Source organism: Streptomyces sp. NPDC005808 (assembly GCF_042871385.1).
Taxonomy (GTDB): domain Bacteria; phylum Actinomycetota; class Actinomycetes; order Streptomycetales; family Streptomycetaceae; genus Streptomyces.
Genome location: NZ_JBIAIK010000007.1, coordinates 1 through 112,445, shown reverse-complemented (window position 1 = coordinate 112,445; position 112,445 = coordinate 1). Strand labels below are relative to the sequence as shown.

The window sequence follows — 112,445 nt, the reverse complement described above, 5'->3', positions numbered from 1 at the left end:
CCGTAGAAGGTGTCCGGGCGGCGCGGGGCGTCGATGGGGATGAGGGGGTCGTCGCCCTGTGGGCGCGGGGCGAAGCCCACCACGTGGTTCGAGGAGGCGAAGACGATACGCCGTACGCCTTCCTCGCGTGCGGCCTCGTACAGGTTGTACGTCCCCTCGATGTTCGCCTTGAGGATCTTGTCGAACGAGGCTTCCAGGGAGATGCCCGCGAGGTGGATGATCGCGTCGACGCCCCGTACCGCCTCGCGCAGTGCCGCCTTGTCGGAGAGGTCCGCGGTGATCGCGTCCGGCTCGCCCTCGATGGGGAGCACGTCGAGGAGGCGCAGCTCGTAGCCGTACTTCGGCAGCAGCCCCCGCATCAGGGTGCCGACGCCGCCGGCGGCGCCGGTGAGCAGAACGGTGTGGGGAGCGGGCATCCTCGGGTCTCCTTGAATCGGCAGCCGTAGGTCATGCGCATGCGTGTACGACATTCACATCCATGGACACGCTAGGGATTGGCGACGGCTTACGTCAAGTCTCGCGCGGAGGCGAGGAATCCGCCTCTGTGTTGCGGGTTTGCGAGCTTGACCGGCCCCAAGGTCGCGGCTTAGCGTGGACGCGTTCAGAAATATGGACGTGGATCAGAAACGTGCACCGAGAGACGGGCACTGCGAACGTGCACCGCTTAGGGAGAGTCCGTGACGTCAGCCCCCCTCGCCGCCCGGCTCAGCATCCCCAGCGGGCCGCTCTTCTTCCCTGTCACCCCGTACGGCGCTGACGGCGGCGTCGACCTCGACGTGTACCGGGAGCATGTGCGGCGCGGAGTCGAGGCCGGAGCCGCCGCAGTGTTCGCCTGCTGCGGCACCGGGGAGTTCCACGCGCTGGCGCCCGAGGAGTTCGAGGCGTGCGTGGCGGCGGCTGTCGAGGCGGCGGACGGACGCGTGCCGGTTGTCGCGGGCGCCGGATACGGGCCCGCGCTCGCCGTGCGGTTCGCTCGGCTCGCGGAGGCGGCCGGAGCCGACGGGCTGCTCGCCATGCCGCCGTATCTCGTGGTGGCCGGGCAGGAGGGACTGCTGCGGCACTACCGGGAGTTCGCGGCGGCGACCTCGCTGCCGGTGATCGTCTACCAGCGCGACAACGCCGTGTTCACGCCGGAGACCGTGGTGGAGCTGGCCCGCACGGAGGGCGTCATCGGGTTCAAGGACGGGCTCGGTGACCTCGACCTGATCCAGCGGATCGTCAGCGCGGTGCGTACCGAGGCCCCGGGCGAGGAGTTCCTCTACTTCAACGGGCTGCCCACCGCCGAGCTGACAGGGCTCGCCTACCGGGGTGTGGGTATCACGCTGTACTCGTCCGCCGTGTTCTGCTTCGCCCCCGAGGTCGCCCTGGCCTTCCACAAGGCGCTCAACACCGGTGACGACGAGACCGCGAACCGGCTGCTCGACGGCTTCTACCGGCCGTTCGTCGACCTGCGGGCGCAGGGGCGCGGCTACGCCGTCTCGCTCGTCAAGGCGGGGGTACGGCTGCAGGGCCTTGACGTGGGTGAGGTGCGGCCTCCGTTGCACGAGCCGAGCGAGGACCATGTGAAGCAGCTCGCAGAGCTGATCGAGCGCGGTTACGGCCTGATCGAGGAGGGCGTGTGACCGTGCCGGTACGAATTCCTGGGGAGCACAAATGAAGTCGTCCGCGTTCGTCTATCCCTGGGATGTCAACGGAGACCCGGAGGCCGCCGGCCGGATCGCCGGGCTCGGCGTACAGCAGGTGACACTCGCCTCCGCGTACCACTCCACTCGCGCGCTGACGCCACGCCACCCCCGGCACCGGATCGTCACCGCCTCGCACGCCGCCGCGCTCTACCCCGTCGACGAGCGGTGGGAGGGGCGCAGGCTCTGGCCGTACACGGCAGGCGACTGGGCGCCGGGCGACGCGTACGGGGAAGCCGCCGACGCGCTCGCCGGGGCCGGACTCGACGTACACACCTGGGTGGTGCTCGCCCACAACTCCCGTATGGGGGAGGAGTTTCCGGAGACCTCCGTGGTCAACGCCTACGGGGACCGCTATCCGTGGGCTCCGTGCATCGCCCAGCCCGACACGCGCGCGTACCTGGTGGAGCTGGCCGCCGAGGCGGCGGTGCGGCCCGGAGCCGACGGTACGGAGCTGGAGTCCCTCGGCTGGTACGGCCTCGCGCATCTGCACGCCCACGACAAGACGGCGGGGGTGGCCCTCGGGGACGCCGGGCAGTACCTGATGTCGTTGTGCTTCTGTCCCTCCTGCGGCGACGGCTATGCACAACAGGGGCTGGACCCGCAGGAGTTGGCGGTCGCGGTCCGGCGGGCTCTGGAGCCCGTGTGGCGGGGCGAGGCTCCGGCCGGTGGCTGGGAGGCCGTGGAGAAGCTGCTCGGGGGCGAGCTCGCGACGGCCACGCGCGCGTGGCGGGACTCCGTCGCCCGTTCCCTGCAGACGGAGGCCGTCACCGCGGTGCGCTCGGCCGCCCCCGAGGGGTTCCGCATCGTGCTGCACGCGGACCCGGTCTCCTACCACTGCGGCGCGAACGCCGGCGTCGATCCCGGGCACATCCTGTCCGTCGCCGATGGCGTGGTCGTACCCTGCGCCGCAGGGCCCGGGTTGCTGACTCCCTTTGCCGACAGGGGTGTCGAGGGGAGCGTGCTGGCGGCCAACTTCACCGTGGTGAGCGGGATGGGGGGCCGCCCGGCGGAGCTCGGTGCGGACATCGCGCGGGCGGTCGAGCTGGGGGCCACCGAAGTGCGGCTGTATCACGCGGGGTTGGCGTCCGACGAGGACCTGTCGCTCGTGACTCAGACGCTCGCACGGCTCGGCTGAGGCCACAGCAGGGGCGCGAGCGCCACCGGCCGCGCTGCCCGGAGCACCACCAACAGCACCTATTCACCAAGGCGCCGTACACCACGGCCGGTTGGACGGCGAAGGAACCGACGCCGCCCGAGGCACCGATGACGAGGACCTGGCTTGAACTCGGTGACCTTCGCGCCGACCGCCTCGACCCGGCCGGCGCCGTCCCAGCCGCGGACGGGGTTCTTGGGCTTACGGAGTCCGAGGGCGACGCGGGCCATCAACGGCCTGCCCGTCATCAGGTGCCACACGCTCGGGTCGACCCCGGCGGGACGCACCTCGACAAGCACCTCGTCGTCGCGGGGCACGGGCCGCTCGGTGTCGCGCGCCTCCAGCAGGTCTTCGGTTCCTTAGGCGTCCTGGACGATCGCTCTCACGGTCGCTCTCCTTCTCGCGGACCTCTGGCATCGAGCATCCCGGCGGCTCGAACGTGTGACCAGCCTCCGGAGGACGGTCATGAATGCGAGACCGATGAGTTTCCGTACGTTCGTCGGTCTACCCCAGGAGTGAGGACGCGGACGGACTCTGAGGAGAAGCGGATGACTGGCGGGATTCTTGACCTCGGGCCGCAGGCCCGGATCGTCGCGCACCTCGCGGCGGGGGTGACCGAGGAGCAACTGGCGGACGGGACCCCCTGTCCCGACCACGCCGTGCGCAACATGCTGGGGCACCTGTCCGGGCTCGCCGCTGCCTTCCGGGACGCCGCGCGCAAGGACCTGGGGGCCACCACGGACACCGACCCGAGCGCGGCCGTGCCGGATGTCGAGCCCGGCTGGCGCGAGGCGCTGCCCAAGGTCCTGGACGAACTCGCCGAGGCCTGGCGCGACCCGGCTGCCTGGACCGGTGAGACCCGGGCCGGTGGCGTGTCCCTGCCGGGCGCGGTCGGGGGTGCCGTCGCCACTAACGAACTCGTCGTGCACGGCTGGGATCTGGCCCGCGCCACCGGCCAGGCGTACGAGCCCGACCCCGCCGCCCTGCGGGTGTCGTACGAACTCCTCCTCGCATCGGCCGAGGACCCGGCCCGGGGCGGCATCTTCGGGCCCGTGGTGCCGGTGCCCGACGACGCGCCGCTGCTCGACCGGGCGATCGGGCTCAGCGGGCGGGATCCGGGCTGGAAGCCGTAGCGGACCAACAAGGAGGCGCCTGAAAGACGGCGGTGCGGTTTCGTACGCTCGCCGCATGTCCCTTACTCTCACCGTCCTCGGCACGGCCTCTCCGCACCCCGGCCCCGGCCTACCCTGTTCCGGCTACCTGCTGCGCGGCGGGGACGCCGAGGTCTGGGTCGATGCCGGGCCCGGCACCTTCGCCGAGTTGCAGAGGCATACGGACCCGGCGCGGCTGTCGGCGATCTGGATCTCGCATCTGCACGCCGACCACTGCGCCGACCTGCTCGCCGCCTTCTACGGGCTCGCGTACGGCGGACTGACCCCCGCCGCGCCCCTTCCCGTGTACGCGCCGCGTGATCTCGGTCAGCGGCTCGCCGGGTTCTTCGGGCAGGGCGATCCCGGGTTCCTGAGCGGGATCTTCGACTTCCGGACCCTGCACGACGGTCATGAGGCGCGGGTGGGAGAGCTACGGCTCCACAGTCGTGCCGTCGTGCACGACACGGAGGCGTACGGGCTGCGGGCCGAATGCGGGGGGAGCGTGCTGGCGTACTCGGGGGACAGTGGGCCCTGCGCTCAGCTCGCCGAACTCGCCCAGGGGGCGGACCTGTTCCTCTGTGAGGCCGACATCGACCGGCATCGCGAAGGCGAACGCGTCCATCTGACTCCGGAGGACGCGGGAGCGGTCGCGCGTGTGGCGGGAGTGCGGGAGCTGCTCGTCACCCACGTCGGGCCCACGCTCACGCCACAGGACGCGACGGCCCGCGCGGCCAGTGCCTTCGGTGGCCGTACCGTCCGGGCCCGCCCAGGCGAGGTCAAGGTCGTCTGAGCGTCCAGGGCGACTGAAACCGGCCAGAGGGTGCACGTGGCTTAAAGGTTGTCTATGGACTTCGTAAGCATCGGGCAACGAGCCTCGCCTTCAGACGGGTTACGCGCGTAGAAACCTGTCATGCATAAGCCATTGCGTATAGCGGCCGTCGCCGCCACCTGTGCCGTCGCCGGTGCCGCCCTGTACGGCACGGGTGTCGCCACCGCCGACCAGTCGACGGCGAACAGCACCGAGGAGCCCCACAACATCGGCTTGTTGGTGGGGGAGATCGACACTTACTACGGCACCACCCTCGACAGCAACGGTGTGTACCAGGCGTCCACGACCAGTCCCTACGCCAAGGACCTGGCGGACATCGAGTCCGACGCGAAGAAGTACATCAAGAAGGTCGCCGACCGGGCCGGACACAAGGGTCAGAAGCCCGCGGTCGTCTTCGACATCGACGACACGCTGCTGCTCTCCCTCGACTACGAGAAGAAGACCAACTACACGTACAACTCCGCCACTTGGGCGGAGTACGTGGCCAAAGCCGACCGTCCGGCCGTCTTCGGCACCCCGGAACTCGTCGCGTACGCCAAGTCCAAGGGAATTGAGGTCTTCTACAACTCGGGCCTGAAGGAGTCGCAGCGCGCCGCCGCGGTCGCGAACCTGAAGAAGGTCGGTGTCGACATCAACCTCGACGCCGACCACATGTTCCTCAAGGACGCGGCCAACCCGCCGTCCTACCTGAGCGCCTGCGCCACCACCGCCGCCTGGACCTGCACGACCGTGCAGTACAAGTCCGGCACGCGCAAGCACATCGAGTCCCTCGGATACGACGTCGTCGCCAACTTCGGCGACCAGTACTCCGACCTCGAAGGGGGCTACGCCGACAAGACGTACAAGCTCCCCAACCCGACGTACTACGTGAGCTAGTGCCACGAGGGTGAGCCCCCGCCGATCGTCATCGGCGGGGGCTCTTCTGACTGGCCGAGGGGGGCTCAGGCCAGCAGATCAATGTGGTCACTGGTTGAGACGTCCGGAAGGAACATCTGGTTGTGTCCTGCGAGTCGCCTTCGTAGGGGTTCCTCCCCTCGAAGTCGCCTGCGTATACGGCCACTTGGGTCACCCGCGCCGAAGTGGTGTGTCCGTGCGGAGAGATGCCTGAGCGTATCGGCTACTCGTACAGAGTATCGAACGATGTGTGGCAGGCCGAACTTGATTCCGTAACACGGGGAAAACCTGAAAGCGGTTCAACACGGGAACAATCCAGCCATCATCCGCACACCCAGCACGCAGGCAACGAGGAGTCCCGCCATGTCCGATCAGCAGAAGGTGGCCGACCGGCCAAGTGCCTCGCCGCCCCCGGCGAACAGCGTCGACCAGTTCTTCAAGATCTCCGCCAGAGGCTCCACCTTCGGCCGGGAGATACGCGGCGGCTTCGCCACGTTCTTCACGATGGCCTACATCCTTGTCCTGAACCCCATCATCCTGGGCAGCGCCAAGGACAAGTTCGGCCACCAGCTCGACGCCGTCCAACTGACCACCGCCACAGCCCTGGTGGCCGCGGTCATGACGATCATCATGGGCGTCGGCGGCAACCTTCCGCTCGCACTCGCCGCGGGCCTCGGCCTCAACGCCGTCGTCGCCTTCCAGATCGCCCCGCTGATGAGCTGGGACGACGCGATGGGCCTGATCGTCCTGGAAGGCCTGCTGATCTGCGTTCTGGTGGTGACAGGGCTGCGGGAAGCCGTCATGCAGGCGATTCCACAGCCACTGAAGCAGGCGATCAGCGTGGGCATCGGCCTGTTCATCGCCTTCATCGGCTTCATCGACGCCGGATTCGCCACCCGCATCCCCGACATCGCCCAGACCACCGTGCCGGTGCAGCTCGGCGCCACGGGTGCGCTCGCCGGCTGGCCCGTTCTCGTCTTCTGTCTCGGCGTGCTGCTGACCATCGGACTGCTCGCGCGCAGGGTCAAGGGCGCGATCCTGATCAGCATCGTGACCATGACGATCGTGGCGATCATCATCAACTCCGTCGCGGACATCAAGAGCTGGGGTCTGACCACCCCGAAGGTCCCCGACGACATCGTGGCCTCACCGGACTTCGGACTGCTCGGTCACTTCAGCCTGTTCGGCGCCTTCGGCGAGACCGGCGCGATCACCGTCGTGCTGCTGATCTTCACGCTCGTCCTGTCCGACTTCTTCGACACCATGGGCACGGTCGTCGGCATCAGCGCCGAGGCGGGACTGCTCGACGAGGAGGGCAAGGTGCCCAATCTCGGCCGGGTGCTGCTCATCGACGGGGCGGCCGCGGTCGCCGGCGGCGCGGCCTCGGCGTCGTCCGCGACCTCGTACATCGAGTCGGCGGCGGGGGTCGGCGAGGGCTCCCGTACCGGCTTCTCGAACCTGATCACCGGCGGGCTCTTCGCGTTCGCGCTCTTCCTGACCCCGCTGCTCACGATCGTGCCGCTGCAGGCCGCGGCGCCCGCGCTCGTCGCGGTCGGGTTCCTGATGATGACCCAGGTCAAGCACATCGACTGGGACAAGTACGAGATCGCGATCCCCGCGTTCCTGACCATCGCCGTGATGCCGTTCACGTACTCGATCACCAACGGCATCGGTGCGGGGTTCCTGGCGTACGTCCTGATCAAGGCGGTTCTCGGCAAGGCGAAGGAAGTGCACTGGCTGCTGTGGGGCGCGTCCGCGCTGTTCCTGGTGTACTTCGCGATCGACCCGATCGAGCAGTTGTTCGGCGTGAAGTGACGCACATGTTCTGCGTCAAGCGACGCGCGCGTTCGGCGTGAGGTGACGCCCGTGGTTGGTGTGAAGTGACGCGCATGTGCTGCGTGAAGTAAGGCGAAGGGCCGTCCTCCAGGGGTGCGAGGGCGGCCCTTGAGTCGTGTCGGCGGTGCTCAGTCCTTCAGCGCCGCCTGCATCATCGCCTTCGCCACCGGCGCCGCAAGGCCGTTACCGCTGACCTCCGAGCGGGCCGCGTCCGACTGCTCGACCAGGACCGCGACGGCGACCTCCTTGTCGCTGGAGTCGGACTTCGCGTACGAGGTGAACCAGGCGTACGGCGTCTGGCTGTTGTTCTCGCCGTGCTGGGCCGTGCCGGTCTTGCCGCCCACCGTCGCGCCGGAGATCTGCGCGTTCGTGCCCGTGCCGTCCTCGACGACCGTCTGCATTGCGGACTGGAGCTGTTGGGCCGTGGAGGAGCTGACGACCTCCTTGGTGTCCGTGCTGTCGTCGTAGTTCTTCAGCACATTGCCGTCGGAGTCACTGGTCTGCGCCACCATGTGCGGCGAGACCAGCTTTCCGTCATTGGCAATGGCGGCCGACACCATGGCCATCTGGAGGGGCGTCGCGGTCACATCGAACTGGCCGATACCCGTGAGCGCGGTCGACGACTCGTCCATGTCGGAGGGATACACGCTGGTGTACGCCCGCACCGGCACATCCTGCGACTTGTCGTTGAAGCCGAACTTCTCGGCCTGCGCCTTGAGCTTGTCCTGCCCCAGGTCGACGGCCATCTTCGCGAAGACGTTGTTGCAGGAGTACTGCAGCGCCACCCGGATCGAGGCGTTCTCGCAGGGCGCAGACGTGTTCTCGTTCTCCAGGTCCGTGGTCGTGTTCGGCAGCCGGTACGGGTTCGGGCTGTCCGTCTTCGCGTCCACGTCCGGGTACAGCCCGTCCTCCAGTGCGGCCGCCGCGACGACCAGCTTGAACGTCGAGCCCGGCGGCAGCGGCTGGCGCAGCGCCCGGTTCGTCATCGGCTTGTCGGGGTCCTTGGTCAGGCTCGTCCAGGCGTCCGAGTCGCCCGCGCTGATCCGCGACGGGTCGTACGACGGAGTGGAGACCACCGCGAGGATCTTGCCGGTCGCCGGATCGATCGCGACGGCGGCGCCCTTCTTGTCCCCGAGCGCTTCGTACGCCGCCTTCTGCACATCCGGGTCGATCGTCGTGATCACGTCACCCGGGTCGGCGCGCTTGTCGGTGATCGTGTCCAGCGGGGTCTTCAGCTGGATGTCCGTACCGTCGAGCAGGTCCTGGTAGATGCCCTCCAGCTGCGTCGCCCCGTACACCTGCGAGCTGTAGCCGGTGACCGCCGCGTACAGACTGCCGTCCGTGTACGTGCGCTTGTACTTGAGGTCGCTGCCCTTCGTCTCCGCGGAACCGGTGATCGCGTCTCCGGCCACGATGATGTTCCCGAGCGGGTTCGCGTACTGCTCTATCGCGTTCCGCCGGTTGTCCTTGTCGTCCGCGAGCGCCTGTCCTTCGTAGAACTGCACCCAGGTCGCCCTCACCAGCAGAGCGAGCACGAGCAGCAGGGTGAAGACGGCGGTGCGCCTGATCGTCTTGTTCATCCCGCTCAGAAAGACGAGCGGGCGGGAGCGAATCGTTCCCTTCCGCCCGCATTTCTCATGGACCGTTCATGAAGTCACAGGGCCATCTGAAGTCGCGTAGGCCTTTCATGAAGCCCCGGCGGGTCTCCAGGTCACAGCCTGCGCGTCGCCAGCGTCAGGCGGTCGCGGGCGTCGAACAGCGCGTCCTTCACCAGCTGCTCGTGCGCGGGGGTCAGGCGCGCCACCGGTACCGAGCAGCTGATCGCGTCGCGGGCGGGCGTCCGGTACGGGATGGCCACGCCGAAGCAGCGCAGGCCCAGCGTGTTCTCCTCGCGGTCCACGGCGAAGCCCTGCTCCCGGACCTGGTGCAGCTCCTCGATGAGCTTCTCCCGGTCGGTGATCGTGTGCTCGGTGAGCGCCGGGAGCGTCTCGGGCAGCAGCTTGCGGACCTGCTCATCGGTGTGGGTGGCGAGCAGCGCCTTGCCGAGCGAGGTCGAGTGCGCGGGGAGGCGGCGGCCGACCCGGGTGAAGGGGCGCAGGTAGTGCTGCGACTGGCGGGTGGCCAGGTAGACGACGTTCGTGCCGTCCAGGCGGGCCAGGTGGATGGTCTCCGTCGTGTCGTCGGAGAGACGGTCCAGCGTGGGGCGGGCCGCGGCGACCACCTCGTCGCCGTCGATGTACGACGTGCCGACGAGCAGGGCTCGTACGCCGATGCCGTACCGCGTGCCCGTCGCGTCCGTCTCGACCCAGCCGAGCTCGACCAGCGTGCGCAGCAGCATGTACAGGCTGGACTTCGGATAACCGACGGCCTCCTGCACGGAAGCGAGCGAGTGCATACCGGGCCGGCCGGCGAAGTACTCGAGCAATTCCACGGTCCGCACCGCGGACTTCACCTGCGCCCCGCCGCCTGTCTCGACTGCCGACATCGCCCTTGACCCCTTCGTTCGACGGGAAATAGTCTCCAACAGCATATTCACCATCAGAGACAGTGTTCAGCATATCGAACGCCCCTGGTGAGTGACACAGAACTGCGGCATCACATCTTGGAGGGACCCGCGGTGGCAGCAGCACCAGTCTGGAGTGTCGACCCCCGAACCGGGAAGCAGCGGGAACAGGTCGCTGTGGAGGCCACGGCCCAGGAGGTGGACGAAGCCGTCCGCGCCGCGCACGCGACGCGAACGGCCCTCGCGGACCGGACGGTGCGCGCGGCCTTCCTGCGCACCGCCGCCGACCTGCTCGAAGGCTCCAAGGAACACCTCGTCGAGGCCGCGGACGCGGAGAGCGCGCTCGGCCCCGTCCGGCTCACCGGCGAACTCGCCCGGACCTGCTACCAGTTGCGGGCCTTCGCCGGAATCGTCGACGAGGGCGCCTTCCTCGACGTCGTGATCAATCACCCCGACGACACCGCGACCCCGCCGGTCCCCGACCTGCGCCGCTACAAGGTGCCGCTGGGTGTCGTCGCCGTCTACTCCGCCTCGAACTTCCCCTTCGCCTTCTCGGTCGCCGGCGGCGACACCGCGAGCGCGCTGGCGGCGGGCTGCCCGGTCGTGGTCAAGGCCCACCCGGACCATCCGGGGCTGTCCGAGCTGGTCGCGGCCGTCCTGCGCCGCGCCGCCGCCGCGCACGACATCCCCGCGGGAGTCCTGGGTCTGGTCCACGGTTTCGAAGCGGGCGTCGAGCTGGTCAGGCACCCGCTGGTCTCGGCGGCCGGTTTCACCGGCTCGGTCCGCGGTGGCCGTGCCCTCTTCGACGCGGCGGCCGCACGCCCCGTGCCGATCCCCTTCCACGGCGAGCTGGGGTCCCTGAACCCCGTCGTCGTCACCGAGGCCGCGGCGGCCGAGCGCGCGGAGGCGATCGGCGCCGGGCTCGCGGGCTCGATGACGCTGGGCGTCGGCCAGTTCTGCGTCAAGCCGGGCCTGGTCCTCGCCCCGGCCGGCGCGGCGGGCGACCGCTTCGTCAAGTCGCTCACAGACGCGGTCAGCGACACCGACGCGGGCGTCCTGCTCGACCACCGCATGCGCGACAACTTCATCGCCGGGGTCGCCGAGCGCGCCGAACTCCCCGACGTGGAGGCCCCGGTGACCCCGGGCGCGGGCAGCGAGCACACGGTGAGCCCCGGCTTCCTGACCGTGCCCGCAGGCAAGCTCACCAGCGAGGGCGAGCACGACCTTCTCCTGGAGGAGTGCTTCGGCCCGCTCACCGTGATCGCCCGCTACGAGGACGACGCCGAGGCCAGCGCGGTCCTCGCCCGACTCCCCGGCAACCTCACCGCCACCGTGCAGCTCTCCACCGAGGAGGCGGCGGGCGAGGGGCGCGGCGCCGAGATCCTCGCCGAGCTGACCCCGCTCGCGGGCCGCGTCCTGGTCAACGGCTGGCCGACCGGCGTCGCGGTCGCCCCGGCCCAGCACCACGGCGGCCCTTACCCCGCGACGACCTCCACCTCGACCTCTGTCGGTGGCACGGCCATTGAGCGCTGGCTGCGGCCGGTGGCGTACCAGAACACGCCTGAGGCGTTGCTGCCGCCCGAGCTCCGGGACGCCAACCCGCTGGGACTGCCGCGCCGTTACGACGGCCGGCTGGAACGCTGAGCGGAGCCGGCCGGGACATGCCAGGGGCGACCTGGAAGACTCGGCGGATGGACGTCGATCTTCCCGAACTCCCGTTCCGGCTGCGCACCTACGGGCCTGACGGTCACTGGTCCTACGAGGACGGGGTGCTCGCCGGCTGGGCGGGCGCCCGGCAGGACCGCTTCGTGCCGCCCACCGGCGAGGGCCTTGACGCCGCCTCCGACGCGCCCCGACTGCTCGGTGAGCCGGAGGGCGACTTCCAGCTGATAGCCAGGGTCACCGTCGGGTTCGCCGGCTCCTTCGACGCGGGTGTGCTCTATGTCCACGTGGGGGAGCGCGCCTGGGCGAAGCTCTGCCTGGAGTACTCCCCGGACGTTCCCACCGTCTGCACGGTGGTCACCCGGGGCCACTCCGACGACGCCAACTCCTTCACCGTCGACGGCAGTTCCGTCTGGCTCCGGGTCAGCCGCACCGGCCGCGCCTTCGCCTTCCACGCCTCCCGCGACGGCGTCCGCTGGACCTTCGTCCGCCTCTTCACCCTCGGCGACGAGAAGGAGACCGCGGCGGCGCTGGTCGGCTTCATGACGCAGTCCCCCTTGGGGGAGGGGTGTGTGGTGACGTACGACGGGATCGAGTTCCGGCCCAGCTGGCCGCGGGACTTGAGGGACGGAAGCTGATCTCGCCCCTCCGCCCCTACCCGTCCCGTACCTGGGGGCTGCTGCCCCCAGACCCCCGCTGTCGCGCTGAACGCGCTCGTCCTCAAACGCCGGACGGGCCGGGGGTTTGGGGGCGGAGCCCCCAAGGGACGGGAATGGGTAGGGGCGGAGGGGGCGAAGAAACCCTTCACAACCGGCAGCCGGAAACCGGAGGGGAACCGCACCGGCCCTCGCCCCGTCCTCCCCTGCATGATCAGAACCCACCGCACCGTCGGCTCCCTGCTGGTCAGGACCGCGCTGCCGAGCGAGGCCGCCGCCATCGCAGAGCTGCACGGCCGGGCGCGCGCGACCTACTACCCGGACGGCCTGCCGGAGGACGGCTTCGACTGGCCCGGCCGCTGGCGGAGCGCCATCGAGCGCCCGGACGCGCACGTCCTGTGCGCGGTCCGCGACGGGCGTCTCGTGGGCATCGCCTCCTTCCGCACCGCAGATGAGGCTCCCGCCGACACCGTGACCCTCTTCCAGTTCCACGTCGACCCCGGCAACTGGCGGACGGGTATCGGCGCGGACCTGCACGCGGCCTGCCTGGAACAGTGGCGGGCCGACGGGAAGCGGACCGCCACCCTCGATGTGCACGTCGACAACGAGCGGGCGCAGGCCTTCTACGCAGGCCAGGGCTGGACCCGGGACCGGGAGCCCGTGGCGGACGAGCACCATGTGACCCTCAGCTTCACGGTGGGCGCAGGGGAATGAGCGGGGCCGCTTGAACGTTCACGTACCAAGCGGGGGGCGCCTCCGTACCCGTACGACCTGGAAAGAGCCGAAGACATGCGCGTCGAGATCTGGAGCGACATCGCCTGCCCCTGGTGCTACGTGGGCAAGGCCCGCTTCGAGAAGGCGCTCGACGCCTTCCCGCACCGCGACGAGGTCGAGGTGGTGCACCGTTCCTTCGAGCTCGACCCGAACCGTGCCAAGGGTGACATCCAGCCCGTCCTGAAGATGCTCACCAAGAAGTACGGCATGAGCGAGGCACAGGCGCGGGCCGGTGAGGAGAACCTGGGCACCCAGGCCGCCGCCGAGGGCCTTGAGTACCGCACCCGGGACCGCGACCACGGCAACACCTTCGACATGCACCGCCTGCTCCACTTCGCCAAGGCGCAGGGCAGGCAGGACGAGCTGATCGGCGCCCTCTACCGCGCGAACTTCGCCGAGGAGCGCTCCGTCTTCGGGGACGACGAGCGGCTCGTGGAGCTTGCCGTCGCCGCAGGGCTCGACGCAGACGCGGCCCGCAAGGTGGTCGCCGACCCCACGGCATACGCCGACGACGTCCGCGCCGACGAACGCGAGGCCGCCGAGCTGGGCGCGAACGGCGTCCCGTTCTTCGTCCTCGACCGCAAGTACGGTGTCTCCGGCGCCCAGCCCGCCGAGGTCTTCGCCAAGGCACTGACCCAGGCGTGGGGCGAGCGCCCGCCGCTGAAGCTGATCCAGCAGGCTTCCGACGGGTCAGAGGTCTGCGGGCCGGACGGGTGCGCCGTACCGCAGAACTGAAAAGCCCAGGTCAGAGGGCATGTATAAGCGCCCCTTGGCCGATCTGAGCAGAAAAAGGCAATGGACGGGGAGTCCATGGGGCCGCAGAGTGGTCCCATGGAGACCTTCGAGACCCTCGTACGAGCCGAGTTCGCCCCGAAGAACACCTACCTGAACACCGCGAGCACCGGGCTGCTCCCGGCCCGCGCGGTGGACGCCATGCGGGTCGGCGTCGAATCCGTGGCGGCCGGGCAGTCGCAGGACATGTTCGCGGACGTGGAGGCGGCCAGGTCCGCTTTCGCCCGGCTGGTCGGCGTCCCGGACCGCAGAGTCGCGGCCGGGGCCTCGGTCGCCGTCTACACCGGGCTGATCGCCGCCTCGCTCCCCGAGGGCGCCGAAGTCCTCACCGCCGAGGCCGACTTCGCCTCCGTCGTGAACCCCTTCCACATGCGCCGCGACCTCAAGGTGCGCGCGGTGCCGCTGGAGCGGATCGCCGAGTCGGTACGCCCCGACACGGCGCTCGTCGCGGTCAGCGCCGCACAGTCCGCCGACGGCCGGCTCGCCGACCTGCCGGCGATCCGCGCGGCCGCGCGCGAACACGGCGCGCGTACGTACGTGGACGCGTCCCAGGCCATGGGCTGGCTGCCGGTCGAGGCGGACGCGTACGACTTTGTCTCCTCCGTCGCCTTCAAGTGGCTCGTGTGCCCGCGAGGTGTGGCCTTCCTGGTCGTTCCGGAGGACCTCGGCGGGCTCGTTCCGGTCTTCGCGGGCTGGGTCGCGGGCGAGCATCCCTGGGACAGCTGCTACGGCCCGGTCCAGGAACTCGCCCACTCCGCACGGCGGTTCGACGAGAGCCCCAGCCTCTTCTCCTACGCGGGCGCCCGGCACTCACTGGAGCTGATCGAGGAGCTGGGCGTCGACACCGTACGTGCGCATGATCTCGGCCTCGCCGACCGTTTCCGCGCGGGCCTGCACGGACTGGGCCACGAACCGGTACCCGCCCCAGGCTCGGCCATCGTCTCCGTACCCGGACTCGGCCACCGGCAGCCCGAGTTGAGCCGCGCCGGAGTCGAAGTCTCCGACCGGGCGGGTAACTTGAGGGCCGCCTTCCATCTGTACAACACCCCGGCCGACGTCGACCGACTGCTGGACGTCCTCTCCGGCTGAGTCCCGGCCCACAGGCTGCGGGCCCCGGGAACGCTCCGCGCGGCAGGGCACTGGGGCCCACGTCACCCAACGCGCCGACTGCTCACCTCACCGGTGTGAAGTCCCGCGCGCCGATGAACTCGGGCCGCCGCACCGGCGCCGCGAACGGCTCCACCGCAGCGTTCTCCACGCTGTTGAAGACGATGAAGACGTTGCTGCGCGGGAACGGGGTGATGTTGTCGCCCGAGCCGTGCATGCAGTTGCAGTCGAACCAGGTCGCCGAACCGGCCTTGCCCGTGAAGAGCTTGATGCCGTGCCGGGTGGCGAAGCGGGTGAGTGCCTCGTCGGAGGGGGTGCCGGCGTCCTGCATCTGGAGGGACTTCTTGTAGTTGTCCGTCGGCGTGGCCCCCGCGCACCCGAGGAACGTCTTGTGCGACCCCGGCATGATCATGAGGCCGCCGTTGGTGTCGTAGTTCTCGGTCAGCGCGATCGAGACGGACACGGTCCGCATATTGGGCAGGCCGTCCTCGGCGTGCCAGGTCTCGAAGTCCGAGTGCCAGTAGAAGCCGCTCGCGCCGAAGCCGGGCTTGACGTTGATCCGCGACTGGTGGACGTACACGTCGGAGCCGAGGATCTGCCTGGCCCGGCCGACGACCCGCTCGTCGCGTACGAGACGGGCGAAGACCTCGCTGATCCGGTGCACCTCGAAGACGGACCGGATCTCCTGCGACTTCGGCTCGACGATGGACCGCTCGTCGGCACGGATCGCGGGATCGGTGACGATCCGCTCCAACTCCTGGCGGTAGACGGCGACTTCGTCGTCGCCGATGAGTTCCTCCACGGGGAGGAAGCCGTCGCGCTCGTAGGCCTGGAGTTCGGACACCGCGATCGGCCCCGGTGTGCCGGGGGTGCCCCAGACGACCGGGTCCCGGCGGGGCACGGACATCTCGGTGGCGGTGCGGCTCGGATAGAGATCGGTGAGCGTGGTCATGGGGTTCAGACCTCCTCGGACTCGGTCAGCAGGGGGTAGACGCCGTTCTCGTCGTGGTCCTCCCGTCCGGTGACGGGCGGGTTGAAGACGCAGACGCACCGGAAGTCGGTCTTGGGCCGCATGGTGTGGCGCTCATGGCCGTTCAGGAGGTACATCGTGCCGGGCGCTATCCAGTGCGTCTCGCCGGTCTCGTCGTCGGTGAGTTCGGCCTCGCCCTCGACGCAGAGCACGGCCTCGATGTGGTTCGCGTACCACATCGACGTCTCGGTACCCGCGTACAGCGTCGTCTCGTGCAGGGAGAAGCCGACCTTCTCCCTGGCGAGCACGATGCGCTTGCTCTCCCAGGTACCGGATGCCGCCCTCACATGCCGGTCGGTGCCTTCGATGTCCTTGAACGAACGGACTATCACGGTGGTGCGCTCCCTCTCTCGTGCTCTGTCGTGCTCTCTTGTGCTCTGCTGTCGTTCTTTTGTCGTTCGCTTGGTGTCTCTCAGACGGTTTCCCGTACGGCGCGGGCGAGGGTGCGCAGCCCCTCCTCCAGCTCGTCCGGCGTGATTGTCAGCGCCGGAAGCAGCTTGACGACTTCACTCTCCGGTCCCGAGGTCTCGATGAGCAGGCCGAGTTCGAAGGCGCGTTGCGCGATGCGTCCGGCACGCTTCTTGTCCTTGAACTCGATTCCCCAGACGAGGCCACGGCCCCGGTACTCCTTGATGTCGGCGAGGTTCTCCTCGGTGATGGAGATCAGGGCCTGCTCGACCTGCTCGCCGCGGGTGCGGGTCTGCTTTTCCATGGCGGACCCGTCGGCCCAGTACGTCTCCAGCGCGGCGGCGGCCGTGACGAACGCCGGGTTGTTGCCGCGGAAGGTGCCGTTGTGCTCGCCCGGCTCCCAGATGTCCAGCTCGGGCTTGAACAGGCAGAGCGACATGGGCAGTCCGTAGCCGGAGATGGACTTGGACACGGTGACGATGTCGGGGACGATCCCCGCCTCCTCGAAGGAGAAGAAGGCCCCTGTACGGCCGCAGCCCATCTGGATGTCGTCGACGATCAGCAGCATGTCCTGCCGCTCGCACAGCTCGGCCAGCGCCCGCAGCCATTCCGGGCGCGCGGCATTGATGCCGCCCTCGCCCTGCACGGTCTCGACGATCACGGCGGCGGGTTTGTTGAGCCCGGAGCCGTGGTCCTCCAGGAGCCGCTCGAACCACAGGAAGTCGGGGACCTGGCCCTCGAAGTAGTTGTCGAACGGCATCGGGGTGCCGTGCACCAGCGGGATGCCGGCGCCGGCTCGCTTGAACGCGTTGCCTGTCACGGCGAGTGAGCCCAGTGACATTCCGTGGAAGGCGTTGGTGAAGGACACGATGGCCTCGCGCCCCTTCACCTTCCGGGCCAGCTTCAGCGCGGACTCGACGGCGTTGGTGCCCGTCGGACCCGGGAACATCACCTTGTACGGCAGATCGCGCGGCCGCAGCACCACCTTCTGGAAGGACTCCAGGAACGCGCGTTTGGCGGTCGTCGACATGTCGAGACCGTGGGTGACACCGTCCCGTTCCAGATAGTCGATCAACGCCCGTTTGAGTACGGGGTTGTTGTGGCCGTAGTTGAGTGACCCGGCGCCGGCGAAGAAGTCCAGGTACTCACGGCCGTCCTCGTCGTACATGCGGCTGCCCTGCGCACGGTCGAAGACGGTGGGCCAGCCGCGGCAGTAGCTCCGCACCTCCGACTCCAGGGTCTCGAAAACGCTCAGGTCGGGCTGGGTGATGGTCACAGTGAATCTCCTCCTGGGAGACGGAAGGCAGGGGAATCGCACAGGCAGGGGAAGCTGTGCGATTCAGAACGACAGGGGCCCGATGCGGTACAGCACCTCGGGGTCGTGCGGACCGTCCGGGAACTGCCCTGCCTGGAACAGCACTTCACGTTCGACGACCGCGCCGTGGCGACGCGCGTACGAGGTGAACAGCCGCTCGGAGGCGGTGTTGCCCGGCGTGATGGTGGTCTCGACGGTGGTCATCCGCTGGTCCTGGGCGACCCGTGCGGTCAGCCCGTCGAGCAGCGCCGCGGCGAGACCCCGCCCGCGGTAGGCGTCATCGACGGCCACCTGCCACACGAGCAGCGTGTCCGGTCGGTCGGGCCTGACATACCCCGTGACGAAACCGACGGGCGCGCCCTGTGCGTCCCGTGCCACCGCCGACGTACCGGCGAAGTCACGGCACCACAGCAGATAGCTGTACGAGGAGTTGAGGTCGAGGTTTCCGGAGTCCTTGGCGATACGCCAGAGCGCGGCCCCGTCGGCCACCTCCGGGTGGTCGATCCGAAGGCTCTCCGGCATTTCCAGGAATTCCGCTTGCGGGTCTGCTTGCGGGTCTGCGTGTGCGGCGGTCATGCGCAGTGAATTTACCGATGGAAATTCCAGATTGCACGGTCGGGTGGGGTTACATGTGAGGCACCCACGTGTTATCACGCGGGCGCGGACAGCCCCAGGATGGCTTCTTTTTGGTAGTATTTGCCCGGAAAATTATCCAGAAAACGGACTGCTTGTGGAGTGCGTCACAGCTACGTAATCGCCATGAGATGTGCTCGAATTGCAAGGTCGACGTTCGCGAAATCTTAGCGTTTACGCACGAAAAAATCGGGCAGAAGAGTATGGGAAGCTGCGCCGAATCCAAATCCGAATTCGCTTCCGAATATGCTTCCTGGAGAGCCTCGGGATAAGCCCCGAGTATCCGGCTCCGGTAGCCCGTCGGCGCCCCCACCCGCCGCGCCGGAGGGGTGACCGGAGCGGGCGGGCATCCAGGGCTGCCACCCGCGGCTGATCGGGTTCACCTCCTCGCTACCTTGCATGCGTTTACTTTCTCTGTAGTCCTATCTGTAGTCCTAGTTGACCCGGGGGGGAGCACTCCCCCCGGACCAGGGGCCATGTGCCCACAGTTCTCTGGGGGCTGTGAGGATGGTTTGTTCGGTCATGCGCACCGACGGGTTACTGCGTGGTCGAGGCATTGCTCACGGGACCGCGGTGCGTCGATCGGCCGGGGCGAGGGTGTGAAGCACGAGACCCGCCCCGAGCCGCCGGCCGGAACCGGCCACGGCGCCGACCGGTCGCCCGCTCCCGCGCCGCGCCCGCCGGCCGAGTCGCTGTCCGGCCGGGGCCACGGCGGGTGGACGTGGCTCCGGCCGCCGGGCCCGCCTGGCCCGAGGCCGACCGCCGCCCTGCTCGCGGCCGTCATCACCGTCACTGTGTTCTGCGCCGGCGACGTCGTCGCCGGCAGCTACCCGTTCGGCCCCCGGACCCGGAGCGTCAACGACCTCGGAAACCAGTACGTCCCGTTCCACGCGCACCTGTGGGACTTACTGCACGGCAGAGCCGACGGCGGGCTGCTCATCAACTGGCAGTCCGGCTTCGGCTCCAGCTTCCTCCCCGACCTCGGTACGTACCTCAGCAGCCCGTTCGCCCTGCTCGTGGCGGTTTTCCCACGGGACGAGATCGACCTCGCGGTGTACGTGATCACGCTGCTCAAGATGGCGTCGGCCGGGGCCGCCATGGCCTGGCTGCTGCTCAGGATGCGCCCCGGCCGCTGGTGGGCGGCGGGACTGCTGGGCGCGTCCTACGCCCTGTGCGGCTGGACCCTGACGAGTGCCGCGTACAACACGATGTGGCTCGACGGCCTTGTCGCCCTGCCGCTGCTGTGCCTGGTCGGCGAGTGGACGCTGAACGGGCGGCGCCCGTTCCTCGTTGTGCTGATCGTGGCGGTCGCCTGGCTCGCCAACTTCTACACGGCGTACATGGCCACGCTGGCCGCCGCTCTCGTGTTCCTGCTCCGGCTGTGGCTCGCGGGCCTCCCACGCCGGCAGTCGCTCGCGGTGGTGGGCAGGGCCTGCCTGATCGTCGGGCTCGGCATCGGCCTGGCCGCGCCGCTGGTGACAGTGGTGTACTTCGGCACCACGCACGCATACCCGGGCGGGTTCGGACAGTTCGAGCCGACGACGACGCAGGACCTGCTGGCCCATCTGCTGCCGACGACTTACGGCTTCGGTTCGCCGGCGCTGTACGTGGGCACCACGGCGCTGCTGCTCGCGCTCGCTCTGCCCTTCCATCGGGCGGTACCCCGACGGGTGCGCGCCGGGTGGACCCTGCTGGTGGTCATGGTGGCACTGTCGCTGCAGTGGGGTCCGACACACCTGCTCTGGCATGCCTTCGCCACCCCGCAGGGAAGTCCCTACCGGCAGGCCTTCGTCCTTTGCGCGCTGCTCGTGATCGCCGCCTGGCATGCGCTCTCCTACGGCGTGCCCGGCCGGCGCGCGCTGTGCGCGGCGGGTGTTCTGCTCGCGCTCATCACCGCCGTCGCGAGCGCGAGCAAGCTGACGGACCCGCCCTACGTACTGCCCCTGGCCGCACTCGCCGCCGTGGGCGCGCTGGGCGGACTGGCCCTGCTGGCCCTCCAGGACCAAGGCCGCGGTCTCCAGGACCAAGGCCGTCGTCTCCAGGATCGAGGCCGCGGCGGCCGACGCCGGGCCGTACTGTCCGGGCTGGCCGTGACGATCCTCATCGGTACGCAGATCGGCGAGACCGCCGCCACCGCCGCCGTGACCACCCGGCTGCGGTTCACGAAGCTGGACAACTACGAGCCCTGGGGGGCGCGCCAGGAGCAGCAGGCGGCGACGGTCGCAGAGGCCGACGGCTGGCCCCGATACCGCACCGACCCGGGGCGCGAGCAGACCGTCGGGAACGACCCGATGCTGGTGGGCGGCCAGGGTGCCCAGTACTACAGCAGCTTCACCGCGGACGTCCTCAGCCGCACGCTCACCGCCCTCGGGGACGGCTGGACGTCGCGGGGCCGCAACGTGCAGAGTCTGGACAACGCCGTCACGGACGTGATCTTCTCCGTCGGCGCGCGGGTGCACTCCCCGCCGGACCCGCATCAGAAGTGGTTCCCGGACGACGGCAGCCAGGTGAGCGTGACCCGCCGGGACGTACCACCGCTGGTGACGGTACGGCCTTCCGGTTCCGGCGCGCAGGCACGTACGGGCGTCGCCGAGTTCGGACCGTCGCCGTATCGGAATCAGGAACTGCTGCTGGGCACCCGTGTCTACACCGTGCCCCGCTTCGCTGTGCGGGACAGCGCCGGGAAGGCACCGGAGCGCAGTCACGACGACCGGCCCGGCCTGCTCATCCGTGCTCCTCGCGCCGCCGCCGCCCCGAATGCGGCGATCACGGCCGACTGCCGGGCCGGCAGCGAGGTGTACCTGTGGGCGCCGCACTTCGCGGGCACCGCGCGGCTCGCCGGTGAGAGCGCCCAGGGCCCGACCGGTCGGTTCAGGGCCGACCACCCCGTCACCAAGATCTCGTCGATGCAGCCGCTCGGCACGGTTCCGGCATCGGGACAGGTCCGGATCGAGCTGTCCTCCGACCGAACGGGTGTCATCCCCGACGGCGCGGTCGGCTGCCTGGACACCGCCCGGCTGCGGACCGCGGTCGACCAGCTGAAGGCCACCGGCGCCACCGAGGTGACCGTGTCCGACGGCACCGTCCGGGCCCAACTCCCGGCGGGCAGTACGGGAACCGCCGTCCTCGCGGCCCCCCGGATCGCCGGGTGGCGCTGTGCGTCGGGTGACGGTCCCGCCGTACCCGCAGGGGAGTACTACGGGCTGATCGCCGTACCCCTCGACGGTTCCGCGACCAGCGTCACCTGCACGTTCCACCCGCCCGGCCTGCGACTGGGCACGGCTGTCGGGGCAGCGTCACTGCTGGCCGTGATTCTGCTCGCTTCCCTCACCACCATCCGCCGACGGCGTGCCACGGGCCGCCTCGCAGCGCCGACGCCCGCACGCCGGACATCTTGATCGTCGCACCCTTCGTGGTCACGACGGCAGGTGTGTACGTGGTCGTCGGCGTCTTCCATCTCGGGGACCGGCTCGCTCCGCTGCTCGCCTCCGTGGTGGCGATTCCGGTGACCTTCGTGGTCTCCCGCATGATCATGCTCCCGCAGGGCGCATCCGCTACTGCCACGCCTCCGTCACCGCACGCCGAGCCCCCTCCGTGTCCCCCGGCAGTCCCTGCTCCGCCAGTGCGGCCCCCAGGGCGGTGAGGCAGGAGCGGACCACCTGCTCACTCGCGTCCGCCCCGTAGTGGTTCACCCGGATCATCTCTGCGGCGAGTGCGCCCCCGCCCGCGGCCAGCGGCAGCGCCGGATCCGCGGCCAGCGCCCTGGCGACCAGCCCGGACGCGTCGACCCCCGGCGGCGTCCGAAGCGTCGTGGCGACGGGCGCCGCGTCCGCGGCCTCGTACACATACGGCTCGATCCCCCCGCCCAGCGCGAGGGCTCCGGCCCGAGTGGCCGCCGCGGCCGCCGCGTGCCGAGCCATCACGGCGTCGAGCCCCTCGCCCTCGATCCGCTCGACACAAGCCTCGAGCGCCAGCATCTCGAGCTGTGCGGGCGCGTGCAGCAGCGCCTTGCGGCCCCCGTCGATCCACCGCTCCTTCCAGTCGAGGAGTGAGAGATACGACCGGCGCGGCGCCCGGGGATTCGCCGTCATCCGCGCCCACGCCCGCTCGCTCACCGACACTGCTGACACCCCGGCGGGCCCGCCCATCGCCTTCTGCGCCCCGATCACGCAAAGGTCGACACCCCACGCGTCCGGCAGCACGGGCTCGGCGCCGATCGAGGCGACGGCGTCGAGGTAGAAGAGGGCGCCGTGTTCCCGTACGACCTCGCCGATCTCCGCGACGGGGTTCGTGTTCCCCGTCGCCGCCTCCGCGTGCACCAGCGACACGAAGTCGATCGACGGATGCCCGGCGAACGCCTCCCGCACCTGCGCGGCGGTGACCGCCGTATGGAACGGCACCGCCAGGTCGATGACCGTCGCCCCGCAGTCCCGCAGCCAGTCACCGAAGGTCTGCCCGTACGGACCGGTGATCACATTGAGCGCGGTCGTGCCGGGCCCCGCCGTCCCGCGGATGGCGCCCTCCAGGGGAAGCAGCGCCTCGCCCTGCATGATCACGACATCCTGCTCGGTGGAGAGCAGCCGTGCCACACGGTCCTCGATCGCCGCGAAGTGCGCCGCGCCGAGCGGGGCCAGGTCCAGGAAGGGGTGTGTCACGGCGGTGCTCTCTTCGCTCACAGGGTCTAACGAGGCGCGCGGGGGGCAATGAATCGGATGGGTCAGAGCGTAACCGGCGCTGTTGCTCAGCCCTGGACCGGCGACTTCTGAGGCCGGACAGCTCAGTGACCATCGGATTGGTTTGAGTACCCCAAACCTTTCCTTATAATCAGAACCCACTGTTCCCCTACAGGAGGTCCCCGTGAACCCGGTCCTCGGACGCCGATCCCGCATTCTGGCCGCCACCACCGCGACGGCTGGGCTGCTGCTCGTGGCCGGCTGCTCCTCGGACGGCGGCGGGGGCTCGACCACCGTCAAGGGCGTCAAGCTCGTCAAGGCGGGACAGCTCACCACCTGCACCCACCTCCCGTACCCGCCCTTCCAGTCGGAGATCGACGGCAAGGTGCAGGGCTTCGACGTCTCGCTGATCGACCTGGTCGCCAAGAACCTGGGTGTGAAGCAGGAGTTCATCGACACGCCCTTCGAGAACTTCAAGACCGGCGCGTTCCTCAACTCCGGCGAGTGCGACCTCGCCGCGGCCGGCATGACGATCACCGACGAGCGCAAGAAGAACGTCGACTTCTCGGACCCGTACTTCGACGCGACGCAGGCCGTCCTCGTCGACAAGAAGAGCGGCATCACCTCCTTCGCCGACCTCAAGGGCAAGAAGGTCGGCACCCAGGCCCAGACGACCGGCGAGGACTACGCCACGAGCCACGGCCTCGACCCCGTCTCCTTCGAGTCCTCCGACGCCGTCCTCAACGGCCTGCGCACCGGCCAGGTCCAGGCCGTCATCATCGACTACCCGGTCGTCCAGGGCTGGCTGAAGGACAAGGCCAACGCGGACGCCTTCCAGGTCGCCGACAACATCAACACCGGTGAGCAGTACGGCTTCTCGGTGAAGAAGGGCAACACCGCGCTCCTGGCCGCCATCAACAAGGCGCTCACGGACGCGAAGGCCGACGGCACGTACAAGACGCTGTACGAGAAGTGGATCGGCCCGTACGACGAGTCCGCGGCCTCACCGTCCCCCTCGGCCTCGGCCTCGGCCTCGGCGTCAGCCTCGCCGTCCGATTCGGCCGCCGTCTCCACGCCGTCCGACTCCGCCACCCCGACAGACGCCGTCTCGGCCTCCGTCTCCGCGTCCGCCTCATGAGTGGTACCGACACCCGACTCCAGCCCCGCAAAAGCGGCCTGACCCGGCGTCAGAAGCGCGCGCTGTCACGCGGCGCCCAGTACGTCGTGTTCGTCGCCGCCGTGATCGCCTTCGCGGTCACGGCCGACTGGGCGCAGCTGAAGAACCAGTTCGCGCAGTGGGACCTCGTCACGCAGATGTTCCCGGACGTCATCACGATGGCGCTGAAGAACACCGTGCTCTACACGATGTCCGGCTTCGTCTTCGGCCTGGTGCTCGGCATGGTCGTGGCCCTGATGCGGCTCTCCCCGGTGGGCCCCTACCGCTGGGTCGCCGGCATCTACATCGAGATCTTCCGCGGCCTGCCCGCCCTGCTGATCTTCGTCTTCGTGGGCGTCGCCGTGCCGCTCGCCTTCCCGGGCACGGAGATCCCCGGCGGCACCTACGGCAAGGTGGCCCTGGCCCTCGGCCTGGTCTCGGCCGCGTACATGGCGGAGACGATCCGCGCGGGCATCCAGGCGGTGCCCAAGGGGCAGATGGAGGCGGCCCGTTCACTGGGCTTCTCGCACACCCGGGCGATGGTCTCGATCATCATCCCGCAGGCGTTCCGCATCGTGATCCCGCCGCTCACCAACGAGCTCGTCCTCCTCTTCAAGGACTCCTCGCTGGTGCTGTTCCTCGGTGTCACGCTGGAGGAGCGCGAACTCACCAAGTTCGGGCGCGACCTGGCGAGCCAGACCGCCAACTCCACGCCGATCCTGGTCGCGGGCCTGTGCTATCTGCTGGTCACGATCCCGCTCGGCTTCGTGGTGCGCCGGCTGGAGACGAAGGCCGGGGAGGCCACCAAGTGAGCACATCCACGACACCAGAGATCCAGGTCAAGGGACTGCACAAGTCCTTCGGCGAGAACGAGGTGCTGCGCGGCATCGACCTGGAGATCGGCGCGGGCGAAGTCGTCTGTGTCATCGGGCCCTCCGGCTCGGGCAAGTCCACTTTGCTGCGCTGCGTGAACCTCCTTGAGGAGCCCACCAAGGGCGAGGTCTTCGTCGGCGGCACCGAGGTCACGCACCCCGATGTCGACATCGACGCCGTACGCCGCCGTATCGGCATGGTCTTCCAGCAGTTCAACCTCTTCCCGCACCTGTCGGTCACCGACAACCTCACGCTGCCGCAGCGCCGGGTGCTGAAGCGGGACAAGGCCGAGGCCGCCCGGATCGCCGCGGAGAACCTGCGGCGGGTGGGCCTGTCCGAGAAGGCCGACGCCTACCCGTCCTCCCTCTCCGGCGGCCAGCAGCAGCGCGTCGCGATCGCCCGCGCGCTGGCCATGGGCCCCGAGGTGATGCTCTTCGACGAGCCGACCTCGGCCCTCGACCCCGAACTCGTCGGCGACGTACTCGCGGTCATGCGGATGCTCGCCGACGAGGGCATGACGATGATGGTCGTCACCCATGAGATGACCTTCGCCCGTGAGGTCGCCGACCGCGTCGTCTTCATGGACGGCGGCGTGATCGTCGAGGAGGGCGCCCCCGCCCAGGTCATCGGCAACCCGAGCCACGAGCGCACCCGCCACTTCCTGTCCCGCCTCCTGGACCCCGCGATGGCGGACGTGGAGGAAGAGGTCTCGGACCAGGTGGGCAAGGGAGACCGGAGCCCCAATTAGGGTGCTGTCCATGAGCGAAGCCACCGTGCTGCAGGTGAGGGGACGGGTTCTCGTCGGACCCGAGGACGTCCGGGACGAGCTGTGGGTCGTCGGCGGCCGGATCTCGTACGAGCGCCCCGTCGGCGCCCGTGACATCCGCACCGTCGACGGCTGGGCCCTGCCCGGCCTGGTCGACGCGCACTGCCACGTCGGGCTCGGCCTGCACGGCTCCGTCCCCGCCGACATCGCCGAGAAGCAGGCGCTGACCGACCGCGAGGCCGGCACTCTGCTGCTCCGGGACGCGGGCTCGCCCTCCGACACCCGCTGGACCGACGACCGCGAAGACCTCCCGAAGATCATCCGCGCGGGCCGCCACATCGCGCGCACCCGCCGCTACATCCGCAACTTCGCGCACGAGATCGAGCCGGAGGACCTCGTGGCCTACGTCGCCCAGGAGGCCCGGCGCGGTGACGGCTGGGTCAAGCTGGTGGGCGACTGGATCGACCGCGACACCGGCGACCTGAGCGCCTGCTGGCCGCGGGACGCCGTCGAGGCCGCGATCGCCGAGGCCCACCGCCTCGGCGCCCGTGTCACCGCGCACTGCTTCGCCGAGGACTCCCTGCGGGACCTGGTCGAGGCCGGGATCGACTGCATCGAGCACGCGACGGGCCTGACCGAGGACACCATCCCGCTCTTCGCCGAGCACGGAGTGGCGATCGTCCCGACCCTCGTCAACATCGCGACCTTCCCGCAGCTCGCCGACGGCGGCGAGGCGAAGTTCCCCCGATGGTCCACGCACATGCGCCAGTTGCACGAACGCCGCTACGACACCGTGCGCGCCGCCCACGACGCCGGAGTCCCCGTGTACGTGGGCACCGACGCGGGCGGTGCGCTGGCCCACGGGCTGGTCGCCGACGAGGTCGCCGAGCTGACGAAGGCGGGCCTCCCGCCGGTCGAGGCGCTGTCGGCCACCACCTGGGGTGCGCGGCGGTGGCTGGGACGCCCTGGGCTGGACGAGGGGGCACCGGCGGACCTCGTGGTGTACGAGGAGGATCCGCGGGCGGACGTACGGGTGCTGGCCGCTCCTCGGCGGATCGTGCTGAACGGCCGGGTCGTGGGTTAGAGCCTCGGACAGGCGTGGGGGGACATGCCCTGAGGCAGAGAGATGCACTCCCCCTCAACGAGGCCGGATCGACCGTTCAGGGACGTGCGGGCCCGTACACGCGGACGGCTTCTCCCTGTCTGTCGGGCGCGTTGGAGAGAGGGAGGACATCGCCCCGGCGTATGCCTTTCGCCCCGGCGTATCCCTTTCTCATTTCTCGTCGTCGAGCAGGACGCGCATGCTGTCGACGGCCCGTACCGCCTGTTCCGATGTACGGCGGCCCAGGCCACAGGCAGTGGCGATGTCCGCGCAGCGGCCGAGTGCTCCTTCCACGAGGGCCCGGACCGCCACCTGGTCGCCGGCCGGCTGCTCCTCGTGTGCGATCCCCGCCACCACCGATACGTCCGCCGGAACCCGCAGCCGGCGGAGCGGCTCGTAGTAGGCGGCGGAGGTGACGGGGGGCCGATCGCCGCCGGACAGCGGGAGGTGGACGAACTCCAGCGGCCGGTCCCGGGGCCAGCGGCGCACCAGAGCGTTGGCCAGGACCACCTGGGGAGCGGCCGACGACGGCATTTTCAAGGCGCGGTGGCCGAGATCTCCGAGGCACAGGTGGACGCCGAAGCGGCTGCCCCGTGGTGCCTTCGCGACCTGGCTGGTCACCAGGCGCGCCATCAGCCGGGCCAGCAGCGGACGCAGCGGGCGGGGCGCCGACACCACGGCGATGAGGGCGGCGGGCACCTCCAGCTGGAAGACCACGGCGTCGCCTGCCGCGCGGTGGACGTCCGCAATCTGCCCGGCCGTCGCGTCGCGGAACGCGCGGGCGTGGCGGAAGACACCGACCGGTCCGAAGATGAACAGGGCCATGTCGAGGTAGCCCGGTACGCCGACCTGAAGGGGCAGGCCCGCGGATGCCGGGGTGCCGAGGGCGTCCAACGCGGCCAGCTCCTCCCGCGCGTACTCGCCCAGCCGCATCGGGATGTCGCCGGCCGTGAGGCGGCTGCCGCGTTCGACCTTCAGCCGGTCCGTGTCGTCGTAGCCGGTCCACTCACCGTCCTGCACGGTACGGATCTGCGGCAGCCCCTTGAGGGCCTTGACCAGCGGCACGAACCACTGCAGTCGCGGTCCGGTCTCCCCGCCGGACAGACGCCGCACGCGTCCCGCCAGCTCGTGCTGCTGCCAGCGGAACGCGGACGTGGCGTCTGCGAACTGCGGCAGGCTGCCCACGAAGTGCAGACGACGTCGGTCGGTGGAAGCCACCTGGGAACGCTCCTGGTGTCGTGATGATCGTCGAAAAGAGAGACGGCCGGATCACCGTAGGACATCGTGCGGCACACACTTCCGGCCACCCCCCTCGGCGCACGCACAGGAGGCGATCGCACAGCGCTCTGGTTGACAGAGCGTGACGGGACGATGGGCTGATTCGTTGTGCACTCCGTCCTGCGCGCCCGCCGTCGACCGGTGTGTTCGGGCAAGGCGGTCCCACGGGTCACTATGGCGAACAGCCGTGTCCTGTGATTCGAAGAAATGTGCGGAATCTGCACGTTGGAGTGAAGTCACGCCGGATTGCTGACCGTTCACTCTCAGTGCGTAATTCTTGCCGGGTCCCGAGCTATCTCTTAGGGGGTCCCACCCTTGTACAGCAACAACCTGCCCATGCCCGTACGCCGTTGTGCCGTCGCGTCCGTACGTCGTTGTGCCGTCGGCGCCGCGGCCACCGTCCTCGCCGCCGGTCCCGTGGCGCTGGCCGGAGCGGTGCCCGCGCACGCGACCGACGACACGGCCGAGCAGGGCCGCGCGAGCGCCGTCGTACTGCGCACCGGGCTCGACGTGTCCCTGCTCAACAAGACGGTGAACGTCCCGCTCGCCGTCTCCCTCAACGAGGTCCAGGCGCCGCAGAGCGCCGAGAAGGCCGCGCTCACCGCCCGCCTGGACGGCGTCGACGGCGGAAAGGCGTTCACCGTGCTGGGCGCGGAGGTCGCCACCGCGAGGGCGACGGTGTCCGCCGCGAAGGCCGAGGGGTACACCAACCTCGCGCACGCGAAGGTCCATGTCCCCGGGCTTCCGCTGCTCTCCCTCATCGAGGTCGAGTCGGTCACCTCGAGGGCGACCTGCGAGGCGGGCAAGAAGCCCGTCGCCACCTCGAATCTGCTGGGCGCGGTCACGGTGCTCGGCAAGAAGGTGACGGTGTCCGCCGGCGGGCCGACCGTGGTGGACGTGCCCGGCATCGGAGAGGTCCGGCTCGACCTCTCCAAGACCCGGACCACATCCCGTACGGCAGCCGCCTCCGCGCTCGAACTCACGGTGTCCATCAACCCGTTGAAGCTGAACGTGGCCGAGGTGGAGGGAACGCTGACCCTGGCCAAGGCGACGTGCGAGGCGCCGGCCGTGCCGACGGCTCCCGAAAAGACGACGGCCCCCGAAAAGCCGGTGGCCGACGTGAAGCCGCAGGGGGCACCCGCGGAGGCGGAGCTCGCCGAGACCGGCGGTGGGTCGATGACGCCGTACGTGGTGGGTGGGGCGGCTGTGCTGCTTGCGGTGGGTGGGGGAGCGGTGGTGGCGGGACGGCGTAGTCGGGGGTGACGGGGGAGGGTTTCTTCGCCCCCTCCGCCCCTGCCCGTCCCTTGTTCCTGGGGGCTGCCGCCCCCAGCCCCCGCTTCGGCCTGAACGGCCTCGTCCGTCCTCAAACGCCGGACGGGCTGAAACGGGGGCAGCCCCTAAGGCTGGGACGGGCAGGGGCGGCGGGGGCGAGAAACCCGGCCTCAATCCCCGGCCTCAATCCCCGGCCTCAATCCCCGGCCTCAATCCCCGGCCTCAATCCCCGGCCTCAATCCCCGGCCTCAACCCCCAACCGCCGTCACCGCCCGATCCAGCGCCTGCAGAAACCCGTTGACCGTCACCCGGTCCCGAACCGCCACCCGGATCCACTCCTCACCCAGTCCGGGAAAGGTGTCCCCCCGCCGCACGGCGAAGCCGAGCCCTCGGAGCTGACGCCGCACGGCAGCCGCCCGCGGCAGCCGGACAAGCACGAACGGCCCCTCCGCAGGCTCCACCACCCGCACCCCGTCCGACTCGAACTCCTTGAGCCCGGCCACCAGATGGGCCCGATCCGTCGCGACCCGCCGCGCCGCCTGGGCGGCCTCCGCCAGCGCCCGGGAGGACACGCACGCCGACGCCGCGGCGAGCGCGGGCGTGGACACCGGCCACAGCGGCTGCGCGCGCTCCAGCTCCACTACCGTCTCGGGCGCGGCGAGGACGTAGCCGATACGAAGCCCGGCCAGCCCCCACGTCTTCGTGAGGCTGCGCAGCACCACGAGGCCGGGCACGTCCGTCCGCCCGGCGAGCGCCTCGCGCTCGTCCGGCACGGCGTCCATGAACGCCTCGTCGACGACCAACGTCCGCCAGGGCCGGGCGAGTCCGGCGACCAGGCCGGCCGGATGCAGCACGGACGTCGGATTGGTCGGGTTCCCGATCACGACGAGATCCGCGTCCTCGGGAACAGCCGCCGGGTCCAGCCGGAAGCCGTCCTCCGCGCGGAGCAGGACGCGGTCGACGGAGTGTCCGGCGTCCCGCAGCGCCGCCTCCGGTTCCGTGAACTGCGGGTGCACGACCACGGGCCGGCGCACCTTCAGGGCACGTGCGAGCAGCACGAACGCCTCGGCGGCACCCGCCGTGAGCAGCACGCGCTCGACGGGCAGCCCGTGCCGCGCCGCCACAGCCGCCCGCGCGTCCCGCCCGTCGGGGTAGGCGGCCAGCCCGGTCAGCGAGGTGGCGATCCGCTCGCGCAACCATTCCGGAGGCGTGTCCGCGCGGACGTTCACGGCGAGATCGATGAGCGTCGAACCGTCGTCGCGCACCTCGGCGTCCCCGTGATGACGCAGATCGTGCCCATCACCCAGGCCCGCCGAGGGCGCCCCCTCAGTGGGCGTGGGCGTGGGCATGGCCGTCATGGTGTCCGTGGTGTCCGTGGTGGTGGTCACCGTCGTCGTCGGGGTGGAAGTGCGGCTGCTGGGGCAGACCGACCTTGTCCTCGAAGCCGGGCAGCGCGATGCGGTACACGCAGGAGTCGCAGTTCATCCGCAGGTCCCCCTGCACGGCCTCGCGGTAGCGCTCCATGACCAGGTCGAGCAACTCCGGCTCGGGGCCGATGACATCGGCGGAGCGCACCTCGACGTCCGGGTGCGCGGCCGCCCAGCCCTCGGTCTGCCGGCGCACCCGGTCCGGCAGGATGCCGGTGAAGAGGAAGTAGGGCAGGACGACGATCCGGCGCGCCCCCAGCTTCACGCAGCGGTCGAGGCCGGACGGCACGTCGGGCGCGGCCAGCGACACGAACGCCGTCTCGACGCCCGCGTACCCCCGGCCCTCCCACAGCAGCCGCGCTGCCTTGAGCACCTCGGCGTTGGCGTCCGGGTCGGTGGAGCCGCGCCCCACCAGCAGCACGGTCACATCGGCGCGGTCCTGGGGCGTCCGGGAAGCGGAGCCGAGGGCCTCGTCGAGCCGCCGCTCAAGGACGGTGAGGAGCGCGGGGTGCGGGCCCAGCGGACGCCCATAGGTGTACGAGATCCCGGGGTGCCGCTCCTTCTCACGGGTCAGCGCCGCCGGGATGTCCCCCTTGGCGTGCCCGGCGGAGACCAGCATCAGCGGTACGGCGGCGAAACGTCGTACCCCCTGCTCGACCAGTTCGGTCACGGCGTCACCCAGCGGCGGCGGGGACAGCTCGATGAAGCCGCCCGCGACGGGCAGCTCGGGGTTGCGTCGCCCCAACTCCCGTACGAAGGCGCGGAAGGCATCGGCACCGGCCTCGTCCCGGGTGCCGTGTCCGGCGATGAGCAGGGCGGGGGGCGGGGTGGTCACGATTTCTCCTCAGGAACAGATACAGAAACAGGCTCCGAGCCGGTAACAGAAACAGGCTCAGAAACAGAAACAGGTTGGTACAGCAGGGCGTTGAGCGCCGCCGCGGCTACCGCGGAGCCGCCCTTCTCGGACACGTTGCTGACGGCGGGCAGCCCGCTCGCGCGCAGCGCGGCCTTGGACTCGGCCGCACCGACGAAACCGACGGGCAGACCGATGACGAGCGCCGGATCGGCGTCCAGGGTGAGCAGTTCCTCCAGAGCGGTCGGCGCGCAGCCGATCACCCAGAGCGCGCCGGGCCCGACCTCCTCGTACGCGAGCCGGATCGCGTGCGCCGAACGGGTCAGCCCAGGACCGGACCTGGCGTCCTTGAGGCGACAGACCGTCTCGCGGCGGGTGATGCCCGCCGCGACCATCTCGACGTCGACGACGACGGGCGCCCCGGCGTGCAGCGCGGTATGCCCGCGCTCCAGGGCACGTTCGTCGACGACGAGATCGTCCGCGTACTCCAGGTCGGCCGCGGAGTGGATGACCCGTTCCACGACCGCTCGTGTCAGCGGCGGGAGGTGCGAGGTGTCCAGACGCGTGCGCAGCCGCCGGAAGGACTCCTGCTCGATGGGGTGCACCACACGGGTCACCCCGGTCGTAGCGCTCACTGGGCCTCCTCCTGCCAGCGGTAGCCGCGCGGCGTCACCATGCGGCCGGCGATCTCACGGGTCGCCGTGTTGCCCACGGTCACCACGGTCATCATGTCCACCGTCGCCGGGTCGAGCCCCGAGAGGGTGGTGAGGCGGCTGGACTCGTCGGGGCGGGAGGCGTTCCGTACGACACCCACCGGCGTCGTCGGTTCCCGGTGCTCGGCGAGGACCGCCAGCGCCTTCGGAAGCTGCCAGTCACGGCCTCGGCTGCGCGGGTTGTAGAACGTCACGACGATGTCGGCCTCGGCCGCCGCCCGTACCCGCCGTTCGATGATCTCCCACGGCGTGTGCAGATCGGAGAGGCTGATCGACACGTGGTCGTGCCCGAGCGGCGCGCCCAGGATCGCCCCCGCGGCCAGCGCGGCGGTCACCCCGGGCACCCCGACCACGTCGATGTCGTCGGACGCCTCGGCCAGCGCGGGCGACGCCATCGCGTACACCCCCGCGTCCCCGCTGCCGATCAGCGCGACGGCCTGCCCGCGCCGGGCCTCCTCGACCGCGGTACGCGCCCGCTCCTCCTCGGCGCCGAGTCCCGACTCCAGGACGCGGGTTCCCGGCCGCAGCAGATCGCGGATCTGGTCGACGTACTGGTCGAGCCCGACGAGCACGGACGCCCGCCGCAGCTCCGCCTTCGCGCGCGGCGTCAGCAGGTCACGGGCGCCGGGCCCGAGCCCGACCACCGCGAGCCTGCCGCGTGCGGCCCGGCGTACCACCGCACAGGTCGCCATCGCCGGCCGCCCGTCCGCACGGACCGACTTCCGCTTGGGGACGAGGAGTTCACCGCCGCCCGCGAGCGCCGCGGCCTCGGCAACCGAGGGAGTGCCGACCGCGGCGAGCGGCGCGTCCGAGGGGTTCGGCACGTCGACCCTCGCCAACTCCTCGGCGCTGTACGTCACCACGGGCACCCCGAGCCGCTCCGCGGCTCCGACGATGCCGGGCTCCTGCGCCTTGGCGTCGACGGTGGCGAACCCGGCGACGGACTTCACCGACACCCCCGCGTCCAGCAGGGCGGCTTCGACGAGCCCGAGGACCTCGTCGACGGGTGCGCCCCTGGAGGCACCGACACCGACGACGAGGGAGGGCGGACGAAGGACCACCTCACGGTCGGCGGGTTCAACAGCGCGGTCACTGAGGCGGATCGTGTACTCGCCCCGCGCCGCGAGCGGCAGTGGCGGCAGCGGCCATGCCAACTCGGCGTGCAGAGCGACGGGTTCACCGTCGAGCAGGGCCCGGGTGACGCCGGCGACATCCCCCTCCACGGGGAAACCGAGCATGTCGAGCCCCGGCATCCCCACCGCATCGGTCGCTGTGGTCACCACGGGCTCGGCCCCGAGCAACTCACCCACCTCGCGGGCGAGTTCATTGGCGCCCCCGGCATGCCCGCCGACCAGCGACACGGCGAACCGGCCCGCCTCGTCGACGCACACGACCCCCGGGTCGGATGCCTTGTCGTTCAACAGCGGTGCGATCAGCCGCACCACCGCCCCGGTGGCGAGAAAGCAGACCACCTGGTCGCACTCGGCGAACGCCCGCCGCACGGCGTCCCCGACGGACCCGACGGACCCGTCGTACACCCGCGCACGCGTGGGCCACGCCGCGGCCAGCCGGTCACGGCCGGCCGTACCCGCCGCCGTGGCGGAAATCAGGCCGATCACTGGGGGACTCCTTCGGTACGAGCCGGAGGCCGGACGCCCCACAGCAGGAAAACGGGATTGGTGGCCGAGAGCCGGTCGACGCCACCGGGCAGCGGCGCGAGCCGGGACGACTGCAACAGCACGCCCTCGCAGTCGAACCCGGCACCGGTGAGCGCGTCCCGTGCCGCGGGCACCCGGTCGAGGGCGGCCATGGCGACCACGACGGCCCGCCGTGCCCGCCGCGCGCAGGCCGTGACTATGGCGGGCAGTTCGCGCCCGCCGCCGCCGATGAACACCGCGTCCGGATCGTCCAGATCGGACAGCACGGTCGGAGCAGCCCCGTGTACGACGTGCACGTCCACGCCGTGCGCCTCGGCGTTGGCGCGGACGCGCTCGCAGCCGTCCAGCGTCTTCTCGACGGCGGTGACGGCGGCGCCGAACCGCGCGCACTCGACGGCGACGGAGCCGGAGCCCGCACCGATGTCCCAGATCAGCTCGCCGAGCCGCGGACCGATCCGGGCCAGTGCGAGCGCCCGTACCTCGAACTTGCTGATCATCGAGTCGCGGTGGGCGAACTCCCGCTCGTCCAGGGCCCATTGGGCGGGACCGGCGGAAGGCCCGGCGACGGTCCGCACGGGGGCGAGGGCGCGTGACTCGTCCAGGCACAGGACGACGCTCACCGCCGTACCCCAGTCACGGACGGCGGCCTGGGCGGGCGTGACCCGCTCCACGCGCTCGTGCTCGGGGTCTCCCAGGGCGCTCGCGACGACGAGGACGCGTTCCCGGGAGTGGTAGGCGAGCGCGGCGCCCAGTTCGGCGGGCCCGGAGCCGGGACCGGTCAGCACGGCCACCTTCGGCCGGGACCGGCAGACGTTGACGGCCGTACGCAGCTCGCGACCGTGGGCGCTGACCACCACGGCGTCGTCCCAGGGCAACCCGACGCGGGCAAAGGCGGTGGCGACGGACGAGACACCGGGCCGGACGTCCAGCCGCTCCGCGCCGAAGCGTTCGGCCAGCGCCCGCACGATCCCGAAGAACCCGGGATCACCGGAGGCGAGCACGACGACCGGGCCGGGCTTGTCCACCTTGTTCACATATTGTTCGATCACGTCGAGCGCGGGCGCGAGCGGACCGAGCACGATCTGCTCCGCTCCCTCCGGCAGCCGTGCCGCCGCCAGATGTCGCCGGGCCCCGACGACGAGCCCGGCTTCGGCGAGGGCGGACTCCGCATCGGGAGGCAACGGCGCCCCCGTACCCGTACCGACGACGGTGATCACACCTGTGCCCGCAGTAGTGGTCACGACGGACTGCCCTTCCGAGCCGCGCCCCGAGCCGCGCCCCGAGCCGCACTGCGCTCCGCACGCAGCTCCGCCCGCGCCCGCGGGTCGGCCTTGCGGAACTCGTGGAAGTGACCGGGGTGGTAGAGGTGCGAGCGCGTGCCGCTCGCATCCAGCGCCGGGCCGACCAGGAAGAGGGTGTGCTTCCAGAGCTTGTGCTCCTTCACGGTCTCCTCCAGCGTCTCGATCGTGCACCTGACGAGCAGTTCCTCCGGCCAGGTCACCTGGTACGCCACCACGACCGGGGTGGACGTCGGATAGCCGCCCTCCAGCAGCTCGCGCACGAGCTGGCCGCTGCGCGCCGCCGACAGGAACAGCGCCATGGTCGTCCCGTGCCGGGCGAACTCCCGTACCTCCTCACCCGGTGGCATCGGCGTCTTGCCGCCGCCGAGCCGGGTGAGGATCACGGACTGCGCGACCTCGGGAATCGTCAGCTCGCGCTGGGCGAGCGCGGCCACGGCGGAGAAGGAGGAGACGCCCGGGATGATCTCGGTCTCGACCCCGATGTCCGCACACCGGTCGAGCTGCTCCTGCGTACCGCCCCACAGCGCGGGGTCGCCGGAGTGAATGCGGGCCACCTTCAGGCCGTGCTCGGCGGCCCGTTCGTACACGGCCACCACGTCCTCCAGCGACATCGTCGCCGAATCCAGGATCTCCGCGCCCGCACGCGCGTGGTCGAGGACCTCCGCCTGCACCAGGCTGGCCGCCCAGATCACCACATCGGCCTCGGCGATGGCGCGCGCGGCGCGGAACGTCAGCAGGTCGGCGGCGCCGGGCCCTGCCCCGACGATGGTCACCTTGCCGATGGGGGCGTCGGCCATGGGGTGGAGTCCTCTCCTACGGAACATGCGGAACATGCGGAACATGCGGAACATGCGGAACATGCGGAACATGCGGAACATGCGGGATGTGCGGGAGTTGCAGAACGTGCGGGATATCGGTGCGCTCGAACGGTGGGTGCGTGACGAAACTTCAGGGCGTACCCGCGGACACGGGCCCGCGGAGGTGCGTGAACGGTGGTTGATCGGATAGCAAGGGCTTATGGCGGTCCTCGTCGCGCTCGGCGCGTTCCTGATGACACTGGCCGGCGGCTGGACGGCACAGCGGGTGACCGACCGCCGTCATCTGGTCCTGGGCCTGGCCGGTGGCCTGATGCTCGGCGTGGTCGGCCTGGATCTGCTGCCGGAGGCGCTGCACGCGGCGGGCGAGGAGGTCTTCGGCGTACCGGCCGCGCTGCTGCTGTTCGTGGCCGGGTTCCTGCTGGCCCACCTGGTGGAACGCCTGCTGGCGGCACGGCAGGCGGCGCACGGCGGCGAGGAGAAGGGCGGCCGGGCGCCCGAGGTGGGCCTGACGGCGGCCGCGGCGATGGTCGGCCACAGCGTGATGGACGGTGTGGCGATCGGCGCGGCCTTCCAGGTCGGCGGCGGAATGGGCCTGGCCGTGGCCCTCGCCGTGGTCGCCCATGACTTCGCGGACGGCTTCAACACGTACACGATCACCAGCCTGTACGGGAACGATCGCCGCAAGGCGATCATGATGCTCGTCGCCGACGCGGCGGCCCCGGTGGTCGGCGCCGCCTCGACGCTCTTCGTCACCATCCCGGAGCAACTGCTCGGCTGCTATCTCGGCCTCTTCGGCGGCGTACTCCTCTATCTCGCCGCCGCCGAGATCCTCCCCGAGGCACACCACGAACACCCCGCCCGCTCGACCCTGCTGTGCACGGTCGCGGGCGCGGGCTTCATCTGGCTGGTGGTAGGCCTCGCGGGCTGAGGAACCGCTTGTCATAGTTTCCCGCCGCGCCCGCTCTCGCGCCGCGCGGGCGCGATGAGCGTGGAGAGGTAGGGCAGGGGTCCGCCGTCGAGTTCGGCCGCGGGCCGGATCGACTCGCTCTCCAGGCCGAGCGCGGACCCCCACACGGCGTCGTCGAGCCGCCCGGTCTCGCGCAGCGCCTCGGCCACTTCCGCGGCCTGCCGCCCGAACTTGTACGCGACGACGGTGCCCGGCCCGTTGAGAGCGTCCTTGAGGACAGCGGCCCCGGCCGTCACCGGCACGAGGGTGAGCGGCTCGGTCCCTTCGGCGAGCACGGCTCCCGACCGCGCGGCGAGATCCTGCATGGCGGTGATACCGGGCACGGTCTCGACGACGGTGCCGGGCACGAGCCCCGCGATGGTCTGCGCGAGATAGGTGAAGGTGGAGTACACGTTGGGATCGCCGATGGTGGCGAAGGCGACGACGGCGTGTGCACCCAGCAGCCCGGCCACCCGCTCCCCGGCCGCGTCCCAGGCAGCCTCCCGCCGCCCCCGGTCCGTCCGCTCGTTGAGCGCGAACACGACCCGTACGACCTTCTCCTCGGGCACGTAGTGCAGGACGGTGGCCTCGGCCCGCCCCCGCTCTCCGGTATCCATCACGGGTACGACGACGACCTCGGCGGTGCGCAGGGCGTTGACGCCCTTGACGGTCACCAGCTCCGGGTCACCGGGCCCGACGCCGACTCCGATCAGCTTGCTGCTCATGACGTCAGGCACCTCTCCACGAACCGACGGGCGACACCGGGCTCGGACGCCCAGTGCGTGTGCAGATAACTCGCGTGCACACCGTGTTGTACGAAACCTTCGACCCGCTTCTGGGGAGTCCGCACACCCCAGGCGGGAGCCGCCCCGGCGCCGGGTTCGACGACAGTCCGGTGGAACTCGTGCCCGCGCATCCGCGTCCCGGCCACGGCGAGCACACTGTCCGACACGGCGACGGCGTCCCGGTATCCGAGGGTCAGCCGCTCGTCCATCCGGGCCTTGGCGTCGATGACCCCGCACATCGGCTGCCCGTCGAGCTCACGCGACAGATACAACAGCCCGGCACACTCGGCGGCGACCGGCGCCCCACTCTCGGCGAGCGCGGCAACAGCCTTCCGCAAGGGCTCATTGGCAGACAGCTCAGGCGCGAACACCTCGGGAAATCCACCCCCGATGACCAACCCGCCCACCCCTTCGGGCAGTTGCTCATCACGCAGGGGATCAAAGGTGACGACTTCGGCCCCGGCGGCGGTGAGCAACTCGGCGTGTTCGGCGTAGGAGAAGGTGAAGGCAGGTCCCCCAGCCAGGGCAATGATTTTCAGCCCGTCCGGCGTTTGAGGACGAGGCCGTCCAGGCCGATACGGGGGTCTGGGGGCGGAGCCCCCAGATTCGGGAACGGGAAGGGGCGGAGGGGGCGAAACACCCACAACCTCAGCCGCATCCCAAGCCGCACCCGACAACGCGGGAGCACTGCGCGCCAACGCGAGCAACGCCCCGAGATCACACCCCTCCCGCACCTGCGAGGCCATCGCGGCAACCGCCGAAACGGCCTCCGCCCCCCGCTCGGCGACCGGCACCAGCCCAAGATGCCGAGAAGGCGTCTCCACCTGAGGCGCGCGCCGCAAGACCCCGAACACGGGAACCCCCGCCTCGTCGAGAGCCTCCCGCAGCATCCCCTCGTGCCGCACGGACCCCACCTTGTTGAGGATCACCCCCGCCACCCGTACCTCGGGATCCCACGAAGCGAACCCGTGCACGAGCGCGGCCACGGACCGAGCCTGCGACGACGCATCGACAACAAGCACCACAGGCGCCCGCAACAACTTCGCGACATGAGCGGTGGAGGCCAACTCCCCTTCCCCCGCGGCCCCGTCGAACAGCCCCATCACACCCTCGACAACAGCGAGATCGCACCCCCGGGCCCCGTGCCCGAACAACGGCGCGACCAACTCCGCCCCACACAGATACGCGTCGAGATTCCGCCCGACGCGCCCGGTGGCGAGTGCGTGATACCCGGGATCGATGTAGTCGGGCCCCACCTTGTGCGGAGACACGGCAAGCCCCCGCGAGGCGAACGCGGCCATCAGCCCCGTGGCAACGGTGGTCTTGCCGCTGCCCGAGGAAGGCGCGGCAATGACCAGCCGAGGAACGGAAATCACCACTCGATGCCCCTCTGGCCCTTCTGGCCGGCGTCCATCGGATGCTTGACCTTGGACATGTCGGTCACCAGGTCGGCGAACTCCACCAGCTTCTCGGGAGCGTTGCGCCCGGTGATCACCACATGCTGGGTCCCGGGCCGGTCGCGCAGCACACCCACGACCTCGTCGACATCGATCCAGCCCCAGTGCATGGGGTAGGCGAACTCGTCGAGGACGTACAGCTGGTACGTCTCGGCGGCCAGGTCCCTCTTGACCTGCTCCCACCCCTCGCGGGCCTTCTCCTCGTTGTCCATCTGGGAGTCGCGCTGCACCCAGGACCAGCCCTCGCCCATCTTGTGCCAGTCGACGGTCCCGCCCTCGCCGCTGGCGCCGAGCACCCGCAGCGCGTTCTCCTCGCCGACCTTCCACTTCGCCGACTTGACGAACTGGAACACCCCGATGGGCCAGCCCTGGTTCCAGGCGCGCAGGGCGAGCCCGAACGCGGCCGTCGACTTGCCCTTCCCCACGCCCGTGTGCACCACGACAAGCGGCCGGTTCCGCCGCTGCCGTGTCGTCAGCCCGTCCTCCGGTACGACACTCGGCTGTCCCTGCGGCACTACGCGGCCCTCCTGTTGTTGCCCTGCACGTCCCTGACAAGACCGGCGATGGAGTCGGCCCGCAACTCGTCCAGGGTCACCGCGGTGCCCCCCAGCTCCACGGCGAGCTGCCCGGCGAGACCCAGCCGCACAGCCCCCGCCTCACAGTCCACGACCACGGACGCCACCGAGTCGGCCGCGAACAGCCGCGCCGCACGCCCGGCGAGCGCCACCGGCTCCGGACCTCCGGTGGCCCGCCCGTCCGTCACCAGGACGACCAACGGCCGCCGCGCGGCATCCCGCAGCCGCTCGACCCGCAGCACGTCATGCGCCTTGAGCAGACCTGCCGCGAGCGGCGTCCGGCCACCCGTCGGCAGCGACTCCAGCCGGGCCGCCGCCGCGTCCACCGAAGAGGTGGGCGGCAACGCGACCTCCGCCGCGGACCCCCGGAAGGTCACGAGCCCCACCTTGTCCCGCCGCTGATACGCGTCGAGCAGCAGTGACAGCACCGCACCCTTCACGGAACTCATCCGCTGCCGGGCCGCCATCGACCCGGAGGCGTCCACCACGAAGAGCACGAGGTTCCCCTCGCGCCCCTCCCGGGTGGCCTGCCGCAGATCGTCCCGCCGTACGACAAGACCGCGCCCCGACCGTCCGCGCGCCAGCTGATGCGGAGCCGCCGCCTGCACGGTCGCCGCCAAGTGGAGCTTGGTGAGCGCCCCTTGGGGCCGCCGCGATCCGGTCGTCCGCCCGTGCTCGGTCCGCGCCCGCGAACGGCGCCCGGCGGCACCTTCGCCCAGCCCCGGCACGCTCAGCACCTTGGTACGAAAGGGCTCGGCGGCCCGTACGGGTGCCTGCTCGCCGCCGCCCTGAGGCTGCCCACCCTCACCGGGCTCGGCCTGGGCAGGAGCGTCACCCGGCGCGGAACCGTCGTCAGGCCCGTCCTGCGGAGGCTGCCCGCCCCCACCGGGCCCGTCCGGATCCGGATCGGGGTCCTCGTCGGATCCCCCGAACTCCTCCAGCGTCTCGTCGAGCTTGTCCTCGTCAAGTCCCGGAGCGTCGAAGGGATTTCGCCGACGCCGGTGCGGCAGCGCGAGCAGCGCCGCCTGCCGGACATCCTCCGGGAGCACCTCGGTGCGCCCGGCCCAGGCGGCCAGCGCGGTCGCCGTCCGCGCCATCACGATGTCGGCGCGCATACCGTCCACCTCGAAGGCCGCGCAGGTCGCCGCGATCTGCCGCAGCGCCCCGTCCCCGAGATGCACGGACGGCAGCAGCTCACGCGCCGCCACGATCCGCGCCCGTACGGCGGACTCCTCGTCCGCCCACCGTGCCGCGAAGCCGTCCGGGTCGTCGTCGTAGGCGAGCCTCCTGCGCACCACCTCGACCCGCTGGTCGGGCTCCCGGGAGGCGGCGACCTCGACGGTCAGCCCGAAGCGGTCGAGCAACTGCGGCCGTAGTTCCCCCTCTTCGGGGTTCATGGTCCCGACGAGCAGGAAACGGGCGGCATGCCGTACGGAGACACCCTCGCGCTCGACGTAGGAGGCACCCATCGCGGCCGCGTCAAGGAGTAGGTCGACCAGGTGGTCGTGGAGCAGGTTGACCTCGTCGACGTAGAGAATCCCGCGGTGCGCGTCGGCCAGCAGCCCCGGCTCGAAGGCCTTCACGCCCTCCGCGAGCGCCCGTTCGATGTCGAGGGCGCCCACGAGCCGGTCCTCGGAGGCACCGACGGGCAGTTCAACCATCCGGGCGGGACGCTTCGTACCGGGGCCGACCTCGTGCGGCCCGTCCGGGCAGGCGGGGTCGGGGGAGGCCGGCGCACACGAGAACCGGCACCCGGCGACGATGTCGACCTCGGGGATGAGCACCGAAAGGGCGCGTACGGCAGTGGACTTGGCGGTGCCCTTCTCGCCGCGCACGAGCACGCCGCCCACCGCGGGCGACACGGCGTTCAGCAGCAGCGCGAGCCGCAGGTCGTCCTGGCCGACAACGGCCGTGAACGGAAAGGGAGTACTCACTGGTCGTCGCCCTCCAAGTCGCCTTCGAGCTCCAGATAGGTGGCGCGCAGCCGCTCCAGCGTCTGTGCGTCCGGCTCCGCCCACAGCCCCCGGTCGGCGGCCTCAAGCAGCCGTTCGGTGATCCCGCGCAGCGCCCAGGGGTTGGACTTCTTCATGAAGTCCCGGTTCTCGGGGTCGAAGACGTACTCCGCGCTGAGCTTCTCGTACATCCAGTCGTCCACGACCCCGGCCGTCGCGTCGTACCCGAAGAGGTAGTCGACGGTCGCCGCCATCTCGAAGGCGCCCTTGTAGCCGTGCCGTCGCATCGCCGCCATCCAGCGGGGGTTGACGACCCGGGCGCGGAACACGCGGTGCGTCTCCTCGCCCAGCGTGCGGGTCTTCACCTGGTCGGGCGTGGCGGAGTCACCGACATACGCCTCGGGGCTGGTGCCCGTCAGATGGCGCACCATGGCGACCATGCCGCCGTGGTACTGGAAGTAGTCGTCCGCGTCGACGAGGTCGTGCTCGCGGGTGTCGACGTTCTTGGCGGCGACGGCGATGCGCCTGAACGCGGTCTCCATGTCGCCGCGCGCCGCCCGTCCGTCGAGCCCGCGCCCGTAGGCGTAGCCGCCCCACACCGCGTACACCTCGGCGAGGTCGGCGTCCGAGCGCCAGGTCCGCGCGTCGATGAGCGGCAGCAGCCCGGCCCCGTACGCGCCCGGCTTCGACCCGAAGATACGAGCCGTCGCGCGCCGCCGGTCCCCGTGCTCGGCGGTGTCCTCGTCGGCGTGCTTGCGTACGTAGTTGCCTTCCGCGGGCTCGTCCAGCTCGGCCACCGCGCGCACCGCGTCGTCGATGAGACCGACGACGTGCGGGAACGCGTCCCGGAAGAAGCCGGAGATACGGACGGTGACATCGATGCGCGGCCGGCCCAGTTCCTGGAGGCCCACGATCTCGAAGCCGGTCACGCGACGGGAGGCGTCGTCCCACACCGGGCGGCAGCCGAGCAGTGCGAGGATCTCCGCGATGTCGTCGCCCTGGGTGCGCATGGCCGAGGTGCCCCAGACCGTGAGGCCGACGGACGTCGGGTATGCGCCGGTGTCGTTCAGGTAGCGCTGGATCAGCGAGTCCGCCAGCGCCTGTCCGACCTCCCAACTCAGCCTGGACGGGATCGCCTTGGGGTCGACGGAGTAGAAGTTGCGGCCGGTCGGCAGGACGTTGACGAGTCCGCGCGTCGGGGACCCGGAGGGGCCCGCCGGGACGAAACCGCCGTCGAGCGCCTTGAGGATGTGGCTGATCTCGTCGGTCGTCTTCGCGAGCCGGGGCACGACCTCGTCGCAGGCGAACTCCAACACCGCGACGGCGTCCGGGAGCTCGGTGCCCACGACCTCACGCACGAGAGCGGGGACGGCCGCCGCAACCCAGCCGCGTTCCTCCATGCCCTCCGCGAACCGGCGGCACAGCTGCTCAAGGAGGTCGATGGCGTCGGCGCCCGTCCGCGCGGGTCCCTCGACCAGCGAGGTCAGCCCGTCCGGCACCTTCACCGGCGCACCCGGCTCGCCCAGCAACTCCTTCTCCACCAGCCCGAAATGCTCGGCGAGGCAGGCCCGCAGACCGGGCAGTGCGTTTGCTGTGCCGCCCCACACCTGCGAGGCCCGCAGTACGGCAAGCACGAGGTTCACCCGCGGCTCGGCCTCCGGGCCGCCGCCGAGAATGTGCAGCCCGTCCCTGATCTGCACGTCCTTGATCTCGCACAGATAGCCGTCGATGTGCATGACGAACGAGTCGAAGTCGTCGTCGCCCGGCTGGTCGTCGACATGCAGGTCGTGGTGCAGCTCGGCCGCCTTGACCAGCGTCCAGATCTGCGCACGCACCGCCGGGGCCTTCGTCGGGTCCAGGTCGGACACGAGCGCGTACTCGTCGAGGAGCTGCTCCAGCTTCGCCAGATCGCCGTACGTGTCCGCGCGTGCCATCGGCGGTACGAGGTGGTCGACGACCGTGGCGTGCCCGCGCCGCTTGGCCTGGGTGCCCTCGCCGGGGTCGTTGACGATGAAGGGGTAGATGAGGGGGAGTTCACCGAGTACGGCGTCGGGCGCGCAGCCGCCGCTGAGGCCGAGTCCCTTGCCGGGCAGCCACTCCATCGTGCCGTGCTTGCCCATGTGGACGATCGCGTCGGCGCCGAATGAATTCTCCAGCCACCTGTATGCCGCCATGTAGTGGTGCGAGGGCGGCATGTCCGGGTCGTGGTAGATCGCGATCGGGTTCTCGCCGAAGCCGCGCGGCGGCTGGATCATCACGACGACGTTCCCGAACTGGAGGGAGGCCAGCACGATGTCGTCGCCGTCGATGTACAGGTTGCCCGGCGGCTCGCCCCACGCCTCGACCATCCCGTTGCGCAACTCGGGGTCGAGCTTGTCGAACCAGGCCCGGTAGTCGGCCAGCGGCACGCGTGCGGGGGCCGAGGCGAGCTGCTCCTCGGTCAGCCACTCGACGTCGTGGCCGCCCGCCGCGATCAGGCGGTGGATCAACTCGTCGCCGTTGTCCGGGTATTCGGTCAGCGCGTACCCGGCGCCCTTCAGCGCGTCGAGCACTCGCACCGCCGAAGCGGGCGTGTCGAGACCTACCGCGTTGCCGACCCGGGAGTGCTTGGTCGGGTAGGCGGTGAAGACGAGCGCGAGCTTCTTGTCCTTGTTCGGCTTGTGCTTCAGCCGGGCATGGCGCACAGCGATTCCGGCCACGCGCGCGGCCCGCTCGGGGTTGGCGACGTACACCGGGACGTCGTCGGGGCCCTGCTCCTTGAAGGAGAACGGCACGGTGATGAGCCGCCCGTCGAACTCCGGGATCGCGACCTGCATCGCCGCGTCCATGGGGGAGAGGGCGGCGTCCGACGCCTCCCACGCGGCATGTGAGGAGGTGAGGCAGAGCCCTTGCAGGACAGGGATGTCGAGGTCGGCGAGCGCCCCGATGTCCCACGCTTCCTCGTCACCGCCCGCGGACGCCTGCGAGGCGTGGGTGCCGCCGGCTGCGAGTACGGTGGCGACCAGTGTGTCGGCCTTGGCGAGGATCTCGTAGAGCCCCGCGTCGGCGTCACGAAGCGAACCGCAGTACACGGGAAGGGCGTTGGCGTCCCGCGCCTCGATCGCGTCGCACAGCGTGTCGACGAAGGCGGTGTTGCCGGACAGCTCGTGCGCCCGGTAGAAAAGCACGCCGATCGTCGGACGGCCCTCGACGAACACCCGCTCACCGTGGACGCCGAACTCGGCCGTCTTCCGCGGCTCTTCGAAGCCCTCGCCGGTGAGCAGCACGGTGTCGGAGAGGAAGCGGGCCAGCTCGGTCAGGTTGTCCGGGCCGCCCTCCACGAGATAGCGCAGCGCCTCGGCGACCACACCGGCCGGCACGGACGACTCGGCCATCAACTCGGCGTCGGGGACGGCCTCCCCGCCCAGCAGCACGGTCGGAATGCCGGACGACTTGAGGAAAGCGAGCCCGTCCTCCCAGGCCCGCTTCCCGCCAAGCAGCCGTACGACGGCGACATCCGCGCCCCGGACCAGCTCGGGGAGTTCAGCGGCGACATCCACCCTGGTGGGATTGCCGATCCGGTACGCGGTGCCGGAGGCCCGGGCCGCCAGCAGATCCGTGTCGGCGGTCGACAACAACAACACTGTGCTCATGCGGGCGCTCCCGGTGGAATGAAAGGCAGTCCTGACGGCGCGCCCGACTCGATGAGCCGCCACAGCGCGTCCGTATCCGCGTGTTCCTCGATCAGATCGCCGAGCAGATCCAGCTGCTCCTCGCGCAGTGCCGCGAACGACGTGCCGGCGGCCGGTACGAAGCGACGCCCCGCGGCGGCCGCCACCTCGCGCAGGAAGGCGCGCCGGAACCCGTCCGACTCCAGCGAGCCGTGCCAGTGCGTACCCCAGACCTCGCCGACCCGGCAGCCGTCCAAGAAGGCGTCCCCGCCGGTGACCTGGGCGACGCCGTGATGGATCTCGTACCCCTCGACGTGTTCCCCGAGGGCCTCTCCGACGGGCCGCGTGAGCGTCTTCTCCCGCGCGAACCGCACCCGCACGGGAAGCAGCCCGAGCCCGTCGACATGACCTGCCCGCGACTCGACCTCGTCCTCGATGTGCTCGCCGAGGAGCTGGAAACCGCCGCAGATACCGAGCACCGGCCGCCCCTCGGCGGCCCGTCGCGCGATCGCGTCCGCGAGCCCGCGCTCCCGCAGCCACTCCAGTGCCTTCACCGTCCCCCGGGTCCCGGGTACGACGACCAGGTCCGCGTCGGCCAGTTCCTCGGCCCGGTCCACGAAGCGCACGACGACACCCGGTTCGGCGGCCAGCGCGTCCACGTCCGTGAAGTTGGACATCAGGGGGACGGCGCAGACGGCGACCCGCAGGATGTCCTCGCCGACGGGCGCGGCGACCGCGGACTCCCGGACGGCGCCCCTCAGCGAGACCGCCATTCCGTCCTCCTCGTCGATCCCGAGGCCGTGCCGGAAGGGCAGCACGCCGTAACTGGGCCGCCCGGTGAGCCCGTGGAGCATGTCGAGCCCCGGTTCCAACAGGGAGACATCCCCGCGGAACTTGTTCACCAGAAACCCGGCGACGAGTTCCTGGTCCTCGCGCGACAGCAGCGCGACGGTCCCGAAGAAGGACGCGAAGACACCCCCACGATCGATGTCGCCCACGACAAGCACGGGCAGTCGCGCATTCCGCGCGATCCCCATGTTCACGATGTCCGTCCGCCGCAGATTGATCTCGGCGGGACTCCCCGCCCCCTCGCAGATCACCGCGTCATACGTGCCCCGCAACTCGGCGAGGCACTCCAGTACGGTCCCCAGGAGTGCTTCCTGCCGTCCACCGTGGTAGCCGCGAGCGCTCATCTCGCCCACGGGCTTCCCCATGAGCACGACCTGACTGCTCCGGTCGCTGCCCGGCTTGAGGAGCACGGGGTTCATGAGCGCGGTCGGCTCCACACGGGCGGCCTGCGCCTGCATCGCCTGGGCCCGCCCGATCTCGGCGCCCTCCCGCGTCACGAACGAGTTCAGCGACATGTTCTGCGCCTTGAACGGCGCGACCTTGACGCCCTGCCGCACCAGCCACCGGCAGATCCCGGCGGTCACGACGCTCTTGCCCGCGTCGGAGGTGGTCCCGGCGACCAGCAGCCCGCCGCTCACCAGGCACGCCCCTTCGTGAGGAGCCGCCCGGCGACGCACGCACCGAGCGCGAGCCAGCTCACGCGCCGAGAGAGCCGTACGGCCCGCTCGATGTCACCGACCACCACGGCACGCCCCCCGCCGTTGAGTACGGGCCGGTGCTCGACTCTCCCGCCGTACGCGAGGGTCCCGCCGAGCCGTACACCGAGCGCCCCCGCGAAAGAGGCCTCCACGGGCCCGGCGTTCGGGCTCGGATGCTTGCAGGCGTCCACCCGCCAGGCCCGCAGGGCGCCCCGCGGATCGTCCCCGGCAGCGGTGGCGAGGGCGGCGGTCAGCCGCGCCCCCGGCCAGCCCGCGACATCGTCGAGCCGCGCGGACGCCCAGCCGTAGCGCCGGTACCTGGGGGACCTGTGCCCGACCATCGCGTCGAGCGTGTTCACGGCGCGGAACCCGACCAGACCGGGCACACCGCCCACAGCCCCCCACACAAGAGCGCCCACCACGGCATCGGAGGTGTTCTCGGCGACGGACTCGACGACGGCCCGCGCGATCCCGTCCGCGTCGAGCGCCTGCGGATCCCGCCCGCACAGATGCGGCAGCCGCTCCCGGGCCACTTCGACATCACCGGCTTCGAGCGCGCTCCCGATCGCCCGGGCCTCCCGGCCGAGGGAGGTTCCCCCGACGACGGCCCAAGTGGCGGCGGCGGTCAGCGCGATGGAGGCGGTACGGGATCCACGTACGCAATGACTCGCGAGCGCCGCGAGCCCGGTGGCACCGCCCACGCACACGGCCGTGTGCAGCGCGCCCCACCCGCGGTGGTCCCGCCACAGCACCCGCTCCACGGCTCCCGCGGCCCGCCCGAACGCGGCGACCGGATGTCCGCGGCGGGGATCGCCGAGCAGCAGGTCACCGAGGAGGCCGGCGGCGGCGCCGTACGCGAAGACGCGATCGGCACGCACCGGTTCAGCCGACCGTCAGGTCAGGCACAACTGTCGTTCGCAGGGCACTTGGGCAGCCGCGCATGGCGATATGTCCTCACTCAGGGTGTCCACGCCCTGGTTCGAAGAGACCGACGGTGAGAGTTCCTGGCTTCCGGGGGCTTCATTCCCCGGTGACAGTGGCGGGACCGCGCCGGATTTGCACCGGCTTCCTCTCGTGCCGTCGTACTTGGCTCCGGCAGTCCACCATGGCGTTGGAAGACCCGTCAACTTGCTGTTGACCTGCGGGGGGAGAGTGTGCGAAGGCCCACATACGGGTAGGGCGCGGGACGTTGACACGTCCCGCGCCCTACCCGAGGTGATGCCTCGCTTGTGCGGTATCAGTGCGGTCCTGAAATGCTCCTCAGGCCACGATCAGATAGATCCCGTACGCCACCGCCGCCGCGCAGGCGGCGAAGCAGGCGTACGCGCCGGTGACCGCGAGAGCGGCGGAGCCGCCCTGAGCTGAGGCCGACTCGCGCCTGGAGAGGCCGACGATGCCCAGGGTGAAGAGGCCCACGAGGGCCACGGTGGTCACGAGACTGACTCCGAAGACGGAGCCGAGGGCTGCCCAGTCGATGTGCATGCTGTTCGTTCCTTACACCGTGGCCGGAGCGGTGGGCTCCGCGTCCGGGGACGGGATGGTGGCCTTCAGATCGCTTGCCAGGCCGCCGGCGAGCGGGCCGCCCGCGGGGGGGGGGGGGGGGGGGGGGGGGGGGGGGGCGCGCCCCCCCCCCCCCCCCCCCCCCGCCCGAGGGCTCGGCGGCGATCTCGTTGACGTTGTCGATGGTCACCGGCCGACGGCGTGACAGGTTCCAGATGACAGCGGACCCGGCCACCAGGAGCGCACCCGTCAGGACGATGCCCCAGGTGCCCTGCTGGGTGAGGAACTCGGCGCCCGCGCCGACCAGGCCCGCCGCCGGGAGCGTGAGGCCCCAGGCGATGAACATGCGGCTCGCGGTCGACCAGCGGACGACACCGCCCTTGCGGCCGAGGCCCGAGCCCATCACGGCGCCGGAGCAGGACTGTGTGGTGGAGAGCGAGAAGCCCAGGTGGGAGGAGGCCAGGATGACCGTGGCCGCACTGGTCTGGGCGGCGAAGCCCTGCGGCGGCGCGAGGTCGGTGAGGCCCCTGCCCATGGTGCGGATGATGCGCCAGCCGCCCAGGTAGGTGCCGAGCGCGATGGCCATACCGGCCGAGACGATGACCCAGGTCGGCGGGTTCGAGTCGGGCGCGATCACACCGCCGGTGACCAGCGCGAGGGTGATGATGCCCATCGTCTTCTGCGCGTCGTTCGTGCCGTGGGCCAGCGAGACCAGGCCTGCCGAGGCGATCTGGCCGGCGCGGTAGCCCTTGGCGGTCGCCTTCTCGTCGGCGCGGTTGCCGATCCGGTAGGTCAGCCGGGTGGCCAGCATGGCGGCGAGCCCGGCCACCACGGGCGCGGCGATCGCGGGGAGCAGCACCTTGGTGACGACGGTCGAGCCATTGACCGACGACCAGCCGGCCGACATGACCGCGGCGCCGATGAGGCCGCCGAAGAGAGCGTGGGAAGAGCTGGAGGGCAGCCCCAGAAGCCAGGTCAGCAGATTCCAGAGAATGGCGCCGACGAGCGCCGCGAAGATCACTTCGGTGCGGATGCCCTCTTCGTTGATGATGCCGCCGGAGATCGTTTTGGCGACCTCCACGGAGAGGAACGCCCCGACGAGATTCAGCACGGCGGACATGGCCACCGCCGTCTTGGGTCTGAGCGCACCGGTCGAAATGGTCGTAGCCATCGCATTGGCGGTGTCGTGGAAACCGTTCGTGAAATCGAACACGAGAGCGGTGACGATCACGATTCCGAGGAGGAGCGTGATGTGTTCCATTTACCCAGGCTTCTCTTTGAGATCAGTGGCAGGAGGACCGTAGGTAACCTGAATGAACGGAAGATGAACGTGGATAGGCGTGTGAGTGTCCCTATGGTGAGCCGCCCCTCCGGATGCGCCGGAGGGACGGCTGCGGATCCGGCCTGATGTCTCGAACACAGGCGGAATGCCGGGTTCCGTGGGTTCGGTCAGCCCTTCGCGAGCTTCTTGAGCTGGGTCGTGGATCCGTTGAAGAGATTCTGGTCACCCGGCAGGCTGCCGCTGTTGTCGTACTGCCAGAAGGTCCAGAAGGACCAGCCGGCCGGCAGGGTGCCCGCGGTCGCCGAGTCGTAGCGCGCGAGCCACAGGGAGTGGTTCGCGCCGAAGGCGCGGCTGCTGCCGGTGCAGGTGTTCCACCAGTGTGTGGTCGTGTAGATCACCGGACGGCGTCCGGTCTGCCGCTTGACCTCGTCGCTGAATGCCTTGATCCAGCTCACCATCCTGGCTCTGGTCAGGCCGTAGCACTTGTCCTTGCCGTACGGGTTGTACTCGATGTCGAGCGCGGGCGGCAGCGTCCAGCCGTCCGCCTGCCAGGCGCCGCCGTTGCGCACGAAGTGCGCGGCCTGGGCGGTGCCGGACGACTTGTTCGGCAGGGCGAAGTGGTAGGCGCCGTGGATGATGCCCATGTCTCGTGCCCCGTTGTACTGCTGGCTGAAGTACGGATTGCGATAGGTGTCGGACTCGGTCGCCTTGACGTAGACGAACTGTGCGCCTTTCGCCTTGGCGCTCTGCCAGTTGACGTTCTTCTGGTGCGAGGAGACGTCGTGCCCCTTGGGCTGGCCGGCCGCGGCGGCCGGGATCTCGGCGAGAGCGGTCCCTCCGACGGTGAGCGCTGTGATGGTGGCCGCGACGACGCGGGCGCGATGGCGGGACAGCCTGTTATCACGGGCCATATTTCCCCCGGAATGGTGGCGTGCGTGACAAAACCCCCAGAGGCTACTGGAAGATCATCGAAAGATCGTCGATCTCCGGCCAATTGCACACAGAGGGATGATGTGTGCCTGTATGTGATCTTACGGACGCATGGATTCCGCCCTAAAGTGCCCTCGCCGCCGCCGCGTTGACTTCGGCGCCTGGCAGGATCGCGGCATGGCTGAGCAGCGGCGGGACGCACGGGGTGATCGAGGCGGACGGGAGGGTGCGCAGGTGGCGCGGGAGTGGCACGCTCCGGACGCGCGCGGCACGGAGGAACGCGCGTGGGACGAACTCGTCGTCACGGCCCGCCGCACGGTGGCCGAGGGGCTGGTGGTCGGTACGTCGGGCAACGTCTCGGTACGCGTCGGGGACACCGTCCTGGTCACACCGACGGGAGTGCCCTACGACAGGCTGACGCCCGGCGACGCCGTGGGTGTCGACCTCGACGGGCGACAGATGCGCGGTTCGCTCCTCCCGACGAGCGAACTGCCCATGCATCTCGCCGTCTACCGCACCACCGACGCACGCGCCGTCGTCCACACCCACGCGCCGCACGCGACGGCCGTCTCGACACTCGTCCCCGAACTCCCCCTGATCCATTACATGGCGGGCGATCTCGGCGGTCCGGTCCGTGTTGCCCCTTATGCGACCTACGGCACACCAGAGTTGGCCGAGAACATGCGCCAGGCCCTCACCCACCGCACGGCCTGCCTCCTCCAGAACCACGGCACGATCGCCTACGGCTCGTCTCTCGGCCAGGCCTACGACCGCACTGCCCAGTTGGAGTGGATGTGCCGGGTCTGGCTGACCGCGTCCTCCGTACCCGGACTCTCCCCCACACTGTTGACAGAGGAGCAGGTGGAGGCGGCGGGGGAGCGGCTGAAGGGGTACGGGCAACGGGGGTAGGGGGCCGGCGCGTGGATGGGCAACGGGGTAGGGGCCTGCGCGTGTCCCTGCTCGCTCCGGCTAACAGGGCTCGGCCCTGCCCCGCCGGGTGGCAGTCCCCGCCCGCCGCAGCGGAGCCCGGTTCGGACGCCCCGGTGCGGAGTCCGGCCCGGACGCCCCGGTTCGGATCCCCCGGCCCGGACCTCCGGCCGGGGAGCCCCTTTTCGGAGGTGTCGAGTTCGGAGGTGCCGAGCCACCCGGTGGCCCAGGGCTCTGCCCGTCCGTCAGTCCGGATGAGCCCCGGGTGCCGCGCGGCCGACGTCGAAGGTCCCGGCACACCGGCGGGCCGAAAGCAGCCACCCCACCGAAACGGCGGCCGCACTCCACCGAGCAGGCGTCATCCCAAGCCCCGCCCCCGCTGGCCGATAACCGGCTCTCCCTGGAGACTGGACGCGTGCGCACTGTCAAAGCGACGGCCGCAGCCGTCACCGTAGCCATCGCCGCGGGCGCAGCCTCCGTCGTGGCGGGCCGCTTCGCCAGCGACGCCGCGCTGAAAGCGCCGCCAGGCAGACCGCTTCCCACCGAGCCCCGGCTCACCGTGCACGCCACGGCGGCGGGCGGAATCACCCTCACCCGTGATCTGGCCTCGCTGCGCCCAGGCACCTACGGTCTCGCCGGCGACGGCTCCCACGCGGTCGTCGGCCCGGTCATGGAGGCCGTGCCGCACCCCGCCGACACCGTGGTACGCCGCCTGGAACGCGTCACCCACGGCACCCTGGAACCCGGCGACAAGGTGTGGTTCACCCCGAACGTGCACATCGGCAACCCGAGCGCCGCCCTCGGTCTCGACCACGCCGACATCGACGTCCCCGGCGAACTCGGCGCCCTGCCCGCCTGGTTCGTACCCGGCGTCCGCGACACCTGGGTGATCACCGTGCACGGCCTGGGCACCACCCGCGAACACCCCATGAACGTGCTGGAGTTCCTGAACCGCTACCAGTTCCCCGTACTCGACCTCGCCTACCGCGGTGACCTCGGCGCACCCCGTTCCCCGGACGGCCTGAACCACCTCGGTGAGACCGAGTGGCGCGACGTCGACGCGGCGATCCGCTACGCCGTGCGCTACGGCGCCGAAAAGGTCGTCCTCTTCGGCTGGTCCACCGGCGCCACCATGGCCCTGCACGCCGCCGCGCACTCCGCGCTGCGCGAGCGAATCTCCGGCCTCGTACTGGACTCGCCCGTCCTCAACTGGGAGACCACACTCCGCGCCCTCGCCACCGCCCGCAACACCCCCGGTGCCCTGCTGCCCCTCGCGGTGCGCGCCGCCCAGGGCCGAACCGGCGTAAGCGGCGACCGCATCGAGAACGCCGCACACCCCGGCCACCTCAAGGTGCCGACCCTGCTGCTGCACGGCCCGGACGACATCATCGCCCCCTGGGGTCCCTCCCGCCGTCTCGCCGAGCGCCGTCCGGAGCTGGTCACCCTGCACACGGTCCCGGACGCTCCGCACGGCGCCATGTGGAACGCCGACCCGGCAGACTACGAAGAGACCCTGCGCCGCTTCCTCACCCCGCTGATGTAGCAGCGACGCAGGGGGATGTAGCAGCGATGCAGGGGTTGTTTTCAGCCGGTCCGCCGTGCGAGGACGGGCCCGTTCCGGGCACATGGGGGCCTGCAGGCAGGGCCCGCGGAAGCGCCAAGGCTCATTCCGTTTGGGTTTTCGGACTGTCAACCGGAAGACTGCACCCGTGACGTCCCGTAACCCGCGCGACTCCAGGCTCCGACTCGTCCGCCCGCGGCCCCTGTCCGCCGCCCCCCGAGCGGCGACCCAGCGCCGCTCGCAACGCCCGGCACCGCGCCCGCCCGAGGGCACTCCGCCGCCCGCGGAACTGGCCCGCATGGCACGCACCGGCCTCTCCGACGCGGCACGGGTGGCCCGCTGGGCCGACGCCGCACTCGGCCCCGGCCGCGACGGCGCGATGCCCGACGACAAAGGCACCCTCTCCGACGCGTCCGCCGAACGGGCCGCCGCCGAAATGGGGCTGACTCCGGATCAGGTCCGCGCGGACTGGGACACCGCACGTCTGGCGGGCCTCATCGAGGTGCACGGCGGCAGCGCCCGCCCCGGCTGGCGGCTGCGCGCCTGGAACCGCGACGACAGCGCCGTACTGCGTGGCTGGGTCGCCCTCTTCGACGCCTGGTCGCTCGCGTATCCGGAGCCCGCGGACCGAGAACCGTCCGCCGTCGCAGAGGTCGTCTCCGCGATGCCCCAGGTGCTCTCCTTCCTTCAGCTCTCCGCCGGCCCCGTCCCCGTGGAGCAGCTCCTCGACCTCCTCGAACAGCGCGTCACGGAACTGCGCACCGAGCGCTGCGAGATCCCCTACGGCCCCCAGCCCGAACCGGTCGCCCAGGCCGCCGTCGAGGACACCCCCCTGGCCCCTCTCCTCGACTGGGCCCTGCACGCCCTGGCCTCCGTGGGCGCGCTCACCTGCGCCGACGGACAGGCCACCCTCACCCCGCTCGGCAGCTGGGCGGTCTGGGTCAAGCTGGAGCAGATCTGCGTCGCCGCGCAGAGCCCCGCCGGGAACATCGAGGCCTCCGCCGAGGACATGCTCCGCGGCTGCGCCCAGCTGCGCCCGAACGCGGCCCGCGCCGAGTACCGAGCCTGGCTCGCCGCCCGCCCCGTCGGCAGCGCCGTCACCGAACTCCTGGACGCCGCCCGCGGCGAGGACGCCCTCACCCGCGGGCTCGCCTTCGAGGCGCTACGCGTGGTCGGCGCCCCCGCCGAACCCGACGTACGCGCGGTGGCCGAAGAGACCTCTCTGCGTCCCTACGCCCTGCTGTGGCTCGCCGTGCACGACGGCCACGACCCCGAGGACGCCCACGAGGTGCTCACCCGCGCGGAGGCCACCTGGCTCTGGGTCGACACCGCCGCCGCCGTCGCCGACCACGGGGAGGCGCCGCTCCTCGTGCGCCACCTGGAGTCGGCCGTGCAACCCACCGTGCCCATGCTCCTCGACGAGGTCCGCGCCGTCGGGCACCCGCGCACCGTGCAGGTCCTGGTCGCGCTCGCCGCCGCTCACCCGGACCCGGCGCTGGCCAAGGCCGTCCGCCGGGCCGCCTTCCAGGTGCACACCGGGGGGAGCTGACCGGAGGCCGGTGCCCGCACGGGGACGGACCTCTGTCGGGGAGTGGTCCATCCCGAGAACGGGCCCCGCCCGGGGTGGGGATGTCCGTCCCCTCGGACGGGCCCCCGCTCGGGAGGGCCTACACCGCTATCTCGGGGGCGTACGTCCCGAAGCTCCAGACGTTGCCCTCGATGTCCCGGGCCATGTAGTCCCGTGAGCCGTAGTCCTGGTCCGTCGGGGGTGTCAGGATCTCCGCGCCGTGGTCCACGGCCTGCTGGTGGTGTGCGTCGACGTCGTCCACCACGATGTACACCCCGGCCGGCCCCGCGCTCTTCATCGCGCTGTCGAAGACGCCGCCACGGCCCTTGGAACCGAGCATCACCGCGCCGTTCCCCTGCACCAGCTCGGCGTGCATCACCGCGCCGTCCTCGCCCTCGTACACCGACAGCTCGGTGAAGCCGAAGGCCTCCGTGAGCTGCCTGATCGCCGCCCTCGCGTCCGCGTACAACAGTGTCGGATAGATGCTCGGGCGCCCGCTGTCGATGCCTGCCATGCCGGTCACTCCCTCTCGTCCCGCCGCCGGAATCCGATCTGCTGCCCAGTCTGGCACCGGGCACTGACAACGCCCCGCCGAGCGGCCGTGAGGGCTCAGCCGAAGGCGTTGCACCGGGCCATGTCGCCGGTGCTGTAACCCTGGTGGAACCACTGCTGCCGCTGCCCGGCCGAGCCGTGCGTCCAGGTCTCCGGTGTCACCCGGCCCTGGAACCTCTCCTGGATCCGGTCGTCGCCGACGGCCGCCGCCGCGTCCATGCCGTCGCGGATGTCGGCGTCGGTGAGGCTGGTCAGCAGCGGCCTGCCCGTCGACGGGTTCTTCGTGGTCGTGGCGTGGTGCGCCCACACCCCCGCGTAGCAGTCGGCCTGCAGTTCGACCTTCACCGAGTTGCTGTTCGCGCCGGTCACACCGTCCTGCGCCCTGCCCAGCGTCCCCATCAGGTCCTGCACATGGTGCCCGTACTCGTGCGCCACCACGTACGCCTGCGCGAACGGGCCGCCGCCGGCCCCGAACGTGGTGCGCAGCTCGTCGAAGAAGCCCAGGTCCAGATAGACCTTGCGGTCGCCCGGACAGTAGAAGGGCCCCACCGCGGACGTCGCGGTCCCGCACGCAGTGCCGACGCGGCTGGTGAAGAACACCGTGGGCGCGCGCGTGTAGGTGCCGCTGCGGCGCGCGAACTCCTGAGTCCAGTACGCCTGCACGCTGTTGACGACCGCCACGATGCGGCAGTCGTCCTGGGTGTTCGCGTCCTGTCCCGTCCTGCACGTCTGCTGGACCTGCGCGAGGGAGGAGGCGGTCGCCGCGGGCTCGTCGTCGCCGGAGGAGAGTCCCAGCTGGTCGGGTCCCACCCCGAAGAACAGCCCGAGGAGGAGGGCGATGAGCCCGGCGACGCCGCCGCCCACGGCCGCCCTGCCGCCGGGGATCCGGCTGCCGCGCACATCCTGCACCTCGGAGGTGTCCAGGCCGGCGTCGTCGTCGAACTGCATGGGCACACCACCCTCTGCCGTACGTCCGTCGCTCTGTGGCGCCATCCTCATATGCCCCAAGGACCCGGGCCCCGGGCGGAGGTCCGAACGGGGGACACACCCTCACCCGTCCGCCGTGTCCCGGGCACCGCCCCGCCGACCCGCGCCTACGCTCTGCGCCTGATCCGTGGACCGAGTGGGCGAAGTGGGGGGAACATGGCTGTTCTACCGGTCGAGGTGACGGCCACGCACCCGCAGGACGCCACCCCGGCCGTCACCGCGCCTGCCGCAGTTGTCGCACGGGCACCGGGCCGCCCGGTGCCCGTCAGGCCCGCGCCCCCGCACTCACCGGCGGCACGGCGGCACTCCGTCCGCCGCTTCCTTCCGCCGGCCCTCGCCCTCCTCCTCGCGGCCCCCCTTCTCGCCGCGGTCCACCAAGCGCGTCCCACCCCCTTCGGGGACCACCTCACTGTCCACGCGCGCGTGGACAGCCATGCGAGGCCATCGCTCCGTACGACCAAGGACGCCGTCGAGGCGTACGACGAGACGACCGGGCAGCCTCGCTGGAGCTACATGCGGGAGGGGCGTCGTCCGCTGGCCGTGGTCCCCGCGCGCGGGGACGCGATCGCGCTCTGGGACGACGGACTGGTCACCGTCACCGTCACCGCCACCGACACCGCTCGCGGTGGCGGCGGCGCGGTGCGCTGGCACCGAGCCCTTCCCGGGGCCACCCGGTGGCTCGCGGCCCGCGGTGGAAGCGGCGTACTGCGGCCTCTCAGCGCCCGTATGCTCGCCGTCGTCACCCCGCACCGCATCGCCGCCTACCGCATCGCGGACGGAGATCTGCGCTGGGTGCTGCCGGCCGGCCGGGGATGCGAGTTCGTGCCCACGCGCGCGCTGCGCCACGGCACGGCGCTCCTGATCGCACAGCCCTGCCCCGGTGACGGTGGCATCGACGACTGGACCGCAGAGATCATCGCGGTGGACGACCTCGGCCGGATCACCCCGGACCGCACGCCGCTGGGCAATGAGCGTCACAGTGCCGGACGCCCCAGGGCAGAAAAAGCGGTTGCGCGGCCCCGTTAGACTTGGCCCATGGCCATTCTCCTCGCGCATTAGACGGCGGGAACGTCCTCAGCCGTCCACCCCGCCAACCACCCTGCCCTGGAGTCTGTCCGTGATCTCCGCCTCCGGTATCGAGCTGCGCGCCGGCGCCCGCCTCCTCATCGAGTCCGCCACCTTCCGTATCGCCAAGGGCGACCGCATCGGTCTGGTCGGCCGCAACGGCGCGGGCAAGACGACGCTCACCAAGGTCCTCGCAGGCGAGGGCACCCCCGCCGCGGGCAACGTCACCCGCTCCGGCGAGGTCGGCTACCTCCCGCAGGACCCGCGAACCGGCGACCTCGACATGCTCGCCGGCGACCGTATCCTCTCCGCCCGCGGTCTGGACACCCTGATCCGCAAGATGCGCGAGAACGAGCAGCGCATCGCCAACGGAGCAGGCGCCACCCGTGAGAAGGCCATGCGGCAGTACGAGCGCCAGGAGACGGAGTTCCTCACCAAGGGCGGGTACTCCGCCGAGGCCGAGGCCGCCACCATCGCCGCCGCGCTCAACCTGCCCGACCGGGTGCTCGGCCAGCCCCTGCACACGCTCTCCGGCGGTCAGCGCCGCCGTATCGAGCTGGCCCGCATCCTTTTCTCGGACGCAGACACGCTCCTCCTCGACGAACCGACGAACCACCTCGACGCCGACTCGATCGTCTGGCTGCGCGACTACTTGAAGTCCTACCGCGGCGGCTTCATCGTGATCTCCCACGACGTCGACCTCGTGGAGACGGTCGTCAACAAGGTCTTCTACCTGGACGCCAACCGCGCCCAGATCGACGTCTACAACATGGGCTGGAAGCTCTACCAGCAGCAGCGCGAGGCCGACGAGAAGCGGCGCAAGCGCGAGCGGCAGAACGCCGAGAAGAAGGCCGCCGTACTGCACTCGCAGGCCGACAAGATGCGCGCCAAGGCCACCAAGACGGTCGCCGCGCAGAACATGGCCAAGCGGGCCGACCGGCTGCTCGCCGGACTCGACGCGGTGCGCGTCTCCGACAAGGTCGCCAAGCTGCGCTTCCCGGAGCCGGCGCCCTGCGGCAAGACCCCGCTGATGGCCGAGGGCCTGTCGAAGTCGTACGGCTCGCTGGAGATCTTCACCGACGTGGACCTGGCCATCGACAAGGGCTCCCGCGTCGTCATCCTGGGGTTGAACGGCGCCGGCAAGACGACCCTGCTCCGACTGCTCGGCGGCGTCGAGACGCCCGACACCGGCTCGGTCGTCGAGGGCCACGGACTCAAGCTCGGCTACTACGCGCAGGAGCACGAAACCCTCGACCCGAAGCGCACGGTCCTTGAGAACATGCGCTCCGCGGCCCCCGACCTGGACCTCGTCGAGGTCCGCAAGACGCTCGGCTCCTTCCTGTTCTCGGGGGACGACGTCGACAAGCCCGCCAGTGTCCTCTCCGGTGGTGAGAAGACCCGGCTGGCGCTCGCGACCCTGGTGGTCTCGTCCGCGAACGTCCTCCTCCTGGACGAGCCGACGAACAACCTCGACCCGGCCAGCCGCCAGGAGATCCTCGGCGCGCTGCAGACCTACAAGGGCGCCGTCGTCCTCGTCACCCACGACGAGGGCGCGGTCGAGGCGCTCCAGCCGGAGCGCATCATCCTGCTGCCCGACGGCGTCGAGGACCTGTGGGGCGCGGACTACGCGGACCTGGTGGCCCTCGCCTGAGCCCCGGGGCGCCGTCGGCCGAGCCCCTGGCGGCCGGTCAGCGCCGCTTGATCGAATGACTGATCCACTGCGTATGGATCATTCGGCCGATCCGTGATCCATCAATGGTGTGAGATCTCCTCGTACCGAGGTGTGTCCTACACCGATTTTCCGGCCGAGCCCTCTGATCCCAGGGGCTCGGCCGTCTTGCGTCTCTGACCTGGCACTTCACGGATAAACCCGTTCGGCGGTATGAACTCCACAAGGCGGAATCACAGATTCCACTCGTGGGGACGGGCTCCTGTCGTCAAAACCTTGTCTTACGGACCTTGCCGAATGGGTGGCCATGAAGCCCGGGAGGGGTGATCATGAGAGTCCAGAGCGCACTTCCCATGAGGAGGCACGGGTGGCCGAGACTCTGAAGAAGGGCAGCCGGGTAACCGGCGCCGCGCGCGACAAGCTCGCGGCAGACCTGAAAAAGAAGTACGACTCCGGTGCGAGCATTCGAGCGCTGGCCGAAGAAACCGGCCGTTCGTATGGCTTTGTGCACCGGATGCTCAGCGAATCGGGCGTCACCCTTCGCGGGCGTGGCGGAGCGACGCGGGGCAAGAAGGCCGCCTCGGCCTGAGGCCGGGCGTCCCCATCGGCTTCGGTGGTGACCACCCGGTCGGTCCTGTGATCGGCCGGGTGGTTACTGTGCAGTCACTTAAGGATGCCGTCGTAGGGCATCCACTCTGACCGCACGCATCGGAGGCGTCCATGGCTTCGCTCGACCCGGTATTCGACAAGGACGGCGTACGGCTCACCGTCGACGAGCCTGTCGCCACGGTGACGCTGACCAATGCGGCCAAGCGCAACGCCCAGAGTCCCGCGCTGTGGCGGGCGTTGACGCAGGCCGGTCGGTCACTGCCGGGCACCGTCCGGGTCGTTGTGCTGCGGGCCGAGGGCAAGTCCTTCTCCGCGGGGCTCGACCGGCAGGCGTTCACGCCGGAGGGCTTCGACGGCGAACCGACGTTCATCGATCTCGCGCGCGGTTCCGAAGCCGACCTCGACGCGACCATCGCCGAGTACCAGGAGGCGTTCACCTGGTGGCGGCGCACCGACCTGGTGTCCATCGCCGCCGTGCAGGGACACGCCATCGGTGCGGGGTTCCAGCTCGCCCTCGCCTGTGATCTGCGCGTCGTCGCGGACGACGTGCAGTTCGCCATGCGCGAGACGAGCCTGGGCCTGGTGCCCGACCTCGCCGGTACACATCCGCTGGTCAGCCTGGTGGGCTATGCCCGTGCGCTGGAAATCTGCGCGACGGGACGCTTTGTGACGGCCGAGGAGGCCGAGCGCACCGGGCTCGCGAACCTCGCGGTGCCCGGCGGGCAGCTCGATGACGCGGTACGGGATCTGGTGGCCGCACTGGTGGCCGCGCCGCGCGATGCCGTCATCGAGACGAAGGCGTTGCTGCGCGGGGTGCAGGGTCGTACGTACGAGGAGCAGCGTGTCGCCGAGCGTGCCGCACAGGGGCGTCGGCTGCGGGACCTTGCCGGAGTGGGGGACTGAGGCAGTCCGCGGGCCGGTAGGGACACTGGTCGCGCCCGCGCGGAGGAGCCGCTGTTCGGCGACCGGGGAGCGCGAGCGTGGTGGTACCGGTCGCGCCCGCGTGGCGGAGCCGCACATGTCACAGCTCTACGCCGCGGAGCTGTCCGCGTACCCGTGCCAGGCGCTCCTCTAGTGCGCGGCGGTCACCAGCACCGCCACCGAAGGGCTGTCCGGCAGGGCGCTCGTGACCGCCGTTCTGACCGCCCGTGCCACATCGACGGCTCGTCCGGAGACCGCCACCTCGACGCGGACATGGCGGCGCGGCAGGGCACCCTCCCCGCCACGGCCGTCCTCGATACGCACCGGGCGGCCCAGGACGTCCGTCAGGTGGAGCACCCCCGGTACGGACAGTGCGGCTGTGCCCACCAGTGCCTCCTCGGCACCGGCCGGAGCGGCCGCAGGCTGTACGTCGTCCGGGCGAACGGCGGCCGGCTCCTGGTCCTCCTCCAGCAACGCCGCCACGCGCAGGTCCACCTCCGTGACCGTCAGGCCGAGCCGTTCCGTCGCCGCCGTGCTCAGGGCCCGGCGCAGGCGGGCCGCCGTCGTCGGGAGCGGTTCGGCGCCGGAGGCCGTCGGATCCGCCGAAGCGGTGAAGTCGGCGCTGACGCGGAGCGGGCCGGGAGGCAGCGCGCTGGGCGGCGGGAGCACCGCGGGATCGTAGGACCGGTCGGGTTCCGCGAGAGCGATCCGGAGCGTGCCGAGACGCACTCCGCGCACGGGAGCCGCCGCGTGCCGAAGCAGGGACTCGGCGGCATCCTCTGTGATCCACGCGCCGTCACGCGGGCCGCCGAGGGGCAGCAGCCTGCCGAGCCCGAGCTGATGTCGTACAACCTGTGCCCACCCGTCCGCCGTCATTGCTCCAGCCTGCCGCATCCGCGACGCGCGAGCGCGCGACCCGACTTACTGTGGGCGGAGGGACGACAACCGAAAGGGATGTACGGCGATGACCGACACGACAGAGCGGAAGCGGCCGGAGAACCCCGAGGGTGAGAGGGAGCCGCTGGGGACGCGCAAGACCACCAAACGTGGCGGTGGTGACCCTGCGACCCGGGGGCGGACCACCATCGCGGACGGGGTCGTGGAGAAGATCGCCGGGCTCGCCGCCCGGGATGTACTCGGCGTGCATGCGATGGGGAGCGGGCTGAGCCGGACCTTCGGGGCGGTGCGGGACCGGGTGCCCGGCGGTACGAAGTCCGTCTCACGAGGTGTCAAGGCCGAGGTCGGCGAGCTGCAGACGGCGCTCGATCTGGAGATCGTCGTCGATTACGGCGTGTCGATCGCGGACGTGGCCCGCGCGGTGCGGGAGAACGTCATCGCGGCTGTCGAGCGCATGACCGGACTCGAGGTCGTCGAGGTCAACATCGCCGTCAGCGACGTGAAGCTGCCGGACGAAGAGGACGAGGAGCCGGAGTCGCGGCTCCAGTGAAACCCCGGTCTCCGTACCGCTCAACCCGGCCACTGAACTGCTGAGGAGCGCATCATGAGCTTGGCCGTTATCGGCATGATCGCCGGAATGGCGCTGGGCTTCGCCGGCTATTTCGGAGGTTTCGGGGCCTTCCTCCTGGTGGCCGCCCTGGGTGCCGTCGGATTCGTCGCCGGGCGGTTCCTCGATGGGGATCTCGACCTCGGTGACTTCTTCCGCCCCCGCAACGACCGGCGGCGGTGACGCGTGCCCGCACAGCCCGGCCGGCTCGGTGAGACGCGGCGGCCCGTGACGGTCGTCGCGCCGGCCGAGCGCGGCGCGACCCGGATCGCCGATCGGGTAGTGGCGAAGATCGCTGGGCAGGCGGCGCGCGAGGCCCTGGAGGCGCTGCCCCCGGATGCCGTCGCCCCGCACGCCACGGTCGTCGTCAGCGCCCACCCTCCACTTCGCTCGGGCGGGGGGACCCCCATCGCGACCGCCCGTGTCCGTGTCAGCCTCGAACTCGACTACCCCTCCGACATCGGTGGGCAGTGCAACGCGGTGCGTCGACATGTCGCCGAGCGGGTAGGTGCGTTGGCGGGGATGGAAGTACCGGAGGTGGCCGTCCACGTGGAGCGGCTGCATCTGGCACCGGCACCCGGCGCCGCACACGGGAGGATGCAGTGAGCGAGTCCCAGGGACCCGACGGCAGTACCCAACGGCTGCCTGTCTTGGAGAAGGCCGCTGAGAGTGAACTCGGCCGGTCCGCTTCCGCGGCGGCCTACGAACCGCTGCCCACTCTCGATGACGAGGGCGGGACAGAGGGCCGCTTCTGGTCGGCCCGCCGAGTCCCCGCGGGGATTGTCGCGCTGCTTGTCCTCGTCGCCGCGGGCGCCTTCCTGTACGACGTCGCCGCCGTGCGCGCCGGCCGGCCCGCGATGCAGTGGCGCAGGTCGCTGGCCGGGCAGCTCGCCGAACGCCCTCTGGACGATACCTGGGTGCTTGTCGGCGCCGGGGTGGCCGCGGTCGTCGGGCTCTGGATGATCCTCCTCGCGGCGACGCCTGGGCTGCGTGACGTACTGCCGATGCGCCGTGTCCACGCGGACGTACGGGCCGGGCTGCACCGGGGTGCCGCCGCGACCGCGCTGCGCGACCGGGCCATGGAGGTCGCCGGAGTGCAGTCGGTCCGCGTCCGTATGCGCCGGCGGAAGGCCGACGTCCGAGCGGTCTCGCACTTCCGTGAACTCGACGACGTACGCGCCGACTTGGACGCCACGCTCGCCGACGGCATCCGGGGGCTCGGCCTCGCCAGGCCGCCCGCCCTCTCGGTACACGTCGGACGCCCGGGCCGGAAGGGATGAGGCCGATGCTCCGGATCGTCAACCGCGCGCTGCTCGGTGTGATCGGCCTGGCGTTGCTCGTCCTCGGCGGCTCCGTGCTCGCCGTGGGGCTGGGGGCCGGTCCGCCTTCGTGGTGGATCTACGACGGCTCACGCGACGTGCTGCTCAGCGACGCGGACCGCGCGCGGTGGCGGGAGGAGGGCTGGTGGTGGCCGGTCGTCATCGCCGTCCTCGCGGTGCTCGTGCTGCTCGCCCTGTGGTGGCTGACGGCCGTGCTCCGGCGCCGTCGGCTCGCCGAGGTGCTGGTCGACACCGGCGACGGCGAGGGCGCGTTGCTGCGCGGGCGGGCACTGGAGGGCGTACTCGCTGATGAGGCAGGGCAGTTGGACGGCGTCCAGCGGGCGCAGATCCTGCTGACCGGACGGCGCAGCGGCCCCGAGGCGCGGGTGCAGCTCCTGCTGGAGCCGCATGCGGATCCGGGGCATGCGCTGCACTCGCTGACCACGGAGGCGCTGGCGCACGCGCGCGACTCGGCGGCCCTTGCCGCGCTCCCCGCGGAGGTACGCCTCCGCGGGGTCAAGCACCGTGCCGAGCGCGTGAGTTGAGCCACTGAGTTGAGCCACTGAATTGAGCCGCTGAGTTGAGCTTCGCGGGCAGCTTTGGAACGGGAAGGCTCTAGAACCCGCTCCGCACGCCGCCGTCCACTGGCAGCATGATGCCCGTCAGGTAGGACGCCGCCGGGGAGAGCAGGAACGCGGCCGTCCGGCCGAACTCCTCCGGAGTGCCGTAGCGCCGCAGCGGAATGCGGGACTCGTTGGCGGCGCGGGTCGCCTCCGGGTCGGCCGAGAGGCCGTCCAGCTCGCGGACGCGGTCCGTGTCGATGCGGGCCGGGAGCAGTCCGAGGACGCGGATACCGCGCGGTCCCAGCTCGTCCGCCAGGGACTTGGCGAAGCCCGCCAGGCCGGGGCGCAGCCCGTTGGAGATGGTCAGGCCCGGGATCGGTTCGTACACGGAGGTCGAGAGCACGAAGCCGATGACGCCTCCCTCGCCGAGTTCCGCCGCGGCCGTGCGGGCCAGCCGCACCGCGCCCAGGAAGACGGACTCGAACGCGGCCGTCCACTGCTCGTCCGTGTTGTCCGCGAGGAAGCCGGGCGGCGGGCCGCCGACGCTGATCAGGATGCCGTCGAAGCGGCCGAAGTGCATGCGCGCGGCCTTGACGAGCTCCTCGGCGGCCGCGGGGTCGGCGTTGTCGGCGGCGACCCCGACCGCGCCCGGGCCGAGCGCTGTCGCCGCCGCGAGGACGGTCTTCTCGTCGCGTCCGGTGACGATCACCTTCGCGCCGTCGGAGACGAGCTCCCGCGCGGTGGCGTTGCCCAGGCCACGGGTCGCTCCCGTGACGACGTACACACGGTCCTTCAGTCCAAGATCCATGGTTCTATTCTGTCCCCTCGTCCCCGAACAGGACGAGGGCGGTGCTCACCAGGCCGATATGACTGAACGCCTGCGGGAAGTTGCCGAGCTGGCGGCCGGCCAGCGGGTCGTACTCCTCGGCGAGCAGACCCACGTCGTTGGCCACCGCCACCAACCGTTCGAACACCTCGCGCGCCTCCTGTGGACGGCCCGTCAGGTGGAGCGCCTCCGCGAGCCAGAAGGAGCAGGCGAGGAACGTACCCTCGTCGCCCGGCAGCCCGTCGATCTCGTTCGCCTCGACGCTGTAGCGGCGCAGGAATCCGCTGTGGCCGAGCTCGTCGCGGACAGCGTCGATCGTGCCGAGCACCCGGGGATCGTCGTGCGGCAGAAAACCGACGCGGGGGATGAGCAGCACCGAGGAGTCCAGCTCCCGTGAACCGTAGGACTGCGTGAACGTGTTCCGTTCGGGATCGAATCCGCGCTCGCACACCTCTCGGTGCACCTCGTCCCGCATCGCGCGCCAGCCGTGCAGGTCGCCGCCGAGGTTCGGGTCGGCCTCCAGGGCGCGTACGGCGCGGTCGGCGGCCACCCATGCCATCACCTTCGAGTACACGAAGTGCCGGCGCGGTCCGCGCACCTCCCAGATCCCCTCGTCCGGCTGCCGCCACGCCGTCCGCAGGAACTCCATCAGCGCGACCTGCACCCGCCACATGTGCGGTTTGACGGGCATGCCCGAACTCCTGGCCAGCGAGAGCGAGTCGATGACTTCGCCGTACACGTCCAGCTGCAACTGGTTGACGGCGTCGTTGCCGACCCGGACCGGGCGCGAGCGGGCGAAGCCGGGCAGCCACGGGATCTCGTACTCGCTGAGCCGGCGCTCTCCGGACAGCCCGTACATGATCTGCAGGTCCGCCGGGTCGCCCGCGACCGCGCGCAGCAGCCAGTCGCGCCAGGCCTCGGCCTCCTCGTGGTAGCCGGCTGCCAGAAGTGCGGCGAGGGTGAGGGTGGAGTCGCGCAGCCAGCAGTAGCGGTAGTCCCAGTTGCGGACGCCGCCGAGCTCTTCGGGCAGTGAGGTGGTGGGGGCGGCCACGATGCCACCGGTCGGCGCGTAGGTGAGGGCCTTGAGGGTGATCAGAGAGCGCATGACGATGTCCCGGTGCGGTCCGTCGTAACGGCAGCGCGCCGACCACGCCTGCCAGTCCTCGACGCTGGTGTTCAGCGCCTCGTACGGGTCGCACAGCGGGGGGCGCGGCCGGTGCGAGGGATGCCAGGTCAGTACGAAGGCGACCTTCTCGCCCTCGGCGATCGTGAACTCCGAGTGCGTACGGAAGTCCTTGCCCCAGGTGCGCACGGGCGGCTCGCTGCGGAGCCACACCGCGTCCGGGCCCGCGACCGCCACACGGTGACCGTCCTCCCGCCGCATCCATGGGACGACCAGGCCGTAGTCGAAGCGCAGCCGGAGCAGGCCGCGCATCGTCACCCGGCCGCCCAGCCCTTCGACGATGCGTACGAGGTCGGGGGCGCCGTCGCGCTGCGGCATCACGTCGGTCACCCGGACCGAGCCCTCGTCCGTGTCCCACTCGGTGTCGAGCACGAGGGTGTCGGGGCGATAGGCGCGCCGGGTGCAGTCGCCCGCCCCCTTGGGTGCGATGCGCCAGTGACCGTGCTCCTCGTTTCCGAGCAGCGCGGCGAAGCAAGCCGCGGAATCGAACCGTGGCAGACACAGCCAGTCGACCGAACCGTCCCGTCCCACCAGGGCGGCGGTCTGTTCGTCCCCGATGAGAGCGTAGTCCTCGATGCGTCGTTGCACCTCTGCGGAGTTCCCGCCGGGGGCGGGGGGCAATCGGCGCAGGGGGCCGACCGGGTGACGGCGGGTTCGAGGCTGCGGGGGCCTCCTGGTGCCGGTGCGAGTGAGAACCGGTCCCCGCTACACCCCCGCGGTGGCCGCCTCCGGCGTGGTCTCGGCCGAGGCAGCCGCCTCCGCGCGGTCACGTCGTTCGCGGCGGACCAGGATCACCCAGCCCACGGGGACTCCCGCGGAGAAGAGCCACCACTGGATCGCGTACGCCATGTGCGGACCGATGTCGCTGTGTTCCGGGTCGGGGATCAGCTCGGGGGAGTCACCCTTGGGCTCCGGAGCGGTCTGCTCGATGTAGCCGCCGAGGACCTGCTCGCCGAGCCGTTTCGACTCCTGCTCGCTGTTGATCAGCATGACCATCCGGTCGGGCAGGCCCTGGACGTCCTTGATGCCGCTGTCGGCGGTCGTCTCGTCGGCCATCAGCCTGCCGGTGACGGTGATCTCGCCCGTCGCGGGCGCCGGGATCTTCGGGAACGCGCTCTGTGAGGCGTCCGCCGCGATCCAGCCCCGGTTGACCACCAGGACCCGGCCGTCGTCCAGGACGAACGGGGTCAGCACGTGGTAGCCGACCTCACCGTCCGAGTTGGTGCGACGGCGCAGGACCTCCTCGTGCGCGGTGTCGAAGTGGCCCTTCGCCGTCACCCGGCGGAAGAGGTCGTCGTGCTTGATTTCCTGCCCCGGAGAGGTGAGCGACTCGGCGGGCACAGGCGTGGCGGCGAGGGAGTCGGCGATCACCGTGTTCAGCGCGACCTTGTGCTCATGCCGGTGCAGTTGCCAGTAGCCCAGCTTGATCATCGTGGGGATGAGCGCGAGGGCCACGAGGGTGAGAATCACCCACTGCCGGGACAACAGGAAGCGGTACACCCCACGACCGTACAACTCGGTCGTGGGGCGCATTGAGGGGGGTACGTGTGGAAGCGGACGTGGGGCCCGGCCCCTGGCAGGGGCTCAGACCTTGTCGATGATCCCTGCCTTCCCCTCCGCGCGGGCGCAGTGCGCGCCGCAGAACCAGCGGCCCTCCACCTCGACCCCCTGGCCGATGATCTGCACACGACAGTGCTCGCAGATCGGAGCCATCCGGTGGATCGCACAGGAGAAACAGTCGAAGACGTGCACCGCGCCCTGCGCGTGCACCTCGAAGGTCATGCCGTAGTCATTGCCACATACTTCACATCTCGCCATGCGCCACAGGGTGGGGCGCCGACGGGGCGCGGGCGAGTGGACGCCGGGCGAGTCGCCCCGCAATCACCCGTCTGACGCCCCTGTCGGCGGCCCCACGTCCGCTACGCCGGGTCCACATCCCGCAGCAGTTGCCCGAACGCCGCCTCGTCGATCACCGGGGTCCCGAACTGCCTGGCCTTGACCACCTTGGACGTACTGGAGTCCGGATCGTTCGTCACGAGCAGGCTGGTGAGCCGGGACAGGCTCGTCGCGACGTGCAGGCCTGCCTCGACGGCGCGGTCCTCCAGCAGTTCGCGGTCGATGGACGTGTCCCCGGAGAACGCGATCCGCATGCCCTGCTTGAGTGGCTTGTCTGCCTGGTAGCGGCCCGGGTTGGGATACGGGCAGGTGGGGCGCTTGCGTGAGGGCCGCCAACTCCCGGACGGGTAACCGCCGCCGGACTGCCGCCCGATCGACGGTCCTGAGGACCACTCCGTGAGCGGACGGCACTCCAGGAGAGGCAGCCGGACGCCGCGGTGCGCGGCGGCCCGCAGGCTCGGCCGGAACGCCTCGGCCAGCACCCGCGCGTCGTCCAGGGCGTGGTGCGCCCTCTGCTGTACGACGCCGAAGTGCGCGGCCAGCGACTCCAGCTTGTGGTTGGGCAGTGGAAGCCCCAACTCCTTGGAGAGCGCGATGGTGCACAGCCGCTGCCGCACCGGAGCCTCGCTGTCCGCGCGCGCGTACTCCCGCGCGATCATCGACCAGTCGAAGACCGCGTTGTGCGCGACGAGCACCCGGTCCGCGAGCCGGCCGGCGAACTCCTCGGCGATGTCCTGGAAGAGCGGGGCGCCTTCGAGTACGTCGCTCGTCAGGCCGTGGATCCACACCGGGCCGGGATCCCGCTCCGGGTTGACCATCGTGTACCAGTGGTCCTCGACCTCACCGCGCGCGTCCAGCCGGTAGACGGCGGCCGAGATTATCCGGTCGTCCCGGGCCAGGCCGGTGGTCTCGACGTCGACAACCGCGTACCCCTGGGGATACGCGGCCGGCCAGGAGACGGGGGACGCTGCGGTCGTCAGGTCTTCGAGCATGGTCACTGAGAATACGGGGCGCGACTGACAGTGCCGTCCCCGGACTCCGCTCTCACCGGAGGGTCCGTCAGACGCCCACGCCACGGCGGCCCGTGCGGTGAGCGCGGCGAGTTGCGCGGGTTTCGCCCGACTCCGCCCGTGCGTCGCCGGCGCGAAGCCATACGGCACGCCTCCGGTCTGTGGGTGGCGCCGGGTCTGTGTGTCGCGACGGGTAGGGACGCGTGGCGCCGGGTCTGCGTGTGTGGCGCCGGGTGACGCGGGTGGCGCCGGGCCGGCGTCCGTGGTCACGGGTCGGGACGCGCAAGGTGACGAGTGGGGACGCGAGTGGCGCCGGGTCGATACGTCGTGGACGGCGTTCGGAGTGCGATCCTCCCCGTGTGAGCGAACCCACGCACCACGAACCCCACGGCGGCACCCTTGGTTCTCGGCTGAACTGGCTGCGTGCCGCCGTCCTGGGAGCCAACGACGGCATCGTCTCCACCGCGGGCATCGTGGTCGGCGTGGCGGGCGCCACCAGTGACCGCTCCGCACTGTTCACCGCAGGGCTCGCGGGGCTGCTGGCCGGGTCCATGTCCATGGCGGCGGGCGAGTACGTCTCGGTCTCCAGCCAGCTGGACTCGGAGAAGGCCGCGCTGGCACTGGAGAGGCGGGAGCTGCGGGAACAGCCGGAGGCTGAACTCGAGGAGCTGACAGGGCTCCTGGAGGAACGCGGCCTTACACGCGAGGTGGCTTTCGAGGCGGCCGAGCAGCTCACGCAACGGGACGCGCTCAAGGCCCACGCGCGCGTGGAGCTCGGCATCGACCCCGACGACCTCACCAACCCGTGGCACGCGGCTTGGGCGAGCTTCCTGTCGTTCACGGTCGGCGCGCTGCTGCCCCTGCTCGCGATCGTCCTCCCGCCGAGCGACTGGCGGGTGCCCGTCACCGTGGTCTCGGTCCTCGCCGCGCTGGTCGTCACCGGCTGGGTGAGCGCGGATCTGGGCGCCGCCGACGCGCGGCGGGCGGTGCTGCGGAACATGGGCGGGGGCGCGCTGGCGATGGCGGTGACGTACGGGGCGGGTGCCCTGCTGGGGGCGACGGGGGTGTGAGACCACCGGGAACGTCTCGGCCATTGGCGGGGATCACCAAGAAGCAAGCGCGTACCGCCGGTAATACTTGTCGGTAACACCACCTAGCCGGGGCCCACCAGCGGTTCTACGGTTCACCCATGCCGAACCTGCCCGATGTCGTGCTGTGGTCGATACCCGCCTTCGTGCTGCTCACCGTGATCGAGATGGTGAGTGTCCGGATCCATCCGGCCGCGGAAGGTACTGCCGCGGGGTACGAGGCGAAGGACGCCGCGACGAGCGTCGGCATGGGACTGGGCTCTCTCGCCTTCGACTTCCTGTGGAAGATCCCGATCGTCGCCCTCTACACGGCCATCCACGAACTGACGCCCCTTCAGGTACCCGTCCTGTGGTGGACCGTCCCGCTGATGCTGCTCGGGCAGGACTTCTTCTACTACTGGTCGCACCGCGGACACCACGTCATCCGCATCCTCTGGGCCTGCCATGTCGTCCACCACTCCAGCCGCAAGTTCAACCTCACCACCGCCCTGCGCCAGCCCTGGACGACCTGGACCGTCTGGCCCTTCTACGTTCCGCTCATCGCCCTCGGCGTGCATCCCGCGGCGCTCGCGTTCTGCTCGTCCGCGAACCTCGTCTACCAGTTCTGGATCCACACCGAGCGCATCGGCAAGCTGCCCCGGACCTTCGAGTTCGTCTTCAACACGCCCTCCCACCACCGCGTCCACCATGCCTCCCAAGGCGGCTATCTGGACCGCAACTTCGGGGGCATCCTCATCGTCTGGGACCGGCTCTTCGGGTCGTTCGTCGCGGAGACCGAGCGGCCCGTCTACGGCCTCACCAAGAACATCTCCACGTACAACCCCCTGCGCGTCGCCACCCATGAGTACGCCGCCATCGCCAGGGACCTGAGAACGGCGGGGAGTTGGCGCGAGCGTGCCGGGCGGATCTTCGGCGGGCCCGGCTGGCAGCCGGCGCCGAAGGCCGCTCCGAAGACACCGGTCACCGAGCCCGTCGCGTGAACCCGGGCCTCGCGCGCGTGGGCGTGAACCCACTCCTCGCGCGCGTGCTCCTCGTCTCCTTCGGCACGGCGGCCGCCGTGGACCTCGTCTCCCTCGCCACCGGCGTCGACCCGGGGCACACGATCGCCAAGCCGCTTCTGATGCCTCTGCTCGCCGCTCACGTGGCCGCACGCGGCGGCCCCCGGCTGCTCGTCGCGGCCCTGCTCTTCGGCTGGGGCGGCGACACCCTTCTGCTGTTCGACACGGACCCCGCCTTCCTGGCCGGGATGGCCTCCTTCGCGGCAGGGCACGCGTGTTACCTCGCGCTGTTCAAAAGTGCTAAAAGTGCTAAAAGTGCGCCACGCGCGCGTAGAGCATGGTTTCTCAGCGCGTACGGCATCGCCCTCGTCGCCACCGTCACCCTGCTGTGGCCCGACCTCCCCGCCGAACTGCGTCTCCCCGTCGCCGGGTACAGCCTGCTGCTCACCGCGATGGCGTACGGCGCGACCCGGCTCGGGCCCGTGACGGGCCTCGGCGGAGCCCTCTTCCTGCTCTCCGACACGCTCATCGCGACCGGAGTCGCCGACTGGCCGCAGCTCCCGAGACCAGACTTCTGGATCATGCTCACGTACGTCGCCGCCTAGTTCCTGCTGGTCAAAGGCGTGCTGGGCGCGCTCGGCGCGCAGTCCGCACAGAGGGCGGCGTACGGTGAGGTGAGTTCGACCCCCCGCTGAGCACAGCCGCACACGCCCCGCAGGAGAAGGAGCCTCGCCATGCGCGCCACCACCATCCACGCCCCGTACGACATACGCGTGGAGGACGTGCCCGAGCCCGTGGTGCAGTTGCCCACCGACGCGGTCGTCCGGGTGCTGCGATCCTGCATCTGCGGCAGCGACCTGTGGGCGTACCGCGGCGAGTCGCCCCGGCAGCCGGGTCAGCGGATCGGGCACGAGTTCCTCGGCACCGTCGAGGAGACCGGCTCCGAGGTGACCGGCGTCAAGCGCGGCGACCTGGTCGTGGCCCCCTTCACGTGGTGCGACGGAGTGTGCGACTACTGCCGAGAAGGGCTCACCACCTCCTGCGAGCACGGCGGCTTCTGGGGCGCTGTCGGATACGACGGCGGGCAGGGCGAGGCCGTCCGCGTCCCCTACGCCGACGGCACCCTCGTACAACTGCCCAAGGAAGCGGCCTCCGACGACCGCCTGCTGTCGGCCCTGCTCTCGCTGTCCGACGTGATGGGCACCGGTCACCACGCGGCCGTCGGCGCGGGGGTCCGCGAGGGCGCCACCGTCGCCGTCGTCGGGGACGGTGCCGTCGGGCTGTGCGCCGTGCTGGCCGCGAAGCGGCTCGGCGCGGGGCGGATCATCGCGCTCGGACGCCACCAGGTGCGTACGGACATCGCGCGCGGCTTCGGTGCCACGGACATTGTCGCCGAGCGAGGCGACGCGGCCGTCGAGGCCGTCCGCGAGCTGACCCGCGGTCAGGGTGCGCACTGCGTCATCGAGGCGGTCGGGACCGAGCAGTCCATGAGCACGGCCGTGAACATCGCCCGCGACGGCGGTGCCATCGGCTTCGTGGGGGTTCCGCACGGCAGCGGTACGGGGCTGGACCTGAGCGTGCTGTTCGCCCGGAACATCGCCCTGCGCGGCGGGGTCGCACCGGTGCGCGCGTACATCCCGGAGCTGCTGCCCGACATCCTGGACGGGACCATCGATCCGTCGCCCGTGTTCGACGTGACGGTCGGTCTGGAGGGGGTGCCCGACGGCTACAAGGCGATGGACGGGCGCACGGCCCTCAAGGTGCTCGTCACCACCTGAAGCTCTGTCTCCACCTGAAGCTCTGTCACCATCTGAAGCTCTGTCACCATCTGAAGCTCTGGGGAATCGCTCACCATCTGATCGGCAGGGGCACCGCCGTCAGCACGCCCGACACCACGACGACCACGCCCAGCGCCACGACCTCCGCACGCGCGGGGGAGCAGGCACCGAGCGGATCCGCGGTCCCGCGCAGCCGAAGTCGCGCACTCAGGGCAAGGGCGGCCACGACCGCCACGAGAAGCAGCTTGGCCAGCAGCGTGCGCCCGTACGCCGTCGTGGTCAGCTGGTCCAGCACCGTCCCCGGCGGCATCCGGCGCAGCGCGCTCCACGTGCCCGTCGTGGTGAGCGCCGCGAACAGGACGACCGCCACGCGCGCGTAGAGGCCCAACAGCGCGACCCCGGCCTCCGAAGGACCCCATTTTCTGAGCATCCGCAGCACATGCAGCAGACCGCCGGTCCACAGTGCCGCGCAGACCACGTGTACGAGGGTCAGGCCGGAGCCGACGAGCGGGCTGTACTCCGTCGTGGGATGGGCGCGCAGCGCCTCCGCGACCGCCACCGCGGCCAGCGGCCACACCTGGAGGTCGGGGCGACGGTAGAGGGTGCAGAGGCCGGTCACCACGAAGGCGTTGACCTCCAGGAGCGCCAGCTTGCCCTCCCGGGTCTCGTAGAGACTGCCGATGTCCATGTCGGAGAGCTGGTCGGGCAACAGGTTTCCGGTGGCCACGACCGAGGCGAGGCCGAGCGCGGCCACGAACCCGGCGACAGCGGCGGCAGGCGCCCAACTGCGGGGCGCGTCCCCCAGCGGCGCCCCCGGCACGCCGCGGGCCAGCCGGGCCGCGAACAGTTCTCCGGCCGGAACGCACAGCGCCGCGAACAGCACCGTGCGCAGCAGGGCGATACCCCCGGCGCCGGGGGCCGCGGCCTCGCCGGTGCCGTCCAGGGCGGCGCTCGGGCCGAGCAGTGGGATCAGCGCCGCCAACGCCGTCAGGGCGAGCAGGGCGACGGCCCGTCCGGTGGCCCGGCGCCGCGCCGGCTCGTCGGCGTCGCTCACCTCGGCGTTCGGTCTCGTCAACGTCACCTCAAGATCTTCACCAGTCGTCACAGATTCGGGCAAATGCAGGGAAACAACTGGCGGAACGGCATTCCGCCGAGGGGTCGGAACGGCATTCCGCCCATGGATACGTCCGCGGTCGGCCCGCGGCTCAGGACCAGCACGCGGGATCGGTCCCCCAGGCACCCGACGGCCGTGCCCAGTCGTCAGGCCCGCCCGCGAAGGACACCGGCGACCGGGCGTACCGCAGCCGCCCCAGACCGCTGTCGGCCTCGGCGAGCCAGGGGTCCGGATCGTACGAGCCGTGCGAGGGCGGCGGCTGCGGGGCAGTCCCGTTCATCAGCCACGCCGCCGTCCGCGCCAGCGCGAGCTCTACGATCCGGGTACCGCCCTCCTCCGTCTGCTCGGTCAGCGAACGGAGCACCCCGGCAGCCAGCAGGTACCCCGTGCCGTGGTCGAGGGCCTGCGCGGGCAGCGCGCCCGGCCGCTCCGCCGAACCCTCCGTCTCCGCGATCCCGGTGGCGACCTGCACCAGACTGTCGAAGCCCCGCCGCCCGGCCCACGGTCCGTACGCGCCCCACGCCGACAGCTGCGCCACCACCAGCCCGGGCCGTCGCTCCGCCAGGGCCTCGGGCGTGAGCCCGAACCGGTCCAGGGCGCCGGGCCGGTATCCGGTGACGACGACGTCCGCTCCGGCGAGCAGGTCCTCGAAGGCCCGCCTGTCCGAGCCGCGGTCGAGGTCGAGACAGGCGGACCGCTTGCCGAAGCCCGTGTCGGCGTGCTGGTCGGGGAGTTCGGGCAGCCGAGGCGAGTCCACCCGCAGGACGTCCGCGCCCAGCAGGGCGAGGGTACGGGTCGCGACCGGGCCCGCGATGACCCGAGTGAGGTCCAGGACACGTACGCCCGCGGCGGGCAGCAGTGGATCACCGGCGAGGGGCGCGAATGCCCGTACGGGTGCGTCGGCGATCCGTTCCTGGCCCAGCAGCGGCCTGCGCGCCACCGCCGCCCCCTGCGCGTGCGCTGCCCATTCCTTCGCCGAACGCAGGGCGACGGCGAGGCCGCCGGCCGCGTACACGGTGTCCTCCACGTCCACGGCGGACCGCTCCGCGAGGTGCGCGGCGACGGCGTCCACCGTCGCGTCCTCGGGCAGTCCGAGCGCGGTCAGCAGACGCGAGCGGTGATGCGGATAGTTCGCGTGCGTCCGCACCCAGCCGTCCGCGGTCCGCCAGAACCGTGACAGCGGCGCGAAGTTCACCGGCGCCCGTCCGTCGATCAGCAGATGCCGCTCACTCACGAACGCCGTGGCCACGGCCCCGTCGTCGACCCGCACCTCGGGCCCGTCCGTGAGACCGGCCCGCCGCGCCGCCAGTTCGGCGCCCGCGAGAGCGCACGCCCCGACACAAGCCCGCGCCAACTCCCTTACGGGCAGCCGCGCTTCCAGCACCCCGCTCCGTTCGACGTTCTCGATCCGCCGGACCAGGGCGGGATCGCCACCCAGGGCCGACCAGATGAACGTGGTGTCCTCAGCAGTCATGGGGCCACTATGCCGGGTGTACCGAATCAGCATGTAGACCACGGGGCCGGGCGCAGAGAGGCCGGGCGGCCCACTGCCGCCCGGCCTCGTCACACGTCGCTTCCCGTTACGTCGCTTCCCGCTACTTGGTGACAGCGTCCAGCGCGTCCGCGGTGCCCCAGCCGTAGAAGCCGTTGCGGTTCGTCGTGCCCTCGCACACCGCGTCGACCTTGCCGTCGCTGTTGATGTCGTACGGGTCGGTGCACGGCGTGGCGTCGGCCTCGGCGTACAGCAGCGCCTTCACCAGGGCGGCGGAGGCGTTCGGGTGCGTCGACTTGATGAGGGCGGCGACGCCCGCGACATGCGGGGACGCCATTGACGTACCGGCCATGTAGCCCCACTTGCCGCCGGGCAGCGGGCCCAGGATCAGGCCACTCGTGGCGGGCGGTGCGGGCGTCTGGTAAGCCGTCGAGTCGCCGCCCGGCGCGGCGATGTCGATGACACCCTGGCCGTAGTTGGAGAAGGACGACTTGAGACCCTTCGCGCCGGTCGACGCGACCGTGACGACACCGGGCAACTGGGTGGGGATGTCATAGCACTTGGACGGGTCGATCACCCGGTCCGAGGGCGTCCCGTCGTTCGGGGAGACCGGGTCGGTGATCGAGTCGGCGGCCAGGTCGTAGTTCTCGTTGCCCGCCGCGGCGACGTTGACGGTCCCCTTCTTCTCGGCGTACTGCGAGGCGCGGGTGATCGCGTCGACGAGGGCCTTCTGGTCCGGGTCGTCCTTGCAGTTGAAGTACCAGGGGTCCGTGTAATAGCTGTTGTTGGTGACATCGACGCCGTGCTCGGCGGCCCACACGAAGCCGCAGACGACCGCCTCCGTGTAGAAGTAGCCGGCCGTGGTCGACACCTTGATGCCGGCGACCTTCACGCCGGGCGCGACACCGGTGATGCCGACGCCGTTCTTCGCGCCGGCTATCTCGCCCGCCACGTGCGTGCCGTGCGGGCTCTCGGCCGCGCTCGGGCGCCATGCCCCGTCGGCCGTGTCCGGCTTGCCCGTCACGCAGTTGACCGACGCGTCGCGGTCGAAGTTGGGCGCGATGTCGGGGTGCGTGTCGTCGACGCCGGTGTCGATGACGGCGACCGTCACCTTGCTGCTGCCGAGCGACGTCTCGTGCGCCTTGTCCGCCTTGATGGCGGGCAGGTCCCACTGCAGCGGCTCCAACGGGTCCTGCCCGGCGACCGCCTGAGTGTTCGTCACCTCCGCGACCTCCTCGGCGGTGAGAACCGTCGGAGTGCCCACATCGGTGGTCGACTGCGCGGGCAGCGGCGCGTTGCGCGTGTTGCCGGCCGACTGAACACCGCGCACGCCACGGATCGTCTTGGCGAAGTCGGCGTTCGACGAGTGGACGACGATCACGCCGATCTGGTCGTACGACGTCACGATCGTGCCGCCCGCCGCCGCGATGGCCTTCTTCACGGTGGAGGAAGGCGCGTGCCCGGGCTGGACGTTGACGACATAGCTGAGCGCGGTCGCGTCGGCGGCGACCTGCTGGGGTGCCTCCGCCTCGGCCGCCGACGCGCCGGCGTTCGGCAGGAAGGCGAGAGCGGTGGCCGTGGCCATCCCCAGCGGGATGGCTATGGCTCGACGGGAGCGCTTGAGAGGCGCTGTCATGGGTGTCTCCAGTTTCGTTCGCGATACGAGCTGTACGAGCCGTGCGGAGGCTCAAGTGGCGGGCGGCCTGGCGTGATTGACCGCGGTGTTACTTGACCGCCCGCAGTGCGTTGATGATCCCGGCCCCGTAGAAGCCGTTCAGGCCCTTGCCCCCCACGCAGGTGGCGTCCACGACGCCGTCGCCGTCGCCGTCGTAAGCGGTCGGGCAACTCTGGCTGTCCGCCTGGGCCTTGAGGAGCGCCTGGAGCTGAGCCGGGGTCGCCTTGGGGTACGTGGACTTCAGCAGCGCGGCGACACCGGCGGCGTGCGGCGACGCCATCGACGTGCCCTGCAGGAAGGCGTACTGGTTGTTCGGCATCGTGGAGAGGATGCGGCCGTTCTGCGACGGCGTGTCCGGGATCTGATACTTGTCGCCACCCGGGGCCGCGACATCGACGACGCCCTTGCCGTAGGTGGAGAAGTACGACTTGGTGCTGTTGACGCCGGTCGAGCTCACCGTGACGACACCCGGCAGCTGGGTCGGGATGTCGAAGCACTCGTGCGGGTCGATCGTGCGGGGCACCGGGGTCGAGTCGTCCGGGCTGGAGTCGTCGACGATGGCGTCCGAGTCGAGGTCGTCGTTGGCGTTGCCCGCCGCGGCGACGTTGAGGGTGCCCTTCTTCTGGGCGTACAGCTGGGCCCGGTTCACCGCGTCGACGATCGCCCGCTGGTCGGGGTCGTCCAGGCAGTTGTAGAGCCACGGGTCCACGTAGTAGCTGTTGTTGGTGATCTCGACGCCGTGGTCGGCGGCGAACACGAAGGCGCAGACGACGCTCTCAGGGAAGAAGAGCTGCCCGGCGTCCGGCTCGGCGACCGTGATGCCGGCGACCCGCACACCCGGCGCGACGCCCGCCACACCGATGTCGTTGCGGGCGGCGGCGATCTCACCGGCGACGTGCGTGCCGTGGTAGTGGTCGGCGTCCACGGGGCGCCAGGCGCCGTACGTCGTGTCCGGCTTGCCGCCCACACAGTTCGCGGACTGCGAGGCGGAGAAGTTCGGGGCGAGATCCGGGTGGGTGTCGTCGACGCCGGTGTCGATCACGGCGACCGTCACGTTCTTGCTGCCCGGGTTGATCTTCGCGGCCTGGTCGGCGCCGATCGCGCGCAGGTCCCACTGGTCGGCCTCCAGGGGCTCCTGGCCGGCCGCGGCGCTCTGCGAGAGCTCGGCGGCGTCCGCCGCCGACAGTAGCTGCGCCGCGCCTTCCTCCGTGGTCCCCGCGGCGGTCAGCGGCGCCGTGTGTGTCGCGCCCGCCGACTGCACTCCACGCACCGCGCGGATCTGCTCGCCGAAGGCGGGGTTGGCCGAGTGGACGACGATGACACCGATCTTCTCGTACGCGATGACGACGGTGCCGCCGGCCTTGACGATGGCCTTCTTCACCGACTCGACCGTGCGGTGGTCGGCCTTGGTGTTGACCACGTAGGGCAGAACCGGGCCGTCCGCATTCGTCGCGGCGGTCGCCGTGAGCGGGGTCGCCGACGCGGCACCCGGCAGGAAGCCGAGCGAGGCGGTGAGCGAGAGGACGACGGGCACCGCGAGGGCGAGCCGGCGTCTGGAACGCAGATGAGCCATGGGATCTCCACATCATCCGGAAAACGAGCTGCCCGAACACAAGATTGGTGCTCGGGCAGGTATATGACGGAGTGGTGCAGGCTGAAGCTATCTCCCCTCCGACCTGGGCAGCAATGACTTCCGGCGATGACTTCTGAAAGAAGTGCCGCGAGTTGAACCCGGCCACGCGTGGCGCCGTGACCTTGAGCAGGGAGCCCGAGCACGATCGAGCCCCTGCTGGATCACGCCCGTGGCCACCTGACAGTGCCGTCCGGTCCACGTGATCCACGTCATCGTGAGGTCAGAAACAGTCATGTCCCTACTCAGACCGTCCCCGACCGCGAGCCCCGGCTCGCCCCCGTCCACCGTCGTAACCGCACCCGCAACGCGAGGAGACTCCGTGGCCACCGACACACCGCCCCCCTCAAAGGCACAACCTGAGCTCCCGTCGACCGAGAAGTTCGTCGAGACGCAGGAGAGCGCGGAGTTCGGTGAACTGCGCCGTTCCTACCGCTCCTTCGCCTTCCCGCTGACCATCGGCTTCATCGCCTGGTACCTGCTGTACGTCCTGCTCTCCAGCTACGCGGGCGACTTCATGGGCACCAAGCTGTTCGGCAACATCAACGTCGCCCTGGTCCTCGGCCTCGCCCAGTTCATCACCACGTTCCTCATCGCCTGGTGGTACTCGCGGTTCGCCACCGTGAACCTCGACCCCAAGGGCGAAGCCATCAAGTCACGGTTGGAGGGCGGCGAATGAGCCCCCAGTTCGTCATCGCCGCCGGTGAAGCCAGCGAGCACCGGCCGCTGATCGTCTCCCTGTTCGCCGTCTTCGTCGTGGCGACCCTCGTCATCACCGTCTGGGCAGGCCGCCAGACCAAGGACGCGGCCGACTTCTACGCGGGCGGGCGCAGTTTCAGCGCCTTCCAGAACGGCCTCGCCGTCTCCGGCGACTACATGTCCGCCGCGTCCTTCCTCGGCATCGCGGGCGCCATCGCCCTCTTCGGGTACGACGGCTTCCTGTACTCCATCGGCTTCCTGGTCGCCTGGCTGGTGGCGCTGCTCCTGGTCGCCGAACCGCTGCGGAACTCCGGCAAGTACACGATGGGCGACGTCCTCGCGTACCGCATGCGCCAGCGCCCGGTCCGCACGGCGGCAGGCACCTCCACGATCGTCGTCTCGATCTTCTACCTGCTGGCCCAGATGGCGGGCGCCGGTGTCCTGGTCTCCCTGTTGCTCGGCATCACCAGCGACGCGGGCAAGGTCGGCATCGTCGCGCTCGTCGGCCTGCTGATGATCGTGTACGTGACGATCGGCGGCATGAAGGGCACCACCTGGGTCCAGATGGTCAAGGCCGTCCTGCTCATCGCGGGCACCCTGCTCATCACCTTCCTGGTGCTGCTCAAGTTCAACTTCAACATCTCCGACCTGCTCGGCTCGGCGGCCAGCAACAGCGGCAAGGGCTCGGCCTTCCTGGAGCCGGGCCTCAAGTACGGCCTCACGACCACCTCGAAGATCGACTTCATCTCGCTGGGTATCGCGCTGGTGCTGGGCACCGCCGGCCTGCCGCACATCCTGATCCGCTTCTACACGGTCCCGAACGCCAAGGCCGCGCGGAAGTCCGTGATCTGGGCGATCGGCATCATCGGCGGCTTCTACCTGATGACCATCGCGCTCGGCTTCGGAGCGGCCGCCCTCATCTCGCAGGACGAGATCATCGCCTCCAACAAGGCGGGCAACACGGCTGCACCACTGCTCGCCCTCCATCTCGGCGGCGTCGACTCGGCATGGGGCGCGATCCTGCTCGCCACCATCTCGGCGGTCGCCTTCGCCACGATCCTTGCGGTCGTCGCCGGCCTGACCCTCGCCTCGTCCTCCTCGTTCGCGCACGACATCTACGCGAACGTCATCAGGAAGGGCCAGGCCACCGAGAAGGAAGAGGTCAACGCCGCCCGCTACGCCACGGTCGCCATCGGTGTCGTCTCCATCGGCCTCGGCGCCCTCGCCCGCGACCTGAACGTCGCCGGCCTGGTCGCCCTCGCCTTCGCGGTCGCCGCCTCGGCCAACCTGCCGACGATCCTCTACAGCCTGTTCTGGAAGAGGTTCACGACGCAGGGCGCGCTCTGGTCGATCTACGGCGGTCTCACCGTGGCGGTCGGCCTGGTGCTGTTCTCACCGGTGGTCTCGGGCAAGGCCACGTCGATGTTCCCGGACGTCGACTTCCACTGGTTCCCGCTGGAGAACCCCGGCATCATCTCGATCCCGGTCGGTTTCCTGCTGGGCTGGCTCGGCACGCTCCTGTCCAAGGAGGAGCCCGACACCGGCAAGTACGCCGAACTGGAGGTCCGGTCCCTCACCGGTACCGGAGCGCACTGAGAAATTCCTGGTGACGGCCGCGTCGTAGATCCCTACGACGCGGCCGCGCCGTGTCTGGTGGGATCGGGCCTCCGCCGATGTCGGTCCCGTCACGTAGGCTCGCTGGTGTACGGGAGAAAAAGATCCGCATCGAGGGAGGGGGCCCACGTGCTCATCGACACCTACGGCCGGGTGGCCACCGACCTGCGCGTCTCGCTGACCGACAAGTGCAATCTGCGGTGCACCTATTGCATGCCCGAAGAGGGCCTGCAGTGGCTGGCCAAGCCCGACCTGCTCACGGACGACGAGATCGTCCGCCTCATCGCCATAGCGGTCACCAGCCTCGGTATCACCGAGGTCCGCTTCACCGGCGGCGAGCCCCTGCTGCGCCCCGGCCTCGTCGGCATCGTCGAGCGGGTCGCCGCCCTTGAGCCCCGCCCCCAGATGTCCCTCACCACCAACGGCATCGGCCTCAAGCGCACCGCCGCGGCCCTGAAGTCGGCAGGCCTGGACCGGGTGAACGTATCGCTGGACACCCTGCGGCCCGACGTCTTCAAGACCCTCACCCGCCGGGACCGCCACCACGACGTCATCGCGGGCCTCGAAGCCGCCCGCGACGCCTGCCTGACCCCGGTCAAGGTCAACACGGTCCTGATGCCGGGCCTGAACGAGACCGAGGCCCCGGACCTGCTGGCCTGGGCCGTCGAGCACGACTACGAACTGCGGTTCATCGAGCAGATGCCGCTGGACGCCCAGCACGGCTGGAAGCGTGAGGGCATGGTCACCGCCGGAGACATCCTCACCTCGCTGCGCACCCGTTTCGAGCTCACCGAGGAGGCTGCCGCCGTCCGCGGCTCCGCCCCCGCGGAGCGCTGGATCGTCGACGGAGGTCCGCACCGCGTCGGCGTGATCGCCTCGGTCACCCGCCCGTTCTGCTCGGCCTGCGACCGTACGCGCCTCACCGCCGACGGCCAGGTCCGCACCTGCCTGTTCGCCTCCGAGGAGACCGACCTGCGGGCCGCCCTGCGCTCGGACGCCCCCGACGAGGAGATCGCCCGCATCTGGCGGCTCGCCATGTGGGGAAAGAAGGCGGGCTCCGGCCTGGACGACCCGTCCTTCCTCCAGCCGGAGCGCCCGATGTCGGCGATCGGCGGCTAGCGGACCTCGTCCGGCTCCCACTCCGCCAGCGGTACGACGTCCTTCAGGAACCCGCGTACACCAAGGAACTTGGAGAGATGCTCGCGGTGGTCCTCGCACGCGAGCCACGTCTTGCGGCGCTCCGGAGTGTGCAGCTTCGGGTTGTTCCACGCGAGCACCCACTCCGCGTCGGCACGACAGGCCTTGGCCGAGCACTGAGGAGTGGAGGGGGAGGCGTCGGGGAAGAGCGGGAAGGTCACGCCCCCACCCTAGACGGCTCCGAAAACAGCTCGAAAAACAGCTCTGGAATCAGCTCCGAAAAGGCGACGCCGAGCAGCCACGGGGGGAGCTGCCCGGCGTCGGTCCGTCGCTCCGACGGGGGATGCGGAGCGCGTACGAAGTATGTCATGGGGGACCCGGTGCCTGGCACCGGAACAACATGATTGATCTGAGCTTTTCTTGAGCTTAGCGCACCGTTGGGTTCCGTTTCCGGCGGATCCTCCGTGGTCAGCTCCAGGGTGGCGCCGGGCGGCGGCGCGGTCAGCTCGGGTCGTGCGGCTCGGCCCGCAGCCTCGTCCCCGAGTCGGTCGCGACGTCTTCCGGTACGGGTTCCGCGAAGCCGTCCTGCCGCGGCGGCGCGAGCATCGGACGGGTGGGGGCGGCGATGAACGTCGAGGGCAACGACGGCACGTTCTCCCGGCCCGCGTTGGCGATCACCACGGAGATGTAGGGGAGAAGGACGCCCAGTACCAGGGTGACCACGGCGACATGACGCTCGACGTTCCAGAGGACGGCGGTGAGGATCACGGCGACCGTGCGGACGGACATGGAGATGACATAGCGACGCTGTCTGCCGCGTACGTCCTCGTCGAGCCCCTGCCTGGCTCCGGTGATCCGGAAGACCTGGCTGTCGCTCTTCTTCCGCAGCACGTTCCACCACCCGCCCGTATCGGACTCTCCCCGGACCTACCCGGTCCGAACCCGGCCAGGGAGGCAGGTCCGAACAGCCTTCAGGTTACGCCGGGGCTGCGTCGTCTTCGAGACCGGGGCGCGTTCCCACGGGCCGTACCTGATGGGTCGTACCGCGTATGGCCCCGCCCGACATGCGCCGTATGGCGGACGGTCCGACACTGAGCGTAATGCTCGCGTAGAGCCGTACTAGGAGGCAGCCATGGGCTGGTTGTGGGCGATCATCGTCGGGTTTGTGCTGGGTCTGCTGGCCAAGGCCATCCTTCCGGGCAAGCAGCACAGCCCACTCTGGCTGACCACCATCTTCGGCATCATCGGTGCCATCGTCGGCAACGCGATCGCCCGGGCCGTCGGGATCGACGAGACGAGCGGCATCGACTGGGGCCGGCACGCGCTGCAGCTCGGCGCCGCCATTGTCATCGTCTTCCTGGGCGACATGGCGTACATGGCGGTGCGGGGCAACAAACAGCGAGCCTGACCGTCCCTACGTACGACGAAGGGACGGACGCCGCCACGGGTGTCCGCCCCTTCGTCGTGCATTCGGGCCTCAGGCCCCGGTGACCTCCACGGCCGCCAGGTTCTTCTTGCCCCGGCGCAGCACCAGCCAGCGTCCGTGCAGCAGGTCCTCCTTGGCGGGGACCGCGTCCTCGGCGGGGACCTTCGCGTTGTTCACGTACGCGCCGCCCTCCTTGACCGTGCGGCGTGCGGCCGACTTGCTGGCCACCAGGCCGACCTCGGCGAAGAGGTCCACCGTGGGCGCCAGCTCGGCGACCTGGATGTGCGGAACCTCGGAGAGGGCAGCGGTCAGCGTCCTCTCGTCGAGCTCGGCCAGCTCGCCCTGCCCGAAGAGGGCCCTGGACGCGGCGATCACGGCGGCCGTCTGGTCGGCTCCGTGCACCAGCGTCGTCAGTTCCTCGGCGAGCGCGCGCTGGGCCGCGCGGGCCTGCGGGCGCTCCTCGGTCTGCTTCTCCAGCTCCTCGATCTCCTCGTGGGACCTGAAGCTGAAGATGCGCAGGAACTTGGAGACGTCCCGGTCGTCCGCGTTCAGCCAGAACTGGTAGAACGCGTACGGCGTGGTCATCTCGGCGTCCAGCCAGATCGTGCCGGACTCCGTCTTGCCGAACTTGGTGCCGTCCGCCTTGGTGATCAGCGGGGTGCCCAGCGCGTGCACCACGGCCTCCGGCTCGACCCGGTGGATCAGGTCGGTGCCCGAGGTGAGGTTGCCCCACTGGTCGCTGCCGCCGGTCTGCAGTGTGCAGCCGTGCCTGCGGTACAGCTCCAGGAAGTCCATCCCCTGCAGGATCTGGTAGCTGAACTCCGTGTAGCTGATGCCCGCGTCGGAGTTGAGCCGCCGGGAGACGGCCTCCTTCGCGATCATCTTGTTGACCCGGAAGTGCTTGCCGATGTCCCGGAGGAACTCGATGGCCGACAGGCCCTCGGTCCAGTCCAGGTTGTTGACCATCACCGCGGCGTTCGGACCCTCGAAGTCCAGCAGCGGTGCGATCTGCGCGCGCAGCCGCCCCACCCACTCGGCGACGACCTCGGGCGAGTTCAGGGTGCGCTCGGAGTTCGGCTTCGGGTCGCCGATCAGCCCGGTGGCGCCGCCGACCAGACCCAGCGGGCGGTTGCCCGCCTGCTGGATGCGGCGCATCGTCAGGATCTGCACGAGGTTTCCGAGGTGCAGGCTCGGCGCGGTCGGGTCGAAGCCGCAGTAGAACGTGACGGGACCGTCCGCGAACGCCTTGCGCAATGCGTCCTCGTCAGTGGAGAGGGCGATCAGCCCCCGCCACTGCAGTTCGTCGACGATGTCCGTCACGGTTCTCGTATCTCCTTGGAAGGTCCGGTCGAGCTCGTACGAGGTTATACGCCCTGACTGACAGAGCTCATATTGAAGTCCGGGATGCGCAGCGCGGGCATCGCGGCCCGAGTGAACCAATCGCTCCACTCGCGCGGCAAGGTCTTTTCGGTCCGCCCCGCCTCCGTCGCCCGCCCCAGCAGGCCCACCGGTGACTCGTTGAACCGGAAGTTGTTGACCTCGCCGACGACCTGGCCGTTCTCGACGAGGTAGACGCCGTCCCGGGTCAGCCCGGTCAGCAGCAGGGTCGCAGGGTCGACCTCGCGGATGTACCAGAGGCAGGTCAGAAGGAGACCCCGCCCGGTGGCGGCGACCATCTCCTCCAGGGAACGGTCGTCTCCGCCGTCCAGGATCAGGTTGGTGATCGACGGCGCCACCGGCAGCCCGGTCAGGCCCGCGCTGTGCCGGGTGCTGGTCAGGTGCTTCAGCTCACCTTCGCGGATCCACTCGGTCGCCTTGAGGGGCAGCCCGTTGTCGAACACGGACGCGTCGTCGCCGGAGGAGTGGGTGAGGACGAACGGCGAGCTTTCGAGCCCCGGCTCGTGCGGGTCGCTGCGCAGGGTCAGCGGCAGCTCGGTGAGCGTCTCGCCTACCCGGGTCCCGCCACCGGGCTTGCTGAACACCGTCCGGCCCTCGGCCGCGTCCCGGGCCGACGCCGACCACAGCTGGTAGATCAGCAGGTCCGCGACGGCGGTCGGCGGCAGCAGCGTCTCGTAGCGCCCCGCGGGCAGGTCGATACGCCGCTCGGCCCACCCGAGCCGTACGGCCAGCTCGGCGTCCAGCGCCGCCGGGTCGACGTCCTTGAAGTCCCGTGTCGACCGCCCCGCCCACGCCGAACGCGTACGGTCCGGCGACTTGGCGTTGAGCTCCAGCGTCCCCTTGGGCTGATCGTGCCGCAGCCGCAGCCCCGTCGACGTACCGAGATAGCTGGACACGAACTCGTGGTTGGCGAACCCGTAGAGCTCCCGGCCGCCCGCACGCGCGCGGGCGAACGATTCGCCGAGGGCCGGCGCGAAGTCCGCGAACACGGCGGACGAGGTCTCGGCGGGCGCGTCCGTGAAGTCGGGGGACTCCGGCACGCCCGAAACGAGCGGCTGGGCGTCCTCGGCGGGACCCGCGCCGCGCGCCGCCGCCTCCGCGGCCCGCACCAGGGGCTCCAGCTCGTCGGCGGTCACGGCCGAACGCGAGACGACTCCGGACGCCGTGCCCTCGCGGCCGTCGACGGTGGCGATGACGGTGAGCGTGCGCCCGCGGGTGACCCCGTTCGTGGTCAGCGCGTTGCCCGCCCAGCGCAGGTTCGCGGTCGACTCCTCGTCGGCGATCACCACGCAACCGTCGGCGCGGGAGAGTGCGAGGGCGCGCTCGACAACCTCGTGCGGCTTGTTCGTAGAAGTCGTCGTGCTCATCGACCGGCCTCCTGCGTGGTGTTGAGAATGTTGACGCCCTTGAAGAGGGCCGACGGGCAACCGTGCGAGACCGCCGCGACCTGACCCGGCTGGGCCTTGCCGCAGTTGAAGGCACCACCCAGGACGTACGTCTGCGGGCCGCCGACGGCCGCCATCGAGCCCCAGAAGTCGGTGGTCGTCGCCTGGTACGCGACATCGCGCAGCTGGCCCGTGATCCGGCCGTTCTCGATCCTGAAGAACCGCTGCCCGGTGAACTGGAAGTTGTAGCGCTGCATGTCGATGCTCCAGGAGCGGTCACCGACCACGTAGATGCCCCGGTCGACGCTCCCGATCAGGTCCTCGGTCGAGAGCCCGGCGGGATCCGGCTGGAGCGACACGTTCGCCATGCGCTGCACGGGCACATGGCCGGGGGAGTCGGCGTACGCGCACCCGTTGGAGCGCTCGAAGCCAGTCAGCTTCGCGATACGCCGGTCGAGCTGGTAGCCGACGAGGGTCCCGTCCTTGACGAGATCCCAGGACTGGCCCGCCACCCCCTCGTCGTCGTACCCGATCGTCGAGAGTCCGTGCTCGGCGGTCCGGTCGCCGGTGACGTTCATCAGCTCGGAGCCGTAACGCAGCTTGCCCAACTGATCGAAGGTGGCGAAGGAGGTCCCGGCGTACGCGGCTTCGTAGCCGAGCGCCCGGTCCAGTTCGGTGGCGTGTCCGATCGACTCATGGATGGTCAGCCACAGGTTGGACGGGTCGACGACGAGGTCGTACAGCCCCGCCTGCACGCTCGGTGCGCGCATCTTCTCGGCGAGGAGTTCCGGAATCCGCTCCAGCTCGGACTCCCAGTCCCAGCCGGTGCCCGTCAGGTACTCCCAGCCACGCCCGACGGGCGGCGCGATGGTCCGCATCGAGTCGAACTCACCGCTGGACTCGTCGACGGCGACGGCGTTCAGCTGCGGGTGCAGCCGTACGCGCTGCTGTGTGGTCACGGTCCCAGCGGTGTCGGCGTAGAACTTGTTCTCGTGCACGGTCAGCAGCGAGGCGTCGACATGGCTGACGCCGTCGGCCGCGAGCAGCCGCGCGCTCCACTCCGCGAGCAGCCCGGCCTTCTCCTCGGCAGGCACGGAGAAGGGATCGATCTCGTACGACGAGGTCCACGTCCGGTCGGCATGGACCGGCTCGTCGGCCAGCTCGACGCGCTCCTCGGATCCGGCCGCCTTGATCACCTGGGCCGACAGCTTCGCCATCGCCACGGCCTGCGAGGCGACCTTCGCGGCGGCGTCCATCGTCAGATCCACCCCCGACGCGAAACCCCAGGTACCGCCGTGCACGACGCGCACCGCATACCCGAGGTCCGTCGTGTCGGAGGACCCGGCGGGCTTGGCGTCCCGCAGCCGCCAGGCCGCGCTGCGCACCCTCTCGAACCGGAAGTCGGCATGGTCGGCGCCCAGCGCCCGGGCCCGCGCGAGCGCGGCGTCGGCCAGAGCGCGCAGCGGTAGTGCCGTGAAGGCTTCGTCGATGGAATGAGGCACGGAGGTCTCCCTGCTGTCGTGGCCTGTCGGTCCGATCATGTCGCGCGGGCGGGGTCGGAGGCCACGTCTTTCCGGTGCCTTGCGACACCTTTGGACGGCGGGGTTGTCCGTCGGTGGGCGGTCCGCGGGCTTTCGGCGGGTGGGCCACGGCTTTCTGTAGGGATCCGACAGTGAGTCCCCTGTGCGACTGTCGGTGCCCGATTCTCCGCAAGCCGGGCGGGACCGATAGGTTTTCGAGTAAGGCGCCTGCCCTGTGCAGGGGCTTCGGACCGTTATCGAAAGGGTGATCCGTTGAGCCGCTCGGTTCTCGTCACCGGAGGCAACCGGGGCATCGGCCTCGCCATCGCCCGCGCGTTCGCCGAGGCCGGTGACAAGGTCGCGATCACGTACCGTTCCGGCGAGCCACCGGCCGCTCTCACCGATCTGGGCTGCCTCGCGGTGAAGTGCGACATCACCGACTCCGAGCAGGTGGAGCAGGCCTACAAGGAGATCGAGGCCGAGCACGGTCCGGTCGAGGTGCTCGTCGCCAACGCCGGGGTCACCAAGGACCAGCTCTTGATGCGTATGTCCGAAGAGGACTTCACGTCCGTCCTCGACACCAACCTCACGGGCACCTTCCGTGTGGTGAAGCGGGCCAACCGAGCCATGCTGCGTGCCAAGAAGGGCCGCGTCGTACTGATTTCCTCGGTCGTGGGGCTGCTCGGCTCCGCGGGCCAGGCGAACTACGCCGCCTCCAAGGCCGGCCTGGTCGGCTTCGCGCGCTCGCTCGCCCGTGAACTGGGCTCGCGCAACATCACCTTCAATGTCGTCGCACCCGGTTTCGTCGACACCGACATGACCAAGGTGCTCACCGACGAGCAGCGTGCCGGCATCGTGAAGCAGGTGCCGCTGGGCCGCTACGCGCGGCCCGAGGAGATCGCCGCCGCGGTGCGGTTCCTCGCCTCGGACGAGGCTTCGTACATCACTGGAGCCGTCATTCCTGTCGACGGCGGATTGGGCATGGGTCACTGATCACCATGAGCGGAATTCTCGAGGGCAAGCGCATCCTGATCACGGGTGTACTGACGGAGTCCTCCATCGCCTTCCACGCCGCCAAGCTGGCCCAGGAGCAGGGCGCGGAGATCATCCTGACCGCGTTCCCGCGGCCCACGCTGACCGAGCGCATCGCCAGGAAGCTCCCCAAGCCGACCAAGGTCATCGAGCTCGACGTCACCAACGACGAGCACCTCGCCCGCCTGGCCGACATCGTCGGCGAGGAGCTGGGCAGCCTCGACGGCGTCGTGCACTCCATCGGCTTCGCGCCGCAGGACGCCCTGGGCGGCAACTTCCTCAACACCCCGTTCGAGTCGGTGGCCACCGCCATGCACGTCTCGGCCTACTCCCTGAAGTCGCTGACCACCGCCTGTCTGCCGCTGATGCAGAACGGCGGCTCCGTCGTCGGCCTCACCTTCGACGCGCAGTACGCCTGGCCGCAGTACGACTGGATGGGCCCGGCCAAGGCCGCCCTGGAGGCGACCAGCCGCTACCTCGCCCGCGATCTGGGCAAGCAGAACATCCGCTGCAACCTGATCTCCGCGGGCCCGCTCGGCTCGATGGCCGCCAAGTCCATTCCCGGCTTCACCGAGCTCGCCGCCGTGTGGGACAACCGCTCCCCGCTGGAGTGGGACCTCAAGGACCCGGAGCCGGCCGGCAAGGGCATCGTCGCACTGCTGAGCGACTGGTTCCCGAAGACCACCGGCGAGATCATCCACGTGGACGGCGGTCTGCACGCCATCGGTGCGTGATTTCTCCTGCGCGGCCGGCGCCCCGTTTCCCGCAGGGCGCGGGGAGCGGGGCGTCACCCGTTAGGCCTATTTGACGGGCATCCGGGGCTGCTCACCACGCACGCTGGGAGGACGCACCGCCCCGCAGCCGTACGGCCGAGGAGGTCCCCTTGTGCGCCTGTCCCGCCGCCGTTTCGCCCCGGTGTTCGCCGCTGTCGCTCTCGTGACGGCTCTGCCGTCGGACGCCGTGCCCCACGCGCGCGTGGAATCCGACATCCCGGCCGTGCAACAACCCTTCGGCGCCGAGTGCCGCACCACGGTCACCGGTTCGCATGCCGTCGCGTACTGCCACAACCCCTATGTGGACACCGATCGCGTACGCCTGCACATCGAGTGCGACCGCTGGTGGGACATCGACAGCGACGGCGCCCCCGTCGGCGCGGGCCCGGCGGAAACCGTACGGCTGACCGGCCGGTGCTGGAAGGAGATCCGGTCGGCTTGGGTCAGCCACCAGAAGTGACGACCGGGCCCTGTGGGTTGAGCCGTCCCGGGCGGCACAGGAACGGATAGCTCGCGGCCTCTGTGGCAGCCGCCTCGGCGTCGCCCGCACGGATCGCGTCCACCAGCCGCGCGTGGTCCATGTGCGTCTCCGGCGTCAGCTCCTTGCCGACGTCCTCGCGCAGCCAGTCGCGCAGTACTTCGCCCAGGTCGGCGTACATCGACGTCATGACGTCGTTGTGGGCTGCGGCCACCACCGCCAGATGGAGTGTCGCGTCGGCGGTCACGAAGGCCTCCGCGTCGCCCGACTCCCAGGCCTCCTCACGGCGTAGGAGCAGGCCGTCCAGTTGTTTGAGGTCGCGCTCGGTGCGCCGCTCGGCGGCCAGCTTCGCGGCGCTCGACTCCAGCGTGGCGCGGAGCTCGGCGATGTGCCGCGGATCGGCGTCCGCGAAGCGGCGGTGCATCACGCCCGCCAGTTCGCTGGTCGTCACCACATAGGTGCCCGAGCCCTGCCGGATGTCGAGCAGGCCGTTGTGCGCGAGCGCGCGGACGGCTTCGCGGACCGTGTTGCGGGCGACGCCCAGCTGCTCGACGAGCTCCGGCTCGGTCGGGATGCGGGAGCCCACCGGCCACTCGCCAGAGGTGATCTGGTTCCGCAGCTCGGCGATGACCTGCTCGGACAGTGCCGAACGGCGAGGGTGACTCAGCGGCATGACGGTCCTTCGAACGGGGCCGGAGGCTCCGGAGACTAACGCAAGGGGATTGGACAACCAATCATCCCATGATTCTATGATGGGCGACATGGTGAGCGAGGAGACCCGGACGATGTCGGCCACACCCGTACGCAGCTCCGCAGGCACCGGGACGGAGACCGAGAGCGAAACGCCCGCCACGCGCGCGTGGATGACGCGTCTGGTGGTCGTCGCGATCGTCCTCACGGCCCTCAACCTGCGGCCCGCTATCACGAGCCTCGGCGCTCTCCTGGAAGAGGTACGCGACGGACTCGGCATGAGCGGCAGCGTCGCCGGGCTGCTCACCTCCGTACCGCCGCTCTGTTTCGCGGTATTCGGGGTGATGGCGCCGCGGCTCGCCCGCCGTTTCGGGGCCGGCGCCGTCGTCTGCGCGGGCATGGTCGCCATCGCGACGGGTCTGGCGATCCGGCCGTACGCCTGGAACACGGCCGGTTTCCTGGCCGCCACCGCACTCGCGCTCATGGGCATCGCCGTCAGCAACGTGCTGATGCCGGTGATCGTCAAGAGCTGGTTCCCGGAGCGGGTCGGCTCCATGACCGGGCTCTACTCCATGGCCCTCGCACTGGGCACCGCGGCCGCGGCGGCCGTGACCGTTCCCATGACCGGTGCCCTGGGCGGCGGTTGGCGGGCCGGGCTCGTGGTGTGGGCAGGGCTGGCGGCGGTGGCCGTACTGCCGTGGATACCGCTCGCAGGCGTGCGGGGGGCCGACGAGAGCGCTCGGCGGGGGTCTTCCGTGCCCGGTGCGCGAGGTCCTTCGGGGTACGGGGCTTCCGGCCAGGACCCGCAGGTGCCCGACGGGCTGCGGATCATCCGGAGCCGTACCGCCTGGGCGCTCGCCGTGTTCTTCGGGCTTCAGGCCACCGCCGCGTACATCACGATGGGGTGGATGGCGCAGATCTTCCGCGACGCGGGAGTCGCCGCCGGCACCGCGGGGCTGCTCCTCGCCGTCACGATGGTGATGGGCGTGCCGCTGGCCTTCGTCATACCCCGCCTCGCCACGCGCCTGCCCCACCAGGGACCGATCGTGGTCGCCCTCGGCGTCTGCGGCCTCGCCGGATACGCGGGCCTCTACCTCGACCCCGCAGGCGGCGCCTGGGCCTGGGCCCTGCTGCTCGGCGTCTCCAACTGCGCCTTCCCGCTGGCTCTCACGATGGTCGGCATGCGGGCCAGGACGGGGGCGGGCGTGGCCAAGCTGTCGGCCTTCGCGCAGAGCGCCGGTTATCTGATCTCCATTCCCGGACCGCTCCTGGTGGGCGTGCTCTACCAGCACAGCGGCGGCTGGGGGCTGCCCCTCGCGCTCATGGCCGGGCTGATGATCCCGCAGATCGGGGTGGGCATCCTCGCAGGCCGCGACCGTACGGTGGAGGACGAGGCCGCGCGCCGAACTGTCTGATGAGAGATCCGGACGGGCTGATGCGAGATCCGGACGTGCCCGGAGGGATCCGGACGTGCCCGGAGAGATCCGGACGTGGCCGGAGGGATCCGCTCCCGTTCGTGAGGTGATGACCCCACCCGTGATGGGGCGGGCGAAGGGTGCGAGACTGGCCGTATGCCAGTGCTCGATCCGAACCCCCAGAACGGCCAGAAGAAGATGCTGCTCGTCTTCGGCACGTTCCTCGCCATCACCGTGATCATCGGCATCATCGCGACGATCGCCTCACCCTGACCAAGGCGCCGCCAGTGGGTCCGGCGGGGTCTTCGCGGGGGCACGCCCGGCGTCCGTGGTGGTGCTGGCCCCACCATCCCCTAGGGGGTGAGTGTCAGGGTCAAGTGGGTGGATCACCGGATGGGTTGGGGGCCCCGGATTCCGTAACTTCGAACTGTGACCGCGAGGACGCGGCCACGAACCACTCGAAGACCACGGAGGCGGCATGTCGGCCCCTACGCACCCCCGGCTCCATCCGGCGGCCAAGGGCCGCATCGACATCCGGTTGCCCTGGTGGGCCCTCGCGCTGCCGATGCTCGCCTTCGTCACCCTGCTGCTCCTGATACTCAATCCGGTGGACGCGCACGCGGCGGGCGGCAGCCCCGCGATCACGGACGTCTTCGAGCGCGTGCAGCAGACGGTGCTGAACCAAGCGCCGTGATCTGCGAGGCAACACGCATCCTGCCGGCCCCGCATGCCACCAGGTGCCAGGATTCACGCCGCCACCAGGCGTGGTGACCGCCTGCCCCACGCGCCGTCAACCGCCTCGCCTCCTCGCCCAGGAGCCCCTGTCACCCCTCCCGGGGCAGCGACTCAACTCCCTGCGCCCCATGGCGTGTTTCATGCGAAGCTGGGACACATGAGCGTCGCAGAACCCCGCAGGATTGTCCTCTTCCGGCATGCGAAAGCCGACTGGCCACAGGTGTCCGATCACGAGCGGCCGCTCGCCGACCGGGGCCGCAAGGACGCAGCCGTCGCCGGACGCAAGCTGGCCGATACCGGCATCCCCTTCGATCTGGCCCTCTGCTCCACCGCGGCTCGGACCCGCGAGACCTGGAAGCTCGCCGTCCATGAGCTCCCGCACCGGCCGAAAACGGTCTATGAGGAGCGGCTCTACGAAGCCTCGCCAGGCGAGTTGATCGCCCTGCTCAACGAAACCCCCGAAGACGCGCAGAACGTAGTCCTGATCGGCCACAACCCAGGAGTGCAGGGCCTCGCCGAGATCCTGGCCGGACAGGCCGAGGGCGACGCCCGCACCCGGATGAACGGCAGGGGATTCCCCGCCGCCGCCTTCGCGGTGCTCTCCTTCGACGGCTCCTGGAAGTCCCTGGAGCCCGGCGCGGCCACGCTGATCGACTACTGGGCACCGAGCGACTGACCGGACCCGGCCAGGAGACAGAGAGGGGCCCGGCACCATCCCGGTGCCGGGCCCCCTCGCGAGCGAGCGTCTGAGCTCAGTAGCTCTTGGGCTCAGTAGCTCTCGAGCTCAGCAGTAGCTCTTGAGCTCAGTGGTCGTCCATGTGCATGTCAGCCGCCTCGACCTCTTCGCGCGTGACACCGAGCAGATACAGAACGGTGTCCAGGAAGGGGAAGTTCACGGCGGTGTGTGCGGCTTCGCGTACGACCGGCTTGGCGTTGAACGCGACGCCGAGACCTGCCGCGTTGAGCATGTCGAGGTCGTTCGCACCGTCGCCGATCGCCACCGTCTGGGCGAGCGGCACACCCGCCTCGGCGGCGAACCGGCGCAGCAGCCTCGCCTTGCCCGCGCGGTCCACAATCTCGCCGGTGACCCTGCCGGTCAGCTTTCCGTCGGCGATCTCCAGGGTGTTGGCCTGCGCGAAGTCCAGCCCGAGCCGTTCCTTGAGGTCATCGGTGATCTGTGTGAACCCGCCGGAGACGACGCCGACTTGGAAGCCGAGCCGCTTCAGCGTACGGATCAGCGTGCGCGCGCCCGGCGTTAGCCGGACCTCGTCGCGCACCTTGTTCACCACCGAGGCGTCCAGACCCTTCAGGAGCGCCACGCGCGCGTGCAGCGACTGCTCGAAGTCCAGCTCGCCGAGCATCGCGGCCGCCGTCACCTCGGCGACCTCCTTCTCGCAGCCGGCGTGCGCGGCGAAGAGCTCGATCACCTCGTCCTGGATGAGCGTCGAGTCCACATCCATCACGACCAGGCGCTGAGCCCTGCGGTGCAGCCCGGCCGCGACCACCGCGACATCGACTCCGAGCCTCGCGGCCTCCGGTGCCAGAGCGGTACGCAGCGTCTCGGTCTGCGTACCGGACACGGCGAACTCGACGGCTGTCACGGGGTACTTGGCGAGCCGGAAGATCCGGTCGATGTTTCCGCCGGCCTTCGTGATCCGCGCGGCGATCGCGGCCGTCGACTCCGCGGTGAGGGGGTGCCCGAGCACGGTGACGAGCGAGCGCCCCAGTCCGCGCGGCCGGTTGTCACCGAGGCCGGAGATGATCTCCGCCTGCATCTTCATCGACTCCGCCCAGCTGTGGACGGTCGACCGCAGATCACCTTCGAGCCCGCCGGGCGGCTCGGTCACGAGCGCGCACAGCACCATCCGGCCGCGGGTGACGACCTGCTCGATGTCGACCACGTCGACGGAGTAGGCGGCAAGAGTGTCGAAGAGGCCGGCCGTGATCCCCGGCCGGTCCTTGCCGAAGATCTTGACGAGAAGTGTGGGGACATCAGAGGTCTGCGATGCGCTCATGGTGCTATCCACCGTATCGGGCACCCTGAGGCTCCGCCCCTGAGGTCCGCCCTGCGGACAGGAAACACTGGGTGTCCGCTTCGTAGCGTGGGCATGTCCCAGCAGCGACGCTCACGCCGGGCAGTGATCAACCCATGCCCGTCGAGTCCGGTCCGGTCCCCTCCGCTCTGGTCCGGTCCGGGGTCAGTCCCGGCCCCGGGGGCTCCCGGGTGGCGGCGGCCCTTCCCCGGGCGGGGGCGGGGGCGGCGGAGGAGGGGTACCCCGCGACTGCGACCGCCGTTTCGACGGCGCGGGTGGCGGTGTGTACGGCCCGATCACCGTCGGCGCGCCGTACACATCGGGCGGCCGCGCCCGCTCGGCGGGCCGGCTGTCCTCGGGCTCCCGCAGTTCGTCGGGCAGGCGCAGATACGGATTGGTGTCCGGGTTCGGCGCCCGGTGCGGCGCACTCGGGCTGTACGGTCCCGGCTGCCGGGGGAATTCCGCGGGCCCCTGAGCAGCCGGAGCAGTGGCGCCACCCCGCGCGAGCGGCGCCGCCCGGTGCCCCGCGGCTCCGCTCGCGTACGCCAGCAGCGCCCCCACCGCTCCCGCGCCCGCACCCCACAGGGCGCCGAGCAGCAGCGCCATGCCCGGCTGCCCGCGCAGTTCGATCCCCGCGCCGAACGCGTCGAAGCCGAGCACCGACAGCGAGGCGTCCACGGACACCTGCGTCAGCCACCCCAGCAGCGGCAGTGCCAGTGCCGTCACGATCCCGAGCCGAAGAGCGCAGCGCCCCGCGAAACCGAGAGCACTCTGTCCCCGTACATCCGCACCACCCGGTCCTGCGGCGACTGCGGCATCCCGCGCCCGTACAAACGGCGTACGCGCGGCGGCGAGAACGCCCGCGAACAGCATCGTCATCGCGGCCGCGACGCCCAACAGCCAGACCCGGCTGTCCAGTTCGGCGAGACGGCCCAGGGTGATCGGCTGGTCGGAGCTGATGCCGAGCAATTCATCCACTGGGTCGGGCAGCAGCTTGGCGAGTTCGCCCGTGGCCTGTCCGTCCACGGGTACGAGGAGGCCGACGGGGATGCCGAGCCAGACGCCGTTGGGTGCGCCGAGCAGGGCAGCGCCCGCGATCCGCTTGGGATTCTCGTCGCCGACCGCCGCGTACGCCGCCGCCGCGAACCCGGCCAGGACCGCCACCAGCAACACCGTGACCAGCGCGGACGCGGCCGGCCGCACCACCCGGTGCACGGAGTCCCAGCCGGGCGGCAGCGGCGTACGACGAGAGGCGAGCAGCGCGATCACCAGGATCCCGGCAGCCCAGACCGCGCCGCCGAGCAGCGTCGGCACGGTGTCGACGGTGAAGCCCACGGCCGCCTGCGCGTCCACGAGGTCGCCGATCTGGTCGGGCAGCAGCCCGCCGATGTCCCCGATGTCCCCGAGCCCGCCGGGGAGTTGGTCCGTGATGCCGCCCGCTCCGTCGGCGCCCGGCAGCTGGTCGAGACCCAGTTCGCTGCCGTCGATGGTGATGATGTCGTGGCCGGTCCAGGCAAGCCCGCCGAGCATCGCCACGAAGAGGGCGATCACCGATGCCGTGCGCGCGAGTAGCTCGGACGGCGCGATCACAGCTCCCGCTCCGCGCAGGGATCGTAAGAAGAACCACGACAGCAGGAGCGCGCCCACGAGGCCCACGCCAAGTGGCGTGATCTGTATGGCCGTGGTGGCCTCCGCTCCGGTCAGGCCGAAGGCCGACACATCGCCGGACGGCGTGACCGAACCACCCGCCCCGAGTGCCACAACCGCCGCCGTCATCGGCCCCAGGGAGGCCGCCGCGTCCGCGCCGAGCAGATGCAGACCCAGCGCGGCCGTGCCCGCCATTCCGATCAGTGCCCAGCTCACAGCGGCGACCGCGGACAGCAGCACGTCTCCCCACGGCACCCCCCTGCCGTGCTCAGCGGTCTCGATGCTCATCATCAGCCCCCCGATCCGCGCCGCGGCGAGCCACCGCGCATGTCCCCCTCGCGTGGGATTACCACTCTCCGGTCCGGTTTCAACCCCGTCAACGGAAACGGGCAACCCGCCCGTACTCACCCTTCACGACACCCGACTTTCGGTCAGGGGGCTCCAACTGAAATAGTTCCCCAGGATGTTCGACATCCCTAAACTCCCTGTGATGGGGCAACTTCGGGGGACAACTCAGTGGGGCATGGAGTGCCAGAACTCGTACTGGAACTGAACGGAAGGACCTGGACGCTCGACGCGTCCAGGCCATACACCCTCGGACGTGATCCGCAGGGGGACATCGTGCTCGACGACGCCAGGGTGTCCTGGCGGCACGGCACGATCAACTGGGACGGCCGCAGCTGGGTCATCGAGGACCACGGCAGCACCAACGGCACGTTCGTGCAGGGGCAGCGGATCCATCAGATGGAGATCGGCCCCGGCTCGGCCGTGCACCTCGGCAACGCGACCGACGGACCGCGTCTGAACCTGTCCGGCGCCGCGGCCGCGGTCGCGCAGCCGCGACAGCAGCCGCTCGCCGCGCAGGGCGCGAACCCCGGCTGGGCGCAGCCGCCGCAGCAACAGGCTCCGGAGCAGAGCTGGCAGCGGCCGCAGCAGGCTGCGAACATCCCGCCGCAGCAGGGTTCCGGTGATGGCGCGGGGGCACCACCGGTCTACGGCGACCGCAGCCCGACCACGTTCCACCAGTTCTCGCTCGGCCGCGTGATGCGAATCGGCCGTGCCCTGGAGAACGAGCTGGTCGTCTCGGACCTGCAGGTCTCGCGCAATCACGCGGAGTTCCACGCGACGCCGGACGGCCGCTACGAGATCCGCGACCTCGGCTCGCACAACGGTACGTACGTCAACGGTATGCCGATCGCCAAGGGCGGCACGGCGCTGCTCGGCCCGAACGACATCGTCGGCGTCGGCCACTCGACGTTCCGCCTCGTCGGCGACCGCCTCGAGGAGTTCGTCGACACCGGTGAGATCTCCTTCTCCGCCCGCCACCTGACGGTGACGGTCGACGGTGGCAAGCAGATCCTCAAGGACGTCTCCTTCGGCGTACCCGAGAAGTCGCTCGTCGCGGTCATCGGCCCCTCGGGCTCCGGCAAGTCGACGCTCCTCAAGGCGCTCACGGGCTACCGCCCCGCCAACGAGGGCGACGTCCTCTACGACAACCGGAACCTGTACAAGCAGTTCGCCGAGCTCCGCCAGCGCATCGGTCTGGTCCCGCAGGACGACATCCTGCACAAGGAACTGACCGTCAAGAAGGCCCTCAAGTACGCGGCCAAGCTCCGCTTCCCCGCCGACACCACGGCGCAGGAGCGCGACGCCCGTATAGACGAGGTGCTCCGCGAGCTGAAGCTGGACATCCACAAGGAGAAGAAGGTCACCTCCCTCTCCGGTGGCCAGCGCAAGCGTGTCTCGGTGGCCCTGGAGCTGCTCACCAAGCCGTCGCTGATCTTCCTGGACGAGCCGACCTCAGGACTCGACCCGGGTATGGACCGCGACGTCATGCAGCTCCTGCGCGGCCTCGCCGACGACGGCCGTACGGTCCTCGTCGTCACGCACTCCGTGGCCGAACTCGCCATCTGCGACAAGCTCCTGGTGATGGCTCCGGGCGGCGCGGTCGCCTACTTCGGTCCGCCCGAGGAGGCACTCAACTTCTTCGGCTACGAGACCTGGGCCGACGTCTTCTCCTCCTTCGAGAACTACCGCGACTACGACTGGGCGGGCCGCTGGAAGGGCTCGCAGCATTACCAGATGTACGCGGCGGACATCGACGCCGTCGCCGCGCAGTCGGTACACATGCCACCGCCGCAGGCGATGCGGCCGCCGAAGCCGCAGGGCTGGCTGTCCCAGCTCTCCACGCTGATCAGACGTTATGTATCGGTGATCGCGTCGGACAAGGGCTTCCTGGCGCTGACGGTGATCCTGCCGCTCGTCCTCGGCTCGGTCAGCATCCTCATCGACCAGGGCGACAACCTGCTTCCCCGTTTCAACAAGTCGGGCGTGAACCAGGGCAACGCCACCGCTCAGACGGTCCTGCTGATCCTCGCCGTCGGCGCGTGCTTCGCCGGCGCGGCCAACTCCGTCCGAGAGCTCATCAAGGAACGGGTGATCTACGAGCGGGAGCGCGCGACGGGCCTGTCCCGCTCGGCCTACCTGATGTCCAAGGTGATCGTGCTCGGGGTGATCACCATCCTGCAGGGCGGTCTGGTCGGAGCCATCGGCTTCGCCACCCGTGAGGTCCCGAAGGAGGGTCTGTTCCTCGGCAGCATGACGAAGCTGGAACTCACCATCCCGATCATGGCGCTGGGCTTCGCCTCGATGATGTTCGGCCTGGTCATCTCCTCGCTGGTGAAGACGGCCGAGAAGACCATGCCACTGCTCGTCATGTTCGCGATCGTCCAGGTCGTGTTCACGGGCTGCCTGTTCGCCCTGAACGGCGCGATCGGCGTCAACCAGTTCTCGTACCTGATGCCGTCGCGCTGGGCGGTGGCCGCGGCGGGCGCCACGCTGGACTTCAACGTGCTCAGCCCGAACAAGGACGACCCGACCAGCACGGACCCGTTGTGGGACCACACCATGGCCACGTGGACCCTCGACATGGTCGCCCTCATCGCGCTCGCTGTGGTCTGCGGCTTCCTCGTGGCACGCTTCCTGCGCCGCCACGAGCCCGAGGTCATGCGCAAGTAAGCGCGCGGGCACGACCGAAGGGCGGCACCCCAGCCGGGGTGCCGCCCTTCGGCGTACGTGTCGCAGCTCCGCGCCCGGACTGCTCAGTACGCGCCGTTGACGTTGTCGATCGAGCCGTACTTGTCCGCCGCGTAGTTGGCGGCGGCGGTGATGTTGGCGACCGGGTCGTACTGGCTCCAGGCCGTGCCGGCGACGTGATACGCGTCGAAGGTCGGCTTGATCACCTGGAGCAGGCCGATCGACGGGGTGCCGTTCTGGGCGTTTATGTCCCAGCCGTTGATGGCGTTCGGGTTGCCCGTCGACTCGCGCATGATGTTGCGGTACAGACCGTCGTACGTACCCGGGATGCCGTTCTTCGCCATGATGTCGAGGGACTGGCGGATCCAGCCGTCGAGGTTGTTGGCGTACGTCTTCGCGGCGACGGTCTCGGCCTGGATGCGCACGGAGGAGCGGCTCGCGGCCTGCTTCTTCGCGCGTGCGTCCGCGGCCTTCTTCTTGGCGGCTGCCTCGGCGGCAGCCTTCTTCTTGGCCGCCGCGTCGGCGGCCTTCTTCGCGACGTCGGCGGCCGCCTTCTGCTTCGCGGCGATGTCCTGCGTCTTCAGGTCGGCGCCGGCCAGCTGGTCGGTGACGCTGGCCTTCACGTCCTTGATCTGCTGGTCGCTGTAGGCGACCTGGGCCGAGGAGACGGCGGCGTCGCTCGTGGTGGTCCCGGCGTTGCCCGGCACCAGCGAGAACGCGAGGGCGGCGGCACCCAGGGTCGCGACACCGGCGATCGACAGTTTGTGGGTCTTGGTCAGCTTGGGACTATGACCAGGAGTGGTGGTGTTCTTGGGCATGACTGATGGACCTCTTCGAATAGCGCGGAGGTCGCTCCCGGTCCGGGTGGGGACAGAGTGTTTCCGGAACAAACGCCGCGGGGCGGAACCCGCGGCGCTGAGCGACGGAGGCCATTCTTAGCGGCCGCAAAAACCTGTGGCAAAGGTGTGACGTACGAAGCCCGATAGTGGACCCTGGAAGGGCAAAACGGGACAGACTGTCACGCCTTTCCCGCTCACGAAGGTCCCCTTTATCTCCTATGCCCCTTCGTACGTGATGTGCGCCCTATGCGCGGGGTCACACCGGCCACCCGCCAGTCTCACCAGCAGTTGCTGGAGCAATGCCCAGAGTGAGGGCTCTTGTCCGGAAGAATGAGGTGCACGTCCCCGAACTCGTGCCAGAGGTAGAGCCCGCTCAGCGCAGCGTCGTAGCTGCGGTTCACGGCAGCCCTTCCCGCGATCGCCTCCAGCATCAGCAGATGCGAGGCCTCCGGCTCATGCAGCCCCGTCAGTAGCCCGTCGACGACCCGCACGCCCCTCTCCGGGGTCACCACGAGGTCCGTCCAGCCCTTCCGGGGCAGGACCACCCCGTCAGGCTCCGCCGCGGACTCGACGGCGCGTACGGCCGTCGTGCCGACCGCGACGACCCGGCCCTCTCCTGCTTTCGCCGCGTTGATCAGCCGGGCCGACGCCGGCGGCACCTCGTACCTCTCCGGATACGGCGGCTCGTGCGCCTCGGCCGACGCGACCCCGGTGTGCAGCGTGATCGGCGCGAACTGCACGCCCCGGCTCACCAGCTCCGCCACCAGACGCGGGGTGAAGGGCCGCGCGGCACTCGGCATCTCCGCGCTGCCGTCGCCGTCGTCGGACGGCAGCGCGAACACCGTCTGATAGACGGACAGCGGCTGGTCCCTCTCCGTATAGGAGTAGCGAACAGGACGCCCGTGCCGACGCAGCAGCCCGAGGACGTCCGCGTCAGGCACCCGCCCCCACCACAGCCGCAGACTGCGTGCGGTCAGCGGCTCCTCCAGCACCAGCCGTACGCCCCCGGGGAGGCGCACCTGCGTTCCTGCCGGCCCGCCCGCACGCGCACGCGTGGTGCCCCTTCCGTCGGGATCCCGCAGCTCGACGGCCCACCGCCCGTCATCACCGCGCGTGGAGAAATGCACCACTACGCGCGCGTGCCCGATGTTCCCGTCGACGGCCGCGGCCAGCGTCGCAGAGGTGTTGACCACGAGCAGGTCCCCGGCCCTCAGCTGCCCCGGAAGTTCCACGAACTCGTGGTGCGAGACCTCGGTGCCCCGCGAGACGAGCAGCCGCACCGAATCCCGGTCGAGCCCCGGCCCCCGCTGCTCGGCCGGCACCCGCGCCAGCCGCTCCTCCGGAACCCGCAGAGCGGTCGTCATCGGGTCTCCAGCAGAGCGGGAGCACCGTACCGACCGCTGGCCGGACGCCGGTCCAGCAGTCGCAGAAAGGCCGGAACCACACTGGCCGGCTCCGGCCGCGGACCGTCGTCGTCCGGTACGGCGGCCGCGTACAGGTCCGTGCCCATGTCGCCGGGGTCGACCGCCCAGACCCGCAGGCCGGGCTCCTCCTCGGCGAGTACCGCCGACAGATGGTCGAGCGCGGCCTTCGACGCCCCGTACCCGCCCCACGTCTCGTACGCCTCGGCGGCCGCGTCCGAGCTGATGTCGATGACCGTGCCCGTCCGCGACGCCCGTAGCAACGGCAGCGCCTCCTGGATCAGACCCAGCGCGGCGACCACGTTGACCTCCAGAGCCCGCCGCAAGCCGTCCAGCGACAGCCCCTCCAGAGGTACGAGCGGTTCCGCGCCCAGCGCGCTCGCGTTGTTCACCAGAAGGTCGACGCCTCCGAGCTTCCGGGCCGCCGCCACCAGCTCGGCGCGGTGCCCGGCATCCGTGACATCCCCGGGCAGCGCCTCCACCCGCGTCCCGTACGCGGACAGCGCCACCGCCGTCTCCTCCAGCACCCCCGCGGTCCTGGCGTCGAGCACCAGATCCCAGCCGCGCTCGGCCAGGGCCGCGCCGAGCGCCCGCCCCAACCCCTTCGAAGCCCCTGTGATGATCGCTACCGGCATGCCCCACACGTCCCCTCGTCCTCGGCCGCCTTGCGTCGGCGGTGACCTCAACGTAGGAACCGGACCGCCCCCGCCGCCTCGTACACGGGTCGCGAAGATCAGGGGTCCTTTGCCCTAGGCCCACCGGCCTAGGCAGCGGCGGCCACAGGTCGGATACGGGTTGTCACACCCCGCAGGTACGTTGGGGTCATGAGCCAAGGCCCCCGGTCCGGTCTGTACGCGGTGAGTTCCGCGCTGCTGGCCATGAGCAGGCACCTCGAGGTGCGCGACGTCCTCAAGACGATCGTCGCCTCGGCCCGCGAGCTGCTCGACGCCCAGTACGCGGCGCTCGGCGTCCCGGACGACCACGGAGGCTTCGCCCAGTTCGTCGTCGACGGCATCAGCGACGCCCAGTGGAAAGCCATCGGCCCGCTCCCGCGCCAGCACGGCATCCTCGCCGCGATGCTCCACGAGGCCCGCCCCGAGCGCCTCTCCGACGTCCGCAAGGACCCCCGCTTCGAGGGCTGGCCCGGCGCCCACCCCGACATGTCCGACTTCCTGGGCCTGCCGATCCGCGACGGCGACGAGGTCATCGGCGCCTTGTTCCTCGCCAACAAGCTCCGTCCGTCTGGAGAGCTCCCCCCAGACCCCCGGAGCCCCGAACCGGAAGGCACTTGCGGCTTCACCGAGGACGACGAGGAACTCCTCACGATCCTCGCCCAGCACGCGGCGATCGCCCTGACGAACGCCCGCCTCTACGAGCGCAGCCGCGAGCTCACCATCGCCGAGGAGCGCTCCCGGCTCGCCCACGAACTCCACGACGCCGTCAGTCAGAAGCTCTTCTCCCTGCGCCTCACCGCACAGGCCGCCGCGACGCTCGTCGACCGCGACCCCTCGCGCGCCAAGGGCGAACTGCAGCAGGTGGCCGCGCTCGCCGCGGAGGCTGCCGACGAACTGCGCGCCGCCGTCGTCGAGTTGCGCCCCGCCGCCCTGGACGAGGACGGGCTGGTCGCCACACTGAGCACCCACATCCAGGTCCTCGACCGTGCCCACTCCGCGCGCGTGACCTTCAGCAGCTGCGGTGTACGGGCGCTGCCCGCCTCCCAGGAGGAGGCCATGCTGCGCGTCGCCCAGGAAGCCCTGCACAACGCGCTGCGGCACTCGGGTGCGGCTCAGGTGGACGTCACCCTTGAGCGGGACGGACAGGGCGCAGTCCTGCGTATCACCGACGACGGCAGAGGCTTCGAGCCGACCGCGATCCGCAGTGCGGGACGCCACTTGGGCCTGGTCTCCATGCGTGACCGGTCGAGCGGGGTCGGCGGCACGCTCACGGTGAAATCGGCGCCCGGCAAGGGCACCACGATCGAGATGGAGGTTCCTGGTGGCTGACGCAATCAAGGTGCTGCTCGTCGACGACCACCAAGTGGTCCGCCGGGGCCTGCGCACGTTCCTGGAGGTTCAGGACGACATCGAGGTGGTGGGAGAGGCGTCCGACGGCGCCGAAGGAGTCGCCCGCGCCGAGGAGTTGAAGCCCGACGTCGTCCTCATGGATGTCAGGATGCCGGGCATGGACGGCGTCGAGGCGCTGCGCAAGCTCCGTGAACTCACCAACCCCGCGCGCGTGTTGATCGTCACCAGCTTCACCGAGAAGCGCACGGTGGTCCCGGCCCTGCGCGCGGGCGCCGCCGGGTATGTGTACAAGGACGTCGACCCCGACGCCCTCGCCGGCGCCATCCGCTCCGTGCACGCCGGGCACATCCTGCTCCAGCCCGAGGTGGCGGGTGTCCTGCTCTCCCAGGAGGAGGCCAACTCGGGCCAGGGAAGAGGCGGTTCGCTCACCGAGCGGGAGCGCGAGGTGCTCGGCCTGATCGCGGACGGCCGCTCCAACCGCGAGATCGCCCGCGCGCTCGTCCTCTCCGAAAAGACCGTCAAGACGCACGTTTCGAACATCCTGATGAAACTCGACCTCGCCGACCGCACCCAGGCCGCGCTGTGGGCGGTACGGCACGGTGCGGCCGGGTGACCGGCAATTCGGAAGGTCCCGCTCCGGGCTGAGATTCATACCGTCGTGTGTATGTCCCTCGGATGGCGCAACCTCTGTGGATCTCGGCCGTTCTCCAGTGCGTGCTGCGGGACTTGCCGCAGTGGTCGCTAGGAGGGCTTAGAAGTGAAGAACCTGAAGAAGGCCGCAGCTGTCACGATGGTGGCGGGTGGCCTCGTCGCCGCCGGTGCCGGTTTCGCCTCCGCCACGGACGGCGCGCAGGCGGACGGCAAGGCCCTGGGCTCGCCGGGCGTCATCTCGGGCAACGCCATCCAGGCCCCGATCCACATCCCCGTGAACGCGGTCGGCAACAGCGTGAACGTCATCGGCGTTCTCAACCCGGCATTCGGCAACCTCGGCCTCAACAACTGAGGTCCTTACCGGACCGATCATGACAACCGGCCTCCCGGGTGCCCTCGGGGGGCCGGTCGGGTTGTCCGCTCGTCGGCCCAATAGGCCGAATGGGCAGTTCGGTGAAGTCCCCCGTGTCGTAAGGGGCATTACGGGCGTTGCTCAGCGTACGACCCGCGGCCGGGTCGGATCCGCAAACGCAGGAGGAACGCTTCTCATGAACATCGCCAAGAAGGCAGCCGTGGCCCTCACCGTCGCCGGGATCGCCGCCGGTGCCTCTGCCGGTGCCGCTGTCGCCGACGCGGGTGCCGAGGCCGCAGCCGTGAAGTCGCCGGGCGTCGCCTCCGGCAACGCCGTCCAGGCCCCGATCCACATCCCTGTGAACGTGGTCGGCAACAGCGTGAACGTCATCGGCCTGCTGAACCCCGCGTTCGGCAACACAGGCGTGAACGACTGACGTCCGCCCCATTCGAGAAGAGCCCCGCGCCCGGAAACGGCATGCGGGGCTTTTTCTTTCAGCCCGTCCGGCGTGCGAGGACGAGCGCGCACCGTCCCGACCCGTGGGCATCGCGGTTTCAGCCCGTCCGGCGTTCGAGGGATCAGGGGTCTGGGAGCGGAGCCCCCAGGAACAAGGGCCGGGCCGGCCCGAAGGGGGCGAAAAACCTTCCCGCCGACCCCGCCACGGGGCAACAAAGCCCCCCGCTCAGCGAACCCCCCGCTCCCGCTCCTCCACAAACGCGTTGTACGCCGCCACCTGCGCCCGCCGCCCCGTCCGTTCCACCGGTCGCAACGCCTCCGCCCGAGCTGCCATCTCCGAAGCGCTCACCGCCCCGCCATGCCCGTTCTCCTGCGCGACCGAGATCAGCAGTCCCACCCGCTGGGCAAGCTCCAACACCCGTACCGCACGTGGCGGATACCCAGGAGCCAGTACCTCCCGCCCGCGCTCCGCCCGAGCCCGGTACGCCTCCACCGCCGCCTCGGCGACCGGCCCCGACCCCGCCACGTCCAGCCGCGAAAGCATCTCCGTGGCGTCCCGCAACGCCTCCGCCAGCTCCCGCTCGGCCTCCCCGAGGGACGGCACATCGGCCGGCGGCGCCTCCCGTACGGCGAGGCAGTGCCAGACGACCTCGACGTGCACATCGCCGTCGGGACCGGCCTCGTACACCTCGGGGACGAGCCCGAGTGCCACCCCGTGGCAGACGACGGCCTCCTCGGCGTCGAGAGCGCGCGCGTTGAAGTCCGGCGGTCCGCTGAGCCCCAGCGGGTGCCCGGGAGCGGGCAGCGCGACCCGCAGCCCGGTCACCCCGAGCGCGCGCAGCCGGCCGAGAGCGAGCGTGAGACCGACGGGCCCCACCTCGCCCGGCAGCCCCTCGACCCGGTGCACCGCGTCCTCCCCGACAATGGCGAGGACCGCGTCATCCGGTGAAACAAGTCCGGCCAAAAGGGCGTTTCCCCAGGCGGCCAGTCGTCCTGAGCGTGGTTCCGAGAGCATGCCTCCACCCTAAGGACCGGCCGATGGAATGGAGCGGCCGACCGGTGGCGTAGGTTTTCCCTGGGGGCTGCGTCCACAGACGTAAGCGACGGCCGAGACTGCAATGGGAGACAACGCGCTCATGAGCGATGTACTGGAGCTGGAGGACGTATCCGTGGTCCGCGAGGGCCGGGCTCTGGTGGACCAGGTCTCCTGGTCGGTCAAGGAGGGCGAGCGCTGGGTCATCCTCGGCCCGAACGGCGCCGGAAAAACGACCCTCCTGAACCTCGCCTCCAGCTACCTCTTTCCCAGCCAGGGCACCGCCACCATCCTCGGCGAGACCCTCGGCAAGGTCGACGTCTTCGAGCTGCGCCCGCGCATCGGCATGGCCGGTATCGCCATGGCCGAGAAGCTCCCCAAGCGCCAGACCGTCCTGCAGACCGTGCTCACGGCCGCGTACGGCATGACCGCCGGCTGGCACGAGGACTACGAGGACATCGACGAGCAGCGCGCCCGTGCCTTCCTCGACCGCCTCGGCATGAGCGACTTCCTGGACCGCAGGTTCGGCACGCTCTCCGAGGGCGAACGCAAGCGCACCCTCATCGCCCGCGCCCTGATGACCGACCCCGAGCTGCTGCTCCTGGACGAGCCCGCCGCGGGCCTCGACCTCGGCGGCCGCGAGGACCTCGTACGCCGTCTCGGCCGCCTCGCCCGCGACCCGATCGCACCGTCCATGATCATGGTCACGCACCATGTCGAGGAGATCGCCCCCGGCTTCACCCACGTCCTGATGATCCGTCAGGGCAAGGTGCTCGCCGCGGGCCCCCTGGAGCTCGAACTCACCTCGCGCAACCTCTCCCTCTGCTTCGGCCTCCCACTCGTCGTGGAACAGGTCGGCGAGCGCTGGACCGCGCAGGGCCTGCCCATGTCCTGACCGCGCAAACCCCCAAAAGCCCCCGGTAAGAAGCCTGTTCCAACCTGATCGGCGCCCTGTCCGCGGCAGGTCCCGCGGACCTACCATGACCATGTGGACGACATAGACGCATGGGTGTGGTGGCTGATCGCCGCGGCCGGACTCGGTATTCCGCTCGTCGTGACCGCGATGCCCGAGTTCGGGATGTTCGCGGTGGGCGCCGTCGCCGGCTCCGTCACAGCGGGCCTCGGAGGCGGTGTCGTACTCCAAGTCGTCGTCTTCGTCGCCGTATCGGTCGCGCTGCTCGCCGTCGTACGCCCCATCGCGGCCCGGCACCGCGCACAGCAGCCCCAACTCGCCACGGGCATAGAAGCGTTGAAGGGCAAGCAGGCGGTGGTCCTCGAGCGGGTCGACGGCTCGGGCGGCGGCCGGATCAAGCTCGCCGGGGAGATCTGGTCGGCCCGCTCCCTCGACGCCGGAGTGGCCTACGAGGTGGGCCAGGAGGTGGACGTCGTCGATATCGAAGGCGCCACGGCGATCGTCATGTGACCTCGTACGACGCAAGTGAACCGAACGCCCCACAGCACAGACAACTGTCTGTCACACTCGTCCAGCAAGATCTTCAACAACCATAAGATCTTCAGGAATTACCGAGCGGAGAAGGGTACGGGGAGCAACGATGGAACCGATCATCATCGTCCTGATCATTCTGGTGGTGTTGGTCTTCATCGCCCTGATCAAGACCATCCAGGTGATCCCACAGGCAAGCGCGGCCATCGTCGAGCGCTTCGGCCGCTACACGCGCACGCTGAACGCCGGACTGAACATCGTCGTCCCGTTCATCGACTCCATCCGCAACCGCATCGACCTGCGCGAACAGGTCGTCCCGTTCCCGCCGCAGCCGGTGATCACCCAGGACAACCTGGTCGTCAACATCGACACCGTCATCTACTACCAGGTGACCGACGCCCGCGCCGCGACGTACGAGGTCGCCAGTTACATCCAGGCGATCGAGCAGCTCACCGTCACCACCCTGCGCAACATCATCGGTGGCATGGACCTGGAACGGACCCTCACCTCCCGCGAGGAGATCAACGCGGCCCTGCGCGGCGTCCTCGACGAGGCAACCGGCAAGTGGGGCATCCGCGTCAACCGCGTCGAGCTCAAGGCGATCGAGCCGCCCACCTCCATCCAGGACTCGATGGAGAAGCAGATGCGCGCGGACCGCGACAAGCGCGCCGCGATCCTCACCGCCGAAGGTATCCGCCAGTCCGCGATCCTCACCGCCGAAGGTGAGAAGCAGTCCGCGATCCTGCGCGCCGAAGGTGAGGCCAAGGCGGCCGCCCTGCGCGCCGAGGGCGAGGCCCAGGCCATCCGTACGGTCTTCGAGTCCATCCACGCCGGAGACGCCGACCAGAAGCTCCTCGCCTACCAGTACCTCCAGATGCTCCCGAAGATCGCCGAGGGCGACGCCAACAAGCTCTGGATCGTGCCGAGCGAGATCGGCGACGCACTCAAGGGACTCAGCGGCGCCATGGGCAACTTCGGCCCGATGGGCGGGAATTCGGGCGGGAATTCGGGCGGCGGCGGCACCGAGCGCCGCGAGAAGCCGTCCGTCACCGACTGACGAACGCGCATGTACGTGACTGGGGCCCGCCTTCCGAAGAAGGCGGGCCCCAGTCACGTACGACGAACTACGCGGCCGGCTGCACAAGCCACTGCGGCAGCGCGTCGAAGTCGTCCCGGCCCAGCGCCAGCAGCATCGCGTCCGCCGGCGTCGGCTCGAACGGCTGCCGGAGCAGCGGCATACCCGCCTGGTCCGGCGTACGGGCCGCTTTGCGGTGATTGTCCTCCGCGCACGAGGCGACCGTGTTCAGCCAGGAGTCCTGACCGCCCTGCGCCCGCGGCACCACGTGGTCCACTGTTGTCGCCCGCCTGCCGCAGTAGGCGCACCTGTGCCTGTCGCGGATCAGCACACCGCGCCTCGACCACGGAGCTTGTCTTCGGAACGGCACCCGGACATAGCGGCAGAGCCTGATCACCCGGGGCACGGGTATGTCGAGCGCGGCTCCGCGCATACGCAGTTCGGGGTGGGCCTGCTCCACGACAGCCTTGTCCTGCAGCACCAGGACGACGGCTCGGTTCAACGTCACCGTCGACAGTGGCTCAAAGCTCGCATTCAGCACCAGCGTGTCCCGCATCCAGCCCACCTCCTCTGCGCACAAGCCCACTCCCCGGCGGGCTTGGATCAACTCTGGCCGGGCACGCCGAGATGGACAACGCAATAAAAAATGCCCGCCTCTGATCAATTCCAAGACCAGAGACGGGCAAACGTTCCATGAACCCTCAGCTGTCCGCGCCTGCCGCGTACTCGGCGATCAGCTGGGCTCGCGCCAGGGTGTGGAACCGCAGATTGAAGCCCACGACCGCGGGCGACGCATCCGCGTCGGGACCGAGTTTCTCCTGGTCCACGGCGTACACCGTGAAGACGTACCGGTGCGCCGGATCCCCGGGCGGCGGCGCGGCGCCACCGAAGTCCCTGGACCCGTAATCGTTGCGCACCTGGACCGCGCTCTCGGGCAACCCTTCGAACTTGCCGGTGCCCGCACCGGTCGGCAGCTCGGTGACCGAGACCGGAATGTCGAAGACGGACCAGTGCCAGAACCCGCTGCCCGTGGGGGCGTCCGGGTCGTAGCAGGTCACGGCGAAGCTCTTGGTCTCCGGTGGGAAGCCCTCCCAGCGGAGCTGCGGCGAGGTGTTCCCCGCCGCGTAGACCTGAGCGTCCTTGAGCGTCGCACCCTGTTCGGCATCATCGCTCGTGACCGTGAACGACGGCACGGGCGGATGGAAGTCGTGGGGGAGCGGCGGCCGCTTGAGTTCGGTCACCTCGGTACCTCCTGATCGGTGTGACGGTTCCCGGCCGAGCCTAGAACCAGCTGCGCTTGCTGCCGACTTCCGACAGCCACTGATTCAGGTACGCGGCCCAGTCCGTGCGCTGGTAGTCGTGCAGCCCCACCTGGAAGGAGCGGAACGAGTCGCTGCCCTCACTGAAAAGGCCCGGCTTCTTGTCCATCTCCAGGATGACGTCCATCTCGCGGTCGTCCGCGACGAAGCTCAGCTCCACCTGGTTCAGCCCGCGGTACTGCGACGGCGGGAAGAACTCGATCTCCTGGTAGAAGGGCAGCTTCTGTCGCGTACCCCGGATGTGACCGCGCTCCAGGTCCGCGTTCTTGAAACGGAATCCCAGCTGGATGAACGCGTCCAGGAGCGCCTGCTGCGCCGGCAGCGGGTGCACGCTGATCGGGTCCAGGTCGCTGGAGTCGATGGCACGCGCGATCTGCAGCTCGGTGGTCACCCCGATGTTCATCCCCCGCAACGGCTGACCGTCGATCGTCGTGATCGGCGTCTCCCACGGGATCTCGAGGCCGAACGGAACCGCGTGCACACCATTGGCCTGCAGTTCGAAGGCCCCACCGAGCCGCAGCTTGGTGAACTCGACGTCCTGCTTGTACTCCTGGTCCTGGCCCTCGACCTCGACCTTGGCCTGCAGACCGACCGAAAGACCCTCGATCGCCTGGTTCACGGACCCGCCCTGGATCCGCACCTCCCCCTGGACGACGCCGCCCGGAACAGTGTTGATCTCGGTCAGGACCGTCTCGACCGAAGCCCCACCGGCCCCCAGGCTCGCAAGCAGCCGCTTGAACCCCATGTCACTTCCTCCCCAGGCAACGCCTGTTCTGTCCTGTGTCTGCTGTTTGCTGTCTGTCTGGATTCCTTGATCCGTACAAACGCAATCCGACCGCCGCCGGTTCCGCGCCCTCACCCTTCCAAGGGAGCCGCCCCCTGACCACCCCGCCGACACGCACCCATCTGGACTACGCTCGTACGCCATGATCACGGCCCCTGACCGTACGCCCCTCACACGCGACTTCTTCGACCGACCTGTACTGGACGTAGCCCCCGACCTTCTGGGCCGCGTCCTGGTACGCAGCACGCCGGACGGCCCGATCGAGGTCCGCCTCACAGAGGTCGAGGCGTACGACGGCCCGAACGACCCCGGCTCACATGCCTATCGCGGCCGCACACTCCGCAACGACGTGATGTTCGGTCCACCCGGACACGTGTACGTCTACTTCACCTACGGCATGTGGCACTGCATGAACCTGGTGTGCGGTCCCGAGGGCAAGCCCTGTGCGGTCCTGCTGCGTGCCGGCGAGATCACAGAGGGCGCAGAACTCACCCGCAAACGTCGAATCTCGGCCCGAAATGACAAGGAACTGGCCAAAGGACCTGCCCGCCTGACCACAGCCCTGGACGTGGACCGCACCCTCGACGGCACCGACGCCTGTGCCCCCGAGGGAGGTCCCCTGACCCTCCTCACGGGCACTCCCGTCGACCCCGACCAGGTGCGCAGCGGTCCCCGCACGGGCGTGGCCGGCGACGGGAGCGTTCACCCCTGGCGCTTTTGGATCGCCAACGACCCGACGGTGAGCCCCTATCGGGCCCATGCGCCGAGGAGCCCCCGAACTTGACTCGCCCCTGGGGGGTCCGTAAGGTAGCCCGAGCCGCTTGAACCGGTTACGGCGTTCAGCCAGCAGCCGAGAGCAGCCAACCCACTATCTACGACTCCCCTCGACGGGGGCGAAATCGGCGTGCCTGCATGCCGTAATTCGAACTCGCGGAACTCGATTATGAGTTGCTGAGGGAGTCGGCTAACGTAGTGAATGTCGAAAGGCCGCGACGCGAAAGCGCCGAAAGGCTTCAGGCAAATCCCGCCGACTGGGAATCAGGCCCGAAAGGATCTGATAGAGTCGGGAATGCAAGACCGAAGGGAAACGCCCGGAGGAAAGCCTGAGAGAGTCTCTCGGGTGAGTACGAAGGAAGTGTCCGTTCCTTGAGAA

The 112,445-nt window shown here is 70.3% G+C and carries 105 protein-coding genes, 3 pseudogenes and 1 riboswitch (1 of these 109 running past the window's edge); of the genes and pseudogenes, 55 read left to right on the top strand and 53 right to left on the bottom strand.

Annotated features, from left to right (window positions below):
* Positions 1-416, bottom strand: the 5' portion of a protein-coding gene (locus ACFYPC_RS17520) for an NAD-dependent epimerase/dehydratase family protein (RefSeq protein WP_388676558.1). 394 nt of this gene lie to the left of the window's left edge; the window shows 416 of its 810 coding nt (coding positions 1-416); it begins with the start codon at positions 414-416; its stop codon lies beyond the left edge, outside the window.
* Between the two features lie 261 nt (positions 417-677).
* Between ACFYPC_RS17520 and ACFYPC_RS17515 the strand changes: the two genes are divergently transcribed.
* Both ACFYPC_RS17515 and ACFYPC_RS17510 read left to right on the top strand, forming a co-directional pair.
* Complete coding sequence (locus tag ACFYPC_RS17515) at positions 678-1,622, top strand: 5-dehydro-4-deoxyglucarate dehydratase (RefSeq protein ID WP_388676556.1); 945 nt, start codon at positions 678-680, stop codon at positions 1,620-1,622.
* A 31-nt stretch (positions 1,623-1,653) separates the two neighbouring features.
* On the top strand, positions 1,654-2,820 hold the full coding sequence (locus tag ACFYPC_RS17510; protein ID WP_388676553.1) for a hypothetical protein: 1,167 nt from the start codon (positions 1,654-1,656) through the stop codon (positions 2,818-2,820).
* Between the two features lie 59 nt (positions 2,821-2,879).
* On the opposite strand, the gene ACFYPC_RS17505 is transcribed toward ACFYPC_RS17510, so the two are convergent.
* Entirely contained in the window at positions 2,880-3,155 is a 276-nt protein-coding gene (locus tag ACFYPC_RS17505) for an alcohol dehydrogenase catalytic domain-containing protein (protein WP_388676550.1), read from the bottom strand.
* 231 nt (positions 3,156-3,386) lie between these two features.
* On the opposite strand from ACFYPC_RS17505, the gene ACFYPC_RS17500 reads away from it, so the two are divergent.
* The 4 genes from ACFYPC_RS17500 to ACFYPC_RS17485 all read left to right on the top strand — a co-directional run bounded on the left by ACFYPC_RS17500 (position 3,387) and on the right by ACFYPC_RS17485 (position 7,527).
* Entirely contained in the window at positions 3,387-3,971 is a 585-nt protein-coding gene (locus ACFYPC_RS17500) for a TIGR03086 family metal-binding protein (protein ID WP_388676547.1), read from the top strand.
* 55 nt (positions 3,972-4,026) lie between these two features.
* Positions 4,027-4,779: an MBL fold metallo-hydrolase gene (locus ACFYPC_RS17495; protein ID WP_388676545.1), complete on the top strand. Its 753-nt coding sequence runs from the start codon at positions 4,027-4,029 to the stop codon at positions 4,777-4,779.
* A gap of 120 nt (positions 4,780-4,899) precedes the next feature.
* The gene (locus ACFYPC_RS17490; RefSeq protein WP_388676542.1) at positions 4,900-5,694 is read left to right on the top strand and encodes an HAD family acid phosphatase; all 795 of its coding nucleotides are present in this window, start codon (positions 4,900-4,902) and stop codon (positions 5,692-5,694) included.
* A 381-nt stretch (positions 5,695-6,075) separates the two neighbouring features.
* Positions 6,076-7,527 carry an NCS2 family permease gene (locus tag ACFYPC_RS17485; protein ID WP_388676531.1) on the top strand — a complete coding sequence of 484 codons (1,452 nt, stop codon included), beginning with the start codon at positions 6,076-6,078 and terminating at the stop codon, positions 7,525-7,527.
* Positions 7,528-7,676: 149 nt separating this feature from the next.
* On the opposite strand, the gene ACFYPC_RS17480 is transcribed toward ACFYPC_RS17485, so the two are convergent.
* Together ACFYPC_RS17480 and ACFYPC_RS17475 are read right to left on the bottom strand one after the other, a co-directional pair.
* On the bottom strand, positions 7,677-9,128 hold the full coding sequence (locus ACFYPC_RS17480; protein WP_388676528.1) for a peptidoglycan D,D-transpeptidase FtsI family protein: 1,452 nt from the start codon (positions 9,126-9,128) through the stop codon (positions 7,677-7,679).
* A gap of 131 nt (positions 9,129-9,259) precedes the next feature.
* Positions 9,260-10,033: an IclR family transcriptional regulator gene (locus ACFYPC_RS17475; protein WP_365428249.1), complete on the bottom strand. Its 774-nt coding sequence runs from the start codon at positions 10,031-10,033 to the stop codon at positions 9,260-9,262.
* A gap of 132 nt (positions 10,034-10,165) precedes the next feature.
* On the opposite strand from ACFYPC_RS17475, the gene ACFYPC_RS17470 reads away from it, so the two are divergent.
* The 5 genes from ACFYPC_RS17470 to ACFYPC_RS17450 all read left to right on the top strand — a co-directional run bounded on the left by ACFYPC_RS17470 (position 10,166) and on the right by ACFYPC_RS17450 (position 15,024).
* Positions 10,166-11,695: an aldehyde dehydrogenase (NADP(+)) gene (locus ACFYPC_RS17470; RefSeq protein WP_388676524.1), complete on the top strand. Its 1,530-nt coding sequence runs from the start codon at positions 10,166-10,168 to the stop codon at positions 11,693-11,695.
* A 47-nt stretch (positions 11,696-11,742) separates the two neighbouring features.
* Positions 11,743-12,351, top strand: a complete 609-nt coding sequence (locus tag ACFYPC_RS17465; protein ID WP_388676521.1) for a DUF1349 domain-containing protein — start codon at positions 11,743-11,745, stop codon at positions 12,349-12,351.
* A 228-nt stretch (positions 12,352-12,579) separates the two neighbouring features.
* Entirely contained in the window at positions 12,580-13,083 is a 504-nt protein-coding gene (locus tag ACFYPC_RS17460; RefSeq protein ID WP_388676517.1) for a GNAT family N-acetyltransferase, read from the top strand.
* 75 nt (positions 13,084-13,158) lie between these two features.
* Positions 13,159-13,878, top strand: coding sequence for a DsbA family oxidoreductase (locus tag ACFYPC_RS17455; RefSeq protein ID WP_388676514.1), 720 nt, complete (start codon positions 13,159-13,161; stop codon positions 13,876-13,878).
* 96 nt (positions 13,879-13,974) lie between these two features.
* Entirely contained in the window at positions 13,975-15,024 is a 1,050-nt protein-coding gene (locus ACFYPC_RS17450) for an aminotransferase class V-fold PLP-dependent enzyme (RefSeq protein WP_388676511.1), read from the top strand.
* Between the two features lie 82 nt (positions 15,025-15,106).
* Here the strand turns inward: ACFYPC_RS17450 and thpD are convergent, their stop codons facing one another.
* The 4 genes from thpD to ectA all read right to left on the bottom strand — a co-directional run bounded on the left by thpD (position 15,107) and on the right by ectA (position 18,371).
* Positions 15,107-15,994, bottom strand: coding sequence for an ectoine hydroxylase (gene thpD, locus ACFYPC_RS17445; protein WP_388676508.1), 888 nt, complete (start codon positions 15,992-15,994; stop codon positions 15,107-15,109).
* Between the two features lie 5 nt (positions 15,995-15,999).
* Positions 16,000-16,404 (bottom strand): ectoine synthase, encoded by a 405-nt coding sequence (locus tag ACFYPC_RS17440; protein WP_388676505.1) that lies wholly within the window; start codon positions 16,402-16,404, stop codon positions 16,000-16,002.
* Positions 16,405-16,484: 80 nt separating this feature from the next.
* Positions 16,485-17,756 (bottom strand): diaminobutyrate--2-oxoglutarate transaminase, encoded by a 1,272-nt coding sequence (gene ectB, locus ACFYPC_RS17435; protein WP_388676502.1) that lies wholly within the window; start codon positions 17,754-17,756, stop codon positions 16,485-16,487.
* A gap of 63 nt (positions 17,757-17,819) precedes the next feature.
* A complete protein-coding gene (gene ectA / locus ACFYPC_RS17430) occupies positions 17,820-18,371 on the bottom strand; it encodes a diaminobutyrate acetyltransferase (RefSeq protein ID WP_388676498.1) in 552 nt (183 codons plus the stop codon).
* 851 nt (positions 18,372-19,222) lie between these two features.
* On the opposite strand from ectA, the gene ACFYPC_RS17425 reads away from it, so the two are divergent.
* Positions 19,223-21,826: a YfhO family protein gene (locus tag ACFYPC_RS17425; protein ID WP_388677280.1), complete on the top strand. Its 2,604-nt coding sequence runs from the start codon at positions 19,223-19,225 to the stop codon at positions 21,824-21,826.
* A gap of 11 nt (positions 21,827-21,837) precedes the next feature.
* Positions 21,838-22,071, top strand: a pseudogene (locus ACFYPC_RS17420) (hypothetical protein); the annotation flags it as partial.
* On the opposite strand, the gene ACFYPC_RS17415 reads toward ACFYPC_RS17420, so the two are convergent.
* The gene (locus tag ACFYPC_RS17415) at positions 21,983-23,083 is read right to left on the bottom strand and encodes a pyridoxal-phosphate-dependent aminotransferase family protein (RefSeq protein WP_388677277.1); all 1,101 of its coding nucleotides are present in this window, start codon (positions 23,081-23,083) and stop codon (positions 21,983-21,985) included. The pseudogene ACFYPC_RS17420 and the gene ACFYPC_RS17415 sit on opposite strands and share 89 nt — an antisense overlap.
* Before the next feature lie 202 nt (positions 23,084-23,285).
* Here ACFYPC_RS17415 and ACFYPC_RS17410 point away from each other — a divergent pair, with 202 nt between their 5' ends.
* From ACFYPC_RS17410 to ACFYPC_RS17395, 4 genes are read left to right on the top strand one after another with little or no spacing between them, the layout of a single operon-like run.
* Complete coding sequence (locus ACFYPC_RS17410; protein ID WP_388676495.1) at positions 23,286-24,239, top strand: basic amino acid ABC transporter substrate-binding protein; 954 nt, start codon at positions 23,286-23,288, stop codon at positions 24,237-24,239.
* The gene (locus ACFYPC_RS17405; protein WP_388676492.1) at positions 24,236-25,069 is read left to right on the top strand and encodes an amino acid ABC transporter permease; all 834 of its coding nucleotides are present in this window, start codon (positions 24,236-24,238) and stop codon (positions 25,067-25,069) included. Before ACFYPC_RS17410 ends, ACFYPC_RS17405 begins: the two co-directional genes overlap by 4 nt.
* On the top strand, positions 25,066-25,878 hold the full coding sequence (locus ACFYPC_RS17400; RefSeq protein ID WP_388676489.1) for an amino acid ABC transporter ATP-binding protein: 813 nt from the start codon (positions 25,066-25,068) through the stop codon (positions 25,876-25,878). Before ACFYPC_RS17405 ends, ACFYPC_RS17400 begins: the two co-directional genes overlap by 4 nt.
* 10 nt (positions 25,879-25,888) lie before the next feature.
* A complete protein-coding gene (locus ACFYPC_RS17395; protein ID WP_388676485.1) occupies positions 25,889-26,980 on the top strand; it encodes an amidohydrolase family protein in 1,092 nt (363 codons plus the stop codon).
* 189 nt (positions 26,981-27,169) lie between these two features.
* Here ACFYPC_RS17395 and ACFYPC_RS17390 read toward each other — a convergent pair whose 3' ends face one another.
* Positions 27,170-28,216, bottom strand: a complete 1,047-nt coding sequence (locus ACFYPC_RS17390) for a hypothetical protein (RefSeq protein WP_388676482.1) — start codon at positions 28,214-28,216, stop codon at positions 27,170-27,172.
* Positions 28,217-28,591: 375 nt separating this feature from the next.
* Between ACFYPC_RS17390 and ACFYPC_RS17385 the strand changes: the two genes are divergently transcribed.
* Complete coding sequence (locus ACFYPC_RS17385) at positions 28,592-29,539, top strand: SCO1860 family LAETG-anchored protein (RefSeq protein WP_388676479.1); 948 nt, start codon at positions 28,592-28,594, stop codon at positions 29,537-29,539.
* 257 nt (positions 29,540-29,796) lie between these two features.
* Here the strand turns inward: ACFYPC_RS17385 and cobC are convergent, their stop codons facing one another.
* From cobC to cobM, 6 genes are read right to left on the bottom strand one after another with little or no spacing between them, the layout of a single operon-like run.
* On the bottom strand, positions 29,797-30,897 hold the full coding sequence (gene cobC / locus ACFYPC_RS17380; RefSeq protein ID WP_388676476.1) for an Rv2231c family pyridoxal phosphate-dependent protein CobC: 1,101 nt from the start codon (positions 30,895-30,897) through the stop codon (positions 29,797-29,799).
* Positions 30,875-31,810 carry a sirohydrochlorin chelatase gene (locus ACFYPC_RS17375; protein WP_388676473.1) on the bottom strand — a complete coding sequence of 312 codons (936 nt, stop codon included), beginning with the start codon at positions 31,808-31,810 and terminating at the stop codon, positions 30,875-30,877. The genes cobC and ACFYPC_RS17375 overlap by 23 nt, the downstream gene beginning before the upstream one ends.
* Entirely contained in the window at positions 31,807-32,445 is a 639-nt protein-coding gene (locus ACFYPC_RS17370) for a precorrin-8X methylmutase (RefSeq protein WP_388677274.1), read from the bottom strand. The genes ACFYPC_RS17375 and ACFYPC_RS17370 overlap by 4 nt, the downstream gene beginning before the upstream one ends.
* Before the next feature lie 14 nt (positions 32,446-32,459).
* The gene (cobJ, locus tag ACFYPC_RS17365) at positions 32,460-34,160 is read right to left on the bottom strand and encodes a precorrin-3B C(17)-methyltransferase (RefSeq protein ID WP_388676470.1); all 1,701 of its coding nucleotides are present in this window, start codon (positions 34,158-34,160) and stop codon (positions 32,460-32,462) included.
* A complete protein-coding gene (gene cbiE, locus ACFYPC_RS17360; RefSeq protein ID WP_388677271.1) occupies positions 34,157-35,416 on the bottom strand; it encodes a precorrin-6y C5,15-methyltransferase (decarboxylating) subunit CbiE in 1,260 nt (419 codons plus the stop codon). Before cbiE ends, cobJ begins: the two co-directional genes overlap by 4 nt.
* A gap of 20 nt (positions 35,417-35,436) precedes the next feature.
* Positions 35,437-36,297 (bottom strand): precorrin-4 C(11)-methyltransferase, encoded by an 861-nt coding sequence (gene cobM / locus ACFYPC_RS17355; RefSeq protein ID WP_388676467.1) that lies wholly within the window; start codon positions 36,295-36,297, stop codon positions 35,437-35,439.
* 220 nt (positions 36,298-36,517) lie between these two features.
* Between cobM and ACFYPC_RS17350 the strand changes: the two genes are divergently transcribed.
* Positions 36,518-37,246: a ZIP family metal transporter gene (locus tag ACFYPC_RS17350; RefSeq protein WP_388676464.1), complete on the top strand. Its 729-nt coding sequence runs from the start codon at positions 36,518-36,520 to the stop codon at positions 37,244-37,246.
* An 11-nt stretch (positions 37,247-37,257) separates the two neighbouring features.
* Here the strand turns inward: ACFYPC_RS17350 and cobI are convergent, their stop codons facing one another.
* The 10 genes and pseudogenes from cobI to ACFYPC_RS17300 form a co-directional block, all read right to left on the bottom strand.
* Positions 37,258-37,989: a precorrin-2 C(20)-methyltransferase gene (cobI, locus tag ACFYPC_RS17345; RefSeq protein ID WP_388676461.1), complete on the bottom strand. Its 732-nt coding sequence runs from the start codon at positions 37,987-37,989 to the stop codon at positions 37,258-37,260.
* Complete coding sequence (locus tag ACFYPC_RS17340; RefSeq protein ID WP_388676458.1) at positions 37,986-39,428, bottom strand: cobyrinate a,c-diamide synthase; 1,443 nt, start codon at positions 39,426-39,428, stop codon at positions 37,986-37,988. Before ACFYPC_RS17340 ends, cobI begins: the two co-directional genes overlap by 4 nt.
* Complete coding sequence (gene cobO, locus ACFYPC_RS17335; protein ID WP_365428317.1) at positions 39,422-40,021, bottom strand: cob(I)yrinic acid a,c-diamide adenosyltransferase; 600 nt, start codon at positions 40,019-40,021, stop codon at positions 39,422-39,424. The genes ACFYPC_RS17340 and cobO overlap by 7 nt, the downstream gene beginning before the upstream one ends.
* Complete coding sequence (locus tag ACFYPC_RS17330; RefSeq protein ID WP_388676454.1) at positions 40,021-42,015, bottom strand: putative cobaltochelatase; 1,995 nt, start codon at positions 42,013-42,015, stop codon at positions 40,021-40,023. The genes cobO and ACFYPC_RS17330 overlap by 1 nt, the downstream gene beginning before the upstream one ends.
* Positions 42,012-45,665, bottom strand: coding sequence for a cobaltochelatase subunit CobN (gene cobN, locus ACFYPC_RS17325; protein WP_388676451.1), 3,654 nt, complete (start codon positions 45,663-45,665; stop codon positions 42,012-42,014). Before cobN ends, ACFYPC_RS17330 begins: the two co-directional genes overlap by 4 nt.
* The gene (locus tag ACFYPC_RS17320; RefSeq protein ID WP_388676448.1) at positions 45,662-47,170 is read right to left on the bottom strand and encodes a cobyric acid synthase; all 1,509 of its coding nucleotides are present in this window, start codon (positions 47,168-47,170) and stop codon (positions 45,662-45,664) included. The genes cobN and ACFYPC_RS17320 overlap by 4 nt, the downstream gene beginning before the upstream one ends.
* Positions 47,167-48,108: a cobalamin biosynthesis protein gene (locus tag ACFYPC_RS17315; RefSeq protein WP_388676446.1), complete on the bottom strand. Its 942-nt coding sequence runs from the start codon at positions 48,106-48,108 to the stop codon at positions 47,167-47,169. Before ACFYPC_RS17315 ends, ACFYPC_RS17320 begins: the two co-directional genes overlap by 4 nt.
* Positions 48,109-48,207: 99 nt before the next feature.
* Positions 48,208-48,351: riboswitch (cobalamin riboswitch) on the bottom strand.
* Between the two features lie 139 nt (positions 48,352-48,490).
* Complete coding sequence (locus ACFYPC_RS17310; RefSeq protein WP_365428332.1) at positions 48,491-48,712, bottom strand: hypothetical protein; 222 nt, start codon at positions 48,710-48,712, stop codon at positions 48,491-48,493.
* Between the two features lie 124 nt (positions 48,713-48,836).
* A pseudogene (locus tag ACFYPC_RS17305) lies at positions 48,837-49,991 on the bottom strand (anion permease); the annotation flags it as partial.
* Between the two features lie 188 nt (positions 49,992-50,179).
* Positions 50,180-50,923, bottom strand: a complete 744-nt coding sequence (locus ACFYPC_RS17300; RefSeq protein ID WP_388676443.1) for a lysozyme — start codon at positions 50,921-50,923, stop codon at positions 50,180-50,182.
* A gap of 196 nt (positions 50,924-51,119) precedes the next feature.
* Between ACFYPC_RS17300 and ACFYPC_RS17295 the strand changes: the two genes are divergently transcribed.
* The 3 genes from ACFYPC_RS17295 to ACFYPC_RS17285 all read left to right on the top strand — a co-directional run bounded on the left by ACFYPC_RS17295 (position 51,120) and on the right by ACFYPC_RS17285 (position 54,979).
* On the top strand, positions 51,120-51,851 hold the full coding sequence (locus ACFYPC_RS17295) for a class II aldolase/adducin family protein (RefSeq protein ID WP_388676440.1): 732 nt from the start codon (positions 51,120-51,122) through the stop codon (positions 51,849-51,851).
* Positions 51,852-52,284: 433 nt separating this feature from the next.
* Positions 52,285-53,412 carry an alpha/beta hydrolase family protein gene (locus tag ACFYPC_RS17290; RefSeq protein ID WP_388676437.1) on the top strand — a complete coding sequence of 376 codons (1,128 nt, stop codon included), beginning with the start codon at positions 52,285-52,287 and terminating at the stop codon, positions 53,410-53,412.
* A gap of 166 nt (positions 53,413-53,578) precedes the next feature.
* On the top strand, positions 53,579-54,979 hold the full coding sequence (locus ACFYPC_RS17285; RefSeq protein ID WP_388676434.1) for a hypothetical protein: 1,401 nt from the start codon (positions 53,579-53,581) through the stop codon (positions 54,977-54,979).
* A gap of 118 nt (positions 54,980-55,097) precedes the next feature.
* On the opposite strand, the gene ACFYPC_RS17280 is transcribed toward ACFYPC_RS17285, so the two are convergent.
* Together ACFYPC_RS17280 and ACFYPC_RS17275 are read right to left on the bottom strand one after the other, a co-directional pair.
* Positions 55,098-55,511 (bottom strand): VOC family protein, encoded by a 414-nt coding sequence (locus ACFYPC_RS17280; RefSeq protein ID WP_388676431.1) that lies wholly within the window; start codon positions 55,509-55,511, stop codon positions 55,098-55,100.
* 95 nt (positions 55,512-55,606) lie between these two features.
* Positions 55,607-56,497: a neutral zinc metallopeptidase gene (locus ACFYPC_RS17275; RefSeq protein WP_388676428.1), complete on the bottom strand. Its 891-nt coding sequence runs from the start codon at positions 56,495-56,497 to the stop codon at positions 55,607-55,609.
* A gap of 195 nt (positions 56,498-56,692) precedes the next feature.
* Between ACFYPC_RS17275 and ACFYPC_RS17270 the strand changes: the two genes are divergently transcribed.
* From ACFYPC_RS17270 to ACFYPC_RS17255, 4 genes are all read left to right on the top strand, one after another.
* Entirely contained in the window at positions 56,693-57,562 is an 870-nt protein-coding gene (locus tag ACFYPC_RS17270; protein WP_388676425.1) for a hypothetical protein, read from the top strand.
* Between the two features lie 91 nt (positions 57,563-57,653).
* Positions 57,654-59,252 (top strand): ABC-F family ATP-binding cassette domain-containing protein, encoded by a 1,599-nt coding sequence (locus ACFYPC_RS17265; RefSeq protein WP_388676422.1) that lies wholly within the window; start codon positions 57,654-57,656, stop codon positions 59,250-59,252.
* A 385-nt stretch (positions 59,253-59,637) separates the two neighbouring features.
* Complete coding sequence (locus ACFYPC_RS17260; protein WP_006123601.1) at positions 59,638-59,859, top strand: helix-turn-helix domain-containing protein; 222 nt, start codon at positions 59,638-59,640, stop codon at positions 59,857-59,859.
* 131 nt (positions 59,860-59,990) lie between these two features.
* Positions 59,991-60,782, top strand: a complete 792-nt coding sequence (locus tag ACFYPC_RS17255; protein WP_388676418.1) for an enoyl-CoA hydratase/isomerase family protein — start codon at positions 59,991-59,993, stop codon at positions 60,780-60,782.
* Between the two features lie 168 nt (positions 60,783-60,950).
* On the opposite strand, the gene ACFYPC_RS17250 is transcribed toward ACFYPC_RS17255, so the two are convergent.
* Positions 60,951-61,676, bottom strand: a complete 726-nt coding sequence (locus ACFYPC_RS17250) for a nucleopolyhedrovirus P10 family protein (RefSeq protein ID WP_388676416.1) — start codon at positions 61,674-61,676, stop codon at positions 60,951-60,953.
* Between the two features lie 88 nt (positions 61,677-61,764).
* Here ACFYPC_RS17250 and ACFYPC_RS17245 point away from each other — a divergent pair, with 88 nt between their 5' ends.
* From ACFYPC_RS17245 to amaP, 5 genes are read left to right on the top strand one after another with little or no spacing between them, the layout of a single operon-like run.
* Positions 61,765-62,247, top strand: coding sequence for an Asp23/Gls24 family envelope stress response protein (locus tag ACFYPC_RS17245; protein ID WP_388676414.1), 483 nt, complete (start codon positions 61,765-61,767; stop codon positions 62,245-62,247).
* 54 nt (positions 62,248-62,301) lie between these two features.
* Complete coding sequence (locus ACFYPC_RS17240; protein ID WP_388676412.1) at positions 62,302-62,487, top strand: hypothetical protein; 186 nt, start codon at positions 62,302-62,304, stop codon at positions 62,485-62,487.
* Between the two features lie 3 nt (positions 62,488-62,490).
* Positions 62,491-62,910 (top strand): hypothetical protein, encoded by a 420-nt coding sequence (locus ACFYPC_RS17235; protein WP_388676409.1) that lies wholly within the window; start codon positions 62,491-62,493, stop codon positions 62,908-62,910.
* On the top strand, positions 62,907-63,584 hold the full coding sequence (locus ACFYPC_RS17230) for a DUF6286 domain-containing protein (protein ID WP_388676406.1): 678 nt from the start codon (positions 62,907-62,909) through the stop codon (positions 63,582-63,584). The genes ACFYPC_RS17235 and ACFYPC_RS17230 overlap by 4 nt, the downstream gene beginning before the upstream one ends.
* 5 nt (positions 63,585-63,589) lie before the next feature.
* Entirely contained in the window at positions 63,590-64,168 is a 579-nt protein-coding gene (gene amaP / locus ACFYPC_RS17225) for an alkaline shock response membrane anchor protein AmaP (RefSeq protein WP_388676403.1), read from the top strand.
* 70 nt (positions 64,169-64,238) lie between these two features.
* On the opposite strand, the gene ACFYPC_RS17220 is transcribed toward amaP, so the two are convergent.
* From ACFYPC_RS17220 to ACFYPC_RS17200, 5 genes are all read right to left on the bottom strand, one after another.
* Positions 64,239-64,994 carry an SDR family oxidoreductase gene (locus ACFYPC_RS17220; RefSeq protein WP_388676400.1) on the bottom strand — a complete coding sequence of 252 codons (756 nt, stop codon included), beginning with the start codon at positions 64,992-64,994 and terminating at the stop codon, positions 64,239-64,241.
* A gap of 4 nt (positions 64,995-64,998) precedes the next feature.
* Positions 64,999-66,783 (bottom strand): glycoside hydrolase family 15 protein, encoded by a 1,785-nt coding sequence (locus ACFYPC_RS17215; RefSeq protein WP_388676398.1) that lies wholly within the window; start codon positions 66,781-66,783, stop codon positions 64,999-65,001.
* Between the two features lie 117 nt (positions 66,784-66,900).
* The gene (locus ACFYPC_RS17210) at positions 66,901-67,695 is read right to left on the bottom strand and encodes an SURF1 family protein (protein ID WP_388676395.1); all 795 of its coding nucleotides are present in this window, start codon (positions 67,693-67,695) and stop codon (positions 66,901-66,903) included.
* 84 nt (positions 67,696-67,779) lie between these two features.
* Positions 67,780-68,013 carry a hypothetical protein gene (locus ACFYPC_RS17205; protein ID WP_388676392.1) on the bottom strand — a complete coding sequence of 78 codons (234 nt, stop codon included), beginning with the start codon at positions 68,011-68,013 and terminating at the stop codon, positions 67,780-67,782.
* Positions 68,014-68,114: 101 nt separating this feature from the next.
* Positions 68,115-69,083 (bottom strand): DEDDh family exonuclease, encoded by a 969-nt coding sequence (locus ACFYPC_RS17200; RefSeq protein WP_388676390.1) that lies wholly within the window; start codon positions 69,081-69,083, stop codon positions 68,115-68,117.
* A 377-nt stretch (positions 69,084-69,460) separates the two neighbouring features.
* Here ACFYPC_RS17200 and ACFYPC_RS17195 point away from each other — a divergent pair, with 377 nt between their 5' ends.
* From ACFYPC_RS17195 to ACFYPC_RS17180, 4 genes and pseudogenes are all read left to right on the top strand, one after another.
* On the top strand, positions 69,461-70,171 hold the full coding sequence (locus ACFYPC_RS17195; RefSeq protein WP_388676387.1) for a VIT family protein: 711 nt from the start codon (positions 69,461-69,463) through the stop codon (positions 70,169-70,171).
* 119 nt (positions 70,172-70,290) lie between these two features.
* A complete protein-coding gene (locus tag ACFYPC_RS17190; RefSeq protein WP_388676384.1) occupies positions 70,291-71,169 on the top strand; it encodes a sterol desaturase family protein in 879 nt (292 codons plus the stop codon).
* A gap of 23 nt (positions 71,170-71,192) precedes the next feature.
* Positions 71,193-71,882, top strand: a pseudogene (locus tag ACFYPC_RS17185) (lysoplasmalogenase).
* A 39-nt stretch (positions 71,883-71,921) separates the two neighbouring features.
* Positions 71,922-72,965, top strand: coding sequence for a zinc-dependent alcohol dehydrogenase family protein (locus ACFYPC_RS17180; protein ID WP_388676382.1), 1,044 nt, complete (start codon positions 71,922-71,924; stop codon positions 72,963-72,965).
* A 70-nt stretch (positions 72,966-73,035) separates the two neighbouring features.
* Here the strand turns inward: ACFYPC_RS17180 and ACFYPC_RS17175 are convergent, their stop codons facing one another.
* From ACFYPC_RS17175 to ACFYPC_RS17160, 4 genes are all read right to left on the bottom strand, one after another.
* Complete coding sequence (locus ACFYPC_RS17175) at positions 73,036-74,046, bottom strand: CopD family protein (RefSeq protein WP_388676379.1); 1,011 nt, start codon at positions 74,044-74,046, stop codon at positions 73,036-73,038.
* Positions 74,047-74,170: 124 nt separating this feature from the next.
* Complete coding sequence (locus ACFYPC_RS17170) at positions 74,171-75,553, bottom strand: CoA transferase (protein WP_388676377.1); 1,383 nt, start codon at positions 75,551-75,553, stop codon at positions 74,171-74,173.
* 121 nt (positions 75,554-75,674) lie between these two features.
* Entirely contained in the window at positions 75,675-77,207 is a 1,533-nt protein-coding gene (locus tag ACFYPC_RS17165) for a S8 family serine peptidase (RefSeq protein WP_388676374.1), read from the bottom strand.
* 88 nt (positions 77,208-77,295) lie between these two features.
* Positions 77,296-78,819 carry a S8 family serine peptidase gene (locus tag ACFYPC_RS17160; protein WP_388676371.1) on the bottom strand — a complete coding sequence of 508 codons (1,524 nt, stop codon included), beginning with the start codon at positions 78,817-78,819 and terminating at the stop codon, positions 77,296-77,298.
* 379 nt (positions 78,820-79,198) lie between these two features.
* On the opposite strand from ACFYPC_RS17160, the gene ACFYPC_RS17155 reads away from it, so the two are divergent.
* The 3 genes from ACFYPC_RS17155 to moaA all read left to right on the top strand — a co-directional run bounded on the left by ACFYPC_RS17155 (position 79,199) and on the right by moaA (position 82,308).
* Complete coding sequence (locus ACFYPC_RS17155) at positions 79,199-79,555, top strand: DUF485 domain-containing protein (RefSeq protein WP_388676368.1); 357 nt, start codon at positions 79,199-79,201, stop codon at positions 79,553-79,555.
* Positions 79,552-81,171 carry a cation acetate symporter gene (locus ACFYPC_RS17150; protein ID WP_388676365.1) on the top strand — a complete coding sequence of 540 codons (1,620 nt, stop codon included), beginning with the start codon at positions 79,552-79,554 and terminating at the stop codon, positions 81,169-81,171. Before ACFYPC_RS17155 ends, ACFYPC_RS17150 begins: the two co-directional genes overlap by 4 nt.
* Positions 81,172-81,318: 147 nt before the next feature.
* Positions 81,319-82,308, top strand: a complete 990-nt coding sequence (gene moaA / locus ACFYPC_RS17145) for a GTP 3',8-cyclase MoaA (RefSeq protein ID WP_388676362.1) — start codon at positions 81,319-81,321, stop codon at positions 82,306-82,308.
* On the opposite strand, the gene ACFYPC_RS17140 is transcribed toward moaA, so the two are convergent.
* Entirely contained in the window at positions 82,305-82,547 is a 243-nt protein-coding gene (locus ACFYPC_RS17140; protein ID WP_365444719.1) for a hypothetical protein, read from the bottom strand. The genes moaA and ACFYPC_RS17140 overlap by 4 nt on opposite strands.
* A gap of 280 nt (positions 82,548-82,827) precedes the next feature.
* Complete coding sequence (locus tag ACFYPC_RS17135) at positions 82,828-83,214, bottom strand: DUF3099 domain-containing protein (protein ID WP_388677269.1); 387 nt, start codon at positions 83,212-83,214, stop codon at positions 82,828-82,830.
* Between the two features lie 244 nt (positions 83,215-83,458).
* Between ACFYPC_RS17135 and ACFYPC_RS17130 the strand changes: the two genes are divergently transcribed.
* Positions 83,459-83,734, top strand: a complete 276-nt coding sequence (locus tag ACFYPC_RS17130; RefSeq protein WP_388676359.1) for a GlsB/YeaQ/YmgE family stress response membrane protein — start codon at positions 83,459-83,461, stop codon at positions 83,732-83,734.
* A gap of 69 nt (positions 83,735-83,803) precedes the next feature.
* Here ACFYPC_RS17130 and tyrS read toward each other — a convergent pair whose 3' ends face one another.
* From tyrS to ACFYPC_RS17115, 3 genes are read right to left on the bottom strand one after another with little or no spacing between them, the layout of a single operon-like run.
* Positions 83,804-85,072, bottom strand: a complete 1,269-nt coding sequence (gene tyrS / locus ACFYPC_RS17125; RefSeq protein WP_388676356.1) for a tyrosine--tRNA ligase — start codon at positions 85,070-85,072, stop codon at positions 83,804-83,806.
* Positions 85,073-85,116: 44 nt separating this feature from the next.
* Positions 85,117-86,517 (bottom strand): metallopeptidase TldD-related protein, encoded by a 1,401-nt coding sequence (locus tag ACFYPC_RS17120; RefSeq protein WP_388676353.1) that lies wholly within the window; start codon positions 86,515-86,517, stop codon positions 85,117-85,119.
* Positions 86,514-88,076, bottom strand: a complete 1,563-nt coding sequence (locus ACFYPC_RS17115) for a TldD/PmbA family protein (RefSeq protein ID WP_388676350.1) — start codon at positions 88,074-88,076, stop codon at positions 86,514-86,516. The genes ACFYPC_RS17120 and ACFYPC_RS17115 overlap by 4 nt, the downstream gene beginning before the upstream one ends.
* 252 nt (positions 88,077-88,328) lie before the next feature.
* Here ACFYPC_RS17115 and fabG point away from each other — a divergent pair, with 252 nt between their 5' ends.
* From fabG to ACFYPC_RS17100, 3 genes are all read left to right on the top strand, one after another.
* Positions 88,329-89,048 (top strand): 3-oxoacyl-[acyl-carrier-protein] reductase, encoded by a 720-nt coding sequence (gene fabG, locus ACFYPC_RS17110; RefSeq protein WP_388676347.1) that lies wholly within the window; start codon positions 88,329-88,331, stop codon positions 89,046-89,048.
* Positions 89,049-89,053: 5 nt separating this feature from the next.
* On the top strand, positions 89,054-89,821 hold the full coding sequence (gene fabI, locus ACFYPC_RS17105; RefSeq protein ID WP_388676344.1) for an enoyl-ACP reductase FabI: 768 nt from the start codon (positions 89,054-89,056) through the stop codon (positions 89,819-89,821).
* A 151-nt stretch (positions 89,822-89,972) separates the two neighbouring features.
* Positions 89,973-90,320: a hypothetical protein gene (locus ACFYPC_RS17100; protein WP_388676342.1), complete on the top strand. Its 348-nt coding sequence runs from the start codon at positions 89,973-89,975 to the stop codon at positions 90,318-90,320.
* Here the strand turns inward: ACFYPC_RS17100 and ACFYPC_RS17095 are convergent.
* Positions 90,304-91,011, bottom strand: a complete 708-nt coding sequence (locus tag ACFYPC_RS17095) for a FadR/GntR family transcriptional regulator (RefSeq protein ID WP_388676340.1) — start codon at positions 91,009-91,011, stop codon at positions 90,304-90,306. The genes ACFYPC_RS17100 and ACFYPC_RS17095 overlap by 17 nt on opposite strands.
* Before the next feature lie 76 nt (positions 91,012-91,087).
* Between ACFYPC_RS17095 and ACFYPC_RS17090 the strand changes: the two genes are divergently transcribed.
* From ACFYPC_RS17090 to ACFYPC_RS17075, 4 genes are all read left to right on the top strand, one after another.
* Positions 91,088-92,443, top strand: coding sequence for a CynX/NimT family MFS transporter (locus tag ACFYPC_RS17090; RefSeq protein WP_388676338.1), 1,356 nt, complete (start codon positions 91,088-91,090; stop codon positions 92,441-92,443).
* Positions 92,444-92,599: 156 nt separating this feature from the next.
* Positions 92,600-92,716 (top strand): SGM_5486 family transporter-associated protein, encoded by a 117-nt coding sequence (locus ACFYPC_RS17085; protein WP_365444689.1) that lies wholly within the window; start codon positions 92,600-92,602, stop codon positions 92,714-92,716.
* A gap of 205 nt (positions 92,717-92,921) precedes the next feature.
* The gene (locus tag ACFYPC_RS17080) at positions 92,922-93,137 is read left to right on the top strand and encodes a hypothetical protein (RefSeq protein WP_388676335.1); all 216 of its coding nucleotides are present in this window, start codon (positions 92,922-92,924) and stop codon (positions 93,135-93,137) included.
* A 198-nt stretch (positions 93,138-93,335) separates the two neighbouring features.
* Positions 93,336-93,854 carry a SixA phosphatase family protein gene (locus ACFYPC_RS17075; RefSeq protein ID WP_388676331.1) on the top strand — a complete coding sequence of 173 codons (519 nt, stop codon included), beginning with the start codon at positions 93,336-93,338 and terminating at the stop codon, positions 93,852-93,854.
* Between the two features lie 127 nt (positions 93,855-93,981).
* Here ACFYPC_RS17075 and serB read toward each other — a convergent pair whose 3' ends face one another.
* Both serB and ACFYPC_RS17065 read right to left on the bottom strand, forming a co-directional pair.
* Entirely contained in the window at positions 93,982-95,193 is a 1,212-nt protein-coding gene (gene serB / locus ACFYPC_RS17070) for a phosphoserine phosphatase SerB (protein ID WP_388676328.1), read from the bottom strand.
* Between the two features lie 183 nt (positions 95,194-95,376).
* Positions 95,377-97,146, bottom strand: a complete 1,770-nt coding sequence (locus ACFYPC_RS17065) for a streptophobe family protein (protein WP_388676325.1) — start codon at positions 97,144-97,146, stop codon at positions 95,377-95,379.
* 240 nt (positions 97,147-97,386) lie between these two features.
* Between ACFYPC_RS17065 and ACFYPC_RS17060 the strand changes: the two genes are divergently transcribed.
* Positions 97,387-99,876: an FHA domain-containing protein gene (locus tag ACFYPC_RS17060; RefSeq protein ID WP_388676322.1), complete on the top strand. Its 2,490-nt coding sequence runs from the start codon at positions 97,387-97,389 to the stop codon at positions 99,874-99,876.
* A gap of 83 nt (positions 99,877-99,959) precedes the next feature.
* Here ACFYPC_RS17060 and ACFYPC_RS17055 read toward each other — a convergent pair whose 3' ends face one another.
* From ACFYPC_RS17055 to ACFYPC_RS17045, 3 genes are all read right to left on the bottom strand, one after another.
* The gene (locus ACFYPC_RS17055) at positions 99,960-100,712 is read right to left on the bottom strand and encodes a transglycosylase SLT domain-containing protein (protein WP_388676320.1); all 753 of its coding nucleotides are present in this window, start codon (positions 100,710-100,712) and stop codon (positions 99,960-99,962) included.
* Between the two features lie 299 nt (positions 100,713-101,011).
* On the bottom strand, positions 101,012-102,097 hold the full coding sequence (locus tag ACFYPC_RS17050) for an S-adenosylmethionine:tRNA ribosyltransferase-isomerase (protein WP_388676318.1): 1,086 nt from the start codon (positions 102,095-102,097) through the stop codon (positions 101,012-101,014).
* Complete coding sequence (locus ACFYPC_RS17045) at positions 102,094-102,789, bottom strand: SDR family NAD(P)-dependent oxidoreductase (protein ID WP_388676316.1); 696 nt, start codon at positions 102,787-102,789, stop codon at positions 102,094-102,096. Before ACFYPC_RS17045 ends, ACFYPC_RS17050 begins: the two co-directional genes overlap by 4 nt.
* A 189-nt stretch (positions 102,790-102,978) precedes the next feature.
* Between ACFYPC_RS17045 and ACFYPC_RS17040 the strand changes: the two genes are divergently transcribed.
* The 4 genes from ACFYPC_RS17040 to ACFYPC_RS17025 all read left to right on the top strand — a co-directional run bounded on the left by ACFYPC_RS17040 (position 102,979) and on the right by ACFYPC_RS17025 (position 105,617).
* The gene (locus ACFYPC_RS17040) at positions 102,979-104,157 is read left to right on the top strand and encodes a GAF domain-containing sensor histidine kinase (protein WP_388676314.1); all 1,179 of its coding nucleotides are present in this window, start codon (positions 102,979-102,981) and stop codon (positions 104,155-104,157) included.
* Positions 104,150-104,791: a response regulator gene (locus ACFYPC_RS17035; RefSeq protein ID WP_388676311.1), complete on the top strand. Its 642-nt coding sequence runs from the start codon at positions 104,150-104,152 to the stop codon at positions 104,789-104,791. The genes ACFYPC_RS17040 and ACFYPC_RS17035 overlap by 8 nt, the downstream gene beginning before the upstream one ends.
* 144 nt (positions 104,792-104,935) lie before the next feature.
* Entirely contained in the window at positions 104,936-105,181 is a 246-nt protein-coding gene (gene chpE, locus ACFYPC_RS17030) for a chaplin ChpE (protein WP_388676308.1), read from the top strand.
* A 196-nt stretch (positions 105,182-105,377) separates the two neighbouring features.
* Positions 105,378-105,617 carry a chaplin gene (locus ACFYPC_RS17025; RefSeq protein ID WP_388676305.1) on the top strand — a complete coding sequence of 80 codons (240 nt, stop codon included), beginning with the start codon at positions 105,378-105,380 and terminating at the stop codon, positions 105,615-105,617.
* 246 nt (positions 105,618-105,863) lie between these two features.
* Here the strand turns inward: ACFYPC_RS17025 and ACFYPC_RS17020 are convergent, their stop codons facing one another.
* Positions 105,864-106,652: a hypothetical protein gene (locus ACFYPC_RS17020; RefSeq protein ID WP_388676302.1), complete on the bottom strand. Its 789-nt coding sequence runs from the start codon at positions 106,650-106,652 to the stop codon at positions 105,864-105,866.
* 121 nt (positions 106,653-106,773) lie between these two features.
* On the opposite strand from ACFYPC_RS17020, the gene ACFYPC_RS17015 reads away from it, so the two are divergent.
* The 3 genes from ACFYPC_RS17015 to ACFYPC_RS17005 all read left to right on the top strand — a co-directional run bounded on the left by ACFYPC_RS17015 (position 106,774) and on the right by ACFYPC_RS17005 (position 109,171).
* Positions 106,774-107,565 carry an ABC transporter ATP-binding protein gene (locus tag ACFYPC_RS17015; protein WP_388676299.1) on the top strand — a complete coding sequence of 264 codons (792 nt, stop codon included), beginning with the start codon at positions 106,774-106,776 and terminating at the stop codon, positions 107,563-107,565.
* Between the two features lie 93 nt (positions 107,566-107,658).
* The gene (locus ACFYPC_RS17010) at positions 107,659-108,093 is read left to right on the top strand and encodes an NfeD family protein (RefSeq protein WP_388676296.1); all 435 of its coding nucleotides are present in this window, start codon (positions 107,659-107,661) and stop codon (positions 108,091-108,093) included.
* Between the two features lie 130 nt (positions 108,094-108,223).
* Complete coding sequence (locus ACFYPC_RS17005) at positions 108,224-109,171, top strand: SPFH domain-containing protein (RefSeq protein ID WP_385737353.1); 948 nt, start codon at positions 108,224-108,226, stop codon at positions 109,169-109,171.
* Between the two features lie 67 nt (positions 109,172-109,238).
* Here the strand turns inward: ACFYPC_RS17005 and ACFYPC_RS17000 are convergent, their stop codons facing one another.
* From ACFYPC_RS17000 to ACFYPC_RS16990, 3 genes are all read right to left on the bottom strand, one after another.
* Entirely contained in the window at positions 109,239-109,745 is a 507-nt protein-coding gene (locus ACFYPC_RS17000) for an HNH endonuclease (protein WP_266825462.1), read from the bottom strand.
* A gap of 145 nt (positions 109,746-109,890) precedes the next feature.
* The gene (locus tag ACFYPC_RS16995; protein WP_388676293.1) at positions 109,891-110,430 is read right to left on the bottom strand and encodes a YbhB/YbcL family Raf kinase inhibitor-like protein; all 540 of its coding nucleotides are present in this window, start codon (positions 110,428-110,430) and stop codon (positions 109,891-109,893) included.
* A 40-nt stretch (positions 110,431-110,470) separates the two neighbouring features.
* Positions 110,471-111,253 carry a sporulation protein gene (locus ACFYPC_RS16990; RefSeq protein ID WP_388676290.1) on the bottom strand — a complete coding sequence of 261 codons (783 nt, stop codon included), beginning with the start codon at positions 111,251-111,253 and terminating at the stop codon, positions 110,471-110,473.
* Positions 111,254-111,434: 181 nt separating this feature from the next.
* On the opposite strand from ACFYPC_RS16990, the gene ACFYPC_RS16985 reads away from it, so the two are divergent.
* Positions 111,435-112,076, top strand: coding sequence for a DNA-3-methyladenine glycosylase (locus tag ACFYPC_RS16985; RefSeq protein ID WP_388676287.1), 642 nt, complete (start codon positions 111,435-111,437; stop codon positions 112,074-112,076).
* Positions 112,077-112,445 lie beyond the last annotated feature (369 nt).

Excerpts from the sequence above, each read along its gene's own strand:
- ACFYPC_RS16985 (WP_388676287.1), top strand. The coding sequence starts at position 111,435 with ATGATCACGGCCCCTGACCGTACGCCCCTCACACGCGACTTCTTCGAC.
- ACFYPC_RS17005 (WP_385737353.1), top strand. The coding sequence starts at position 108,224 with ATGGAACCGATCATCATCGTCCTGATCATTCTGGTGGTGTTGGTCTTC.
- ACFYPC_RS17280 (WP_388676431.1), bottom strand. The coding sequence starts at position 55,511 with ATGGCAGGCATCGACAGCGGGCGCCCGAGCATCTATCCGACACTGTTG.
- ACFYPC_RS16990 (WP_388676290.1), bottom strand. The coding sequence starts at position 111,253 with ATGGGGTTCAAGCGGCTGCTTGCGAGCCTGGGGGCCGGTGGGGCTTCG.
- ACFYPC_RS17455 (WP_388676514.1), top strand. The coding sequence starts at position 13,159 with ATGCGCGTCGAGATCTGGAGCGACATCGCCTGCCCCTGGTGCTACGTG.
- ACFYPC_RS17300 (WP_388676443.1), bottom strand. The coding sequence starts at position 50,923 with ATGGCCCGTGATAACAGGCTGTCCCGCCATCGCGCCCGCGTCGTCGCG.
- cobI (WP_388676461.1), bottom strand. The coding sequence starts at position 37,989 with ATGAGCAGCAAGCTGATCGGAGTCGGCGTCGGGCCCGGTGACCCGGAG.
- ACFYPC_RS17120 (WP_388676353.1), bottom strand. The coding sequence starts at position 86,517 with ATGAGCACGACGACTTCTACGAACAAGCCGCACGAGGTTGTCGAGCGC.
- ACFYPC_RS17500 (WP_388676547.1), top strand. The coding sequence starts at position 3,387 with ATGACTGGCGGGATTCTTGACCTCGGGCCGCAGGCCCGGATCGTCGCG.
- ACFYPC_RS17270 (WP_388676425.1), top strand. The coding sequence starts at position 56,693 with ATGGCTGTTCTACCGGTCGAGGTGACGGCCACGCACCCGCAGGACGCC.
- ACFYPC_RS17350 (WP_388676464.1), top strand. The coding sequence starts at position 36,518 with ATGGCGGTCCTCGTCGCGCTCGGCGCGTTCCTGATGACACTGGCCGGC.
- ACFYPC_RS17450 (WP_388676511.1), top strand. The coding sequence starts at position 13,975 with ATGGAGACCTTCGAGACCCTCGTACGAGCCGAGTTCGCCCCGAAGAAC.
- ACFYPC_RS17250 (WP_388676416.1), bottom strand. The coding sequence starts at position 61,676 with ATGACGGCGGACGGGTGGGCACAGGTTGTACGACATCAGCTCGGGCTC.
- thpD (WP_388676508.1), bottom strand. The coding sequence starts at position 15,994 with ATGACCACGCTCACCGATCTCTATCCGAGCCGCACCGCCACCGAGATG.
- ACFYPC_RS17495 (WP_388676545.1), top strand. The coding sequence starts at position 4,027 with ATGTCCCTTACTCTCACCGTCCTCGGCACGGCCTCTCCGCACCCCGGC.
- ACFYPC_RS17165 (WP_388676374.1), bottom strand. The coding sequence starts at position 77,207 with ATGACAGCGCCTCTCAAGCGCTCCCGTCGAGCCATAGCCATCCCGCTG.
- ACFYPC_RS17190 (WP_388676384.1), top strand. The coding sequence starts at position 70,291 with ATGCCGAACCTGCCCGATGTCGTGCTGTGGTCGATACCCGCCTTCGTG.
- ACFYPC_RS17090 (WP_388676338.1), top strand. The coding sequence starts at position 91,088 with ATGATGGGCGACATGGTGAGCGAGGAGACCCGGACGATGTCGGCCACA.
- ACFYPC_RS17205 (WP_388676392.1), bottom strand. The coding sequence starts at position 68,013 with ATGGCGAGATGTGAAGTATGTGGCAATGACTACGGCATGACCTTCGAG.
- ACFYPC_RS17095 (WP_388676340.1), bottom strand. The coding sequence starts at position 91,011 with ATGCCGCTGAGTCACCCTCGCCGTTCGGCACTGTCCGAGCAGGTCATC.
- ACFYPC_RS17510 (WP_388676553.1), top strand. The coding sequence starts at position 1,654 with ATGAAGTCGTCCGCGTTCGTCTATCCCTGGGATGTCAACGGAGACCCG.
- ACFYPC_RS17200 (WP_388676390.1), bottom strand. The coding sequence starts at position 69,083 with ATGCTCGAAGACCTGACGACCGCAGCGTCCCCCGTCTCCTGGCCGGCC.
- ACFYPC_RS17405 (WP_388676492.1), top strand. The coding sequence starts at position 24,236 with ATGAGTGGTACCGACACCCGACTCCAGCCCCGCAAAAGCGGCCTGACC.
- ACFYPC_RS17065 (WP_388676325.1), bottom strand. The coding sequence starts at position 97,146 with ATGAGCATCGAGACCGCTGAGCACGGCAGGGGGGTGCCGTGGGGAGAC.
- ectA (WP_388676498.1), bottom strand. The coding sequence starts at position 18,371 with ATGACCGCCGCACACGCAGACCCGCAAGCAGACCCGCAAGCGGAATTC.
- cobN (WP_388676451.1), bottom strand. The coding sequence starts at position 45,665 with ATGAGCACAGTGTTGTTGTTGTCGACCGCCGACACGGATCTGCTGGCG.
- ACFYPC_RS17180 (WP_388676382.1), top strand. The coding sequence starts at position 71,922 with ATGCGCGCCACCACCATCCACGCCCCGTACGACATACGCGTGGAGGAC.
- ACFYPC_RS17025 (WP_388676305.1), top strand. The coding sequence starts at position 105,378 with ATGAACATCGCCAAGAAGGCAGCCGTGGCCCTCACCGTCGCCGGGATC.
- fabI (WP_388676344.1), top strand. The coding sequence starts at position 89,054 with ATGAGCGGAATTCTCGAGGGCAAGCGCATCCTGATCACGGGTGTACTG.
- ACFYPC_RS17255 (WP_388676418.1), top strand. The coding sequence starts at position 59,991 with ATGGCTTCGCTCGACCCGGTATTCGACAAGGACGGCGTACGGCTCACC.
- ACFYPC_RS17130 (WP_388676359.1), top strand. The coding sequence starts at position 83,459 with ATGGGCTGGTTGTGGGCGATCATCGTCGGGTTTGTGCTGGGTCTGCTG.
- ACFYPC_RS17480 (WP_388676528.1), bottom strand. The coding sequence starts at position 9,128 with ATGAACAAGACGATCAGGCGCACCGCCGTCTTCACCCTGCTGCTCGTG.
- cobM (WP_388676467.1), bottom strand. The coding sequence starts at position 36,297 with ATGGCCGACGCCCCCATCGGCAAGGTGACCATCGTCGGGGCAGGGCCC.
- ACFYPC_RS17075 (WP_388676331.1), top strand. The coding sequence starts at position 93,336 with ATGAGCGTCGCAGAACCCCGCAGGATTGTCCTCTTCCGGCATGCGAAA.
- ACFYPC_RS17045 (WP_388676316.1), bottom strand. The coding sequence starts at position 102,789 with ATGCCGGTAGCGATCATCACAGGGGCTTCGAAGGGGTTGGGGCGGGCG.
- ACFYPC_RS17115 (WP_388676350.1), bottom strand. The coding sequence starts at position 88,076 with ATGATCGGACCGACAGGCCACGACAGCAGGGAGACCTCCGTGCCTCAT.
- ACFYPC_RS17395 (WP_388676485.1), top strand. The coding sequence starts at position 25,889 with ATGAGCGAAGCCACCGTGCTGCAGGTGAGGGGACGGGTTCTCGTCGGA.
- ACFYPC_RS17085 (WP_365444689.1), top strand. The coding sequence starts at position 92,600 with ATGCCAGTGCTCGATCCGAACCCCCAGAACGGCCAGAAGAAGATGCTG.
- ACFYPC_RS17295 (WP_388676440.1), top strand. The coding sequence starts at position 51,120 with ATGGCTGAGCAGCGGCGGGACGCACGGGGTGATCGAGGCGGACGGGAG.
- ACFYPC_RS17000 (WP_266825462.1), bottom strand. The coding sequence starts at position 109,745 with ATGCGGGACACGCTGGTGCTGAATGCGAGCTTTGAGCCACTGTCGACG.
- serB (WP_388676328.1), bottom strand. The coding sequence starts at position 95,193 with ATGAGCGCATCGCAGACCTCTGATGTCCCCACACTTCTCGTCAAGATC.
- ACFYPC_RS17160 (WP_388676371.1), bottom strand. The coding sequence starts at position 78,819 with ATGGCTCATCTGCGTTCCAGACGCCGGCTCGCCCTCGCGGTGCCCGTC.
- ACFYPC_RS17040 (WP_388676314.1), top strand. The coding sequence starts at position 102,979 with ATGAGCCAAGGCCCCCGGTCCGGTCTGTACGCGGTGAGTTCCGCGCTG.
- ACFYPC_RS17015 (WP_388676299.1), top strand. The coding sequence starts at position 106,774 with ATGAGCGATGTACTGGAGCTGGAGGACGTATCCGTGGTCCGCGAGGGC.
- ACFYPC_RS17050 (WP_388676318.1), bottom strand. The coding sequence starts at position 102,097 with ATGACGACCGCTCTGCGGGTTCCGGAGGAGCGGCTGGCGCGGGTGCCG.
- ACFYPC_RS17220 (WP_388676400.1), bottom strand. The coding sequence starts at position 64,994 with ATGGATCTTGGACTGAAGGACCGTGTGTACGTCGTCACGGGAGCGACC.
- ACFYPC_RS17055 (WP_388676320.1), bottom strand. The coding sequence starts at position 100,712 with ATGCCCAAGAACACCACCACTCCTGGTCATAGTCCCAAGCTGACCAAG.
- amaP (WP_388676403.1), top strand. The coding sequence starts at position 63,590 with ATGCTCCGGATCGTCAACCGCGCGCTGCTCGGTGTGATCGGCCTGGCG.
- ACFYPC_RS17170 (WP_388676377.1), bottom strand. The coding sequence starts at position 75,553 with ATGACTGCTGAGGACACCACGTTCATCTGGTCGGCCCTGGGTGGCGAT.
- ACFYPC_RS17240 (WP_388676412.1), top strand. The coding sequence starts at position 62,302 with ATGAGCTTGGCCGTTATCGGCATGATCGCCGGAATGGCGCTGGGCTTC.
- cobC (WP_388676476.1), bottom strand. The coding sequence starts at position 30,897 with ATGCCCACGCCCACGCCCACTGAGGGGGCGCCCTCGGCGGGCCTGGGT.
- ACFYPC_RS17245 (WP_388676414.1), top strand. The coding sequence starts at position 61,765 with ATGACCGACACGACAGAGCGGAAGCGGCCGGAGAACCCCGAGGGTGAG.
- ACFYPC_RS17275 (WP_388676428.1), bottom strand. The coding sequence starts at position 56,497 with ATGCAGTTCGACGACGACGCCGGCCTGGACACCTCCGAGGTGCAGGAT.
- ACFYPC_RS17475 (WP_365428249.1), bottom strand. The coding sequence starts at position 10,033 with ATGTCGGCAGTCGAGACAGGCGGCGGGGCGCAGGTGAAGTCCGCGGTG.
- ACFYPC_RS17490 (WP_388676542.1), top strand. The coding sequence starts at position 4,900 with ATGCATAAGCCATTGCGTATAGCGGCCGTCGCCGCCACCTGTGCCGTC.
- ACFYPC_RS17080 (WP_388676335.1), top strand. The coding sequence starts at position 92,922 with ATGTCGGCCCCTACGCACCCCCGGCTCCATCCGGCGGCCAAGGGCCGC.
- ACFYPC_RS17465 (WP_388676521.1), top strand. The coding sequence starts at position 11,743 with ATGGACGTCGATCTTCCCGAACTCCCGTTCCGGCTGCGCACCTACGGG.
- ACFYPC_RS17150 (WP_388676365.1), top strand. The coding sequence starts at position 79,552 with ATGAGCCCCCAGTTCGTCATCGCCGCCGGTGAAGCCAGCGAGCACCGG.
- ACFYPC_RS17020 (WP_388676302.1), bottom strand. The coding sequence starts at position 106,652 with ATGCTCTCGGAACCACGCTCAGGACGACTGGCCGCCTGGGGAAACGCC.
- ACFYPC_RS17310 (WP_365428332.1), bottom strand. The coding sequence starts at position 48,712 with ATGCACATCGACTGGGCAGCCCTCGGCTCCGTCTTCGGAGTCAGTCTC.
- ACFYPC_RS17460 (WP_388676517.1), top strand. The coding sequence starts at position 12,580 with ATGATCAGAACCCACCGCACCGTCGGCTCCCTGCTGGTCAGGACCGCG.
- ACFYPC_RS17485 (WP_388676531.1), top strand. The coding sequence starts at position 6,076 with ATGTCCGATCAGCAGAAGGTGGCCGACCGGCCAAGTGCCTCGCCGCCC.